Raw genomic sequence first — 115,343 nt, 5'->3', positions numbered from 1 at the left:
CAAGTTTGGCTTGAAAACCGCACAGGATGGTGACCTTGAACTCTTTATGGACTTCCTGACCCTGCTCGGTGAGCTGAAACTCGACTTTACCCGGGCGTTCCGGGCGTTGGCGAACAGCCTTGGCGATACATCCGCTGCGGGCATTGAGGCCTTGAGCGACGACAGTGCCAAACTCGCCCCCTGGCTGACCCGTTGGCATGAGAGGCTTGGCTGCGAATATGGTCCCCAATCCGACTTTGCTCCGGATGCCAGGGCGTTGATGCAAGGCGTGAATCCCGTGTATGTCCCCCGCAACCATCTGCTGCAGGGGGCGCTGGACCGCGCCGAAGCCGGGGATATGGGGCCTTTCGAGCGCTTGCTGGAGGTGGTATGTCGTCCCTATGAAGAACGGGCGGGCTATGAGGCCTATGCTTTGGGCGCCCCGGAAGATTTCGGCCCCTTCCGTACATTTTGTGGCACCTGATGGGGGTGAAGTTTCCCCCAGTAATTTGTTCAGTCAAATGCCGGATTTTGTGGTGTATTTCGCATTTCCGGCCTCAGGTGGTACCATGTGCGGCGATTTTTGGGAGCGAAAACACCTGATAAGGATAAGAGAATGATGAACAAACTGCTGATTGCCGCGGCCCTGACGGCGGCGACACCTTTTGCCGCCATGGCCGGTGCCGACTTCGTGGAAGGCGACAAAACCTTTGCCGGTGAAGCCGAGCTGGGCGCCACTCTGACCACAGGCAATACAGACACCACCTCACTCAAGGGCCGTCTCGGGCTCAAGCATGAACTGGGTAACTGGGAAAACCAGTACACTCTGGAAGCGCTCTACAAGGAAGACACTGACGAAGTGACCGCCGAGCGCTACTTTGCCGGTGCCCAGGGCAACTATAAGTTTGACGACAGCAACTACCTGTTTGCCAACGCCAACTATGAACAGGACCCTTTTACCGGTTATGACTACAAGCTGACCGGCGCCGTGGGTTACGGTCATCGCTTTATCGACACCGAAAGTACCACTCTGGCCATGGAAGTGGGTCCCGGTTACCAGTATCGCCGTTTGGATGACGAGCAGAGTGCGCTTTTGGGTTACAGCTCAGAAGACAGCGTGGTAGCCCACGGTGTGCTGAACTTTGAAACCAAGATCAGTGATTCTTCCAAGTTCAAGCAACTCATCGTTGCCGACTATGGCGACCAGCTGGAAGCGCGCTCTGAAACCTCGCTGACCGCCAATATCATCGGTGCACTGGCAATGAAATTTGCTGTGATCGTGCGTTACAACAGCGAGCCGCTGGATGGTAAAAAAAGCACAGACACAGAAACCAACATGACACTGCTGTATTCTTTCTAAAATTCAGCCGTTCATAAAAAAGCGCCCAATGGGCGCTTTTTTATTACCACCTTGTGGGTAAATGTAAAAAAATAATGAATTTTTACGTGATTCAGATAAAGCTTATTCAATGAAAGTTGCGCTCAGTCAAGATTCTGGCCGTGAGTGTCGTGCTAATTTCAGCGCAGATCATAACAACAAAGGCAATCTATGAAGGCAAAGCATTTGAATGGGGGAGTCCATCGTATCGCAGGGATGGCGATTTCTTTCATGTTGGCGCTGTTTGCGCCTATGGCTTTGGCGAGCAGCGGTGGCGGTGGCGAATGGCTCGATTTGACCGGTGCCACAGTGGGATACCTTGCCATCACCATTTTCGTGTTGGCCTATGCCCTGGTGATGCTGGAAGAGAAGCTGCACCTGCGCAAGTCCAAGCCAGTGCTGGTGGCCGCCGGGATCATCTGGGGCATGTTGGGGTTTGTTTATTCGCAGCATGGCATGCCTCAGGTGGCTGAAGAGGCCTTTAAGCACAATCTGCTGGAATATGCCGAGCTGCTGCTGTTCCTGTTGGTGGCTATGACCTACATCAACGCCATGGAAGAGCGCGGCCTGTTCGATGCCTTGCGGGCCTGGATGGTGAGTCGTGGCTTCAGCCTGCGGCAGGTGTTCTGGCTCTGCGGCATTCTGGCATTCTTTATCTCACCGGTGGCGGATAACCTGACCACGGCACTGCTGATGTGCGCTGTGGTGATGAAGGTGGGGGGAGAGAATCGCCGCTTTATTGGCATCGCCTGTATCAATATTGTGGTTGCTGCCAACGCCGGCGGCGCCTTCAGTCCCTTTGGTGATATCACTACTCTGATGGTGTGGCAAAAGGGCATAGTGCCCTTTGGTGAGTTCTTTGACCTCTTTATTCCTGCCGTCGTGAACTTTATGGTGCCGGCGCTGGTCATGAGCTTTTTTATCGGTAACGAGCGTCCTGCCGCCGTATCGGAGCGGGTATTTATGCGCCGCGGTGCCAAGCGCATTGTCGCCTTATTTTTACTGACCATCGCCTCAGCGGTGTTGGCGCATTCGCTGCTGGGTATGCCACCTGTGCTGGGGATGATGACCGGCCTTGGATTCCTGCAATTCTTTGGCTTCTTCCTTCGCAAAACCTTCAACCACTCGGTTGCCAAGGCCATTGCCAAGGCCGAAGCCGAGAAAAATCGGGAGCGTTTGACCTACCTGGGTAACGTGGTTCCCTTCGATGTGTTCAGCCGGGTAGCCCGCGCCGAATGGGATACCCTGCTGTTCTTCTACGGGGTGGTGCTCTGTGTTGGTGGACTGGGTTTTATGGGGTATCTCAGCCTGGTATCTGAAGCCATGTATACCCATTGGGATGCCACCTATGCCAACATCACGGTCGGCCTGTTGTCCGCCGTTGTGGATAATATCCCTGTGATGTTTGCCGTACTGACCATGGATCCGGATATGGCACTGGGGCAATGGCTGCTGGTCACCCTGACCGCCGGAGTGGGCGGCAGCCTGCTGTCCATTGGCAGCGCCGCCGGTGTGGCACTCATGGGGCAGGCGCGTGGGATATACACCTTCGGCACTCACCTCAAGTGGACGCCTGTGATTGCCCTGGGGTACGCCGCGAGCATCCTGGTGCACATGTGGCTGAATGCCGCAACCTTTCATTGACGGTTAATCATATCGGATTACAAGGGTAAGTGTTTGTATCCCTTGTAATCCGGTGATGTTCACATTTTCAGCTTTTCCTGTTCAGGGCTTAGACGGGATCACACCTCTGGGACAACGGATTCTCTATACTGAGCGCATTGTTACTTTTCGGATACGCAACCCATGCAAATTGGTGAGGCCCATTTCACCGCCAGCACCCTGACACTCGAATTCACTGATGGGCGTCGTCATACCCTGACCCAGGCTCAGGGGGCCTTGCTGTTGATGCTCGGTGCCGAGCGGGGGCGAGTGGTGTCACGTTCAAGCTTGCGTGGTGCCCTCAAACAAGTGGGCGCCAATGAGCGTAAATTGGAGCGGGAAATGCGCTCGCTGGGAGCGCTGATGGGGCCCGATTGGCGCTACCTGCTCGAAGAGGTGGGGAATGAGGGCTATTTACTGCACTCTGGAATGCGTCCCATAGCACGGCTTTTTTCAAGGCCTGTCAGAGGCTTGTCCTGGATTCATTGTTTTGCCCTTGCCTGTCTCGGCATATTGGCGGTGTTTCTGGTATTGCTTATCTGGTCTTAACGACATAAAAGCGGATAGCGCCTGTACACTATCCGCTGTAAGGAAAAAAAAGTCGGGGGCGTGAGGCGGACTTGACCCCCGTTATCGCATTACGGCGCGTCTGCGACAAATTGCATGTCACTGCTGGCTTTGGCGCCCTGGAGGGTGATGGCCAACCGGTATCTGCTCAGGGTGCCTTCCGGCGCATCCTGGCTCCAATCCAGTCCCTGTGCTTCAAACTGGTAGAGTCCCTTGGTGTCGCCTTCTGTCAATACACCCTCACAGGCAGAAGCATCTTCACCACAGCGGAAACTCTGGGAAACGTGCCAGCGCTTCCAGGCTTTGGCATTGTTTGAGGCATTTTCTTCAGGCGGTAAGCCGAAATAGATGAGCTCATACTGACTGGCGCCTGTGATGGCAAGCCCTGCCTCGTTCTTGAGGGTGAATTCCACGGCGCCGGTGAGAGGCTCAAAGCTGACCACTTCAAGGGCAATCGTTTCGGCCTCATCCACATGCACTACTTCCGCCACCGGTGGCTCGGGTGGCTCGGGTGTGATGGGCTCCTGCGGGTCATTGTCGCTGCCGCAGGCACCCAAAAGCAGTGTCGCAAGCAGCGGGTAGAGAAGTCTTGGTTTCATGGCGCCCCCTTAATTGAAGTGGCCGGTGTGACAGGTGGTGCATTCCATGTCGGTCTTAACGCTGGCGGCTGGACCCATGGTCTCTGTGCTGCCGTGGCAGGTCTGACAACGCTGGGCTTCTTCGGATGGTTTGGCTTCAGGGACACCGGCAATGACTTCGCCCTTGTAGGCGCGGTTCAGGAGTTCAACCAGGTGGTAGGCCATGGAAGCCGACAGGCGATAGCAGCGCTCGCCCTTCTGGCTGAAGGTTTTGCCCGATGCCTTGGACCAGTTACTGATGGAGGAGTGGCACAATACGCTGTTTGCTACCGATGAGCTGACAACCAGTTCGGTTTTCTCGGCGGTGGAGCCAATACCGGCAATAAATTCTGCAGTATCCAGTGGCAGTTTGGTGTTTTCATACCAACGGAAGGCGGCGCCAATCACGGCGGCGTTCTGGCCGTTGATATCATCCAGCAGATTGACCAGCATACCTATGGCGTTGAGGTTACCACACAGGGTGCCCTGACCCGTTACCCCGGCAAAACCATAACCTGCGAGAGCGGTGGGAATAGTCTTGAACTTGTCGGCATCCACACTGGCAGAATTGGCCAACATGGTGACAGTGGCATGGAATACCTGGTGCATACAGCCGCCACCCGTCTCATAGGCCAGTTTGGCGGTGGCCATGGGGTCCAGCGGTACATATTTGAGTTTTTCACCGAGGGCGAGCTGATAGTTACCATTCTCGTCGGTGGCCGCCATCAGTGAAGTACTGACCAGACCAAGTCCTGCTGCACTGCCCAGTCCGATAATTTGTCCGAGCGCCTGTCGTCTGTCGATTTTCATGCTGTTTTTCCTCTTGTTGTGATTCAAGGGTGTTGTGATACAAGGGCCCCTGGGGCCATGGCATCAGTATGTCGGGCACGAAAAGGAAGACTGTGATTTGGCGCGCTTGAAGCCAGCCGCCGAAATCCGTTGGAGATAAAAGGTCTGGTCGATTAAGGCACTTTTTCTTGATTGGTTGCAGCGGGCAGAAATGGTGTCATGTCACCTTATTTGTAACATTCATGTAAATTCAGCGGCATTCAATGGCATTTACATTTGGCCATTCATTCATTCAACATATTGTTCATTATCACATTTTTTAAGATTTATCTCATTTTTGGCAAAGGCGCGTCACTTAATCCAGATCACAGTCCCTTACTCAGCCACAGGGTAAAATGGCCGGGTATTTTGAGTGAGGGATCCTGATGCAATTGGGTAATTGCTGGTTTAATGATGTCAAAGGGGAGCTGATTAATCGCACCTCCGGCGACGTCTGGCATTTGCCCAGAGCAGAAGCGCAGGTGCTGAGACTCTTGCTGAGTCAGGCCGATCAGGTGGTCTCCAAGGCCGAGCTGCGTCAGGGCGACGATGAACATGGCGAGCTCAGTGATTCATCGGTTGCGCGGGCCGTGTTTATGATCCGCTCCTTCCTGGGCCCCGGCAGCGAACTCTTGATTGAAACCGTCAAGGGGCAGGGGTATCGCTTGCACCTGACCCCCATGACAGCACCTGTACCGGCAAAGAGGCGGTTGCCAACCCGCCGTTTGGGACCTGTGCCCATCTGGATCCCGGCGCTGCTGATGTTGGCATCCCTGTTTGCCGGTGGCTATTTTGCGCTGCGGGTGGGGGAAATGTCCCCCACAGCACCACTAAAGGTACAGTCGGTGGTGCAGACCGACGGTCAGATGGTCAAGTTGGTGCTTTATGCCCATTCCCGCAGTAACAATACCCTGTTGCTTGAAAAAGCGTCCGAGCTGGCATCTGTACTCGGTGATTGTCGCCATTCCCGTTGGCGCGAAGTTTTTATGTCGTTAAGTCACGACTCCCGGGTATTGAATCTCACCCTGAGGGGCGATTATTTGGGGCAGGCAGTGGTACGTAATCTGAAGGTTAGCGATGGCCGCAGCCCAAGACGCTTTATCAGCCCGGACTGGCTCAGAGAGGTGGACATCTGTGACTAGAGCCTGGATCTGGAGCATTAACCTGTGCATTTTACTGTTGCTGATGCTGGCATTGGGCACCATTTTCAGCTTAACCCGTGGCGCCGAAACCACCTTGCTGAACTGCTCATCGGAACTCTACGAGCCCAGTGATGGCGCCCAGGCCAAGCAGTATCTGTTGGTCGACCTTGTCACCAAGGGCAAGCGGGCGCAGATGCATTACCGTTACTTCAACCTCGATGGCAGTTTGGCGGGCAGCATCAGTATGGAGGGTGAGCTTAAAACCTCCGCCGGGGCCGGTAACAGATACAGCATTGCCATTCACAGCAAAGAAGAGAAAACGGCCAAAAATGGTGCGCCCAACCCCATGCACATGAACTACGTGTCCTACGTCAGCGGGCTGAATCTGTCCGGCAAGGGGCTTCACGAGATGGAGCTGGAGATCCTGGAGCTGGATAAGGCCCGTGACTATGCCATAGTGCTGTTTCAGCCAAGTAATACGGTTTGCGGTTGCCGGTTGATCCACTGAGGGCGGATTTGGCAAACTGGGCGAGTAAAGTCTGTTGGGCTGGCGGCAGAAATCGCAGGTATTTCACCAGTCTGGCATAGAGGAGCCCTGTGGCCAATATTCAACTCAAGCAAGAAGACGCACTTTCCATTAAATTTTCCCATCAGCTCGGCGCCAACGACAGTTGCCGGCTGGACCTCTATTTTGCCTTGCCCAAGGAAATGGGCATTGGGCCCGAAAGCCTTGATGAAGAAGAGTATTTCCACAGCGCCATTCTGGGGCGGCGGGCCTATTATTCCGACGGCCTGCACCTGCCATTGGTGCAGAGCCGCTTTGTCAGCCTCAATAAGCGCACCATGGAGGAATTCAGGCTCTATCTGAACCTCTTTGCCTACCAGTTTGCCGTGGCCATGGAAAACGACACCAAGGAGCTGCTGCAGCTTAAAACCGCCGAGGAGTTTTTCCCCCGGCTGGGCGAACTGGGGGAGCAGGTGGGCGCGATTTTGAAGAAGTTCCGCCGCAGTGAGCCCACAGAGCCCAAATGGAAACCCTGGTTTGAGCATGCCGACAACTATCTGTCGTGGCACTGTGAGCAAAAATTACTGCAGCTCATCATGCATGCACCGGACATTCCCACCGACGATGCCGAAGGCCCCAATACCGTGCGTGACGCCGTGCTGTCGCTGTGCCGCGCCGAGGCGCTCTACCGTGACGGCCGCCATTACAATTCGGAAAAAACCAAATCGGATCACAACCGAATTTCCAACAAGATGCTGCTGCTCAGACGGCTTATCCAGCAGGGGGTGGTGCTTAAAGAAGAACTGAAACCCCTGGGCGTGGGCTTGAAGAAATTTGTCACCGGCCTTGCCACAGGTCTGGTGATGTTGGTGGTATCGGCGCTTATCATCAAGGCCCAGGGGGTGTTCAGCGGCGTAACCATGAGTTTGCTGTTGACCCTGGCGGTGATCTACGGCTTCCGGGAAATCTTTAAAGAAGACATACGTAACGCCATGTGGCGGGTTATCCAGCGCGGCCGTCCCCGCTGGAGCCGATTGCTGCGCGACACCTCGAGCCAGAAGGTGGTGGCCCGCCAGCAGGTGTGGCTGGACTTTGTTCGCAGCAAGGATTTACCGCTGGCGGTGACAGAAATTCTGAGCCGACGCCATCAGCAAAACCGCCTGGAGGCGGAATACCTGCACTATGGTATTTCGACCAAGGTGAATGACGAGGGATTTTTAGCCGGTTATGACACCCTCTCAGAACAGGTGTCATTTAGTCTGGTACCGTTTGTCCGCTACCTGGAGCGGGGCAAGGTAAAGGTGTTCCGTGAAACCGAAGAGGGGATCTGCGCCGAAACCGCCGAACGCCGGTATCAAATCAACGTAGTGCTGGTGTACCGCGAAGGCCGCAAAGCTCCCCGTTATGCCAGATACAAGGTGACCTTAAACCGCAGCGGGATTATCAGCGTCAGTGAAAAATCCCTGCCGGAACAGCTGCTGGGTGTCAGCGGGTAAAGGCCTGACAAATCTTCTGATCGCCGGTTTGCTTGGCGCGCTTCAGGGCAATTTCGGCGTGGCTGATAAAGGCTTCGAGGTTTTGCCCGGACTGATGGGCCGCAATGCCAATGGAGATGCCTTCGCCGAGCCCCAGGCTGTTCAGTGAGTCCAGCGCATCCACCGCATACTTGTGGGCGGCATTGCTGTCGGTGCCCGGCAGTATGACCACCAACTTACCGAGCTGCCAATGGGAAATCTGTGAGTTGGACGGCAGCTCTTTGAGCAGCAGGGTCTCTACTTCCTCCTGGCGTTTTTCCAGCTGACCTATATCGCTCATATGGCTGAGCATACCGGCGGGGCTGATGTCCATCAGCATCAGGCAGGAGTGATTGCGGCTCTGCTCACCAAGCGCATCATAGTAGCGCGCCAGATCCTCCAGATTGGCCAGGATGGTGCTGCGGTTGGGAATGAGCTGGCTGTTCTCGCGGCCACGATTGCGGCTGCTGGCTTGCTCCAGGGTACACACCAAATACTCAATATCCCCCTCATCGTCGAGGTGGCCTTTTAGGGTGGCCTGCAAACAGGTGCTGGCATTGTTGGTGCACAGAATTTGCCCCTGCCAGCTGCCCTGCATGGCCACCATTTGCGTAATGCGTGGCCATTGATTACCCAGGTCATTCTCAAGGAGATCAGCCAGATTGGCCCCCAGGGGCTCGTTGTATTCCAGCAGCTGTTCGAAGGCGCTGTTGCATTTAAGCAGGGTACCGTCGGCCCGGGTCAGGGCGGTGGCCACGGCGCTGTCGGCCAGCAGTCTGTGCAGTGACTCTTCTTGGCGGCTCTGGGCCAGTTCACTGATGTCATTGAGGCCAACCAGGAAATAACGCTGGCGCTCTGTGTTGGCACGGGTGTAACGCAGTACGACCCGGATCACGGCGCCGGGACGTTCATCCAGGCTCACTTCTCCGCGCCATTCTCCCTTGGTTTTGGCGGTGGCGATGATTTTATCAAAGCTGTCGTCATCCAGCTGCAAACAGCGCTGCAGGCTGCGGTCTGTCAGTTGGTTGGCCGCCAGATTCAACAAGCTGCCAGCCTTGGGGTTGGCACTCAGAACCCGGCCCTTATCGTTCACCAACAGCTGACCTTCTTCGCCGGTAAAGAGATCGGCTGCCAGCTGGATACTGTTGTGACGGGCGCGCTGCTCGAGACGGTAAAGGTGGGTGAGTATGACCACGGCCGCCGCCAGCAGTGTCAGTATGATGGCCCCTATGACCAGAATGGTTTGCCACTGGGAGAAGCGTGACGCAATGTCATCGTTGCGGATATAAGACACCAAAAAGTATTCACGGCGGGTTTCATACTGGGTGGTGAGGTCCACTTTCAGATACACAAAGGTGGCATCATCGCCATGGAACTGGCCAAAGTTGCTCATGGCCATTTGGCGCCACAGTGCAGGGTAGCTCTGACGCAGGCTGCCACTCAAGCCCTCGGGCAGCCTCGGCAGCGGGGCATCGCTGGGGCCGGCATACATGAGTCCCTGGGTATCGAACATCATCATGGGTTGCTGAGTAGCACTGAGGGCGGGTTTGACCATGTCCAGGGTACGCAGCATGGAGTTATAGGTCACCAGATAACCCCGCACGCTCTGATCGGGGTTTTCAAGCCACGCCAGTTGATACATATAGGGTTCGAGGTCGCCGTTGACTGACAAGAACTCCATGGGGGAGCTGTAGATTTCGTTGCCCCCCATGTTGCGGGAGCCACCCAGCAGTGATGGCGGCAGGGTCTGGCGGCCAAACACATCGGTGGAGGCAAACAGGAACTCGCCATTGGCATTGAACAGGGCAATGCCCATGAGCTCCGGCATGTTCTTTTGCAGGCCTGTCCATTGCAGCAGCAGTTTTTCCTTGAGGCCCTCATCGCCGCTGTCGAGATACTGGCGCAGCAGTTCGCCACGGGCGAAGGTTTGGGTACGGAACTGCTGGAAGGTGACCTTGTCAGCAATCATGGTGCCGACAGACTGGAGCTCGCTGTATCTTTGGGTCGCCCATTCCTGCTGCAATCTGCGCTCGCCCAGGGTGATGATGACATTGATCACCAACACTACGCTTATCACCAGCATCGCCAACTGACTGGCGATGGCCAGCATACGTTGATGTGACCAGCGAACGCTTTGTTCATCGGTCAGCAGGGAGGAAAGCGACGATAATCCGGTATTGGGTTTGAGCATGCGAGCGGTAAATATGGGCTAAAAGTGGGCATCATGTTAACACGATTCCCCCGCCGGTACAGGCCTGCTCCCTCAGTTTGACGGGACAAACTTATCCCATGATATCCAGCTTGCGACGCTTGAAGATGCAGCCCGCCGCCTCCACCAGTGCCCGACAGGCCGGGATATTGACTCCGGGCAGGCCATCGATGGCGGAAACCTCCACGCGTTTGATGTAAGCCGGTGCCATGCGGATAAAGTCATTCACTGCCTGCCAGGAACCTTTCAGCTTGGGTTGACAGTGTTCCAGGTAGGTGAGTTCATCCTGGGCGTTGAGGGACACCGAGAGCGCATCCACGCAGTCGGCCAGTTCGGGCAGTATGTTGCGTCGGTGAAACAGGTTTCCAAGGCCATCGGTATTGACCCTAACGCGACCGCCTCTCGCCTTGATGGCGCGGGCAACCCCCAGCAGGGTGGGCAGATTCAGCGTAGGTTCGCCGTAGCCACAAAACACGTATTCATCAAAGCTGCCCACATCCCCGAGCAGGGGCAAGAGGTCATCGACCCCGGGCTGTTTGTCCAATGCCAGCTGATATTGATGTATTTGGCGACTGCCCTGTTGCTTGGGGCAAAAGCCGCACCTGAGGGTGCAGCGGCCGGTGATATTGAGGTAGCGGCTGCGGCGAATATCGTAAACGAGAGTGGCGCTTGGGGATGTGTGGTTAGCGGCAGTGGCGTCCATTGAATTCATGGTGTTGTGCCCGGTTAGGGCATGGGGGCGATGTGGGGGCAGTGTAACAGAGGCTGTTTATTCAAAATGTTCCCGGGATCAAAAAGGGAGAGCCGAGGCTCTCCCTTTTTTGGGATACAGGCAACACTCCTGCGTCAGTCGTGTTTTGCCCCTTCGAGGGACTGCGACAGCGATGCACCTTGCTCTGTGACCTGCCCGGCAGCGGCGCCATGCTCATGGTGCCCCTGATTTGGTTGCCACCACCAGTTGAACAGGCGGCGAGCGATGCTCGCGAAATCCGCCAGTATCACATACAGCAGCGGCACCAGTATCAGAGTCACCACGGTGGAGAAGAGGATACCGAATGCCAGCGAGGTGGCCATTGGGATCACAATCTGCGCCTGCAAACTGCGCTCAAGGATGATGGGCACCAGACCGAAGAAGGTGGTCAGTGAGGTCAGGATAATGGCCCTGAAACGGAAGCAGCCCGCATTTACAACGGCTTCACGCAGGGCAAAACCCTGAGCCCTGGCGCGGTTAACAAAGTCCACCAGGATAAGCGAGTCGTTCACCACCACGCCAGCCAGGGCGATAATACCGCACAGGCTCAGGACGCTGAGGGATAACCCCAGCAGCAGGTGACCTATGATGGCGCCAATCATGCCAAAGGGGATCACCGACATGATGATCATCGGCTGGCTGTATGACTTCAGCGGAATGGCCATCAGGGCATAGATGGTGAAGAGCGCAAAGAACAAGCCCTGCAACAGCCCCCAGATTGCGTCGGCCTCTTCCTGACTCTGACCATCGAGGGAGGTGTCGATATGGGGGTACTTTTGCTTCAGTACCGGCATAAAGTCTTTCTGAATGTCGGCGACCACCTTGCCCGGCTCGACCTTGTCCTTGTTGGCGGCGGCCGTGATGGTGATAGCCCTGCGACCATCCACCCGGGTAATGGCCGAGTAAGAGTCGCCTATCTCGATTTCTGCCACGTTGGCAAAGGGCACTGCGCTGCCATCGGGCGTACGGATAAGCATGTTTTCCAGATGGCCAACGGTGCGACGCTGCTCCAGCGGATAGCGCACCATCACCTTCACTTCTTCCTTGTTGCGCAAAATGCGCTGGGCTTCGTAACCATAAAAGCCATAGCGTACCTGGCGCGCCAGATCTGACAGCGTCAGACCAAGGGCTTCAGCCTCGGGACGAATTTTCAGGCGGATTTCATGGCTGCCGGAGGAATAGTTATCGGCGATGTCGTACAGCCCTTCGTAGCTTGCCAGCTTGGTTTTAAGCTCTTTGGCGGCCAGCGACAGCTGCTCAAGATCGTTGGACGACAGGCGGAACGCCACATCACCACCGGCATCGTTGGTGGTGGCATTCATGGACAACTTCTTCACTCCCACCATTTCCGGCAGGGCGTCACGCCAGGCGTCGGTAATGGCGTTGCCATCCAGCTCGCGGTCTTCCCCTTTGGTCAGCTCGGCAAAGATAAAGGCACTGGTGCGGGAGTTCATGTTGAAGAAGCTATGCTTCACCACAGGCTCGCCATACTTCTGCTCCATTTCACCGTTCATGCGGTAGAGGGCATCTTCGATTTGCTGCAGCGCCTTGAGGGTGTTGTCCTCTGAGCTGCCTTCTTCCATATCCAGATGCACCTGCACGAAGTCTGAGGGAATACTGGGGAAGAACACCCAGCGCACCTTGCCACTGGCGACCAGGGCGATGGAGAGGATCAATACCCCGGTAAAGCCGGCCAGCCAGTTGTATCTGTTGTGAATGGCACGCTCTAGGAACGCCTTGTAGCTGTGGTGGATAAAGTGGGCTACCCGCTCATTGAAACGCAGCTTCATGCGGCCGAGTGGGCCTGAGGGCTCCTTGGTGTTTGGCTTCATATGGGCAAGATGCGCCGGCAGAATGAGCTTGGATTCCACCAGAGAAAACGCCAGACACAGGATCACCACCATACCGATGGATTTCCAGATGATCCCCATGGGGCCATCCACCATCAACATGGGAATAAAGGCCGCGATTGTGGTCAGTACCCCGAAGGTGGCGGGCATGGCCACCTTCTGGGCACCGCGAATGACGTTATCCATGTTGTGACCGTGGCGTTCCACCTCGGTGTGGACGCTTTCCCCAATCACAATGGCGTCATCCACCAATATCCCCAGCACCAGAATAAAGGCGAACAGCGTCAGCATATTGATGGAAAGGGCAAAGGGTTCCACCGGCATCAGCAGCAGGGTGCCGAGGAAACACACGGGAATGCCCACCATCACCCAGAATGCCAGTTTCAGATCGAGGAACAGTGCCAGGATCACAAACACCAGCAGGGCACCCATGGTCATGTTCGACAGCATCATATTGAGGCGGCCGTTGAGGTAGTGGGTCAAATCCCCCCAGTAATCCAGCTCGGCGCCGGCGGGCAAACTGAGTTTGCGCTCTGCAATGTAGTCTTTCACATCCTTGGCGATGGCTACCGCGTCCTGATCTTTCACGCTCAGCACTTCCACTATCACAGCGGGTTTGCCATTGAAGCGGGTGTAGTCGAGGCGCTCTTCGAACTCATCCTTAATGGTGGCCACGTCCGGCAGCATGATGCGACTGCCATCTTTGCTGGTGGCAACCACTATGCTGGAAAAGTCTTCGCCGGTGTAAGCCTGGCCCTTGGTACGCAGCAGGATATCGCCGTCTTTGGCGCGAATGGCACCGCCGGGCAGGTCCAGGGAGGAGTTTTGCACCGCCATGGCCACCTGGGTGAAGGTGAGGCCATACTCACGCAACTTGTTCTCCGACACTTCGATGCCGATTTCATAGTTGCGGGCACCGGCTACCTGGGCACGGGTCACCGAGGGCAGGGCAGCCACTTCATCACGAATGTTTTTGGCCAGCTCCTTCATTTCGTGGGCGTTGATATCGCCATACACAGACAGCCAAATCACGTTGTTTTCAGGCTTTATCTGATAAATATTGGGTTTTTCGATGTTGGCCGGAAAGGTGGAAATGGCATCGATACGCAGCTTGGCCTCATCCAGCACGGTTTTGGCGTCGACACCGTTTTCCACTTCGATGGTGATACTGCCCACACCATCGCTGGCCACAGAAGTCAGCTTTTTAATGCCGATAACATCCTGGATGGCTTCTTCGATTTTGATGTTGATCCCTTCTTCGATTTCCTGTGGTGCGGCGCCTGGGTAGGCAACGGAAATTCTGAGCAGGTTGAGCTCGAAGCTTGGGAATATTTCTTTGTTAATCAGCTGAGTACTGAATAGGCCGCCAACCAGCAGCACTATCATCAGCAGGTTGGCCGCCACACTGTTGCGGGCAAACCACGCAATTATGCCTTTGTGGGTGTCCATTACTTGTCCCCTGCCTGTGCCAGACGCTCATCGGTGGGCGCCTCGCTGTCCCTGGTGCTGTTTGGGGTTTCTTCACCGCGGATTTTCACCACCTGACCGGTGGACAGGGTGCCTGTATTGGTCAGGGAAACACGCTCTCCGGTTTTGAGGCTGTCCTTGATGTAGGCGTAGTTCAGATCTGAGCGCACCACATTCACGTCACGCAGCTCCAGGGTGTTATCGCTGCGAACGACCGGCACCTTGCCTTCACGCACCAGATGGCGGTCCAGACGCACTATGCCGTCCTCGGTGCGACCCTTGATGATGGCGTTGACGAAGGTACCGTACTTCAGCGGCAGTTGGCCCTGGGTTTTATGCTTGCGCAGGTATGGGTCGGGAATTTCCGCCACCAGATAGACCATGCGGTTGCCTTCATCAATAACCCCTTCGCTGCGCACTATGGCGCCGGTCCATACCACTTCGCGACCGGCCAGGGAGGCTGTCAGGCTCACTTCGGTGTCGGGGTTGTCCACAGACTCCAGATAGGCGAGATCGGCATTGGCCAGTGGCAGGCGGATTTCAGCAACGCTGGTATCGTAAAGCTCACCCAGCTTGGTGCCGAGGGTGACGTATTGCCCCAGGTCGACACCGCGGGTTTTGACTATGCCGTCAAACGGCGCGCGGATAACGGTGCGCTCCAGATTACGCTTGGCGCGGGCCAGGGCGGCTTCGGCGTATTTGACGTTGGCCTGTTCTTTTTTCAGCTGCGGAATACGCAACCCCAGCTCCGGGGGGACGCCCTTGTCATATCCCTTGAACTCGGTTTTTGCCACTTCCCCACGGGCGATTTCTTCATTGAGTGCGGCGGTTGCCTGTGCCAGTGAGGCTTCCGCCTGCATCAGGTCGGCCTGATAGTCTGACGGTTCAATCACTGCCAGTTGGTCACCGGCCTTCACCACGCCGCCGGCAACAAAATTGGGCGATACGCTGGTCAGGCGCCCCTGAACTTCGGCCACCAGTTGCGTTTTGTGCCGTGGCATCACTACCCCGTAGGAAGGCAGATTCAACGACAGCGTCTCCTGCTTCACCTCAGCCACTTCAATAATCGGCATATTGGCTTCTTCGGCCTTCTGCTCGGGAGCTTCTTTGGTGGCCATGAGTAACATGGCGGCCAGGATAAATAGCGCGAGAATGATAAGGGGGAGGGTACGTCTTAAAATAGTGCTCATAGTGGCCCGCTTGTCCATATACAGGTAACGGGGCCTAAGGTACCAAAAGCGCCTTGCTATACCAATCAGTTTTTGTAACAGAAATGTATCTGATTTTTATCGAAGAGGTGGATTGATCTTGTCTGGGTGGTCTGTGTGGGCAGGGTGTTGTACCTTTTGGCGCCAAAATAAAACAGGGGCATCAGGCCCCTGTTTTTATCCGCATTTTGTGCTGTTACTCTGCTTTTGAGGGTTTGCGGTTTTTGCCGCCGGCACCTTTTGGCGCCGATGAGCGGTAGTCGCCGCCCTTATCACTGCGTTTACCGTCTTTGCCCTGGGCGTTATAACGGGGTTTTCCGTCGGCGCTGTTACGGGTCTTTCCCTCGGCGCTGTAACCTGACTTTCCTTCGGCGCTGTAAGCTGACTTGCCTTCAGCCTTGTGCCGCGGCTTTCCTTCAGTATTGGCGCGATCACGAGCCGGGCTGCGCTCGGCGGATTGATAACCTCTGCCGCTTTGGCTGCCAGCATCCTGATGACGCTTGTCGCCACGGCCATGGGGCGTTTTTTCACCCACTTCGCGCTTGGCACTGCGGGCATTGCCGTCTCTGGAGGCGTAACCCTGGCCTTCGGCACGGTCACGTGGGCCATGTTGGCTGCGTCCCGCATCGGCTCTGTCGTGGCTTCTGCGTTCCTGCTTATCATGGCCTCTGCGCTCATGTTTTTCCTGGCCGTCACCCTTATCATCAGTGCCGGTATGGCGCGTCGATGCTCTGCCGCCAGAACGGAAGTTGTCGCCGCCCCTGCTGTCTGCAGTCTTGGCGTTTGGTGTGGCAGGGCCGCGGCCTGGGGCAGCCTTGGGCTTAGGATTTTTGGCCTTGGCTTTGGCATCCTTGGCCTTGACCTTTTTCTTGGTGGGCACCTTGGCTTCTTTGTGCTTGGGGCGCAGCTCTTCAATCACCCTGCGCTTGAGCGGCTGCTCAATGTAACGCTCGACCTTGCCCAGAATCCGCATGTCGTGAGCTTCCACCAGGGAGATGGCGGTGCCCTTGGCGCCTGCACGGCCGGTGCGGCCGATGCGGTGCACATAGGTGTCGGCTGAGCGAGGCATGTCGAAGTTGATCACATGGGTGATGTCTTCAATGTCGATACCCCGTGCGGCCACATCGGTGGCCAAGAGCACGTTCACTTCACCCTTGGTAAAGCGACCCAGTGCCTGGAAACGTTTTTTCTGATCCATGTCGCCGCGCATAAAGGCGCAGGCAATACCGGCCTGTTGCAATTGGCCTTCCAGCGAAGCCACCACGTCGCGGGTCTTACAGAACACGATGGCTCGCTTCACTTCTTCCTGCTTGAGCAAATGGGTCAGCAGGGCGAACTTGTGGTCTTTGTCGTCGGCCAGATGTATCCACTGATGGATTTTGGCTTTTTCGCTGCGGGGCGGCTCAGACTCCACGAATACAGGTTCGTTGAGGAGCTCACGGGCAAAGTTGCCCACGCCGCCACCTTCCAGGGTGGCGGAAAAGAGCATGGCCTGTTTGCGGCCACTGGCTTCTACGGCAATGGTTTTCACCACTTCACCAAAGCCCATGTCCAGCATGCGGTCGGCTTCGTCGATAACCAGGACTTCCACCAGTTCGGCGCTGAAATGGCCCTTGTCCAGATACTCCAGCAGACGTCCCGGGGTTGCCACCAGGATATCGACGTTACTCTTGAGCATCTCTTCCTGTGGACCATAGGGCACGCCACCGGTGATAAGCTTGATGTCCAGCTCCAGATTGGTGGCCAGATGGCTGGCGTAGCGATGGATTTGGCTGGCCAATTCACGGGTGGGAGTCAGTACCAGCACCCGGGGCTGACCTGGACGACGGCGGGGGAAATCTATCAGGTGCTGCAGCGCAGGCAGCAAAAAGCTGGCAGTCTTGCCGGTCCCTGTTGGAGCGCGCGCCAGAATATCCCTTTGCTCCATGGCAAGGGGGATGGTCATACGCTGAATGGTGGTGGGGGTGTTGTGCCCCATGGCTTTCAGGGACTCCAGCAGCTCGGGGTCCAATTGGAAATCTTCAAATAGCATGGTGGCATTCCTACTCTAACAGGCGCGGTATTATAGGTGCTTTACTCGGTTACTGAAACCAGGAGTTACAGTTTCAGGTAAAAGTCCCTGGTGAGGGCCGTCATGGCCTCAGTGTAGCAGCCTTGAACATCCCTGATGGCGAGGTGTTCATGCTGATAATTGTCCTCTTTGTGGCTGACCGCGAGCAGCAGTCTCCGTGGCGCTTTTCCTTCAACCGTACTGACTTCAACCCTTTGCTGGATGCCGAGCCCGGCGTGAGTGAGCGCTTGCATGAAGGCTGACTCACTTTCCACCGGCAACACCAGGCTGGCAACGCCCTGGGCGCTTAAGTGGGTTGCCATTAGCTTGCACAGTGCCAAAAATCCAAGGCTGCCTGTGTGTCTTGCCTGAGCTCTGCCGGGCTTTTCTGACAATGGCCCGGTTTCAAAGTAGGGCGGATTACAGAGTATGTGAGTGAACACTTTGCCTGCCAGCGCCTTTGCATCAGTGGCATCGGCTTCAATCAGGCTTATTCTGTCGTGCCAGGGGCTGGCGCTGAAGTTACTGCGGCACGCACTGGCGGCCACAGGGTCTATTTCGACGGCGGTGATGGGCGCCTTGCAGCGCTGGGCCGCCATCAGAGCCAACAGGCCACTGCCGGCGCCCAGGTCGAGCACTGCATTGGCGCCATCAAGATTGGCCCAGGCCCCCAGAAGCACGGCGTCTGTGCTGACGGGCATACCGCAACCGAAATCGTCCACGTGAAATGCTTTAAAACTGAATCCCATGGTGTCTGAGCCAAATGAACAATCACTTTCCTGTGGCGGCATGGTAACAGAATCCCGCGTTTGTCCCCAGAAAAGCCCCTGGCTTGCCGGTAAAAAGGCGCCGGCTCTTGACCTCTGGTCTGACCTTGTTTGGGGCCGCTGTTGCCCAAATGTGATGACTGCGGCCCGAAAACGCCCATGAGCCGTGATCCGGCGCAACATGCTGTTAGCGCGAATGCAGCATGGGGCACTTTTTTGTGCAAGAGAGGCCAGTCTGCTTGCGCTGCTGTCCGGGCTTTGGTATTAGTTTCCCCCTTTCCCGTAGCCATTTTTTGCGACTTCGGGCCCCTCGGTGGCGTTTTTGGCCAAAATTCACCTCGAGGCAGGTGGTTTTTTCGGCGCGCAACGCCAAATTTACCTCTCCAGTGCTGTAATTATGGCGTTACACGGGGGCTTTCTCAGTCCTTCTTCGGTAGCCAAGTTACAGATAATCACTTAAGTTTGTTCGAAAAACACTAATAAATAAGATGGGGCTTCTTGTGCAAAACAAGCAGATGAGTTTCTCAGACACCTTAAGTCTGGGTTTTATGACTTTTGCGTTCTTTTTGGGGGCCGGTAACCTGATATTCCCGCCATTTGCGGGCATGCTTGCCGGTGAGAACATGCCATTGGCCATGATGGGCTTTTTGGTGACTGCCGTGGGTATGCCATTGGTGGGTTTGATTGCCGTTGCCAAAACCCAGGGTAAGGTGATGGCGTACCTGCCAGCGGTGGCAGCTACGGCACTGGCCGTGGCCATCTACATCATCATTGGACCGGCCTTTGCCGCGCCCCGCACCGGTCTTGTGGCCTTTGAAATTGGCGCGAAACCCTTCCTGGGCGATACCAGTACCGTCCTGGCGCTTGGCAGTATCAGTCTGAACGTGGCCCAGCTTATCTTTACCCTTGGGTTCTTCGCGGTGACCATGCTGCTGGCCCTCTTCCCCGGTAAATTGATGGACAGTGTCGGTAAAGTACTGACGCCTGTGCTTATGGTACTGCTGTTGTCGCTGGCCATTTCTGTGATTATGCTGCCTTCCGGTGATGTTTCAGCGCCGGTGGGAGATTATGTGTCCAGCCCGCTTATCAAGGGGGTGATTGAAGGCTACAACACCATGGATACCCTGGCGTCGCTCATGTTCGGTATGTTGATTATCGACCTTTTGCGCAAAAAAGGCGTTGATGCCCCGGCCGATCAAACCCGGGCACTGGTACGTGCTGCTTTTATCGCCGCCTCAGGCTTGGCCTTTGTGTACATTTCGCTGTTCTTCCTCGGTGCCACTGCCGGAGATATCGCCCAGGGCGCGGAAAACGGCGGGCAGATCCTGACCCGCTATGTTGACCGTGAGTTTGGCACCCTGGGGGCGCTGCTGTTGTCCACAGTCGTGTCTTTGGCCTGTTTGACCACGGCCGTTGGACTGGTGAGTGCCTGTTCTGACTATTTCAATGAGCTGTTCCCGCGCATTAAGTATCGTCAGTTTGTGATCCTGTTTTCGATCATCTGCGCCGTGGTGGCCAACGTGGGGCTGACCCAGCTTATCAGCGTGAGTATTCCTGTGCTGGTGAGTGTTTACCCCGTGGTGATTGCGCTGGTGGCCGTGACCTTCATAACCCAATACCTGCCCAATCCCAAAGTCAGCCATCGACTGGTGCTGGCAGTGGCGCTGCTCTTTGGTGCCATCGATGGCCTCAAGGCTGCCGGGATGAACATGGAGTCTTTGAGCTTTATGCCGCTTTACGCCGAAGGTATGGCCTGGTTGTTGCCAACCGCAGTGACCATGGTAATCTGCCTCTTTATCGGTAAGCGCACACCGGCCGCGGCCTGATAGCAATACGCATTAGAAAAGCCGGGCTCGCCCGGCTTTTTTGTTTTCTGTTGGAGTCTTTTTTGTCCGCCAAAGCTAATAACTCCCTGAAGGGTGGCAAGCGCTCGGAGAAATCCGGTGCCCCACTGAAACCCAGTGCTGCCGGAATGGCACTGATAGATGCGTTTCTGGATGAGCTTTGGTCGCTTCAGGGTCTGTCTGACAATACCTTGAGTGCCTACCGTACCGATTTGTGTCAGTTCGATGCCTTTCTCTCAGCCAAGGGTATGGGTTTGCTCGCCCTCGATAGTCTGACACTAAGAGACTATCTGGCGTACCGTTTTGAGCAGGGCATGGCCAAAACCTCGACGGCCCGCATGCTCTCAAGCCTGCGCCGCTTCTATCGCCATCAACTGGTATCCGGCACTCTCAGTGAAGACCCAACCGCCCTGATTGAATCGCCCAAACTCCCCAAATCCCTGCCAGGCAGCCTGTCTGAGGCGCAGGTGGAGCTGCTGCTGGCGGAGCCAAACAGCGAAGACCCTGTGGAGTGCCGCGATAAAGCCATGCTGGAGCTACTTTATGCCACCGGGCTGCGGGTGAGCGAGTTGGTTGGGCTTGGCATGTCGGAGCTGGGGCTGCGTCAGGGGTTGGTACGTATTATCGGTAAGGGGGGTAAAGAACGATTGGTGCCCATGGGGGAAGTGGCCCAGGACGCGCTGGAACAGTTTCTTGCAGGTCCGAGGCAGATGCTCCTCAAGCAAGGCGCCACCGAGGTGGTATTTCCATCCAACCGTGGTCAGCAAATGACACGGCAAACCTTTTGGCACCGCATCAAGCTGTATGCCCTGAGAGCAGGCATTTCCACTGAGCTGTCACCCCACACCCTAAGGCATGCCTTTGCCACCCATTTGCTGAACCATGGCGCCGATCTCAGGGTGGTACAGCTTCTGCTGGGGCACAGTTCATTATCGACGACCCAAATATATACCCATGTGGCCAGAACCCGCCTTGCGGATCTCCATGAAAAACATCACCCCAGGGGGTGAGAGTTTGGTGAAAACACCAACTGATACAAATTCAGTCCCGGCTAATTTGCTTTTGTTACCGTTAGACGGTAACTTTTCAGGCCATTCGCGGGTCTTATACTCAAGAGACTATACCCGCAGTCGTATTCAAGGACTCAAGATGAAATTCACCCGTACCCTGACGCTTCTGGGCTCGCTGGCCCTGGCACCCATGTTGATGGCTGCCCCGGCTACATCAAACGACATGTTGAAGCAGAAAATTGAAAGCACCCTTGGCCTGGAAGTGAACAGCATCACAGCCTCTCCGGTTGAGGGGCTGTATCAGGCCATCACCAACCGTGGTGTGTTGTACATCACTGCCGATGGCAGCAAGCTGCTCCATGGCAACATCTATGATTTGAATGACCAGATGAACAACCTGACCGAAAAAGCCCTGGCAGGCCCGCGTCTGGACATGCTCAAAGAATTTGAAAGCAAGATGTTGGTGTATAAAGCCAAAGACGAAAAACACGTAGTCACTGTCTTTACCGACATTACCTGTGGTTATTGCCGCAAGCTGCATCGTGAGATGAAAGACTATAACGACCTTGGAATCACTGTGCGTTATCTGGCGTATCCCCGTCAGGGTGTGCCTTCCCCCAATGCCGACGAGATGGAAGCCGTATGGTGTGCCAAAGACCCTCACAAGGCTATGGACGATGCCAAGGCCGGTAAAAATATCAGCCTCGCCAAGTGTGATGCGGATATTGCCGGCCAGTACAATCTGGGTGGCTCATTCGGCGTAAATGGCACTCCTGCCATTGTGCTGGAAGATGGCTCTATGATCCCCGGTTATCAGCCTGCCTCAGCGCTGTTTGATGTGCTTGAGCGTCGTGCGGTCAAGCAGTAACAGCGTGTTGCATCCAAGAGAAGGTGAGCCCAGGCTCACCTTTTTGTTGTATTGGTATTCCCCAAGGTTCAAGCAAGGAGTCACTGCGTGAAGTACAAACTCACCAGACGTGAAACGGTGGATGACTCCCACCTGCCAAACCACCTGCATCCTTTGATAAAGCAGCTGCTTGCCCGCCGCGGGGTGGCGGCCGATGACTGCGAGCAGGAGTTGTCGCGTCTGCTGCGACCCGAGACCATGCTGGGGCTCGATAAGGCCGCGTTTCTGTTGGCCGATGCCGCAATGGCCTCAAAGCGTATGCTGATTGTTGGTGACTTTGATGCCGATGGTGCCACCTCCACCAGTGTGTGTTTGCTGGCGCTCAAGATGCTGGGTATTCAGGGGGCGGATTTTCTGATTCCCAATCGCTTTGATTATGGTTATGGCCTCAGCGTGCCCCTGGTGGCGCTCGCGGTGGAAAAGGGCGCCGAGGTGCTTATCACGGTGGACAATGGCATTAGCAGCATCGAAGGTGTGGCGGCGGCCAAAGCCGCCGGGATGCAGGTGGTGATCACCGACCACCATCTGCCCGGGCAGGTATTGCCGGACGCCGATGCCATAGTTAACCCCAATCAACAGGGTTGCACTTTTGCCAGCAAATCCATTGCCGGTGTGGGCGTGGCCTTTTATCTGATGCTGGCCCTTCGCGCTGAACTCAGAAGCCGTGGCTGGTTTGAAAGGCTCGGCATAAAAGAGCCCAACTTGGCGGTGCTGGTGGACATAGTGGCGCTGGGCACTGTGGCAGACGTGGTGAGTTTGGATGCCAATAACCGGATTCTGGTGGATGCCGGGCTTAAGCGCGTCCGGGCTGGACGTTGCAGGCCCGGAATTACCGCGCTGCTCGAAGTCGCCAAGCGTAATCCCGCCCGCGCGGTTGCTGCCGACTTTGGTTTTGCCGTGGGGCCCAGGCTCAATGCCGCAGGGCGCCTCGATGAGATGTCCCTTGGGGTGGAAACCCTCCTGTGTGAAGACATCATGTATGCCCGCAGAATGGCGGCCGAACTGGATGGCCTGAATCAGGAGCGCCGCGAGCTGGAAACCGGCATGCAGGCCGAGGCATTGAAGAGCCTCGAGCGCTTGCAGCTGGAAGAGTCGCAACTGCCCTGGGGCATAGCCCTGTATCAGGATGACTGGCATCAGGGGGTGATAGGTATTCTGGCCTCACGTATCAAAGACAAATACCACAGACCCGTTATTGCCTTTGCCGAAGCGTCGGATACCGAGGTTAAGGGCTCAGCCCGCTCCATCAAGGGCCTGCACATGCGCGACTTGCTGGAGCTGATTTCCAGCCGCCATCCCGGGCTTATTCCCAAGTTTGGTGGCCATGCAATGGCGGCAGGCCTGAGCCTTGCCAAAGCCGATGTGAGCAAGTTTCAGGCAGTGTTTGATGAAACCGTGCGGGAGCTGCTGGCACCAGAGCTGCTCACCGGTGAAATCCTCTCCGATGGTGAATTGCCCACGGAATACCTGACCCTGGAAACCGCGAGTCTTATTCGCGCCAGCGGCCCCTGGGGGCAGGGCTTCGAAGAACCGCTGTTTGATGGCCATTTCCGGTTATTGCAGCAGCGCCTCGTGGGCGAAAAGCATCTGAAGATGTTGGTGGAAACCGAGTGTGGCCGCCTGATGCTGGATGCCATCGCCTTCAATGTGGACCTTAAACTCTGGCCCGATGCCACGGTGCGCCATGTGCAGCTTGCCTACCGCCTCGATGTGAACGAGTTTCGTGGCAATCAAAGCCTGCAGCTTCTTGTCGAGCAAATCGAAGCCAAATGAGTCCGGACGCCTGTTAACGAAACGCCAGTTAATAAAAAAGCCACCCTTGGGTGGCTTTTTTTGTCTTGAACGGCTCGCTTATCAGGCGGTGACAGTCTTGACGCCGTCAGGGGTGCCGACCAAGAGCACATCGGCGCCGCGATGGGCAAAGAGACCATTGGTCACTACGCCTACTATGCCGTTGATTTGCTGTTCCAGCTTCTTGGGTTCCATGATCTTCATGTTGTGCACATCCAGGATCACGTTGCCGTTGTCGGTAACCACGCCTTCACGGTACACAGGGTCGCCGCCCAGTTTTACCATCTCACGGGCTACGTAGGAGCGGGCCATGGGGATGACTTCAACCGGCAGCGGGAACTCGCCGAGGATGGCTACTTCTTTGGTGTTGTCCACGATACAGATAAATTTGTCGGCCACGGCGGCGACAATTTTTTCACGGGTGAGGGCTGCACCACCACCCTTGATCATGTCCATCTGGCCGTTGATTTCATCGGCGCCGTCCACATAAACAGACAGTCGGTCGACACTGTTCAAGTCGTAAACCGGAATGCCCAGTGCCTTGAGCTTGGCGGTTGAGGCTTCAGAAGAAGACACTGCGCCTTCGATATCCGCCTTGATGGTAGCCAGCGCATCGATAAAGTGGTTCACAGTAGAGCCTGTGCCCACGCCAACAATGCTGTCTTTTTCTACGTATTTGAGTGCAGCCCAGGCGGCGGCCTTTTTCATTTCGTCTTGAGTCATGGTGAGGTCCTGTAAACGACTTAATGCAAAAAAATTGCCCTTATTATACCTGCAAGTGGCTATAAAAGTGGTTGTTGGCTAACAAAAATCCTGCCTGTGCTGCCACGTCTCTGACACTTTTGCATCCCAGGGGTGCGTTTTGCCAAAGGGATAGATTAGGATAACCGCAACCGATTTAAGTGTTTTCACAAGGAGTTGTTATGGCCGGAGCCAGTTTGCTCACCCTGCTGGATGATATTGCGACCATTCTGGATGATGTGTCTGTGATGAGTAAGGTTGCTGCCAAGAAAACCGCCGGTGTGCTGGGGGACGATTTGGCCCTCAATGCCCAGCAGGTAACCGGGGTCAATGCCGACCGGGAGTTGCCCGTGGTGTGGGCCGTTGCCAGGGGCTCATTTCTCAATAAGTTAATCCTGGTTCCCCTGGCGCTGCTTATCAGCGCCTTTGTCCCCTGGCTGGTGACGCCCCTCTTGATGTTCGGCGGCCTGTTTTTGTGTTTCGAAGGCTTTGAAAAGCTCTGGCATGCCAGAGCCAAGCATGTGCCGGTGGATGGGGAAGATGCCCACGAGGCGTTGGTGCCAAAGGGCATGGACCCCAAAGAGTATGAAAAGCAAAAGGTGAAGGGGGCGATACGCACCGATTTTGTGCTCTCGGCCGAGATTATTGCCATCACCCTGGGAGTGGTGGCCGAGCAAACCTTTATGACCCAGGTCGCGACCCTGTCCATCATTGCGGTGCTGATGACCATAGGTGTCTATGGTTTGGTGGCCGGGATAGTCAAACTCGATGATTTGGGGCTCTGGCTGTCGCGTAAAACCGCTAAGCTTGCCCGGATGTTGGGTAACCTGCTGCTGGCGGCGGCCCCCAAACTGATGAAACTCTTATCTGTTGTGGGCACGGCAGCCATGTTTATGGTGGGGGGCGGCATCCTTACCCACGGCATCCACGTGCTTCACGACGGCATCAATGCGGCGGCGGCGCGGGTGGGGGCGATTGAGGCCATAGGCCCTGTGCTCGAATTCTTTACCCCGAGTGTGCTGAATCTGCTTTTTGGCATAGCCGCGGGGGCGGTGGCCGTGCTCGTGATGACCTTGATTGCAAAGTTTAAACCCGCCAAGGCAAATTGATTCATTGCCATTTGGCTGCCCTTTTGACCGCCTGCCCAAGGCGCTTGGATGAGTGACTAAGCGGCAGCTGGTATCTCGGGCGGTCGTCGACCAGGCCCGAGTCACCTCCGGGTTTGCAGCAAGTAACCACAGGGAGTGGAAATGAGCAACAAATTACAGCCGTTTCTCGGCACAGCTTTACCCATCATCCAGGCCCCCATGGCCGGGGTGCAGGACAGTGACCTTGCCATTGCGGTATGCAACGCCGGAGGTTTGGGTTCCTTGCCCTGCGGTATGTTGGGTAATGAGGTACTGCAGGCTGAAATTCATCGTATTCAGGCGGCAACGTCAGCACCTTTTAATCTCAACTTCTTTTGTCACAGGGTAAGTGATTACCCGGACCTCATCCGTCAGCGCTGGCAGTCGGTGCTGGCACCTTATTTTGATGAACTTGGTGTGACCGCTTCTTCAGGTCCGGCCAAGGCCAGTCGCCAACCCTTCAGCCACGACGTAGCCGATGTGATAGAAGCGGCGCGGCCAGCCTTTGTCAGCTTTCATTTTGGGCTTCCGGACAAGGCCTTGTTGCAGCGGGTAAAAAGCTGGGGCACCAGGGTGCTGTCTTCGGCAACCACCCTCGATGAGGCGCTGTGGCTTGAGGCTAACGGCGCCGACGGCATTATACTGCAGGGGCTTGAAGCCGGTGGCCACAGAGGCATGTTTTTGTCGATGGAGTTGGGTACTCAGCAGCCGCTGCATGCGCTGCTGGCATTGGTTAAGGATAGACTGACGGTGCCCGTCATTGCCGCCGGTGGCCTTGGCTGCTCCGCCGACATCAATGCTGCGTTTAAAGCCGGGGCCGATGCGGTGCAGATTGGCACGGCGTATCTATTGTGCGATGAAGCCAAAACCTCTGCTATCCATCGCCGTGCCATCGTTGAGCAACCGCTGCAAACTCAAATCACCACGCTTTTTTCCGGCAGACCGGCCCGGGGCATAGTCAATCGCGCCATGGCAGAGCTTGGCCCCTTGCATGAGGCTGCGCCGCCATTTCCCTTTGCCTCCATCGATATGGGGCTGCTGCGACAGGCGGCGGAGCAGCAGGGTAAGGGGGACTTTTCCCCCCTGTGGTGCGGGCAAAACACCTCAGGTTGCCGCGATGTTCCGGCGGCAGAGCTTACCCGGGACCTCGCTGCCGGGTTGACGCTGTGATTCGGGGATCGTGGATAGGGCATGCATTGGCTAAGGAGTGTCTGGATGAGGAGCGAAGATGTACATAGGTGAGGCGGCAAGGGTTACGGGACTTTCCATTAAGGCGATCCGCTTTTATGAGCAAAAAGGCTTGTTGCCCGCACCGAAGCGCCATGGGCGCTATCGGGTTTATTCGTCACAGGATCTCGAACTGCTGCGCCTTATTCGCGATGCCAAAGCCCTGGGAGTGCCACTGACCAAGCTCACGGCCGTGGTGCCTGCCCGGGGCGAGACCCTCGACTGGCCGCAAATACGCCGGTTTCTCGAGGGCATTAAACTGGACATCCGGGCGCAGCAGCTCAGGCTGGAACAGCAACTGGCGACGGTGGATAAGTGTCTTTCGGCTATGGACGATTGCCCGGGACTCAGCGATTAAGCCCTTGACTCTGCCCTTAAGGGGAGACTTTAGAATCGTCCTCGTTAACCTTGATAAGGAGTACGGGGATGAAAAATATTCTGATAGTAAATGCCAATCCGAAAGCCGACAGTCTGTGCAAACATTTGGCGGATATGTATGAAGTCGAAGCGCGGGAGTATCACAGGGTAAGGCGCTTTAACCTGTCACAGATGGTCTTTGATGCCAACCTGAGAGAGGGTTATGGGATGCAGCCACTGGAGCCTTGCCTGGAGGACTTTCAGCAGGCGCTCAGCTGGGCCGGGCATCTGGTTATTGTGAGCCCTATCTGGTGGGGCAGCCTGCCCGCGGCCTTTAAAGGGCTGCTTGACCGCAGTCTGCTGCCTGGCTTTGCCTTTCGCTATGACGCTAATAACGAGGCTGCTATCCCGCTGCTGCAGGGCAAAACCGCGCGACTGATGTTCACCATGGATGCGCCAGCTGACTTTGCCGAGGAGCAGGCTGTATCTGTCGTGACGCAGCTGGACCGGTTTACCCTGCAGTTTTGTGGCTTTGCTCCGGCAAACACTATGTACTTCCCATCGGCGTCCTGGGTGACGGCAGAATGTCTTGAGCTCTGGCAACAGAGCATAAAAATCTTTGGCCGAGAAGGGGAGTGATGGCTTTTCGGGCAATAAAAAACGCAGTGCCTGGCACTGCGTTTTTTGTGAAAGACGTAGCTACAACCCGGCGTACTCGCCAATCAGTGATGAGCGGGTTTATCGTGGGCGGCGGCGTATTTCACCGCTATCACGGCCACCAACATCAATACAAAGGGCACGGGCGCTGCCACCATACCCAAGGCGCTGACATTCAGCATAAAGCCGATTGCAATATGACCTACCAGTGCCACGACCAGGGCGAGGGTTGCAAGGAGCAGAACAACGACTTCTGATTTCATAACCGAATTCCTTTTGAAGGTTTGTCATGGACAGGGGGCTTATTTCACGCCCGCTTTTTGATGGCTTCAGTATGAAGACTTGATGATGCAGATGTTTGATCGCAATCAAGTTTAAGGCGCTGTTTTCTTGCTAGGGACGCAAAGCTTGCGTTGGCGCAAGCTTTGTTAAGAAATGGGTTTGGAAGTTAAAAAGTTGGCTTGGCTTATGCTTAAAAGCGATTGGAGCGGACAGCTGTATCGAGCCCCTCAGTCAAACTTGCCCAACCTGGCTTGCCAGAGAGCGTTTTTCTCAAGGTCAGAAAGGGGTCTTCGGGCGAGGAAAACGGCGAGGGCGATACCCAGTGGTACCACTATCAAGTCGGCACTTTGAAAGGGCAACACATAACCAAAAACAGTCAGATACACGAAGGCCGCACTGGCGCCGGGGATTAAAAGCAGTGGCCATTCAAAACATTGGCCGACAATCCTGGCACCAAGACCAATCAGAGTAGGCGGCAGCAGATATAAAAACACCATGCCGGTGTCCGCTGCAGCAATCATCACAAAGCCCATCAGCGCCAATACCGCCCCCAGGAGGCTGCCGAGCAATGTCTTATAAGGAGACTGTCGCTGCTTCAGGGCGTGGTAAGCATTTTCCATCATTTCCAGTTTGGCGCGGGCACGGTTGGCACTGTCGATTTTACCTGCGCGTTCGAGTCTTGGCGGCATAAGGGGCTAATTCAGCTAAGGGTAACTCTATCTTACCCAAAGGGGGCGAGCGCCTGAAAGTCCCAAAGCAAGAAAGGCCGACAGAAAGACAGCTAGAAAGACCGACAGAAAGACAGCTAGAAAGACCGACAGAAAGACCGACAGAAAGACCGACAGAAAGACAGCCAGTGAATCTTCACCCCGGACTTGATGAGCCTTTGCATCGGGGTTAGCGCAAAAACGCCTCGCCACTATGTGGAATGCGCAAGGTGGAATATAAGGTGAGTGTTAGCTGAAGTTAAACACCTTTGAGGGGGTGATTATCTTTGGCAGCGGCACATCCCAGGCCTCAACGGGCAGGGCAGGCAGGCGCTGACAATCGTGGGCAAGGCCTATTACCCGGGTACTGTCTGGCAGATGAGACAGGGTGCGGTCGTAAAAGCCGCCGCCCATGCCGAGGCGGTTGCCGCTGTCATCGAAGGCGACCAGAGGGGTGATGATGGCGTCGAGCCGGTAGGCCGGGCACAGGCGGTGGCAGGCCATCACGGGCTCGGGGATACCGTAAAGGTTGTCGCGCATCTTGCTGTGTTTATCGTAACGGATAAAGAGTAAATGGCCTTCGGCGAAGGGATGCAGCACGGGCAAATACACGTCGACCCCTTGTTGCCACAGGGCTTCAATCAGGGGACGGGTGCTGATTTCACCGTCGTTTTCAAGATAAAGGGCAATGGCGCGGGCGCCATCCAGCTCAGTCAACAGATGCTGCGCTGCCTGGAGGGCAGCCGATGCCTGAACATCACCGCTGAGGGCGCGCCTCAGGGCACGAACGTGTTTTCGTATGGTACTGCGCGACGCATTCGCACTTATGCTGGCCAGAGCTTCAGCACTCATGTTGCCCAGTGCTTCAGTACTTGAGCTAATTGGCGCATCGGCGTTTAAGCCTTCTTGTGCTTTCGCACGTTGGGCGATAGTCGCGTTGGATGTGACGGATACCGTCATAAGTTGAGATGCTCCCCGGAATGCCGCTGCCGGTGTAGCCCTTGAACCGTAGGTTCAAGGCGGGCCTGCGATTACTTCCTAAGGCTTCTCGGTACGAGCCGAGCCTGCTCAATGTCGGTAAAACACCTGCCCTAAAGTCAAAAATATCGGCACAGGGACATTACCAGCTGGCGCACAACCCAGGGAGCAAATTTGGTGGTGTTACACAGGGAATGTACCCGGCGCAAAACCTGTAATCAGTTTAATCTTCCTTGTGGCTTCGCTCAACCAAAGCTTGTTCGAGCGTTCGCTGCAGCAGGCGGATTCGGTCGTCCATTTGCTGCATATAGTCTTGATTCTTTCGCTGTTCTTCGTGCAACTCGTGACCGAGATTTAATGCCGCCATCATGGCCAGATCTTCCCGGCTCAGATTGCTGGTGCGGCCACGAAGTGACGTCAGCTGCTGCTCAAGCTTTTGTGCCACCGCCCTCAGTGCCGCTTCTTGTCCGACTGGACAGGCGATGGAGTAGGTGCGTCCAAGGAGGATGATATCAATGGCGCTACTGCTCATGGGCTATCCCTGTGGTGGTCTTTATGTGGCGGACTATATAAGGCGGGTTGCAAAAGTGCAAGGCCGGAGCCGCGTTGAGGCCGCGCTGAAAACGAGTTTGCTGCTTGCGTGAGCAACGGCCTGAGGCAAAAGATGATTATTGAGCCAATGTCACGCAAAATTGCCACAAACCCCTGTTTGCAAACTTGGTCACTACCGCTGGCGTCTGTTAGCATTGGCACATTGCGTTTAGGCTCTGGACACTCAATTATGGCAACCCCACCCTCCCTCAAAATTGAAAAACTGCTCGGCGCGCTGGAAGCGGCTGAAATTGGTCAGCATCCGGTGGAAGTGCACGGCGCCATGGTCGGCTTGATTGCCGGTGGCGTAGAGCAGGGTCGGGGGGCCTGGCTTAAGCCCCTGCTTGAGCTGATGAACGACGGGCAATCATTGCCCGCTGAGCTGCAAGCCCTGGTGGAAGAGCTGTTTGTGGACACCCAGGCCCGTCTGGGGGAAATCGACTTTGGTTTTATGCCGCTTTTGCCCGAAGAAGAAGAGCCCCTGTGTGACCGAGTCGAAGCCCTGTCGCTGTGGGTGCAGAGTTTTCTGACCGGGCTTGCCATTATCCAGCCGGGGCTTAATCAGGCCTCGGAAGATGTGCGCGAAGTGATTGCCGATCTCGCCGCCGTGGCCCAGGTCGAATTCGATGTAGTGGATGATGAAGAGTCTGAAACCGCCTATGTCGAAATCCTTGAGTTTGTGCGTATGGCGGCCATTCATTGCTACCAGGAATTTGGCCCCCAGGATGGCGGCGGCGCCATACAGCCCAGCAATAATCTGCATTGATATTGGCGGGACTTCGAGGAGCTGTGCACCATGGACGACACCCGTCACACTAACCCAACTGCCGTTGACGATGCGCCTGACGTTGCATCTCAGGCAAGCCAGGCTGTCGATATCGCCATAGTGGGCGGCGCCATGGCCGGTGCAACCCTGGCGCTGGCCCTTGAACAGCTCTGCAAATCCTCAGGTACTTCCCTTTCCATCGCCCTGATTGAAGCCAGGGCGCCGGGCGACGAACATCCTGGCTTCGATGCCCGTGCCATCGCCGTCGCCGAAGGCTCCATTGAGGAGCTCAAGCGCCTCGGTGTGTGGCGACACCTAAGCCGGCTCGGCACGCCCATTACCGATATTCACGTCTCAGACCGTGGTCATTTCGGCATGACCGAGCTCAACAGCAGCGCCTTTGGCCTGCCCTACCTTGGGCAGGTGGTTGAGCTTGAGGCCGTGGGCAAGGCGTTGTTTGATGCCATCGCCAAGACCCGTATCCAACTGCTGTGTCCCGATGGCATGGTGGGTATGGAGGCCGGTCAGGATGCACATACACTGCTGCTCGAATCGGGTAAAAGGCTGAGTGCCAAGCTTGTGGTCGCTGCCGATGGTTTGGGCTCCGCCGTGCGCAGCCACTTTAATTTACCCCTGGAGCAGGTGGACTTCGACCAGGAAGCGGTGATTGCCAATGTGGTAACCCGGCAGCCCCACGAACACTGGGCCTGGGAGCGCTTTACCGACACCGGGCCTTTGGCCTTGTTACCCATGGCGCCCATCAATGGAGAGTCACGGCTCTCGTTGGTGTGGGCGCTGGCTCCCGAACAAGCCAAGGTGCTGCAAGAATGCGATGAGCAACGCTTTGTGAGTCAATTGCAGCAGGCCTTTGGCAATCGGGCCGGCGTCTTCCTTGGTGCCGGTAATCGCCAGCGTTATCCCCTGAAGCTTTCCTGGATGCCAAGACCCATTCACCATCGCTGCGTATTTGTTGGCAATGCCGCCCAAACCCTGCATCCCATCGCCGGTCAGGGCTTTAACCTGGGTCTCAGGGACATAGTGGACCTGACGAGGGTATTGCACAGCGCCCTGAGTGAAAACAGTCGGGCGGATGTGGGTGATATTCGCTTGCTGCATCGTTATCTGGCACTTCGCGAGCACGACAGACGCGAGACCCTGCTGGCCATCGAATCCCTGGTTCGGGGCTTTTCCAATCAATATTGGCCGCTGGTGGCCGGGCGCAGTTTGGGGCTTCGGCTGCTGTCCTGGTGTCCGCCGCTCAAGGCGCCGCTGGCAAGCCGGGCCATGGGCTGGCGCCGTGGTGTCCGCCTGACGCCCAACCTGTAACTATTTTGTCCGAGGACTGACAGATGATGACAACCCAAAGCTGTGATGTGGCCATTGTAGGTGGCGGCATGGTGGGATTGGCAACCGCCATCGGCCTTGCCGAGGCCGGGCTTAAGGTGACAGTTCTGGATGCGGGCAGCCAGAGCGCTGTTGAAGGTGAGCCCCGTCTTCGGGTCAGCGCCATCAACCGCGCCAGCGAAGGTTTGCTCCAGTCTCTGGGTGCCTGGGCGCTGATGGACTGTCAGCGCACGGCGCCCTACGGCCGTATGCAGGTGTGGGACAAAGACGGCATGGGCAAGATTGGCTTTGATGCCAATGAGCTGGGTGAGACAAGTCTCGGCACCATCATCGAAAACGACAACATTGCCGCCGCACTGGCAAAGCGCGCCAGTGAGTTTGATAACCTGGATTACCGGGAAGGCGTGCGCTTAAGCCGCCTCGCCTTTGGTGAAAAGGAAGCCTGGCTGACCCTGGAAGAGGGCGACATGCTCTCGGCGGCGCTGGTGATTGCCGCCGATGGCGCCAACAGCTGGGTGCGCAGCCAGTGCAATATTCCGCTCACTTTCTGGGACTATGGCCACACCGCCATTGTTGCCACCATAGAAACCGCCGAGCCCCACGAGGGCTGTGCCCGCCAGGTGTTTTTGCCGGACGGCCCGCTGGCGTTTTTGCCGCTGTATCAGGCAAATCTTTGCTCCATCGTCTGGTCTGTGGCTGAGCCCAAGGCGCAGGCACTGCTGGCCATGGATGATGAAAATTTTTCAAAATCCCTCACCGCCGCCTTCGATGCCCGTCTGGGCCTGTGTCGGGTAAAGAGTGAGCGCATTGGTTTTAATTTGCGGATGCGCTATGCCCGCCATTTTGCCCGCCACCGCCTGCTGCTGGCGGGAGACGCGGCCCACACCATACACCCGCTGGCGGGGCAGGGCGTAAACCTGGGTTTTCAGGACGCCGCCGCCATTATCGATACCATTGGTCGCCTGAAAGCCGACGGCAAAGACATAGGTGATTACCGCCTGCTTAGGCCGCTGGAGCGCGAACGTAAGGCCGCCGCTCAGGAAATGATCGCCACCATGGAAGGCTTCAAACGCCTCTTCGAAGGCAATAACCCTATCAAGCAGGCTGTACGGGATCTGGGACTGAATCTGGTGGATAAGTTGCCTGGACTGAAAACAGTGTTCATCAAACAGGCCATGGGCAGATAAGCAAACAGTCTCTGTGAAATATTTGATAACAGCTGCCGGCCAGGCAGCCGATAAAGGCGATTTTTGCAGCAAATATCAAACAATTGGCGGCGGAAAATTGTAAAGCGACCTCTGAAGATTAGTTTTTTCTGGCTTTTTCATTAGGAAAACTAATGTTTGGTTGTTCGGATTAGAAAATTCTCTTGTATACAAATTTGTGACGCAAGGTATAATTTCGCCGCATTTTAACCAGGTGCCGTTTCTATTTTTGGCACCAAAGCCCCGGATAGAAGGGATAATAATGGCTAATAAAACTGTACTCTTTAGCAAGCACCTGGAATCGAACGCCAAGATGGTGGACTTCCACGGCTGGGACATGCCCCTCAACTATGGCTCCCAAATCGAAGAGCACCATGCCGTGCGCCGTGACGCCGGTATGTTCGACGTATCTCACATGACAGTGGTGGACGTTGAAGGTGCCGACGCCCGCGCTTTCCTGCGCAAACTGCTGGCTAACGACATTGCCAAACTGACCGTCCCCGGCAAAGCCCTCTACGGCGGCATGCTGAACCACGACGGCGGCGTTATCGACGACCTCATCACCTACTATCTCAGCGATACCCAATACCGCGTGGTAGTTAACTCTGCGACCCGCGAAAAAGATCTGGCGTGGATTGGCGAGCAAGCCAAAGGCTTCGAGGTGACCATCACAGAGCGTCCTGAGCTGGCCATGATTGCCGTGCAGGGCCCCAATGCCAAAGCCAAAGCCGCCACCGTATTTACCGCCGAGCAAAACGCCGCCATCGAAGGCATGAAGCCTTTCTTCGGCAAGCAGGCCGGCAGCCTCTTTATTGCCACCACAGGTTACACCGGCGAAGCCGGTTACGAGATCATCGTGCCTGAAGCCGAAGCCGAAGCCCTGTGGCAAGCGCTGCTGAATGCCGGTGTGCAGCCATGTGGTCTGGGTGCCCGTGATACCCTGCGTCTTGAAGCCGGTATGAACCTCTACGGTCAGGACATGGACGAAAGCGTCAACCCACTGGCCGCCAACATGGGCTGGACCATTGCATGGGAACCTGCGGATCGCGACTTTATCGGCCGTGAAGCACTGGAAGCCATCAAGGCCAAGGGCAGCGACAAATTAGTCGGTCTGGTGATGGAAGAGAAGGGCGTTCTGCGCCATGATATGCCAGTGTTTTTTACCGACGCCAATGGCGTTGAGCACCAGGGCGTGATCACCAGCGGTACATTCTCACCCACTTTGGGCTATTCTATCGCGATGGCTCGCGTACCCGGCGCCATCGGTGATACTGCCGAAGTGGAAATGCGCAAGAAGCGTGTGACGGTGCGTGTCATTGCACCCAGCTTCGTACGCAACGGAAAACAAGCATTTTAAAAGACCCGATTAAGGAACAAGAACAATGAGCAATATCCCGTCCGAACTCAAGTATGCTTCTTCCCACGAATGGATCCGCAAGGAAGATGACGGCACCTACACCGTAGGTATCACTGAGCACGCTCAGGAACTGCTGGGTGACATGGTATTCGTTGAGCTGCCTGAAGTGGGTGACACTGTGTCTGCCGGTGAAGACTGCGCCGTGGCCGAGTCTGTAAAAGCCGCCTCTGACATCTATGCCCCTATCTCCGGTGAAGTGATTGCCGTGAACGAATCTCTGGAAGATTCTCCTGAGCTGGTAAACAGCGATGCTTACGGTGACGGCTGGTTCTTCCGCATCAAGCCTTCTGACGAGTCTGAGCTGGACAGCCTGCTCGACGCCGAAGGTTATCAAGCAGTTATCGACGAGGAATAATCCTCGCCAGGAAAAACGAAGCCCCCCGGGGCTTCGTTTGTTTTATCCGACATAAAGCAGATCGGTCGCAATTGAGATCGGCGTAATTTGAAAGGTTTATCATGACCAAGCAAACCCTCACCCAGCTGGAACAGCACGAGCTGTTTCTGACCCGTCACATTGGCCCCGATGCCGACGAACAGCAAGCCATGCTGAACTACGTTGGTGCCGAGTCCCTGGAAGATCTGACCGCCCAAATCGTACCCGAGTCTATCCGTCTGGGTCGCGAGCTGAACGTGGGAGCCTCCAATGGCGAAGCCGCCGGTCTGGCCTACATCCGCCAGCTGGCCGATAAGAACCAGGTGTTCAAGAGCTACATTGGTATGGGCTACCACGGCACCGAAGTGCCTAACGTTATCCTGCGTAACGTGCTGGAAAACCCAGGTTGGTATACTGCCTACACCCCATATCAGCCAGAAATCGCCCAGGGCCGCCTCGAAGCCATCCTGAACTTCCAGCAGCTGTCCATTGACCTGACCGGTCTGGACCTGGCCTCTGCCTCTTTGCTGGACGAAGCCACTGCCGCTGCTGAAGCCATGGCGCTGGCCAAGCGTGTATCCAAGGCCAAGAAAGCCAATACGTTCTTCGTAGCCGATGACGTATTCCCACAAACCCTGGACGTGGTAAAGACCCGCGCCGAGTGTTTTGGCTTTGACATTGTGACCGGTCCAGCTGCCGATGCCGCTAACCATGATGACCTCTTTGGTGCCCTGTTCCAGTACACCAACCGTCAGGGTCAACTGACCGACTTCACCGAGCTGTTTGCCCAGCTGCGCGCCAAGAACGTGATTGTGACCGTGGGCGCTGACATCATGTCGCTGGTGCTCTTGAAGAGCCCTGGTGCCATGGGCGCCGACGTGGTATTCGGCTCCGCCCAACGCTTTGGCGTGCCAATGGGCTTTGGTGGTCCACACGCTGCCTTCTTTGTGTCCAAAGACGAGCACAAGCGTTCAATGCCCGGCCGTATCATCGGTGTGTCCAAAGACACCCGTGGTAAGACTGCCCTGCGTATGGCCATGCAAACCCGCGAGCAGCACATCCGCCGCGAGAAAGCCAACTCCAACATCTGTACCGCACAGGTGCTGCTGGCCAACATGGCCTCTTTCTACGCCGTATTCCACGGCCCACAAGGTCTGAAGGTGATTGCCGAGCGCATTCATCGCCTGACCGACATCTTGGCCGCCGGTCTTGCCGCCAAGGGCGTGACTGTACTGAACACGCAATGGTTCGATACCTTAAGCTTCAAGGTTGATGTGGACGCCGTACGTGCCCGCGCCCTGGCTGCCGGTGTGAACCTGCGCTACGACGCCGATGGCGTTGTGGGTGTGAGTCTGGCCGAAACCACTACCCGTGCCGATGTTGCCGAACTGTTCGACATCATCTTGGGCGCCGGTCATGGTCTGGATGTGGCAGCTATTGATGCCGACATCCTTGCCAAGGGTTCAAGCTCTATCCCTGCTGCACTGGTACGTGAAGAAGCTTTCCTGACTCACCCAACCTTCAACAGCTACCACAGCGAAACCGAAATGATGCGCTACATCAAGCGCCTCGAGAGCAAGGATCTGGCACTGAACTATTCCATGATTTCCTTGGGTTCCTGCACCATGAAGCTCAACGCTGCCGTTGAGATGATCCCGGTGAGCTGGCCTGAATTTGCCAACATGCACCCCTTCTGCCCATCTGAGCAGGCCCAGGGTTACACCCAGCTGATTGGTGAGCTGTCTGACTGGCTGGTGGACATCACAGGTTACGATGCCGTGTGCATGCAGCCCAACTCTGGTGCCCAGGGCGAATACGCCGGTCTGCTGGCTATCCGCAAGTACCACGAGTCCCGTGGCGAGGGCCATCGCGATGTGTGTTTGATCCCTCAGTCTGCCCACGGCACCAACCCTGCCTCTGCCCAGCTCGCTGGCATGAAAGTGGTGGTGACCGCCTGTGACAAGCAAGGCAACGTAGATCTGGATGACCTGCGCGCCAAGGCTGCCGAAGTGGCCGAGAACCTGTCGTGCATCATGATCACCTATCCTTCTACCCACGGTGTATACGAAGAAACCGTGCGTGAAATCTGTGACATCATTCATCAGCACGGTGGCCAGGTGTACCTGGACGGTGCCAACATGAACGCTCAGGTAGGTCTCACTGCCCCTGGCTTTATCGGTGCCGACGTATCGCACCTCAACCTGCACAAAACCTTCGCCATCCCTCACGGCGGCGGTGGTCCAGGTATGGGCCCAATCGGCGTGAAGAAGCACCTGGCACCTTTCGTAGCCGGTCACGCTGTGGTTAAGCAAGGTATCGAGAGCGACAACAATGGCGCCGTCTCTGCTGCCCCATTCGGCAGCGCCGGTATCCTGCCAATCAGCTGGATGTACATCAAGCTTTTGGGCAGCAAGGGTCTGAAGCAATCTACCCAGACCGCCATGCTGAACGCCAACTACGTTACCAAGAAGCTGTCTGAGCACTATCCGGTGCTGTTCCGTGGCCGTAACGATCGTATCGCCCACGAGTGCATCATCGACATGCGTCCGTTGAAGGAAGCCTCTGGTGTGACTGAGATGGACGTGGCCAAGCGTCTGAACGACTACGGTTTCCACGCCCCAACCATGAGCTTCCCGGTTGCCGGTACCCTGATGATCGAGCCAACTGAGTCTGAGTCAAAGGCTGAGCTGGACCGCTTCATCGAGGCCATGGTCGCCATTCGCGGCGAAATCGCCCGCGTGGAAAGCGGCGAGTGGCCGGTTGACAACAACCCACTGGCCAATGCTCCGCACACCATGGATGACATCATGGACCCGGCGTTTGATAGCCGCCCATACAGCCGTGAGCTGGCGGTGTTCCCGACTGCGTCAGTGCGTGCCAACAAGTTCTGGCCAACCGTGAACCGTATCGATGACGTGTATGGCGATCGGAATTTGTTCTGTGCCTGTGTACCGATGAGTGACTACGAGTAAATGGCTACTTAGCCTGGATAATACGGCGTCACCCCACTGTTTTCGCTGCTCATTTACATGAGTAAACTGCGCGGCGAAAACAGCTGGTTTCCTTGTCTTATCTGCGGCAGTAACGCCATTGTTGGTCCGGTTGAGCCTTGGTTCGGTCAGACACTAAAAAACGAGTGCTTCGGCACTCGTTTTTTTATTTCTATTCGCATCTGGCCTGAGATATTTGCTGCCTAAACTGTTCAGGGTTCAGAAATAAGATTAGGATTTCTCCCGGCATGCATTACATTCGATTGACACTAAGCTCGGCAATTATTCAATGGAAGATGACAGATGCTAGATTCAACGGGCTGGTTAAGGAACTTCAGAAGGGCGATTTTGGCTGGATTAGCACCTGCGTGGGCGCTGCTAATGTTTGGGTGCAGCGCCATTGCAGATTGCAATGACGCCCTAATTTACAAGCAAGCTGAGGTCTATTGGTCGGATTCAAAGCAAGCTATTTCAGATGGAGACTATGAAACGGCTTTGAGCCAATCAAACCAAGGATTGCTGCTTGTCGGTGACGCTTACAGCGATCCTAAGGCTGTGGATGATACAGGCATGAAATTAGTACTTGCCGAAGCTGCTGAGCGAAAAGGTGAGTTACGACACGCTGCCCATCTCAAATTCAGAGCCCTTGAATCAAGGCTCGTGATGCTAAAAAGGCGCTCCAGCCTCTGTAACTGATTTCCATTGTTTAACAAATCCTCGGCTCCCCGAATCTTGAATTGACGTCGGGAGTGGCAGTGCGAAAGCCCACCGCTGATGATTAACGGCATTCGATGTCGGAAGTTGCAGTTGAAGCAAGAGATAGCCGCTGTGCCAGCGGCACAAAGTCGTGGGTCTCCAACCCACACCCGGGCAAGGGGTATTGCTTGTCCAATACCCTTGAACGGCTCTGTCTCCTCATAATTCTCTATTCATATACACCCTCAGATGATTCCTTAAATGGTGTTGTTTTTTCCGCAATGCGTATAAGAAGCCGTTGGCAGCTCCCGCTAGATTAGTGCTGTTGGCAAACAATCTTGCCTGGTAAACAGCACTGGGGTGTGACGATGAAAAAGGTATGTGTGGTGACAGGCGCGTCTTCCGGTATGGGGAAAGACGGGGCACTCAAACTGATTAAAGAAGGCCATATAGTTTATGGTCTGGCTCGGCGAGTGTCGCAAATGACGGAGTTGGTGGCGGCTGGCGGTTTTGCCATTGAAACAGATGTAACCTCTATTGAGTCCATTGAGCGTGCCGTGGCTCAGATTGTGGCAGAGCAGGGTCGCATTGATGTGCTTTGGAATAATGCGGGTTACTCGGTTACAGGTGCGGTGGAAGATGTATCTTACGAAGATGCCAAACGCCAGTTTGAGGTCAACCTGTTTGGCCTCGCCGAGATGACCAAGGCCGTGCTGCCCACTATGCGCAAACAAAAGTCGGGCACCATTATCAATACCTCCTCGGTGGGTGGCAAAATTTACACCCCCCTCGGTGCCTGGTACCACGCCTCCAAACATGCGCTGGAGGGCTGGAGCGATTGTCTGCGACTGGAGCTTAAGCCTTTTAATATCAATGTAGTGATAATTGAACCGGGTGGGATCAGCTCGGAGTTCGGTGATGTCTTGTACCAGCCACTGGTGGAACGTGCCAAGGGGGGAGCCTATCAGGCCATGTCGACTGCGGTGGCAAGAACCTATAAAGCGATTTACAGCAATTCCAAGAGCATGTCTTCACCGGCGGTCATTGGCGAATTGGTTGTACGGATAGTGGCATCAAATAGTCCCAGAACCCGATATATAGCGGGCTACATGAGTCGTACAATCTTGTGTTTACGTAGCCTGCTAAGTGACCGGATCTTTGATAAGGTGATTATGAGCACCTACGAGAAAGAGCTAAAGAAAAATGAAAGCGCCGCTTCTCATTAAATCGATTGCCCAGGTTCATCAGGCTTTTGGTCTTGCGCCACCCGGGCACCCCTTGGTGTCTGTGGTGGGGGCTTTTGACAGTCAAAGGCTCAACGATTTAGCAGATACGCCCATAGTTTCAGAGCTCTATTCCATCAGTTTAAAAGCCGGTATTTCCGGCACCTGTATTTATGGCCGCAACGCTTACGATTACCAAAATGGCACCTTGGTATTTATTGCACCGGGCCAAGTGGTGCAATACTCGGGGGCCGAAGGAGTGGCGAATGAAAAAGAGAGTTGGAACCTGCTGTTTCACCCTGACCTTATTCGCCGTTCGGAACTTGGACGCTGCATCGGCAGCTATTCATTTTTCCATTACGAGGCCAACGAGGCCTTACATGTTTCCGAGGTTGAGAAGGCCTGTCTCAGGGGCATAGTCGATAAAATTGTGGCTGAATACTCAGGCAATATTGACCGCCACAGCCAGGAGTTGATCGTGTCCAACATCAAGCTGTTGTTGGATTATTGCACCCGCTATTACGACCGGCAGTTCTATACCCGCACCAATTTGAATAAAGATATTGCCAGCCAGTTTGAGCAGCTATTGCAGCGTTATTATCAGAACCAAGTGTATGAAAAACTGGGCCTGCCAACAGTGGCCTATTGCGGTAAAGAAATGGGGATTTCGCCCTATTATTTGAGCGACCTGTTGAAAAAGGAAACCGGCAGAACCGCATCGGATTACATTCACTTCTTTGTGTTGGAGCGGGCCAAAAACAGCTTGCTTGGTACACAATTGTCAGTCACGGAAGTGGCCTATAATTTGGGCTTTGCCTATCCACAACACTTCAGCAAGCTATTCAAAGCCAAGGTAGGAATGAGCCCGAAGGAATACCGGAAACTGGGTTGATTCGAATTTTGGCAAGGGTAATGGCATCTTTCAGCATCGTCCTCGGTGGCTCCGAAAGGGCATTAGCGTGTCGTTAGACTATGCGATGAAAAGTTTCACCGGATAAGCGTTTCCCGCAGGACGCCACGCGGAGTAATCGGTGTATCAGTCCGGCTCAGGCGTTACTTCCTTGCGGCGCAGCTGTTTGCCGATTTCCAAACCCGCCCATGGCAGGGGCGAATTTGACCTCAGCGCCGAAGCAATGCCTTACTTCTGAACTGCCCTGGAGTGATGCCAATCACGTGCTTGAATTCCCGGATAAAGTGGGCCTGATCGTAGAATCCGGCCTGATAGCCGATATCGGTGAGTGGGGCGGCAGTGTCGCGTTTAAGCAATTCCCGGGCGAAGCCGGTGCGCTGCAGTATGCTGTAGTTTTTTGGGGACATGCCCACATTTTGCTGGAACAGGCGCTCCAGTTGGCGCTGGCTGATGTCCATCTCGGTTAGCAGGTTGCGTATTTCACCCTGATCCTTTTGCGCGGCTATCCACCTGAGTGCGTACTGCATCCTGGGCTCGGTTGCCTGAGCCTGGGATTCGTGGGCGATGAGATATTGCAGCAGCCGGGTTTCGAGCAGGGCAATGCGCTCTGGTGCCGTGGGCAGCAGCGCTAAGCGCTCGGCCAGTTCATCGCTTAACAGCGCCAGCGACAGATCCCCCGGTGTCAGGTGTTGTCCCAACAATTCTGACAGCGGTGACTTTAAAAATACCCGCCCTGCGCCGGGCCAGAAGCGAATACCCAGGGCATCAACCCTGCCGGAGAGTTCCAGTTTGGTGCTTTGTTTGGTGGGACCTGTGATCAGGCATTGTGCCCTGTGTTGCCAGCCATCCAGGTGAATGGGCGCGCCAAAATTGAACACGATACCTGTGCCGCCTTCGGGGTGCATAAACTCAGTCGACTGTGACTCGGCGCCTGCGGGGCGGAAGATTTGCCAGTAGCAACTGACATAGGGCTGCAGCAGGGCGCAGGGCTGGTAGCGCTGAAAACCAAGATGCGGCAGTGTCGACATAGCAAAACGCTCCAAAAGCGGGGTGAGCCAGTATATCAAAGCAAGATTTGGTGAAAACCCAGATGCCCTCAGTGCATCTTAATCGAATGTCGAAAATCTACAATTTGCATTTTCCCCCATGGCCTACCATGCCTCCAGCCGCCTTAGAGCAGCCGTTCTCTAAGCACAGTCTCTTTGTACTTACCTCTGCAACAGAGTATTGAGTTTCGCCGGGCGGCTTACCCCTTCAGTCACAACCTATGGGAATCCTGTATGACATCATTACCCCTCAACACTTCCAAATTGCTGCCCAAATTGATGAGCGTTGGCCTGTCCGCGCTGCTGCTGTCTGCTGCTTTGGTGGGACAGGCCTCGGCCAAAGACGATTTTGCCGCCGAAGGCGAGAGACGCGCCAAGCTCGCCGGCAGCGAACTTTTGGGCACGCCTGCACCCGGATTGTCGCTGACAACACTGACTGGAGACACCCTCAACCTGGGTGAGCTTTATGGCAAAAAGCCGGTGTACCTGAAGTTTTGGGCCACCTGGTGTGTGCCTTGCCGTCAGCAAATGCCCGGATTTGAGAAGATTTATCAGCAGTATGGCAATGATCTGCAAGTGATTGCGGTGAATACCGGCATCAGCGATAACCTCAATTCTGTGGGTGCCTTTGTGAAAAAGACCGGCCTTAACATGCCCGTGACCATAGATGATGGCACCCTGGCGCGGGCCTTTAACTTACGGGTTACGCCGCAGCACTTTTTAATCGACAGAGATGGGCGTATTGCTTATGTGGGGCATCAGGACGACGAAGCGTTTCATCAGGCTCTGAAAGCCGTTGTGGCAGCCCCCGGCGCCCGAGCGGCAACTGTCGCTGGTGCTGACGGTGTGGCCCCAAAAACCGCTGAAACAGCGCTTGTTAATGTCGCTGGATACGGGCTTGGGGATATCCTGGTGCCGCTGACATTAACCGACCTGGATAACCATGCATATCCACTGCCGACGGCTGTAAAGCCGGGTAAAGCCACCGGGCTGGTGTTTTTTGCCCCCTGGTGTGAGTGGTATCTGGCAGAGTCTGAGCCTGCCACCGCGAGGGCGTGTCAGCAGGTGAGGGAGATGATCGAGCAGCAAGCACCCGAAAGCAACGCCCAGTGGCTGCATATCTCCAGCAACCTCTGGTCATCTGAGGCCGATCTGGCCGAATACCAAACCAACTACAAACCGCAGTTGCCCATTGTGTTTGACGAACAAGGTAGCCTGTTTGGTCAGTTTGGTGTTACCCAATTGCCGACCATCGTCTATATCGATGAGGCTGGCAAGGTGACCGAAAAGGTCAGCCTGCAGGCCCCTGACTTTATCCCGCGTCTCCAGTCGCTGCTCGGCGCTGATATCAGCCAATGATGTAGCAAATAACGGCTTGGACTAAAGGGCATATCATGAAAATCATTACCTTTGGGCTGAAACTCATCGCCTGCTGCTGGCTGATGACGGCCGCAGCCATCACGGCACCTGCGGGTGACGACACAGGGCATAAGATAAGGGCGTCGCTGCAGCTGGAGTCCAGCGCGCCAGTCGCCGGAACTGACACCGGCCTGGCAATAAAGATGTCACCCGAGGCAGGCTGGCATGGTTACTGGTTAAACCCGGGGGATGCCGGATTCCCGCTGCAGGCACAATGGCTGTTGCCGAATGGGGTGACGGTGGGTGAGCTGCAATATCCCGCCCCCGAGCCCATGGTGATAAGTGACCTGATGAATTACATCTACCACGGGGATTATGCCCTGCTGGCACCTCTGAGCATTTCTGAGGATATTGCGCCCGGTACAGCGCTTACCCTGGCGGTGGATATTCGCTATCTGGTGTGCAGCCCCAAGCTGTGCGTGCCTGAGCAGCAGCGGCTTGAGACCCAATTCACAGTGGCAGACAAAGGCACCTCAAGCGCGCCCCTTGAGGCCTTCTCCGATTGGCGACGGGCCATTCCCAAACCTGTGGCGACCATGGCGGACTTCAGCATTCAAAACGGTCAATTGATGTTGTCGCTGCCATTTCCCGAATCTGTGCCGCTCACAAAGACGCTTCATTTCTACCCTGAGGTCAATGGGCCGATAGCCAATACGGCGCCGCAATCCTTTGTGCGAAATGGCGATCGCCTTTTTATGCAAACCGGGGCGGGCGAGGCTGGGGTCAGCGACTTTTATGGCGTGCTGACCCTGGATGATGCACAGGCTATCAGGGTCAAGGCAGTCCAGGTGAGTGGGGATGCACTGGTGTTCCCGACCGGGGCTGGGTTGCCAGGCGCAGAGCCAGACAATCTGCTTGTCATGTCCTTGGTGACCGTACTGGGGGCGATTCTTGGAGGATTGTTACTGAATCTAATGCCCTGTGTTTTTCCCATTCTGAGCTTAAAGGTGTTGAGCCTGGCCAATCTCGGGGATGAGCGAGTCGCCAGAGCCGGTGCTCTGGCCTATACCCTGGGGGCCGTACTGGTGTGCGTGCTGCTCGGGGGGCTTATCCTGTTGCTGCGTGAGTTTGGTCATCAGGTGGGCTGGGCCTTTCAGTTGCAGCGTCCAGAAATCATAGTGGTGCTTATTTTGCTGATGATGGCCATAGCACTGAATCTGGCCGGATTGTTTGAACTCGGTACCCTGAGTTCTGGCAGTCGCTTGCAGCAAAAGCAAGGCGTGGCGGGCGACTTTTGGACCGGGGTGTTGGCAGCCTTTGTGGCTACCCCTTGCACCGGCCCTTTTATGGCAACGGCTTTGGGCGCTGCGCTGGTGCTGCCAACCAGTGTTGGGCTGATGGTGTTTACCGGGCTGGGATTGGGCATGGCCTTGCCCTTCTTGCTGGTGGGCTTTATGCCTGCGCTGCGTAAGCGCATGCCCAGACCCGGCGCCTGGATGGTTACGGCAAAGCGCTGTTTCTCGGTTCCCATGTTTCTGACGGCGCTTGGGCTGGTTTGGGTTTTGATGCAGCAGGCTGACAGCCAATATGTGTTTGTTGCGCTGCTGTTGGTACTGCTGCTGAGTCTGGTGCTGTGGCTTATGGGACTGTTTCTGCAAGGGGGGCGTGACAGACCCTGGTGGCCGCTGCTTGTGGTGCTGGTGGTAATCACAGGCACTTTGATGACAGCTTCTCCCGGCTCCCGATCGCATGAACCTTTGCAAGCCGAAGTTGCTGAACACGGGGCGAGATTGCCGCTTCCTTTCGATGAAGACGTTCTGACAACGCTTATCAGTGAGCGGGATATGTTTGTGTATTTCAGTGCCGACTGGTGCCTGACCTGTAAGCTGAACGAGAAGACTGCCATTGAGCGGCAAGAGACCCAGGCGGCCTTTGCCCGCGCCAATATGGCGGTGATGTTGGGCGACTGGACCAATGGCGACCCGGATATCACCCGATTTCTGGCCAAACATCAGCGCTCCGGTGTGCCTTTGTATCTTTGGTATCGAAAGGGAAATTTACAGCCGCAGGTATTGCCGCAATTGCTGACGCCCGCGATCTTGATTGATAAGGCGAGTCGTGCGGGTGATGCAGTCGTGGCGCATGGCGCACAAGGCTAGAGCGTAAAACTGAGTTCAAGACACTCAGTTTACCCATTATCGGGTTGCACCCCTGTGCTAACCCGATAATGGTTTTTTGTGTGCGAAAGGAAGATTAAGTTGCTGATAAATAGCTTTTAAATTTTACATTTGCTCACTGTCGTAATCGGCGCTGGCTGCCTTCAATGCTTCAATATCGTTGGCGCAAAGATGCCGCTTGAGGTGATTGAATTTCTCTTCCGGCCAGTCGTAAATCTTAAGCGCCAGCAGCTCGTTGATAATGGCTTGCGCAAAGCGATATTTCACCCGTTTGGCAGGGGATTTGGCTGTGTTACTGCCAATGGGTTATCACATCCCGTTTTGGGGGATTGCCAAAGAGGCGTGAATATTCCCGGGAAAACTGCGATGGGCTTTCGTAGCCCACGCGGTAAGCCGCCGCAGAGGCATCCAGATTTTCTCCGAGCATTAACCGGCGAGCCTCAAGCAGCCTCAGCCTCTTTTGGTACTGAAGCGGACTCATGGATGTCCATTCTCTAAAGTGGTGGTGAAACGTTGATTTACTCATGCGTGCCAATTCAGCCAACCCATCGACACTGAGATGTTCGTCATAATGTGTTTTGAGCCATTCGATGGCTCTGGCGATACGCAGTCCATGGCTGCCGGCCGATGCAATTTGTCGCAAGCGGCTACCCTGTTCACTGATAAGTACCCGCCAGAAAATTTCTTTTTTGATCAGTGGCGCGAGCACAGCAATGGACTCTGGCTCATCGAGCAGTGCCACCAGACGCTGAATGGCATCCAGAAATGACGCAGTCGTATTGCCAAGCACCATGGCGTGCTCTGGTGTGGCACTTTTATGTGGATGCAGTGGCGCCTGTAAAATCAGCTCGCTCATCATGGCCAAATCCAGCTTGATGACAATGCCCAGATAAGGCTGTTCCTCACTGGCCTCCAACACCTGCATTTTTGCCGGTAAATCCAAAGAGGTGATAAGAAAGCGGTTGGTATCGTATCTGTAACTCTGTTCACCCAATGTCATGCTTTTCGCCCCCTGTACCACCAGGGCGATGCTGGGCTCTACCACGCAGATAGCGCAGGACGTCGGTGAGGGTTGACGATAAAACTCCAGCCCTTCGATTGCTGTGGACGCCCATTCCACCCCTTCAGTGCGTCTTGCTACCACGCCGGCAAGGGCCACCGAGAGGCTGTCGATACGTTCTTTTTCAGGCATGTTTGGCTCCAACAGGGGAAGACTTTTTGCGAAATCTGCTTCCCGATGATTTTACGCAGATACGAAGTTGTTACCACCAATCGAGACGATGATTCGGACGAATAGGCAATCAATTGCCAGTATCCTGCTATGGATGCCTGAGGCGAGCTGGAACAATGGGTCATGCCACTCGCTTGGTACCATCGCTGAAGCTTAGCCCCGTGCATTGGAGTACATTCTATGAAACCCTCAGACCTGACTGTTTTTGCCGCTCTTCCCCTGTTATTCATTAGCCTCTGTCCCGAGGCGGCGCAAAAAAGCGAGAACGGCGTGCACATCAGCGTGGATTCTCTGGACAGTCGGGAGCCCATTCAGGGTCTTGATGCATTTTTTACCGGCAAGGTAAAGGTGGAAGCACTGTTCAGTGCCCAGGGAGAGGCACGAAGCTCGGGCGCCAATGTCACCTTTGAGGCGGGAAGCCGCACACATTGGCATACGCACCCGATTGGGCAAACCTTGATTGTCACCTCCGGCATGGGCTGGGTTCAGCAAGCGGGTAGCGAACGTATACAAATTCAACCCGGCGATCTGGTGTCTATCCCGGCCAATGTTGTCCACTGGCATGGTGCGGTTTCTTATACCAGCATGAGCCACATAGCCATTCAGGAGAGCAAATCCGGCAGTGCCGTGACATGGCTTGAGGCGGTGACGGACGCCCAGTACCTGAATACAACTTTGCCTGGGGCCCGGTGAGCCACTGCTGCCATGTCAGATACACCGGAGGCGCACATGAATATTCGATTGCTGGTTAATGGCACTGTTATCCATGCCAGCCTTGATGACTCTGCGGCGGCAAGGGATTTTTTCGCCTTGTTGCCTCTGAGTCTCATACTCACAGATTATGCAGGCACAGAGAAAATCGCATACCTGGATACTGCCTTATCGACAGCGGGCTCACCCACAGGCACGGCGGCCAATACAGGTGATATCTGCTACTACGCCCCCTGGGGGAACCTCGCCTTCTTTTATCGGGATTTTGGCTACGCCAGGGGATTAATAAAACTTGGCAGGCTACCGGGCGACTGCGCCTGGTTAACCGATGCCAAAGACATCGAATTGGTCATAGAAAAGAGGCTCTGAACTGAGCCTCTTATTTGATTTATCAGAACCTGGACGCCTGCATATCGATTACAAAGCGGTAGTGCACGTCTGACTTTTCAAGCCGCTCGAATGCGTCGTTAATCTGCTCCATGGTGATCATTTCCACTTCGGGCAAGATGTTCATTCGGGCACAAAAATCGAGCATCTCCTGAGTCTCAGCGATTCCACCAATCAGGGAGGCGGCAATACGCCGACGCCCCATGATCATGGGCACGGTATTCACTTCTGCGAGGGGGCCGACCTGACCAACCAGCGTCAGGGTGCCATCGACCTCGAGCAATGGCATATAGGGCGTAACATCATGTTTTACCGGGATGGTATCCAGGATGAGATCGAATTGGTTTACTGCCTGCTGCATGCTCTGTGTTTCGGTAGAGATGAGAAACCCATTGGCGCCTAACTGCATGGCATCCTGGCGTTTGTCGGCGCTACGGCTGATAACAGTGACATGTGCCCCCATGGCAACAGCCAATTTGATAGCCATATGGCCAAGTCCGCCCATGCCTATCACGGCCACACGGCTGCCCGGGCCAACCTGCCAGGTTCTCAATGGCGAGTAGGTGGTAATGCCGGCACACAGCAGTGGTGCCGCCCTGGCAAGATCCAGAGATGGCGGGATCTGGAGTACAAACTCCTGCCGCACGACTATGTGTCTGGCGTAGCCACCTTTGGTGATTTCCCCTGTGTGCCTGTCGGCGCTGTTATAGGTTTGGGTAAATCCTTGCTCGCAGAATTGCTCTTCACCGCTGTGGCAGTGAGAGCAGGTCTGACAGCTGTCTACCATGCAACCCACGGCGACCTTGTCGCCAGCTTTGAATTGGGTGACCCCGGGGCCAGCCTCAATCACGCGGCCAACAATCTCATGCCCCGGCACAGTGGGATACAGGGTCCAGCCCCAGTCATTTTTCACAGTGTGTAAATCGCTGTGGCACACGCCGCTGTAGAGTATTTCAATGGCAACATCATCATCTCTGAGGTCGCGACAGTCATATTCGTACGGCTCTAAGGGGCTTTGCGCGGATTGAGCTGCATATCCAATGGTTTTCATCTTGTCTCCTGATGGGCTAAACGGCGGATTGGGTGTCGAGTGGCGCTCAGGCGCCACGACACTCTTCTTACCGGTACTTTTTGCAGGTGCTTTTGGTCGAGACCGGGCGACTTTGGCAATCCGTCCGGACTACAGGTTTTTGTTAAAGAAGTCAGTTAACTTGGCGAATGGGATTAATCCCGTGCGGTCATAGAGATCCACGTGCCCGGCATTCTTGACCAGATATAGCTCCTTCGGCTCAGCGGCCAGCGCGTAGGCCTCCTGACTGAACTCAATCGAGTGGGCATGCTCGCCGCTGATAAACAGCAAGGGGCGTGGTGAGATGCTTTCTATGTCATTGAAGGGGTAGAAATTCATAAACTTGACGTTGCTGCTCAGCGTCGGATGGGTTGTCAGCTCAGCACTGGAACCTTCAGGGGTAAATTGTCCACGGGGCGTTCGGTAGAAGTCATAGAACTCCTTGGCAATTGGATGAGAGTTGTCGTCAATCTGATGGGGAGTACCGCCTGTGTATATGGTTTCTCCGCCAGTGAATTCCGTATAGCGCTGTGCTGCCGCATCCGCGAGTATCTGTTTGCGTTGTGCCATCGATTGGGATTTGCCGTAGAGATGGCGACTGAAGCCCCCCATGTCGTACATGCTGACGGTGGCAATGGCTTTCATTCTCGGATCGATTTTAGCGGCACTGATGGCGAAGCCGCCGCTGCCACAAATCCCGAGCACACCTATTCTTTCCCGATCGGTAAATTGGCTGGTACCGAGGAAATCAACCGCAGCACTGAAATCTTCAGCATACATATCGGGCAGTACCGCGTTGCGGGGACTGCCTTCGCTCTCCCCCCAAAACGACAGGTCGATGGCGAGCGTGATAAATCCTTGTTCGGCCAGTTTCTGGGCATATAGCATGGCGCTTTGTTCTTTCACTGCTCCCATGGGGTGGCCGACGATGATAGCCGGTCTGCGCTCTGTGGATTTTATGTCTTTCGGTAGGTAAAGGTTGCCAGTGACATTCATATGGAACTGATTTTTAAAGATGACCTTTTGCATGTTGAGCCGATTACTCCGATAAAAATTATTGGCATCGCTGGATGGTGTCTGTTGCAATTCTGTTGTTTGTGCCTGCGCATCCATTGGCAGGGACGCACCTGCAGTACTGAGTAAGGTGCCTAGCACCAGCGTGGTGATGGATGTTTTCAATATCGTTTCCTCATCAGAGACAGGGTTGCCGCGCCGGCCGCAGTGGTCTGTGAAGGCGCGGATATGAGCTCTATTGTCTGGAAAACAGGCGCGTACAAGAAAGGATGAAGGTCCGGATTGATTGCCTGAAAATCCGGACATTCGATTTAAGATGACTCAATTTCTGTGAGTGGAATTCACTGATGACCCGGCGTTACTTCGCACTCTCAGTCGATGCGAACACTTCCCGGGCGACGTCGAGTGCCGTCATGGAACTCGGCCAACCGGCATAAAAGGCGAGCTGGGTGATGACCTCTATGAGCTCTGTTTGGGAAAGGCCATTCTCCACCGCCTTGGCGAGGTGAAACCTCAGTTGATCAGGCCTGTGCTGGGTAATGAGCGCAGCCACTGTGATTAAGCTTCGGTCCCGTTGCGAAAGCTCTTCCCCGCCCCACACGGGGCCAAACAGAATATCATCGGTGAGATACGCAAGCTTGGGAGCAAAATCCCCAAATATCTTTTGCGCAATACCTGTGTTTTCAGCCATAAAACCTCCGTTAACAGGCTACAGTTCAGCCGCCATTATCCTAACGGCGTAAACCTGTTGATGTATTGCCTGAAGCGGCTGTTTTATTGCCCATTTATCCAGCCTGCTCTCAACCTCCTTTTTTCCGGCCAAGCCGATTCTCGCCGGTGTTAACCGGGTTTGTGTTATCTCAGTCTCGCCAAAGGCGTTACTGGCTAAATGTAAAGGTAAAAAGGTAGTGCAGGTGTTTGCTGCAGCAGATGGATGTCGTTCTTTAGACTGATTATTAAGGTTTTTTCCGTATCTGCGACGATTAAATTTTCTGCGGGATTTACGCCTTATCGGTGGTCTTGTAAAAAAACATCGGTTAATGTAGCCGGTTGTTGCAATGGGTTTTCCCCTGAGAACAGATAGCCCCTTGTAACGGTTAGAACATCACGCCTGAACAATGAAAAAACCAAAGTAGTACCAATACAAAAAGGTAAGAGGTGATCTATGAAGGAATGGTATTTGTCCCATCAGGGCGAGATCAGCGGCCCCTTTGGGTTGACTGAAGCCAATCTGTTTATCGCAGCCCATCCAGACAGTTATGCCTGGGAGCCATCGTTTGCCCAGTGGGTACCGGTAAGCCACATCGACGAGTTTGAGCTTAAGCTAACGCCCCCGCCGCCACCCAAAGCCGTGCCACAGGCCTTGATTGAGCGGGTATTCGCCAAGGAGCAAGGGCTAAAGCAGTCGCTCGAACCCATCGCCGCCAGCTTGACGTCACTGCAGCAAAGCCTGTCGGCACTCGGAGCCGATATCAAGGGCAGCAAAACGGTCACTCAGAGCCTGAATCAAGAGGTCAATCAGACCCTGCGCACTATCAATGAGCAGTATGAGGCGTTGCAGAAAAAGCTGGCCGGTTTTGCCGTAAGACAAGGCTAATCCCATTCCACACAGTCGCCCTGGCGATGAACAAGAATGATCACTATGAAGAAATGGATTCTTTCACATAATGGTGCCCAGAGCGCGCCATTGACCCATGCCGAGGCCATCGCGTTTTTGCAGGATAAACCCGACAGTTATGGTTGGCACCCTTCTTACACCCAGTGGCTCCCTGTGAGTCACATTCCTGAGTTCACTGGCCAAATCCCCGCTCCGGCACCGGTAGCGACCACAGTGCCCCAAACTCTCTCGTCGGCATTCAGTCGCCGACGTCAGCAACTGACAGAGCAGGTTGCCACCCTTGAAACCAGTGTGAATGTCACCCAGAGGTTGCTCGGTGAGCTGGAGCAGGAAATTACCACCTACAAGCGGCTGACCCATAAGCTCAGTGATGAGGTCAAACGGGGCATTGCGGGTATTGAGGAAGACGCAGGCCGGTATCGCAAGCAACTGGACGACCTCAGCTACGCGCTGGCGATGGCCAAAATTGAACTTACCGAAGTGAGTGACGGGTTTGACCTGTGTCTGCGTGAGCGAAAGGCAAAAGCGGATGAAAGTCAGGCTGCGGTGGCAAGCACTGTGAGTGAGCCGCTGGTGGCCAGGGCGGCTGCCGGTTTGGCTGTTACGCCTCAAATCGAAGCCGCTGCCGTTTCCACTCCCACCTTAGTCCCTGCATCTGACTCCGTGTCTGAGCATAAGCCTGAGCCCGTGCCCGTGATTGGCGCCGAACCTGAACTGCCTGAAATCGACAGCGACCAGCTTGAAGCCCAAAGTGGCCAAGTTGAAGTCGACAGCGACAAGATTGAAGTCGATAGCGAGCTGCTCGCGGATACACCCAAGGCCCGTATTGAAATCGCGCCTCTGGAGTTTGAGTCCATCGCGCTCGAGCAGGCTGAATCAGTGCTCCCGGCGACTCCATCGCATGAGCCGTCAGCAGTAACCCACCTCGAACTCATTGAGGATGCCTCGGTGGCCTCAGGCGAGGTGGAAGCAGAAGCCGAACACGAGCTGCTTTTACCGGAAGATGATGAGGGTCTCAGCGCTGATTTGGCACTGTCGCTGGCCTGGGAGCAGGAGTTGTCCAATGCACTGGAGCCGCTGCAAGTGGTAAAGGAAACCGCCAACGAAGCTTCCCTTACCGAGCCTGATGAGAGTGACGTGCCTGATGAGGCTGTTGACAATGAGGACGCCGACGGGAGTACTGAGCCGGAGGCGGCCACGCCGCTGGCTTTTAAGCCTGAAACAGGCGCGTCCGGGATGACTGCACCCCAGGCTGCCACCCCGGCAAAAGATCCTGCATCGGTTCCCAGGGATCCTGTTGCTGTAAAGCGGCCCAAAATGATTTCGGTAAACGATTTTATCGCTTCCCTCGATGCTGCCGAAGCGGCCAAGGGCACAACCGATAACGGGTTTGCTGAGGCGCCAGCCGCCGGTGATGTATCTGTCCCCACTGGGGCATTAAAGGCTGGTTCTCAGTCGTTGGACCCGGTTGCGGTAAAGGCTAACCCAGACGATTTTTTCGCGTCCCTGATGCCGAGCACTTTGCCAGATCCTGTGCCCAGTCGCCCTCAGGGGAAAGACGGCTTATTCGGTTTCTCCCCCGAAGACTTCGACCATGACGGCATGGCTGTGAAGGCGTCTGCCACTGAGCCCGGGGCTGGGGACAGCGCCACTGTGTCAGTAAAGTTGCCTGACAGTAAGGCGCCTGAGGCTGAGTCTTCCATAAAGGCTGAAAAAAACGAGCCTAAAGTTAAACTGCCGTCGGTGACCAGTATCTTCAAGTCCGTGTTCAAGGGTGATAAGAAGGATGAGCACAAGGAGGCAGAAGTCGACGGGGATGACGATGCGGACGATGAGGTTCTTGCAGACCCGGCAATGTCCGCCGATGCGCTGAGCGACGGGCAATCCGAACAGCCCAGGCCGCAGAAAGGCGATATTGAAGGCCGCATGCGCCGCAGAAGTCGCAGACGTGGTTGATTGATGTTTGAGGTCATCTGAATAAAACGCCCGGCAAATCTGCCGGGCGTTTTGTTTGTGCCCAAGAGGAAACCTAAGGCGAAGGCCCATCACCCGTGGCTTAGTCAGAGCCCTGCGGTTTGCGCCTGGCCAACCAACAGGCAAAGGGATACCAGAGCTGTCCCATAAAGCTGCGGGGCAGGGGCTTGGTGGTGCCATAGTGTGCGGGCCAGTGCTTTGAAGGCACATGCAGGGTGCCAAAAAGCCAATCGTAAATGGGGGTGTGGGCACCGTAGTTGGTATCAATGGCCGGTTTTTCCGAGCTGTGATGCCAGTGGTGGAACCAGGGCGTCACCAACAGGTACTTGATGGGGCCAAAATGCAGTCGGGTGTTGCAATGGATAAGCACGGCCTGCAGCGCCGCAAAGGCCACATAGATGTCCAGCGCGGCCTTGTCCGGTCCCAGCAGGTACAGGGGGACCATCACCATGGCACGCTCAGAGAACATCTGAATAAAATGACCCCGGGAGCCCGCGAGCCAGTCTAAATCTTCCACCGAGTGATGTACTGCATGGATGGGCCACAAAAAGCCCACTTCGTGAAACAGCCGGTGTTCCCAATAAAGTACAAAATCGGCTGCGAGGATAATGGCCACCACCTGCACCCACAGGGGGAGCGCCTGCACCCAGGCCTGGACCTCGTCGCTTACCGCCCAGTGGAAGTGGCTCACATGGTAATTGGCGTAAAGCAAGATGGCTGAAATGGCTAAATGGTTGAATACGAAATACCAGAGGTCCAGCCCCCAGCCCGGGCGCAAAATCACCTGATCTTTATACCTTGGCAACAGTTTCTCCAGGGTCATAAAAACAAACACAGACCCCAAAAATGCCAGGATAAGCCAATCGACACCGAGTGAAAGTGCTTTGGGCGCAACCGGGCCTACGGGGATTTGCCAGCCGCCCAGAAAAAATGCGAGGCTTGTCAGGCCGATACCAGTTATTCCCAGGCGCCGATAGCCACCCAGCACAAAGGTCAGCAGTCCAAAAAAGAGTGAAAAATACATGCCATATTTCAGCACTTGCTGAAGTTCTTTGGCATCGTAAACCGCCCTGAGTTCTGTGGTGGTGAGGTAGGAAGGATAAAGATAGGCAAGTACGGCCAGAAGGGAGAGCGCCCCTAAAAATACACTGGCATAGCCGCTGATTTTTCCTTCCCCGAGTCGGAAGGCTTTATGGGGACGAGCCGGTACGTCCCTTTGCTGATATTGATACTGCTCATCCATGGCTGAATATCCTTGTGTCGGGGCCGCGTGGTGGGAACCGGAGTGTTCGGCTGCAGGCACCACTGCCCGCTTAATTTAGTTGCGGCGATTATGTCACAGCCGTTAGTGTGGCGTCACCCTGATGCCATAGCCCGGGTTGTGGAAGGGGAACGCTGCCCTGATGGGACATGCTAAGCTTTCAACATATGCCAAAAGGAATAGTACAAAAGGATGTAATGTGAGGACTGGATGGAACTGCCGAATGTGGCAACCCGCCTTTTTGCAGCCAAGCGCCGTGGCGTTGGCCGGATTGGCAATAACAGCCTTGGTACTGAGCTGTCTGCTGATTATTGCCACTGCATCGGCCAAGCCGCTTGCCACAGATTTTGAACCCGGAGCCGGTAATCATCTCAATCCAGGCTACGTGGCGCGCGCCTTTGCCGCCGTTGTTCATGGCCGTGAATACGAAGCCGGCAGCTTCCCGCTGTCCAAGTGGGTCGGCGAGATCCGTTTTACCATCGAAGAGCAGGTGCAGGAGCCGGTGCAGCGGCAATTGGTACTGATGCACCTGAAGCAGCTGGGTGAACTCACCGGGCTTACTATCCGGGAAGTTGGTGCCAAAGAGGCCAATCTTCATATTCTTTTTACCCGCCAGCGGGATTGGGGCGGCGAAGTAAAGCGTCGCCTCGGGGCCAAGGCCGCCGCCAATTTGCATGGGGCCGTGTGTCTGGCTCATTTTGAGGCGCCTGGCGGCGTCATTCGCAAGGCACAGGTGTTTATTCCTGTGGATCAGGCGAGAATGCACGGCAAGTTGGTATCCTGCGTGGTGGAAGAGCTGACTCAGGTGTTGGGGTTGCCGAACGACAGCGACGCCGTGTTCCCCTCGATATTCAACGATAAAGCCGCAGCAGACTTGCTTACACCTCTGGATTGGGTGCTTATTCGCTTGCTGTATCACAATGCCCTTACGGCGGGCATGAGCCGCACCCAAACCGCGCCCATCATTGCCGAGCAGTTGGCCATATGGCTGGCCGATGGCACCCTGGCGAGCGCCGAGAGCGAGGTGCGCCGGGGCGAACTCTATCGGCTTTTGGGTCGCTGATAAGCCACCACATGCTGGTGTAACAAATTTGTTTCCAGTATCTTGTGGGCACAATGGATTACTCGCAGTGCGACGCTTATCACTTATGGAATTACCGGCACTTACTTCTCAGGTAAAGATGAAAATCTCGGGGCTCTTTAACCGTCCCTTCACCCAGCCATTCACCCGCATGCTCTCCGGCCTGAAACAATTCTGGCACAGCCTTAACTTTGCCCAGCGCAGCTATGTGACGGCTACCTTGTTGCTGCTGGTTGAAACCGTGCTGATGCTGGATTTTGGGCCCTGGTTCCTTGGCCTGATGTGTTTATTGGTGCTGACCGGCCTTGTGAGTGAGTTCTGGCCACGCTTTTTACACCTGTGGCACAGTCTGCCGGGTAAGGCGCTGATTTTGCTGTTTTATGCGGTTGTGGCCAACTTTGCCCTGGGTAACGCTGCGGGCATGGTCAATGAGGTGACCGGGGTGGCTGCATCCAGCCTGCCATACAGCCATAACTTCGCGATTTTGCTCAGTTTGCCGGGCTGGTTTTTTATTACCTCGCTACTGATGTTATTGCTGGCCCAGGTGGCCATGCCTTTCTATCTATTGCTGCTGTTGCTGCTCAAGCCCTTTGGTATTCATGCTCTCTGGCATCCACCCCATTACCGTTTTGTGTTCACCACTGCCCTTGTGCGCTGGTTTTGGAGTATTGCGCTGCTAATCCAACTCTTGATGCTGGGGGCGTTTACCGGGGTAGGTTCAGACTCCAGCGCCTTTACCTCGGGTTTATACGAAGGATTTTTCGAGGCCGATGAAAAAGTGCAAAAACAGGTCATAGACACCGGGATATTGCCCATACAAGCTGATGATTCAAAGGCGAGTGCTGCGGCGGAGGCGCTAATAGACACCATCAATGAAGGCGCTGGAAATAAAGCGGTATTGACCGAAGCGGCTTTGAATAATGAGTCGGTAACTGAAGCGGCTGAAGGTTCTGACGGCAGCTTTGGTGTACGTATCACCCGTGACGGAGAAACGACCAATCTGGCGTCGATGCCGGTACGCGAGATGAAGGACAGGGCCGAACGCTATCACAGCTTGCAGCAGTCGATGCTGGCGTATTTTATTTATGTGTATGAATCAGATAGTCGCTCCCGTTGCCAACATGCTGAAGGCAGCAAGGTGGTGGAGTTGAACGACTATGAAATCTTGGAGATCCAGAAGGACGACAGTATTCCTTTGGGGTACAGCTACAGTGTGAAACGCTGTATTTCACCGGCCTTTGGCCAATGATATCAACCCCTCAGACACCGGGTTCAAACCACTAAAAAAGCTGCCTCAGGGCAGCTTTTTTATCCGCTTCTGCAAATGCTTGTTTTGCCTCAGACCTCTTCGAAGAGACTTTGCCTAACGCTGTCCAAGGGGATGGTTTGGTGCCATGCCTGATATTCCGAGCGAACTTATCTGGGTTAATGCAGACGAATGGCCTTGATTAACACTGGCGTTTTGGGCTCGTGGAAGGCGATTTTCTTGTCTTCATCATAATATTTTTCAATCACTTCCAAATTGGCGATGGCATCGAGTACCGCTTCGCCCGCAACCAGCTGACCAAACACGGTATAGCGGCCATTCAGGTGTGGCCGTGGCTCGTGGCAGATGTAGAACTCAGTTGAGCCTGAGTTGGGGTCTTCGTCCCGGGCAAGCCCCAGAGTGCCTTTAATATGGGGATGCTGGTTGAACTCGGCTTCTACCATGGGCTCGTTGTTTTCATCCAGGCTGCCTGCCTGAATGACATGTCCCTTAACGACCCGGTAGAAAGACCGGCCTTCGTACCAGCCGCTTTGCGCCAGTCGTGTAAAGTTGGCGACAGTCTTGGGCGCTTCATTGGGGAAAAACTCAAAGGTCATGTCACCCAGGGTAGTTTCTATGGTGACGAGGTTCTCTGCCTTGGCAATTGTGCCAATCAGGGCGAGGCAGAGTGTTATCAATGGCAATAAAAATCTGGATAAACGGCGATTGTAAGCTTGGGGCATGGCACAGTCCGGTGAAGTGGCAGTGCAACCTAAACTACAGTCATTGGCTTAAAATTCAAGTGACTACTGACTATAGACCAAGCACCATCATCAATAGAACCAGCCGGTACGCACGCCCACACCAACGATGACAAATGCCACTGACAGCAGGGTAACCAGCAGAATATGGGCTGCCATGGTATAGAGCAGGCGTGTTTTGACGGGCGAACCGGCATTGGATGAAGTGGCGGCCCCAAGCTGTGGCAGCACCCTGAATCTGGCGCTCAGGGCCGTGAGGAGGGTCAGCAGCAACAGCATCAACTTGGCCTTGATGATGACCGAAAACGGCTGAGCCTCAGCAAACCAGAGTGCAGGGTTGGGCAAATAGTGGCGCGCAAGCATCATCCCCGTGGTCACTTGCACCGCAAGAGCTGTCATGGCCAGTTTTTCAAAGCGCGATTCAAAATCCAGCAACGGCCGAGGGTCTTTGTGTTTCAGGGCGGCGGGCAGGATGCTTAAGGTTAAAACCAAATGGCCACCTGTCCAGAGAATGGCCCCCAGCAGATGCAGCAGTAGAATCGTGGCGTACAAGGTCAAGTCTCCCAAAGACGCCCTGTTGATGTGAAGGGCGATTTTGGCAAGCTTAAGGGAGGTGAATCAACGCGCCTTGATCCAGGTTAATTCCCGGAAAAAGTAAGCGAACCGGGGCCAACGCCGGTTCGCCGGTGTATCGGTAGGCGTGTTATCCGTTAACCTCAGGCAGCTGGATAGTGCCTTTGAGGTAGTCCACGGCCTGACCGGAGATCCTGACCCTGTCGCCGACGAGTTCACACACCAGACTGCCGGGACGGGACGACAGCTGCCTGGCTGTCAGCCGGGTTTTATTGAGGCGTTTGGCCCAGTATGGCGCCAGCTCACAGTGGGCCGAGCCCGTGACCGGGTCCTCATCCACCTTGAGCCTCGGGAAAAAGCAGCGACTGACAAAGTCCACCTCATCCCCGGGCGCCGTGACCAGCACGCCTCTCAGGGGCAGGCTGTGCCAGGGCGTAAAGTCAGGCGTTAAGGCTTTTACGCTCGCTTCATCCTTGAGCACTGCGACATAATCAAATCCGGCGAGTACCGCTTCAGCGCCCGTGCCGAGGCCCGCTATCAGGGCGGCAGGCACCTCGGTGGGGTTTGGCACAGTGGCCGGAAAATCGAGGGTGTACATGCCGTTACTGCGTGTCACCGTGAGCACGCCACTGAGCGTCTGGAAGGCAATGTCATTACCTTCATGCCCCAGATGGTTGAATAGCACATGGGCTGCCGCCAGGGTGGCGTGGCCGCACAGCTCCACTTCCTCTGCGGGCGTGAACCATCGCAGGTGATAGCCGCCGTTTACCGGCACGACAAAAGCGGTTTCCGACAGGTTGTTTTCATTGGCAATCCTGGCAAGCAGCGTATCGTCCGGCCAATGGGGCAGAGGACAAACGGCGGCCGGATTGCCTTCGAACACCTGACTTGCAAAGGCATCGACCTGATACAGGGGTATTTCCATGGGACTTCCTTGAGGCAAAACCAGAAAAAATTCAATGATTTTTATGCAAGGTATTGTTATTTCAGCTTGTTTGCCCCGAGTCAACCTCAAGTCCCTGCCTAATGGCATGGAAGCGCGGAAAGTCAGCCTTAAGGACTATCCGGTTCAGTCCCGGGAAAGCAGTCGGTACTCAATCACGTAGAGTGAGTCCAGGTCGGGGTAGATGTCGCGGATAATACGTTTCAAATCCTCAAGTGACAGATGCTCCTGGCGGGCGTGCTCCTGGTTCAGGGCATCGAATTGAATGGGCGTGACGGCGCATATCTCAATATCGCAAAACCAGCGGTCTGTTTCATAGGTATGGACGGCAACCCGGGTGCCCGGCACATAGTGTGACTCGGCCTCGTCACGGATGGTGATGGTCTTGTCGCCGGAGAGGATGATGGGTTCGAACCTTTCGTAAAAGGTAATTTTAGTTGGATGCACGTTAGGCTCCGAGGCTCTGATAGAGGGTGCTTTGTCCCGGGATGACGCCATTTTAACGCTGTAACGCCCGACAGCGGTGCTTTTTCTGCGCGCTTTCGAAAGGGGCTCAAATAAATTCGCCTGAAATGGTAAAACTCCCCTTGCGTCTCACGTTACGTGAGGCCCAAGACTTGCTGTGGTGTTCGGTTAGAACACGGATGTATGGACGGTTTTTAAGGAGAGCGTGTGGCGCAGTACAGTGTCAGCGAGCTGGCAAAATTGGCCGGTGTGAGTGTGCGAACCCTGCATCACTACGATGAAACCGGGCTGCTGTACCCCAGTGGTCGCAGCGCCGGTGGCTACCGGATTTACGGTGACAGGGAGCTTATCCGATTGCAGCAAATCCTGATGTATCGGGAGCTGGGGCTCAAACTCGCCGATATCAAAGCGCTGATGCACAGCCCTGGGAATAGCTCTGAGCAGGGCACAGATCAACAGATGCTCGCTTGCCTTAAAGACCAATTTCAACAGCTTGGCGGCCGCATCGCCCACTTTGAAAAACTGAGGGGTATGTTGGCGCTCGCCATCGACAGGCTCGAGAACGGGCCGCAGGAGTCTTGGATGACAGATAAACATGCAGCAACGGCGCTTTTCAGCGACTTCAGTGACAAGGCGCGCAGCGAAGAAGCCCTGCGCAAAGAAGCAGTAGCAAAGTGGGGTGAGGAATCGGTTGCCAAAGGCGGCAGCGGCAGGGATGGACTGACGCCATCGCAAAAGGCGGTGCTGGACGCGGAAGGTGAGGCCATTGCCATGGCGCTTGCCGGCTTATTGGGGGAGTCGCCTGAATCTGTGAAGGTGCAGACGCTTATGCAGCGTCAGCATCGCTGGCTCAGCGCCAATGGCGAGTGCCCCAGAGCGCGGCTTCCCATGCTGGCGGCCATGTATCTTACCGACGACAGGTTCAGGCAGTTTTACGACCGCTTCGGTGAAGGCACCGCAGCGCTGATGCACGATGGTCTGCTGGCCTACGCGGCGAACGACTGAGCTTGTACTGTTCCAGTAAAAACCGGCGTAAAGCCGGTTTTTATTTGCTAATCATTACCTTCATACTCACGGCAGATAAGCCGGGTATCCGCCTCAGACAGAGCATCACCGGTCAGACCGCATTGGAAATGCCCTTGGGCAGGGCTTTGGTTGTAGCGGCACTGGCGGCACACTCCAAAGGCGCGGCCACCATTGGCCTGTTGCAGCTGCTTTAACAGCTCAGTGAGGGCGCCTTGCAGCCGGGTGTCGACTCCATGCTCTGCGTGCAAGGCACAAAGCAGGGGAGACTGGGTCAGCTCGCTGAGCAGTGCCAATCCGGCGCCTGAGGGTTTGAGGTGCACCACCCGCTTGTCTTTGGCATCGGCCTGGCGCTCAATCAGCCCCTTTTTCTCCAATACTTTCAGGGTTTGCGACACGGTTCCCTTGGTCTGGCCCAGGTACTCACACAGAGCCATCAGGGTGTCCGAGTAGCGGTTGCATTCTCCCAGATAGCACAGGGCATCGAACTGCACCGGAAGCAGCCCCAACTCGACTAATTTGTTTCGCCTTTCGCCGCGCAGCAGCGCCGCAATGCGTTCCAGCAACTGCTGGATCTGGATGGTTTCTGAGATCATGAAATAATTGTATCGCCTCGAAACTATATTGACAAGGCTGGATCATTTTGGTTTTAATTGTTTCGACTCAAAACAATTAAGGAGATCCACCATGAAACCATCACAACTCGCCATTGCAACCCTGTCAGGTTTGCTGTTCAGCGCAGCCGCCATTGGCCACGGCGCCCATCAGGGCGGCATTCAGGCCAAAACCGATAAGGCGATAGAATCCGCCTTTGACATAGTGCATGCCAAAATCACCACCAAGGGCAATGTGGCTACCTTCCACATGGGGGTTGCCGGCGAAGCCGGTAGCCTTATTCCCAAGGCCGGTGGCAAGCTCGCGGGCGCTTCGGCCTTTGCCTACGTATGGCCGACCAGTATCGACAGTGGTGAAGTGGGCTTTGACGCCGGGGCTGGCATTCTGGCGCTGGCGGTGGCGAGCCACCCGGACTTTGACGATACGCCGCTGTTTGATGAAAACGGCGATAACAATACCGACAACGATGGCGATCTTTGGCACAGCCACTGGGTGGTGTTGGTAGCCGATGACGCATGCGGCCCCGGCAAGCTCAAAGTGAAGGATATACCCGAAGGAGCGCGCCCCAAGCTGCCCAAGACTTGGCCCGGCTTACCCCTGTATATCGACAGCCCCGGCTTTGACCCGTTGCTGAGCGGCGACAGAGTCGAGGTGAAGGTGCCATTCGACAATATCGATGTTGTAACGTCCGCTAGCTTTGATGGGGTGACGTCGGGGCTTAGAGTCAGCGCCAATCTGCATGCGCCGCTGTTTTGCGTGGTGGATGTGTTCGATGTGGCCTCTGGCGACCTGAGTCTGCCGGGTAAGGTGAATCACTGAGGAGCCGTTTATGTCGCACATCGAATTTCCACTCGCTCCAGAGCTTGCCGCCAGTGGCTGGCTGAATACGCCAAAACCCTTAAGCCTTGAGGACTTTCGTGGCAAGCCACTGCTGATTTACGTCTTTCAGATGCTGTGCCCCGCCTGCATCAGCCATGGTCTGCCGCAACTTGCCCGGGTGGCAAATACCTTCGGAGATGACATTGCCATTATTGGGCTGCACTCGGTATTTGAGCACCATGGGGTGATGGGGCCGGAGGCGCTGCAGGCCTTTGTGCATGAGTATCGGCTCAGGTTTCCCATTGCTATAGATCGTCCGGCCGGGCGCATTCCCGAGACTATGGCCCGCTGGGGATTTCAGGGCACGCCGACCCTGGTGCTGCTGGACGCGGACGGGCGGGTGCGGATGCAACATCTCGGGCCGCTGGAAGATATGAAGCTCGGTAAAGCGATAGGCGCCTTGCTGATGCAAGACGCCCTGCTTACGCGTGAGGTCAATAAGCGTGAGGCTTCAGACTCTGGTCTGTCAGCCGATTCAGGTGCTGAGTTATGTAACGACAGGCAGTGCCAGTTATAACAAGCCGCCTGGGTGACGCTTCCCGCAAACAAAAAACCGGCCATTGGCCGGTTTTTTATTGTCTCAGGCAAGATTACGCCTGATTGCGATCGCTACCTTTGGCATTGCCGTGGGCGCGCTGTTGACCCTGAGCGCGCTGTTGACCCTGTCCCTGGGGGCGATTGCCGCTGCGGGGCTTATTGCCGGCGGCTCTGTCTGAGCTTGGGCGGTCGGTGCGCGGCTTGTCGTTTCGAGCCTTGTCACTGCGGGCATCGCTGCGGCCGCTTTCGCCACGAGCGTTGTCGCCCCGTGCTCTGTCGCTGCGTGGTTTGTCAGTGCGTGGCTTGTCAGCGCGAGCCTGGTCGTTACTGCTTCTTTCACGACGAGGTTGTTGACTGCGGGATTGCTCGCTGCGCGGCTGTTCGCTGCGGGTTGGGGCTTTGTCCTGCTGATTTCGCTCTTCCTGTGCTCGGCTGCCCTGGCGCTGTTTTGGCTGGGCATTGCGACTCTGGCCCTGAGGTTTACGGCCCTGGTTCTTATTGCCGGGCTTGGCGCATTGCTTACTGCCTGGCTTGGACTTGCCCTGATTTTCGCTCGGGGGCAGGCCATGAACCGGCTCAAAACCCTCAAATTCTTTGCGGGGCAGCGTTTGCTTAATCAGACGCTCAATGTCTCTGAGCTGCTTGGCTTCTTCATTGGACACCAGTGATGCGGCTTCGCCGCTGGCACCGGCGCGGCCGGTACGGCCAATACGGTGCACGTAGTCTTCCGGCACGTGGGGCAGTTCGAAGTTGACCACGTTGGGCAACTCACTGATATCGATGCCGCGGGCGGCAATGTCGGTGGCAATCAGCATGCGAATGGCGCCGCGCTTGAAGTCGGCCAGCGCCTGGGTACGGGCGTTCTGACTCTTGTTGCCGTGGATAGCGGCGGCCTTGATGCCTTCAGCATCCATCTGGCGGACCAGGCGGTTGGCGCCGTGTTTGGTACGGCAAAACACCAGCACCTGCTGCCAGCGGTAAAAACGGGTCAGCTCGGCAAGCAGGGCCGGCTTTTGGTTTTTGTCCACCGGGACTATCCATTGTTTTACCGATTCGGCGGCACTGTTTCTTGGGGTAACAGATACCTCGGCGGCATTGTGCAACAGTCCATGGGCGAGGGTGCGGATTTCCGGCGAGAAGGTGGCCGAAAACAGCAGATTCTGTCGCTTTGCAGGCAGCAGTTTCAGGATACGTTTGATGTCGTGGATAAAGCCCATGTCCAGCATACGGTCGGCTTCGTCCAGCACCAGAATTTCCAGACCATGGAAGCTGACGGCGTTTTGCTGGTGCAAATCCAGCAGGCGGCCCGGTGTAGCCACCAGGATGTCGATGCCACGGCGCAGGGTGGTGATCTGCGGGCCAATGCCCACCCCACCAAACACCACAGTGCTCTTCAGCGGCAGGTACTTGCTGTAGGCGGTGATGTTGTCGGCGATTTGCGCCGCGAGCTCCCGGGTGGGGGTCAGGATAAGGGCACGCACCTGCTTGGGGCCGGCCTTTTGAGTTTGGGATAACAATTCGAGCAAGGGCAGGGTAAAGCCTGCGGTTTTGCCGGTACCAGTCTGAGCGGCGGCGAGCAAATCCCGTCCTTCAAGCACCACAGGAATGGCCTGGGCCTGAATGGGAGACGGGGTTTTATAGCCCTTATGATCGAGGGCTTTGAGGATGGGCGCCGACAGGCCCAGTGAGGCAAAACTCATGCAGTCTTCTCTTGCTTGCAGGAAAGGTGTTCGGGCGGGCTTGGTGGCCCCACCCGTAACAGGGGGCGCAAGCTTACCAAAGCACCGGGCATGCCGCCATGTAAATGGCCGCAAACCTGCGTTTATTTGTTGGTTTTACGCGTTCATTCCCGTTTAAGGCGTTTCTGGAACACTGTGGCAACACGGGGCAGCGCAGTTATTCATGCCTTGTTTATGGATAGTTGATTTGAAGGAAAAGGCAATGACACAAAAAATTCTCACACTGGCATTGGGTGCCCTGTTGATGTCTGGCTGCGGCTGGTTTGGGGGAGATGAAAAGGCGGCAATGGAGCAAGCGTGGCTCGCGCGCAATGCCGAGCTTCAGCAAGCGATTGAGCAAATTCGCGCCGAGGGGCTGGACGCTGTAGTGATGAGCGCCGAGGCGGGTTCTGTAGCGGCCTGTGTGGCCAATAAACTTGCCGACGATCCTCTGGGTGAGCTGGTCAAGGTGGAAGGGGCGCTGGTGGAGTCGGCCAGGGTGGCGGAGCTGCTGGTCAATGTGCAGTCGATGATGGAGCAGGAATTTGACCTGCAAAATGCGGCGGCCCTATTGCAGCAGGGCGCCGATGTGGCGGCCTATGCCAAGACCTTGATTGAACAGGAGGGGCTGGAAGGCGCCTCGCAAACATTGGCGCGTATGGCGAGCGAGGCTCAGGCCTTTGCCGGTCAGGATCTGGGGCAACACTTCAAGACCCTGATTGGCAGCTGCGAAACAGCGGCAGGGACCTGACCTAATCAGCCAAACCGGTGTAAGGCGCGCTACTGCGGCCCAACATCAATTCACGTTGGCGGGAATTCTGTCCGCCAGCGCTCTGGAATTTAAGCTGGCCTTATTTGCTGCTTCAGCCCGTTTCAACGCTGCTTTTTTGATAGCCATGGGGCAACGTCCGCATGCGGCAGGTTCAAGCTGCTGAATACTTTCATAAAGACGGCCGAGATCCGGAATATTAATCAGCCCCCTCGACTCTTCAATCATGCCTTCGCTGTTCATCTTTTTGATCAGCCTGGAGAAGGTTTCCGGCTGAATCGATAACCGTGACGCCAGGGTTCGTTTGGGCACATCCAGAGTCAGCATGCCGCTGTTATCCCCGGAAGGTTTGCTGTGCCGGAGCAAAAACATCAGCAGGCGGTTCTCGGCGTTTTGCAGCGACAGGTTTTCAATCTCCTGAATATCCTTGTGCAGGCGCATACTCATGGCAGCCATCACGGCAATGCAGGCATCCGGGCTCTGCTTGAGAATAGCAAGGTAGGCCTCGGCATCAAAACTCACCAGCTCGCAGGCCTGTACCGCCTGGGCCGACACCGGATAAAAGGGTTCCTGATTGAAAATCAGCGCTTCGGCGAACGAATGATTTGGCCGCACTACCTCCAGTACCTTGAGCTGGCCCTGGGCGCTGGTGATATAGAGTTGCAGGTTACCTTTGAGCACCAGATAGAAACGTTTGGCCGGGTCCTGGCGATGAAACAGGTGTTCCTGGGGCGACAAACTGATGCGACCGGCTCCCGCCAGCAACTGTTCCAATTGCCTCGGTTCGAGGGGCGAGAAAAGATGGTGCTGGTGAATAATCTGACTGGTGTGGATGTCGGTGATCATGCTGCCCCCCGGCTCGGTTACTGAAGGGCAGACTAAGTCACATTTCTATTCAAATCATTGATCTGGATCGCCTTTGATGGATAAGGCTGAGATCAGTGATGATGCTCATGGCCCGAGGCTATCATTTCACCCTGCCCAGCTATTACAGGCGCTTCTATCCGTGCGGTTTCTCCGTTATCAAAGTGCAGTGTCAGTGCGACTTGTTCCCCGGCCGCCGGGGGCGCCTGCATGTCCAGCAGCATGCCGTGATACCCCATGGGGGCAAGTTTGACCATGGCGTGGGCGGCCACCTCAATCCGCTCAACGCGCTGCATTTTCATCATCTCCCCCTGCTGAATACTCTGGTGCAGCTCAATCCGCCCCAGAGGCGTTTCTATGGCGGTGAGGGCAATATCTTTTTCGCTGCCATTGTGCAGCGACAGATACACAGGCACGGCTCTGGCATTGGGGGGCATGGCCCTGACCCAGGCATCGTGGACCATGAGTTCCCCCGCGAAGGTCGTGGCCGAATTGACCAACGCCAGCAGCAGGGCAGGTTTGAGGAGCAGTTTGAGGCTGAATGTCATCTTGTTTTCCTTTCATGTAGCTGATTTGGCGTCACTGTCTGATTAACTTTTGGCTTGAGGATTAAGCAGGGAGGATATATCCGCCTGCATCTCGTCCAGGGGCGTGCCAGTGTAGAAGAAGCCCCGCACCCGGCCTTCGGGGTCGAGAACAAAAATCTTGGCGGTGTGGGAATAGAGATAGCCTTTGCCGGAACTGCCCTGGCGTTCGAGGCTGAGCTTTTTGTACTCGGTCGTCACCTTATCGTCGGCGAGTTTGCTGTAATCGGCGTGATACATGGCGGCCACTTCATCGATTTTGGCCCGCTCGTCCACCAGACCAATAAAGCTGGGGTCGAAGTAGCTCAGGTATTTATTGAGGTGTTTTGGGGTGTCGTAATCGCTGTCGATGCTGACAAAAAGCACCTGGATACGGGCGCGTTCTTCTGCCGGCATTTTTTGCATCAACTGACTGATATGGGCCATGGTGGTTGGGCAAATATCGGCGCAGTTAGTGTAGCCAAAAAACATCATCACCACCTTGCCGCGAAAGTCGCTGAGGTTGACCTGAGTCCCTTTGCTGCTTTGCATGCTGAAGTCGCCGCCAATGCCCTTGAGTACCGGCATCTGTGCCTGAACCTGGGCACCGGCGCACGCCAGCAGCAAAGCCAGCATGGATAAAGATTTGCCGAGGAAGGTCGCTGCTTGTGGGCGCTTGGTTATCATAAGGCTCTCCTGGGTTCAGCACCGGATTTCGGCGCCAAGGTCGGTTACTGGCGGGAGAAAACGCTCCCGATACGCAGAAATCACTGCCTGTCCATTGGTCACAACCAGCGTCATATCGACCTGAATTTGGGACAGTTCTTCTTCGCCGCGGGCGTTTTGTGCCCGCCACTGGTATTCAAAACTCACCCGGTATTCCCCGGGCTCAGCGCTGGATTGCAGTATCAGATTTTTGATTTCCCGCCTGCTGGACTGATGTTGCAGGCTCGCAAGGTAACCGAGGTAATCCGCTGCGTTGTCTATGCCCTTTTCCGGGGCCATAAAGCTGGCGTCTCGGCTAAAAGGAGGCAGTCCCATCGGGTAAGGCGTGTCCGGTGAGTCCAGCTGAGCCGTCCAGCGATAAATCAGTGCCCGGATAAGGTTGCTATCGGCCGAGGGGCGAAAGCGGGAGTCGAAGTCATCCTGTTCATGGGCTTCGGTAGTGAGCGCTGTCAGTGCCAGGGCCGCATCAAAGTGCATGGTGACTTCGAGGTAGTGTCCCCGGGTCATGTCGCCGGGTGATGGAGGCAAAAACTCCAGGGACACTGAAGCCCGTAACGGCGAGCCACTGTTCGCTTGTGGCTCGGCGGTTGGTATTGGTGTGTCAGAATGCAGCGGGGTAATGGCCAGTATGTGGTGGGCGCCGCCCTGTGTGCCCTGATACTCAGGGAGAGTGAACGGCAGCTTGTGTCCCTTGCCGGACTCAAACAGGGTGCCTGAGTCCAGCGTGCCATACCACTGATACACAGCGGCTTCCAAACGGTAGTCTTTAAGTGGCTCACCGGCATGAAGCGGCAGACTCAGTGCCCACAAAAAGGCACATCGCCATGCCAGCCGAATTTGCCATGGCACCCTAATCCGGCGTGCCCGGAACCCTTTGGCGAGGGGGGAACTGCCCATATCAGACTCCTTAACCGGGCCTTGCGGCCCGGCGTGGCAGGGTGCAGACGACTGAGGTTCACATGTTGGCGTTTACACCCTGGTATTCACAACTTGCTCTGTCAGCGCTCAGGCTCAGACGATGGCACTGGGCTTTCTCACCTGTACCATCAGGTTGTCATCCCACTCACCGTCCACCTTGATGTGGGCGGCAGCCCCTTTCATGATGGCCTCAATCAGGTTGTGGTTAACGTAGGCGTGCAGCCCCGGCTGACGGAAGGTGTAGAGCGCCGCAGCGGCGCTGCCCCCTGCCACCATCCAGGTTTCCAGATCCCGTTGTGGCCGGTCGGCGAAGGAGCCCGCTGCCCACACATAGTCACCATGGCCGCCGATGATATGGGGGCGGGTGTCACGGTTGGCCTGGGAGTGGATAAAGAGCACAGACTCTCCCACTTTGGCTGGCATGGCGTGCTTGCCTGTGAGGGCGCCTACGCCGCCGTTGAACACTATGTGGGAAGGCAGCAGTGTCTTCATGGTGGTGAGCACTTCTTCCATGCTTTCCATCAGTTGGTTGTAACGCTTGTAGTTACCCTGTGCGTCTTTGGGTACATAGAAGTCGGCTTCGCCAATGTAGTAGGCGCGGTCGTAGTGGAGCGGATTGCCATCACCGTCGCTCAGGCCTTCCCGTGGCAGCACCATGATGGCGCCGTGCATCCCCATGGCCACGTGCCAGGGGATCATGATGCCGCCCGGGGCACAGTGATACACAAAGGTACCTGCCTTGGTGGCTTTGAAGCGGAAAGTGACCTCCTGCCCGGGGGCTACCAGGGTCAGCTCGCCGCCGCCCAGCGCACCGGTGGCAGAGTGCAGGTCGATATTGTGGGACAGCACATTGGTCTTGGGATTAACCAGAGTCAGCTCAACGTAGTCATGCTGGTGGCACACGATGAGTGGCCCGGGGACGCTGCCGTTGAAGGCACATACCCAGGCAAACACGCCATTTTCCAGCTCGATTTGCTTCTCTTCTACTTCGAGGCGCACTTCAATGACCTTGGGTTTGCCACTGGCAACCTGATCATGTTTGGGCACCATTGGCGGGGGCACCAGTTCTTGCTTTACCCGCTCAAGTTGATCGGCGGTGTAGTTGGCCATGCGATCGCTTTTGGTCTTGTTGCCCGCAGTGGTGGCATTGGCCTGGCTGGTCATCAGTCCGGAAGCGAGCCCCAGACCCACCAGACCTGCGCCCACAGATCCGCCCAGAAATTGTCTGCGGTTGGTGTCCACGCCATGTTCGATAGATTGCTGTTCGTTTTTCATGCCAAACTCCATGGTTGTGATATCGCGTGATTGTTTTTATGGCCTCCCAGAGAGGAGGCGCCTTGTGTTGATAATCCTTTTCTGGTGTCTAAATTATCGCCATGGGCGAAAAAGCAATTGATGAAAGTCAACTGACGAAAAAAACTTTCCGTTAACGTCAAATGAACAGATAACTCACTGAGGAAGGGCGAGAAAATACTTCTCATTAAAGGCTGTTAATTTAGATGGAGAGCCTGCGGCCGCTCTGCTATCTTTGCAGTGTTTTCAACCTTTTCCGGCCAGCCACAAGGAGCATGATGCCGCGTTCGCCGAGCAGCCAGTATCTGGCGATAGAAAGCCTGAGTCGTTATGCCCGGGAAGAGCGTGAATCCGCACTCGGGATTATCCGCAATGTGCTGCAGATGTCAGACATAGCACCGGGACGATTCAATGCCGCTATGCAGGCCGTGGCCATGCATGGACGAATCGCCTTGCACTTTCATCCTGACAGGTTCGACTCCCGTGGTCTGATGGTGGCCGAAGGTCTGTTGCAGGACGGTCGCTACCGTTGTCAGTTTGAAACCCATATCTCGTCCGGTCTGTTATCACCTGAGATTGGTGGTGCCCGCGATCACTGGGAGCGGCAATTTTTCCGTGAGCTGACCGCTGACATAGCTGCCCGCCCCAAATACGGAGCCCTGGATTTACTGCTTGCCCCCAATGGCCCGGCGCCGCGTTTTGGCAGCTGCTATTTTCTGACCAAGCCGGAGGTGCTGGCTCGGGCAACCTTTTGTTTTAATGATTCTTACCGCAATCCCCGGGACAAGGGCACCGCCGATGCCTTTGAGATGGTAATGGCGGCCTTGCTGACTGAAAGTTTCGAGCGCCGTTATGCCCTGGGAGAGCATGGCCTGGCGCCGGCCAAACTGGTGGAAAGGTTGGTCTCGACCCTGGGTGAAGACATAGCCCTCAGGTTTGAGCGTGGTTTGTCGGGCAATCTGGATCACTATATCGAGGCGCAGATCCACGGGCCGCTTTCGCTGGCTGAAGACATGGAAGCTCTGGTGGCCGACCCCAGTTTCAGAGGCACAGAGATTGAACCTGTGCTGCGCGCGATTGCAGAGCGTTATCAGATAGCCCTTTACTGGCATTCGGGCCTCTGTCTGGATGTGGAACATGTAGTGCGGGATTTTCGCGGTGCAGGCATGCCGTCACTGGCGCAGCGGCTCGCCATCGATGGCAATGTCACCGCCTATGCCATCGGTGTTGCGGCCCGTGAAGTCAGCCGATTCCCAACCCGCTGGCGCGCCCGGGGTCATAAAGCCGAGGTAATGAGCGAGCTTAAATGGCTCTGGCACCTGCTGGTGCGTTACGGCGCAGCGCGGGAAGAGCGCGAGCCATCGTTTATGCATGATGACTCGGTGCCGCTGCAGGAAAACCTTCACGCCGAGCCCGGGCCTGGCAATGAGGCTACCTGTGACAAAGGGGCATTCACTGCAGATGGCTCTGAGGCATCGGTAACCGTACAGGGGGCTCACGCCAGTGATGCGGCTGCTACAGACAAAGTCAAAGACAATTCAGTGAGCTGAATGCCTGCCCCTGATGGAAAATCATTTCCCTGCCAGTGCTCAAAAGCCACCGGCAACCTGCCACATCAGGGGTTGGCTTAACCCAGACTTAAGCGTTTTTTTGATCCAGCGCAAATTCTGTGAATCCCTTAACAAATCCATCGACTTGGGTTTCCTCCTCGTGCAAACACTGAGATACTGCCTCCCTGCCGTAATTCCCGGCCCCGGTCAAGGGGCGTTGGCGCAGGATATACATGGACAAATCCCTCGAAAAACAACTCGCCCTCTGGCTTAAATCCCGCAAGGCTGCCTGTGGTCCTTTTCTGCTGCTGAGCGTTGCCCTGGGGCTGCTCGCCGGTTTGTTACTCATAGGTCAGGCCTGGTTGCTGGCCCGTATGCTGAGCGCCGTGGTGATGCAGGGCGAAACCATTTCAGCCGTCGGGGCTGAGATAAGCGCCCTGCTGGGGCTTATTATTGCCAGGGCGATTGTGGCCTGGGGCCGTGAGCGGGTCAGCTTTGAAGCGGGGCGCCGCCTTAGAACCGAGCTTAGAGGCGAAGTGCTAAACCGTCTTTCAGCACTGGGACCTGCCTTTATCAAGGGTAAACCTCTTGGCAGCTGGGGCGCCGTGGTGCTCGAGCAAATCGAAGACCTGCACGACTTTTACGCCCGTTATCTGCCGCAGCTGTCGCTGGCGGCCATGATCCCTTTGGTTATTCTCGCCTGTGTTTTTCCGCTGAATTGGGCCGCCGGGCTGATTTTGCTGGGGACAGCACCACTCATTCCCCTCTTTATGATCCTGGTTGGTATGGGCGCCGCTGATGCCAACCGTAAGCATTTTGCGGCCCTCTCAAGGTTGTCAGGGCACTTTATGGACAGGCTAAGAGGCATAGTTACCCTGCGGCTCTTCGACCGGGCCGAAGCGGAAGGGCGGGCCATCGAAAAGGCCTCCGATGAATTTCGAAGCCGCACCATGGCAGTGCTGCGCATGGCATTTTTAAGCTCGGCGGTACTGGAGTTTTTTGCCGCCGTCAGCCTTGCTTTGGTGGCGGTTTATTTCGGTTTCAGCTATCTGGGGCACCTGGATTTTGGCCATTACGGCCAAAGTATCAGCCTCTTTACCGGCCTTTTTGTGCTGATGTTGGCGCCTGAGTTTTATCAGCCCCTCAGAGACATGGGCACCCACTACCACGCCAAGGCGCAGGCGGTGGCCGCCGCCGAGGCACTGTCTGAGCTGCTGGCTATCGATATCGATAAACAGCAAGGCAAGGAGCCCCTTCCCGGCAGCCTCGATATCGAAGCTAGGGATGTATGCATCTACAGCCATCAGGGGGCACTGCTGGCAGGGCCGCTGTCATTCAGTCTCAAACAAGGGGAGCGCCTCGCCATCGTTGGTCCATCCGGGGCGGGTAAAAGCAGTCTGTTGCATGCACTGCTCGGCTTTTTGCCCTTCAAGGGGGAGCTGACGGTGGGCGGCATACCTTTTACCGAGCTGGATATGGCCCAGTGGCGGGGCGCAGTGGCCTGGCTTGGGCAGGAACCACATCTCTTCCACGGCAGCCTTCGCGACAATATTGCCATGGGCAGGGAGCTTGGCGATGAGCAAATCCATGAACTGCTCGCCAAAGCGCAGATAGCGGATTTTGTGGCCGGGTCGGCCGATGGCCTGTCATATGCCATCGCCGAAGGTGGAGGCGGCGTATCTGTGGGGCAAGCCCAGCGACTGGCGCTGGCACGAGCCCTGGCAGGTCAGCCCAACATCTTCCTGCTGGATGAACCCGGCGCCAGTCTGGATGTGGACAGTGAACGCAAGGTGATGGAGAGCATTATGCGGGAGAGTGAGGGGCTGAGCCTGGTGATGGTCAGCCATCGCCTGGAAGCGCTGACCCAGCTCGACCGTGTACTGGTGATGGATGGCGGCACCATTGTGGAGTCGGGAACCGCGACTGAGCTTGCCAACGCCAACGGCCTTTTTGCCGAGCTCTTGTCTGAGTCGGGGCTTGCGAGCAGCCTGGACACCCCGGCTTTTGACGGGGAGGTAAGGCCATGAACTTGATTAAACTTTTTTTACCTCTGCTTCGCCGCCAATGGCTGATGATGTTTACCGGTTTGTTACTGGCCTTTATCACCCTGGTGGCCGGAATCGGCCTGTTGTCGCTGTCTGGCTGGTTTTTGTCTGCTACTGCGGTTGCGGGGCTGAGCCTTGCCACGGCGCAGGCCTTTAACTTTTTTACGCCGGCAGGCGGGGTGCGGTTTTTGTCCATTGCCCGCACCGCGAGCCGTTATGGTGAGCGCCTTGCCACCCACGAAGCCACCTTCAGACTGCTGACCGAGCTCAGGGTCAAGGTGTGGCGGGCACTGATGCCGCTGGCGGACAAGGATTTGGCGGGGCTTAGGCAGTCTGAACTCCTTAACCGTTTGGTCGCTGACATCGATACCCTGGATCACCTGTATCTGCGCCTGCTGGTGCCTATGGGGGCCTTCGTTGCTGTGCTGCTGGCGTTGTTTGCCTTTATCGGATGGTTTGACACGCGCCTCGCCATACTGCTTTGTGGTGGTTTGTTGTTGGCGCTTTGCTGTATTCCCCTCAGTTTTTATCTGCTTGGGCGCAGCAGCGCCGTGGCGGTTGTGAACCAAAAGCGCCGCTACCGGGTGCAGTCCCTGGAGTTTTTGGGGGGCTTAGCAGAACTGTGGTTGTTTGGTGCGCTGGATAAGTATCGCCAGGACCTGGACCTTACCGAGCAGCAATGGCAGCGTTCGCAGCGCACCATGGCCAGCCTGCAGGGGCTATCGCAGGCAGTGCTGGTGCTGGTACATGGCGTGCTCATCCTGCTGATGTTGGTCATGGCATCCGGCGGCGTTGGCGACAGGGTGCCTCCCGGGCCATTGGCGGCCATGGTGCTGTTTGCCAGCCTGGCTGTGATGGAAATGCTGATGCCCCTTGCTGGGGCATTCAGTCAGCTGGCGGGGTGTCTTGCCGCGGGCGACAGAGTCAATGACATTATCGACAAGCAAAGCGATATCATGTTTGGCGAGAAAGCGCAGCTGCCTGCCGGGGATATCTATTTCGAAGATATCGAGTTTGGTTACCAATCCCGGCATCCGGTGCTGTCACAGTTTTCGCTGCATATTCGACAGGGGAGCAGGGTGGCTGTGCTCGGCAAAACAGGGGTGGGGAAATCCAGTCTCTTTACCCTGTTGACCCGGGGCTACAACCCTGACTCGGGGCGTATTCGGGTGGGAGAGACAGACATTCAGGAGGTCACGGAAAAAGCCCTGCGCTCCGCCATCACTGTGGTGAGCCAGCGGGTGCATCTCTTTGCCGGTACCCTCAAAGACAACCTGGCAATGGCCTGTGAAACACCGCCCACCGATGCGGCACTGGTACAGGTGCTGGAGCGGGTGGGGTTGGGTTATTTGACCCAAAGCGACGATGGATTAAAGCTGTGGATTGGCGAAGGTGGACGCTTGCTCTCAGGCGGTGAGATCCGCCGCATCGGCATTGCCCGCGCGCTCTTGAAAGACAGCCCCATTTTACTGCTGGACGAACCCACCGAAGGGCTCGATAGGCGCACTGAACGGCAAATGCTGGCGCTGCTGTTTGAGCATGCCAAAGACAAAACTCTGGTGATGATTAGCCACAGACTGACTGCCATGACGGAGATGGATGCTATCCATATTCTGGAAAATGGCCGGGTGCGTGCCAGTGGCAGCCACGAGGTCCTGGTGGCGCAGCATCCCGAGTACCGGGCACTGTCACTCTGTCGTGAGTAAACCAGCAAACTAAAAAACAGGGCCATTTGGCCCTGTTTTATCTTTGAACCTGGCGTTTAGTACCAGGCGCTGCCGGACTGGCCTGGCTAACCCAGGCGTTTGGAAAACTCCAAATAGCGCATGACTTCTTCTTCCCTGAACATAAGCTCTTCGCCTTCACCCACGTTGGTCAGCAGGTGTTCCCTGGCATAGCGTTTGATGGTGACGGCAGATTTATCGAGCAGCTTGGCAACTTCGTCCAGTGTCAGCAGTTTATCGCTCATTGGGCTGTTCCTCTGATGGCGGTCTTAATCGGGGTTAATCAAGTATAGCCAATGACGCCGCCGTGCAAGGGGTACAAAAAAGCCGGGCAAGAGCCCGGCTTTTGATGGCAGTCGACTATCAGTCGGCGTCGCCCAGAGACAGCAATGTCGCATTACCACCGATGGCGGTAATGTTGTTGGTGCGGGTTTTCTCGGTCACAAAACGGGTCAGGTAGTGTGGACCGCCGGCTTTTGGACCTGTGCCGGACAGGCCCTGACCACCGAATGGCTGCACGCCAACCACGGCGCCGATTTGGTTACGGTTGATATACACGTTACCCACGTTCACCTTGTCGGCCACTTCCAGGGCATGGCCCTCGTTGCGGCTGTGGATGCCCAGGGTCAGACCGAAACCGGTAGAGTTGATGTCATCGATAACCTTCTGCAGGTCGGCAGCCTTGTAACGCACCACGTGCAGGATAGGACCGAAGTTTTCTTTGGTCAGTACCTTGATGGAGTCGATTTCCACCGCGGTTGGCGCCACGAAGTGACCATTTTCGGTACCTTCCGGCAGGCTCAGTTGGTGAATAGGACGACCCACCTGCTTGATATGGTCGATGTGGGCATTCAGATTGGCCTTGGCGGCGGCATCAATCACAGGGCCCACGTCGGTTTTCACCGAACCTGGGTTACCCAGAGTCAGTTCATCCATGGCACCCTTGAGCACGTCCAGTACGCGCTCGGCGATGTCTTCCTGCAAATAGAGCACCCGCAGGGCGGAGCAGCGCTGACCGGCGCTGGTAAAGGCGGAGGACACCACATCGTTTACCACCTGCTCAGGCTGGCTGGTGGAATCCACCACCATGGCGTTCTGACCACCGGTTTCGGCAATCAGCGGGATGATGGCGCCATCACGACCCGCCAGGGCACGGTTGATGACCTTGGCAGTGGTGGTAGAACCGGTAAAGCACACGCCACCGATACGCTCATCAGAGGTCAGTTTGGCACCCACAAGGGCACCAGTGCCCGGCAGGAATTGCAGTACGTCTTTTGGAATACCGGCTTCATGGGCCAGCTGCACGGCGCGGAAACCAATCAGGCAGGTTTGCTCGGCTGGCTTGGCAATGACAGTGTTACCGGTTGCCAGTGCAGCGGCTACCTGACCGAGGAAGATGGCCAGTGGGAAGTTCCATGGGCTGATACACACAAACACACCACGACCCTGCAGGAACAGCTCGTTCAGCTCGCCTGTTGGGCCTGGCAGCAGCTCGGGCTTGCTCATCATCTTCTTGGCCTGAACCGCATAGTAGCGGCAGAAGTCCACGGCTTCGCGCACTTCGTCGATACCGTCCTGGATGCTCTTACCGGCTTCGCGGGTACACAGGGCAATCAGCTCTTCGCGGTTTTCTTCCAGCAGATCCGCCAGCTTTTGCAGGGCATTGGCGCGGGTCTCAACGGGGGTACGGCACCAGCTGGCAAATGCCTTGTCGGCACCGACAATGGCCTGTTCGATGGCCGTTTCGCTTGCGAAGGCAACCTGACCCACTTTCAGGGTGGTGTTGTAGGGGCTGACCACGTCACGCACTTCACCCGACAGGGTCTCACCGTTGACCAGCGGGCCTGCGCTCCACTGGGTGTCCTTGAATTTCTCCAGCGCCGCGAAGAATGGCTCGGATTCGGAAATGATGTTCATATTGAGTCCCTTGGAATTTTTACGCTCAGCACCGAAGATATCGGCGGGCTTTACTATTTTGTTGTTTGCCAGGGTCTTGTAGCCTTGCAGGGTTTTCAGCGGATGGGTTACCAGCGACTCAATGGGCGTCTTGGGATCCACCAGTTTGTGTACAAATGAGGTGTTGGCACCGTTTTCCAGCAGACGACGCACCAGATAAGGCAGCAGATCTTTATGAGCGCCAATCGGGGCGTAGATGCGCACTGTGGGTACGGCCGCTTCTGCCAGCACAGTGTCATAGAGTTCCTGACCCATGCCGTGCAGGCGCTGGAATTCAAACTTGCGATCGCCCACCATGGCGGTGATGGCAGCGACAGTCTGGGCGTTGTGGCTGGCAAACTGCGGATAAATGACGCCGCGGGTCGCTTCAGACAGCAGGTAACGGGCACAGGCAAGGTATGACACATCGGTGGCAGCCTTGCGGGTAAACAGCGGATAGCCCGCTTCACCGGCCTGTTGGGCCCACTTGAGCTCGCTGTCCCAATAGGCGCCTTTCACCAGACGCAGTGGGATTTCATCGCCCTGTTCTTTGGCAAGGCGGGTCAGCCACATCAGCACTGGCAGGGCGCGCTTGGAGTAAGCCTGCACCACAATACCCAGCAAACCCCAACCCTTGGCGGCGTCAGACTGATACAGCTTCTTGAAGAGTTTCAGAGACAGCTCGAGACGGTCCACTTCTTCGGCATCAATCTGAATACCCACGTTAAGACGACGGGCCAGTTCGATAAGTTTGATCAGGGTGCCATACAGCTCGGTCATTACCCTGTCTTCATTGGCCACTTCGTAACGTGGGTGCAGGGCAGAGAGCTTGATGGAAATGGTGGGACGCGGGGCTTCGCTCTCATCGAACTTGGCCGTACCCAGTGCCTGAATGGCATTGGCGTAATCGCGATAATACTTGTCGGCATCCTTCATGGTCAGGGCAGCCTCGCCCAGCATGTCGTAGGAGTGGGTGTAACCCAGCTTGCGCTTCTCGGCGGCGTTTTTCAGGCCTTCTTCGATGGTGCGACCCAGTACGAACTGCTTGCCCATGATTTTCATGGCGGCGTACATGGCCTGACGGATAACAGGCTCACCCAGACGGTTTACCAGACGGCTCAGCAGATTGCTCGGGGTACCGTCGAGGTTCTTGTCGAGTTGGACGATTTTGCCTGTCAGCATCAAGCCCCAGGTGGAGGCGTTTACCAGCACAGAGTCACTCTTGGACATGTGCTCATCCCACTTGGCACCGGACAGCTTGTCGGCAATCAGGGCGTCGGCGGTTTCGGCATCGGGAATACGCAGCAGGGCCTCGGCCAGGCACATGAGGATAATGCCTTCCTGGGTTTCCAGGGAGTACTGCTGCAGGAAGGCATCGATGCCCACCATTAAACCTTTCTTCTCGTATTGGCGAACCTTGGCCACCAGATCGTGGGCACGGCTGGTGATGCGCGCGATTTCTTCGTCGCTCGACGGAACCAGCGCAATCAGTTCTTTGAGGTAGGCTTCCTCATCAACGATGTAGTTTTGACTGATCAGACTGAACAATTCGTCGAGATTGGCGTTGTCGTAACGACCTGCCAGTACTTCACTCGCTTTGAACATAGTTATCTTTCCATCTGGGCCGGTTAAGGGGGTATCGGGCACGCTCGCTTGGGGTGGCCGACGCTCCGGCGGACGCCTTTATTTCATTTTGTATACAATTTGACGTCTCGGGCGCGCAAATTATACATGCAAAATGTGATCGGCGACACTGGATGGGGGAGGAATGTGAATATTGTTTGATTTAGATTGGGACAAGCGTGCGTAACGCCCAATTGACAAGGCCCGGGCGTTTTAAATCGACCGGGCCCTGATGATTTTCAACGGTGAATTTGACGGTTAATTCATCCAGCGGCCGGCGCGTTTACGCTGGGGTCTGGGCAGGTAAACCAGAATGACACCCACCAGAATACCGAGGGCGGCAATCAGGCCTCCCTCTTGCCACAGGCGGAAACGCTCATTGTTCTTCAGGGACTGCATCTCAGATTCGGCTTGTTCTCTGGCGGCTTCGGCACTGTTCTTGTCTGCAGTGGCCGTTCTTACCAGTTCATCGGCCTTGGCAAGCTGCTCGCGCAGGCCGCGGATGGTGCCATCGGCATCCTTGAATTCTTCCCGCACGGCAGCCAGTTCGGCGCGATTGTCTTCCAGCGCTTGCTGAGCTTCTTCGAGCTGCTGCTTCAGGCTCTTGCCGCTGCTGAGCGCGTCGGTGCGAACCCAGCCCTCGCGGCCACGATGATCGACAATTTCTGAAAAGTCACCTGAGGTTTTACCGGTGAAAGACACCTGGGTGCCGGCATTGATGCTGCCCAGAATGCGGAACTCGTTGCCCGGGCCGTTATGCAGGTAGATGTAGATGTCGTCGGAAATATAGCGCGGCAGATTTTCAGCCATCAGGGCCGGGGAGAGGAGCAGGGCTCCGGCAAGAAACAAGGGTCTGAACACAGATTACATCCCATCAGCAAAAGTGTGCCACCATGCTAGGGATTTGGCGGCGCCAATGCAAGAGGGAAGTCTCGCGACTTCCCTCTTGTTTTTGGCTTGTTGTCAGTGGTTTAAGCTGTTTATTTGCTTATCCGCCGAATACACCCCAGATAATGTAGAAGAAGATGATGGACAAGCCGGCACCGGCAGGCAGGGTAACTACCCAACTGACAACGATGTTACGTACCACGCCGATGTTAATGGCGGCGATACCACGGGCCATGCCCACACCCAATACTGCACCCACCAGAGTCTGGGTGGTAGAGATTGGCAAACCTGTACCTGAGGCGATAACCACGGTAGACGCGGCAGCCAGCTCGGCAGCGAAGCCGCGGCTTGGGGTCAGGTGAGTGATGTTTTTACCGATTGTTTGCATCACGCGCTTACCGAAAATCGCCAGACCAAACACGATACCGAAGGCGCCCAGAGGCAAAATCCACCATACCAGTGCAGACTTGGCAGCAATCTCACCACCGCTGTTTACCACAGATACTACGGCAGCCAGAGGGCCAATGGCGTTGGCTACGTCGTTTGAGCCGTGGGCAAAGGCCATACAACAGGCTGAAACCACCATCAGCACGGCAAACACTTTTTCCACGTTGGCAAACTGAGTGTGACGGTCAGCTTTTTCAGCCATTTTCAGGCGGCCGATAAACATTTTACCTACGATGGCAACGGCGATACCGATAGCGATGGCCAGTGCGTAAGCTTCCAGGGCTGAGAAGTGCAGACCTACGTGCTTCAAGCCCTTCTTGATGGTCACCAGTGACATCACAAAACCGGCCAGTGCCATGTAAAACGGCACGTAACGCTTGGCGTTTTCCAGTGGATTGTCGGTGTTGAAAATCAGCTTCTGGGCACTCTGGAAAATCAGGAAGGCGATAAAGCCGGAGATGGCGGGGGTCACAATCCAGGAACCCACGATACCAGTCACTTTACCCCAGGCCACGGCGTCAGAGCCTACACCTACAGCGGCGAAGCCGATGATGGCGCCCACGATAGAGTGAGTAGTAGACACGGGCCAGCCCAGAGCAGAAGCCACCACCAACCAAATACCGGCGGCCAGCAAGGCTGAGATCATACCGTATACCAATAGGTGCGGTACTTCGGTAAAGTAGCCGGCATCGATAATGCCGTTGCGTATGGTACTGGTTACTTCACCACCGGCCAGATAAGCACCGGCAAATTCGAAAATCATCGCAATGATGATCGCCTGTTTGATGGTAATGGCATTGGAGCCAACTGAGGTTCCCATGGCGTTGGCTACGTCATTGGCGCCAATACCCCAGGCCATCAGGAAACCGAATGCGGCCGCGATGGCAATCAGCCACGGGCCATAGGTGACAAATATATCAACCATTTTTTATAACCTTCGTTATACGCGAGCCAACATCAGCTCAAGGCGGGAACCGACACGCTCTGAGAGATCGGCCAAGTCGCCAACCCACTCGATGATCTTATAAAGGAACATCACATCAACGGCGCTCATGCCTTCTTCAACGGCATAAAGACCGCGGCGTACGGTGATTTGCAGTGCGTCAGTGTCTTCTTCGATGGCATCGAGCTCACTGACCATTTTTTCTACCAGGGCGACTTCACGACCACGGAAACCGGCTTCAAGCAGTTCGTCGAGTTCGTTGATAGCTTCTTTGGCCATGGCCACAGCGTCCAGACAACGCTTGAGGTAAGCCATAAAAGGTTCCTGGATAGGTGCAGGAATGACGAGGTTTCGGCCTATGATGCGGCCGGAGATGTCTTTTGTTTTATTGGCAATCTTATCTTGCTGGGTCAAAAGCTCCAGCAGGTCAGTCCGTTCCACAGGCATGAACAAACCGCCAGGCAGGGTCAAACGGATTTCACGCTTGAGGGCGTCCGCTTCTTTTTCTGCTTTGTTGATTTGTTTGCGAAGCTCTGTGGCTGTATCCCAATCTCCTGAAGTAGTGGCTTCGAAGAAAGGGATGAGGAAGTTGGCGCACTCGTGCACTTTATCGATGTGCTCTTGCAGCGGCTTGATTGGCGATTTTGCAAACACGCCCAAAATGGAGTTTACTGGCATAGCCGTTTACCTATGTAGGTTATTCCACTATTGGAAATTGCGGGCGCATGGTAACCCAAGCGTCCACGTATTGAAACTGTGTTTTTACCTAAAAAACGCAAGTCTTTATACTATCGGGTTATAACCTAACCCACGGCGCGCATCATACTGAAGAATTGTGACAACAGTATGACATTATGACGCTTAGGTGTCAGTTTGATGAATTTTTGATGAACTCCAGGGCCCTTTTCAATGGAAGCCGAGATAGAACTCAAGCTTTTTTTCCTTCCCGAATATAAAGATAGCCTCATCCAGGCACTCAATAACAGATTTTCGCACAGTATCCGCGACGATGCTCAGTTGAGCAACGGATACTTTGATACCCCCGACATGCAATTGCGCCAGTGGGATATGGGCCTCAGGGTACGTGGCCGCAATGGCAAGCGCGAGCAAACTATCAAGACCGCCGGCAAGGTCGTCGGCGGTATTCATACCCGGCCCGAATATAACGTCGATATCGAGGCAGATACACCGGAACTGTCGCTGTTTCCGACGCATATTTGGCCACAAGGCGCAGACTTGAAAGCTACCCAGACGCGCTTGGCCTGTATTTTCAATACCGATTTCAGGCGTCTCACCTGGTTGGTGGAAGAGGGGAAAACTCGTATCGAAATCGCTCTGGATCAGGGGCTGATTTGCGCTGCGGGTAAGGAAGAGCCCCTGTGTGAACTCGAATTTGAACTCATGGCCGGCGAGCCGATGGCTCTCCTCGAGTTGGCTTCAGAGCTCGCCAACACCATCCCGTTGCGGCTGGGCAAGGCCAGTAAGGCGCAACGTGGCTACCGACTCGCGGGAATGGCATCCAAGGCGGCCCCTCAGGCGCTGGAAACTATTCCGATTGCCCCTGCTGCCAGCGCCGAGGAGGCCCTGACCACCTTACTTGAAACCGCCCTTGAGCGTTGGCAGTTGTTGGAAGATTTGCTGTGGCAATCTGTGGCCGATCCCAACGGCAGTGCCTCGCTTTGGTTAAGAATGCGCACCTGCATTGGGCTGCTCGAAGCCAGCTGCCGACAGTTTAATCTGTTAACGCCAGAGCTTGAGGCAGCCTTCAACGACATTCGTCAGGCCATGGGGTTTGTGGACGAACTCATTGCACTCACCTTTATTGCTGAAAACCGGGATTCGTTGCTGGGGCGGCGCAAAGATGCACTGCATTGGCAGCAGGAGGCGCAGGCACGCCTTGGCGCTCAGGTATCGACCGAACGACTGCAAGCGCTTTGGCGCATGCCCGCATACGGCCAGGTGCAGTTGGCACTGGTTCGACTGCTGATGTTACCAAAGCCCGTGGCTGAAAAAGGTCTTCGTCAGGTGGCCGATGCACTGCAGGAGGCGTCCTGGGAGACGATTCAGGGGTTGATGCCGGAGCCCGCTGCCCAAGGCGCAAACGCCCGCGATTTTTTACGTTTGGGCAGTGCTCTGGATGAAGCGCTGCTGGTGGGACTTGCCTATGGAGAGCTGTACAGCAGCGATGCCAGGCGTCAGTACCGTGCGCCATGGCAAGACCTTCGCCGCGGCATAGATACCCTGAGAGCCTACCTGTTGCTGGGTGAGCTGGCAGGCCCAGCGGCAGAGATGCAAGAGTGGCTCGACGATAAGTCCTTAAGCCTGATGCATGCACTGGAGCAGAGCCATCGCTCGGCACTGGCCCAACCGCCATATTGGCAGAGCTGAAAGCCACAACATTGCTCTTTGCCTTAATGTCCCGACAAGGCGGGTGGCTTGTCTCAAGCACACCCATAAAAAACGCCCGAACTAGTCGGGCGTTTTTTATGGGTAGCCGTAGCAGGGTATGGACAAAGATTCATTGCTCGGTTGTGTTGCCGTTGTCTGTGCTTTCCTTGGGTGCTGCCGCATCCCTGGCTTCTTTAAGTGCGTGTTTCAGAGCGGCCATTTCCCTCAGCATGGTGGCCTGGTTATCTTCCATGCGTTTGAGCGCAGCATCCAACTCATGGCGAATATTTTCAGCCTGGGCTTCCTGGCGCTCTTCGTCGTCCGGCGCCACAAATACCGACGCCATATAACCCGAGATAATACCAAAAAAGCTCACACCGCAGACGATGACCATGGAGCCAACTATGTGCCCTGCGGTAGTAACAGGGTAATGATCGCCATACCCCACGGTAGAGATAGTCACCATGGCCCACCAGATGGCCTGCTCGGCGGTGAGTATGTTGGACCCCTCAGCTGGAGACTCCACCAGTAAAATAGCCACTGAAGACAGGGTCAGAATAGTCACCAGCGCCACCAAAAGGCTCGCCAGCGTTGCCTGACGTCTTTGCCTGAGGACCTGAGCCAAAAGGGAGCGGCTCATACGGATAAGACGGATAACCCGCAGAATTTGAAACAGACGGGCGAATCTGAGGGTTTCGATGGCCGGAATGCTGGCGACAAAGTCAATCCAGTGGTCCCGAATGAAGTGCCATTTATTGGCAGCTTTGAAAAGCCCTGTAAAAAAGTGCACCAGGAAGATGGTGCAAATGCTGGTGTCGATAAAAAACAGCAGTCGATAGGTTTCGGCATCGAGGCGACCAAAGGTCATCACCAGAACCACGATAACCGCCAGCAATGACAATAACATCATCGCCAGCTCTATCGGCTGTGGGCTTTTTATGCGCTTGACGTGCACATTTGTATGTTCTGGCATCTGACTCCCCCAAGTCCTGGATTTGGCTGTAACTCAGTCTTCAGAAACAAAATTGACCAGGTCTTCCAGTACCCGCTTTTTAATTTCAAGCTGACTGTCTGCACTCAATCCGTATTTTTCGGCCAGGCGAACATAGTCGTCAGGGCTCAGTGATACAGTGAGCCTGGGGCGGGTTGGCCGCTTGGCCACCGGCAGCCCCAGGATGGAGCGAATTTGATCCGATGGGCTGCGATTGGCATCCAGTGCGGCTTTGCGGATCTGGTACTGAAACTTTTCATCCAAATCGAAGGCAACCTGAGTCGCCTTGGCGGCCTTTTGGTTTTGCAGCCAGGTTTCCGGCAGCGGGTGTTTGGTCTTGGTCATGATGGGGTTCCTGGCCAGTACTCTCGAATAATCCCAAGGGGCTTTGTCAGGCCGACAAGCACGTCTGTCTCTCCACCTTCGTACACTTCCACTTCCACCGAATAAGTTTCGCTCGTATCTTCCAGCAGATAGCGCTCAAAGGGTTCACCCGTGGCGCCATTGGCATCCTGAGGCGGTTTCAGGCCACGGTAGTCTTCACGATGGAAATAGCCGAACTGGGCGAACACCACTTCATGGTATTGATTTGCAACCCATTGCTCAAGATGGGATGGGACCTGCTGCGTCGAGAGACTAGCTTTGCAATCTTCTTCAAAAATGTCGCTGAAGGCATCCAGGTCAAACAGGGTTTCCACGTCGCTGCGCTGTATCTTCAGGCTGAAGCACAGCGCTGGCTCATCGTCATCCACCAGGCTTATGTAGAGAGTATCGCCACCGGCCCCTTTGAGCTGCCATTCGGTTTCCTGACTGCGCTCAAACTCATAGGTATTGACCGCAATCACTTCCAACGACTGGCCGCGCAGTTGCTGCGGCAGGCCAAAGTCATTGTCCAGGCTGATAATGTCGCCTTTTTTCAGCTCTTTGGGGTGCTTGATGACTCTGGGAGGAACGGACTTGTCACCGAAGAGGCTTTTAAAAAAACTCATGTCAGAGCTCCGTGCGCGGATGAAGTGTATAACGGCTGGTACAGAACAAACACAAACACCCGGCGCCGTTTGGCCCGGGTGTTGTATGTATCGAGGCGATTAACCTTTACGTGCCTTGAGCCTTTCAAGTACGGCATTGGCATCGCTCTTTTGCTCGCCGATACCGGCTTCAGCCAGTTTGGCAGCCAGTGACTTGTCACTGTTTTCGCTCTCGAGGGTTTCGGCGGCCTTCATACGGTCGTCAAACTGCTGCTGACGGGCCTTGATACGCTCCAGTGATTCTTTGGCATTCAGCAGCTTGGAGTTGCTGGAAGCAAAAGAGTCTGTGATGGAGGCGGTGGCCTTTTGCACGCTTTCGGTGGTTTTTACCATCGACAGTTGACGCTGATAATCGGCCAACTGACGCTCGGTTTTCTTCACCAGTTCTTTCAGCTTGGCGGCGTTATTGGAGAAGGCCTCGTTGGCGGATTGCTGCTCGGCCAGTTCCTGCTCCAGCTGGGCAATCTTTTCGGCCACTTCCAGAGCCAGTGCCTCATTGCCTTTTTCCAGCGCCTGGGTTGCGTAGCCTTCATGCTCACCAATGGTGCGCTTCAAGCGGTCAACTTCACGGGCGGCAGCCATTTCTTTGGCCATCACGTCGGTCAGGTCGCGCTTGGCTTTGGTCAGGTGTTTTTCGGCGTCGCGAATTTCCTGCTCAAAAATACGGGTCGAGTTAGCATCGACAATGTTTTGGCCAATTTCGTTGGCGCCACCGCGAAAGGCGGTCAGAATTTTGTTGAGAATGCCCATAATGCGCTCCTTAATTCAGGTAATCGGCCATTTCGGCGATAACTTCGAGACAGTTGTCTGACAGGACACTGAGCTCCTGTTCTATTTCAGCCATGCTGGACTTGAGCGACAGCGCGCCATATACCACATATTTGTCGTCGATTTTGGCAAAGGCCGACAGTGGCATGGGGATGTTCAGTTCCAGCATGGTTTCAAACATCTCGGCACGGGTCTCGGTTTTGACTTCGTCTTCACCCCACAGGTAGCTGATGCAGAGCACCTGATTATCGGTAACCGACACAAAAATCGGGATCTCCTCCCGGCCTACGATATTGACCTGCAGTACCTCCACATCACCTTCGATGGGATAACAATCAAACCTGAAGCCGGTCTGGCTGTTGTCACCCAGTCCATTGAGATGATTGGCGATAGCGTGGATATTCATAGTTGTCCTCTCTGACATAATATGTCTGTTGTTCAAGATAACACCGGGACATAATATGTCAAGCGTTATCTTGGTCGTTTTTCCGCCCTGTGTGTAGCCTGTTTTACGGCGTGAACTGTTTTAATGGTTTTCCCTGTTAAAACAAATTGATACCGCTCTCTTCTTGCCATGCTTCCTGATGATATTGATAAATCACCTGCGACCCGAAGCGGTTGATATCCACCGCCCCAGCCCGCTCTTCAAATCCCGGAGGAAAGGCAAAGGCACCGTTTATCATCTCTTTGCTGAGCCAGGTATGGGGGATGGGCTTTGCCGCCATGACTTTTGTCTTGGCGTTGCCCGATAGGGTACCCAGGGTCCAGCCCCACTCACCGAAGCTGGGGACGTTTTGGTGATAGCGGGCAATGTTGAATCCCGCCGACGCCAGGGTGTTACCCACACTCAGGAAGGCGCGGGTGGCATGCCAGGGAGAGGTGGATTGAATCGCAATGGCGCCGTCGTGGCTTAGCAGTTCTTTGAGTTTGCGGTAAAAGAGATCGGAATAGAGCTTGGAAAGATCCGGATGACTTGGGTCCGGCAAGTCCACTATCACCACATCAAAGTGACGGCCAGCTTCTATGAGCCTGTCTACGCCATTGAAGGCATCATCAAACATCAGCGTGAGTCTTGGGTCCTGCAGTGCCCCGGCATTCTGCGTCAGCAGCGTGTTGGACAGGCGTGGTGGCATATCGTCAGCCGGTGATTGAAACAGGCGAACCAGCTGTTCATCCAGGTCCATCAGTACCACTTCGTTGGGCTGCCACTGGAGCACATCCCGGGCGGCCATGCCGTCACCGCCACCGATAATCAGCACCCTGTCGTGTCTGGCTGCTGCCATCATAGCCGGCCACACCAAAAAGCCGTGATATATGGCCTCATCCTGTGTGGAAAACTGCAAACGACCATTCAGATACAGGGAATACACGGGGGGCGCCTTGCCCCTGAGTCTTTCGGTGAATACCAGTTGCTGAAAGCGGGTTGCCTGGGAGTAAATCACCCGGTCTTTGTAGAGCAGGCTATTGAAGTCCTGCTCCAGTGCCGGGCCTTTAAACGCCAGCAGCATAAGGGCGAAGGACGCCAGAACATGCCCAAGCAATAGCCACATAAAGTGTCTGAGGCGAGTTCTGAAACGCAGGATAAAAGCCAAACCTGCCAACAGATTCACGCTGGCGGTGAGGGCGGCCGCGAGCTGAATATCCATGGCCAGCATCAGACCCACCCAGATGGCGGCGCCAACCCCTGCACCCAGATAGTCGGCACCATAGATGGTGCCGGCATTGTGCAGCAGATGCTCGTCGGAGAGTGCCTGGCGCACCCTGGCGATAAGCGGGATTTCCATACCGATTAACAGCCCAAGTAAGGTGCCCACCAGATAGGGCAGATACTGCATCAGCTGTTGTATCTGGCCCAGAAACCCGCCGGTTGGCAAGAGGTCCGGCGGCAAACCAAAGGTGTCGGCCAATAGCTGTGGCAATCTTTGGGTGAGGCCAATGGCGGCGGCACAAAACAGCACGCTGGAGGCACCAAGCAGGGCCACTGTCAGCTCCAGCAATGCGAAACCGGCAAAGGGATTGCGGATAGCCCGGGCAGCGAAGGCGCCGGCCCCCATGGCCACAATCATCAGGCCAATCATGGTGTAGATGGCGGCTTCCATGGCACCGAGAATTCGCCCGGCGTAGTGGCTGAGCAGATACTCGTAAATAAGGCCACACCCGGCCAAAAGCGCCATGATCCCCAATAGCAGAGCATCATCCAGGCGGCCGAGATGTTTGGCCTGGGTTGGCGGCCGAGGCAGGTCCTGTGCCAGCGCCATGGCTTAGGCCATCAATCCGGTGAGAATAAGTGCAATGGCAATACTGATGGCAACCTCTACTGACGCGAGGCCCACATTATGTTGGCGCTCGATTTCATCGGCGAGGTCGATTCGGGCCAGCACCAGCAGTTTGACCAGCTTCAGCAGCAGCGAGAGTGTTAGCAGCATCACCAGCGAGAAACACAGCCAGCCGAGGAGGTTGGTTACATAGGCCGTTGGTGAGAACAGGATAAAGTGGCTTGCGGCATTGAAGGTTAAGGCCATGGCCAGCATGTGCCCTGCGTGGCGAATGGCCAGGGCAGTATGGCCCTTGGCAAGGGCTTCCTGCATACAGGCGCCCTGATTACGGGTGCTGTAGCGGTTTTCGCGAAGCCGTGTCAGCAGGACCAGCATCAATTGCGACACCACAAAGGCGGTGCCGATGGCAATAAAGGTATTGATGGTTAAGTCTTCAACCCACAGTAGGCTGGCGCGAATGATAATGGCCGTGGCCACAGCCGCAGCGGCGTCCACCAGTGCCACCGACAAGTTGCCTTTGAGTATTTGAGCATTTTTGTCGATGTTGTTGAGGGCGATTTTATCGTGCATTACCCGGCCGACTTTAATCAGCAGCATACCAAACAGACCATAGGCGCTCATGCCGATGGCTTCGGTGAGGTAATCGGGTGCTGCAGCACCCGTGATAGCGCCCGTGAGCACAATGCCCAATGCCAGTACAGCGCCGGCAGTGCTGATGCCAAAGGCGGCGTTGTCTTTTTCCGCCAACTCATGGCTGCTGTTGACCTTGACGCTCCACCCCTGCAGATAACGCATGGCAGTGAGCAGCAGCACGGCGATGGTGAGGTCGATGGCCAGGATCAGCAACAGTTCTTGTGTCAGGCCATAGTCTTGTAACAGTGTCATCATCAGATCCTTAATTTCTGGGCTCACTTGCCACGTCGGGTGCTGCGGCTGGTGCGGTTTTTGGCATCGCGAAAACTGCTGTCCTTGGCATAGTTGGAGCGGAATTTCTGTTTTTCGGTACGGGCCTTGGCGGCCTGGGCCACACTGGGTGCCTGTTGGCTCTGTCGCGACAGGCCGCTGGCACCGCTGCGGGTTTTGGCATAGGGGCTATCAAACCGTTTGCCCTGGCTGTCGAAGCGTTTTTTCGCCTGGGTAAAGACCTGCTGCTGGCGCGCCAAATCCCTTGGGGAGCTGTATCGATAACGGCCCACATCGTTGTAATAGCTGTAATGACGACGACCTGACCAGGTATCGTAGTAAACAGGCCGGTGGAACAGGTTGGAGAACATGGCGTACATGCCATACCAGGCCCAGAATGAAGTGCCGTCGCTGCCGGTTTGCCATTGACCATAAGTGGGGTTGCCGACGAGCTGACTGCCCGGTCCGAAGTCTTCGCCATTGGCGGCAAGCTCGGCTTCGCGGCTGATGGCATTCATCCGCTGCAGGGTGCCGCCAGACATGTCCGCCAGTGCATTGAGGGGGTCTGACAGCATGTCGTTATAAAGAATAGGGTCGGCCGCCTGATAGAGGTTTTCCAGCTCCGCAAGGCGCATGTCTTCATCGACAAAGTTGACGGGGGCGAGGGCGTCGCTGCGGCGTCTGACCAGGCTTTGATACAGAGGACCCCGGGCCGCATCCTGGGACAGGGCGTCAATGATGGGCGCCAAGGACGCATCCTGAGTCTTCAGCCGCTCGGCATATTGGGCAATCAGGGTCGCGTTGCGGATTTCCCCCTTATCCAGCATACCACCGAGGGTGTTGATACGACTCTCTGTGAGCGCGAGGTATTTTTCGATTTCCTTTGCCTGCTGGGCCGCGCCATCGTCGCCGCAGCCTCCCAGGCCAAGCATCAGCATCACAGCTCCCAGCGGGAGAAAGATGCGTTTTAGCCATCCTGCCATTTTCACTCCGTTAATCCCTGCACCGCAGGCGAACGCCTTGGGCAGTGCATTAAAAAATTCAGGGAATATTATCGGGTTAACCCGTAGGTCATCCCCAGAGGTTTATAGTAACCTTATCCGGGTATCGGCGTCTTGCCCCCGGGATGCGGGAATGCAGACCCACTACCTATATCATTCTCGACATAATATGTCGATACTCGGTTGTCAGGGAACACTATGTCGCAGCAACATCAGGCAGAAATACCGAAAGAAATCAAAGAAAAAGGCAGCCTGTGGCTGGCATCTCTGGAGGCGCACCATCCTGAGTCTCTGATTGGGCTCGACTCGGTGCAGCGCCGGGAACTGGAACAGGTTGCCGGGCTGAGCGATTTTATTGCCAGAGAGCTGTCGCGCCATCCCGAGCGCATCGGTCAGCTCTTTGATGGTCTGCTGGACAAGGTCGACAGAAGTGCATTTGACCGGGAGCTGCATCAGGCGCTGGCGTCTGTCACGGCCGAAGAGGAGGCCAAGGCCGTACTGAGGCGTTATCGCAACTTTCAGATGGCGCGTCTGGCCTGGCGCGACTTTACCGGTAAGGTGCCGCTCGGTGAGTCACTGCTGGATATTTCTTCCCTTGCCGAAGCCCTGATTATTGCGGGCCGGGATTGGCTCTACCGGGAAATGTGCCAAAGCCTCGGCATTCCCACGGATGCGGATGGTCGCCCTCAGCCCCTGATGATCCTGGGGATGGGTAAACTGGGGGGCCGTGAGCTGAATTTCTCCTCTGACATCGACCTGATTTTTACTTTCCCCGAGCACGGCGAAACCCAGGGTGGGCGCAAATCGCTGGATAACCAGCAGTTTTTTATCCGCATGGGACAGCGACTGGTGAATCTCCTGTCTCAGGTCACGGTCGATGGTTTTGTGTTCCGGGTAGATATGCGCCTGCGCCCCTACGGGGAGAGCGGCCCTTTGGTGGTCAGTTTCAGTGCACTGGAAGACTATTATCAGGAGCAGGGCCGTGACTGGGAGCGCTACGCCATGGTCAAGGCCCGGGCGCTGGGCCCCTGGAGCGGCTACAGCGATGAGCTGCACAGTTTGCTGCGCCCCTTTGTTTACCGCCGTTATATCGACTTTTCGGCGATAGAATCGCTGCGCCGCATGAAGCAGCTTATCGCCCAGGAAGTGAGACGCCGCCACCTGACCGACAACATTAAATTGGGCGCCGGCGGTATCCGTGAAGTCGAGTTCGTGGTGCAAAGCTTTCAGCTTATTCGGGGCGGGCGTGAACCCAGCCTGCGCACCCAGAGTCTTTTTGGCGCCATAGATACCCTGTACAGCCTGGGCCAACTGGAATACCTGGCGGTGGATGAGCTGAAAAACGCTTATGTGCTGCTCAGAAGGGTTGAAAACCTGCTTCAGGCCATCGACGACAAACAAACCCAAACCCTACCGGATAACCCGCTGGATTGGCAGCGATTGTGCTGTGCCCTGGAAATGGCCAATGAGTTTGACCTGCGCGCCCATATCGAAGCGGCCATGGGCAAAATTCACCGTCACTTTCGCGCCACAGTGGGCGGCGAAGAAGCCGAAGACAATCACGAGCACTGGACCTGGCAGTTCTGGAATGTGCAGGAAGACGACCATGCCGAAGCGCTGCTGAAAGATCAGCACATCGACGATCCGGCACTCTGGCCTTTGCTTCAGGGCTGGCGTGAAACCATGTCGCGCCGTCCCATAGGTCCCAGAGGGCGGGAAACTCTCGATCGTCTGATGCCCAAGCTGTTGGGGGAACTGGTGTCCATGCCCACGCCATCGGCGGCCTTTGCCCCTGTTTTTAATGTGGTTGAACAGGTACTGACACGTACCACCTATCTGGAGCTCCTGTGTGAAAACCCGGGCGCCAGAGCTCAGTTGGTCAGCCTATGCTGTGCCAGCCCCTGGATTGCCGATCAGCTGGCCAAGTTTCCCATGCTGCTGGATGAACTTATCGATCCTGCCGCCCTCTATGACATTACTTCCCTTGACGACTATGGCAGTGAGCTGCGTCAGTATTTGCTGCGGGTGCCCGAAGATGACATGGAGCAGCAAATGGAAGCCCTGCGTCAGTTCAAGCTGACCCAGCAACTCAAGATTGCCGCCGCTGACGTCACCGGGGTACTCCCTATTATGCAGGTCAGCGACCATCTGACCTTCCTCGCCGAAGCCATCATTGAGCAGGTGGTACATCAGGCATGGGGTCAGGTTGCTGCCCGTCATGGGGTTCCGTCGCATCTCGAGCCCGGGCAGATGGGCTTTGCCGTGATTGCCTACGGCAAACTCGGCGGTATTGAGCTGGGTTATGGCTCCGATTTGGATTTGGTGTTTTTGCACAATCATCAGGGCACAGGGCTCACCACCGGCGAGCGGCAAATCGAAACCAGCCATTTTTATCTCAAACTCGCTCAGCGCATTTTGCACCTCTTCTCCACCCGCACCACCTCAGGGGAACTCTATGAAGTGGATATGCGGCTGCGCCCCTCAGGTGCATCGGGTTTACTGGTGAGTGAGATAGAACGCTTTGGCGAATATCAGCAGCAGGAAGCCTGGACCTGGGAACATCAGGCGCTGGTGCGGTCGCGCTTTGTGTTTGGTGATAACCAGTTGGCGGCCCGTTTCAGTGAGATCCGCGCCGAGGTGCTTGGCAAGCTACGGGATCCTGCCGTGCTCAAGGGCGAGGTTAAAGCCATGCGTACCAAGATGCGTGAGCACCTGCTGAAAGTGGACGAGGGCATGTTCGATTTGAAGCAGAGCCCGGGTGGCATTACGGATATTGAGTTTATTGCCCAGTATCTGGTGTTGGCGGGTAGCGCAGAGTTTGAGGATTTGACCGTATGGTCTGATAACGTGCGGATTTTCCAGACGGCCGCCGAACTCGACATACTGCCTTTGCCTGTGGCGCAGCAGCTGATTGCCGCTTACTGTACCTTGCGGGATGAAAACCACAGGCTGACGCTGCAGCGTGAGGCCGGTCAGTTACCGGCCATCGCCGTTGCCGAGCACAGTGAGCGGGTGCGTGCCATCTACGCCGATGTACTGGGGGGTAACAGTGATGAACTGCCAGTGGAGAGCCGGGCGCAATAAGCACCGATTTCATCTGCCAGGTACTGCAGTTCAGCCCCCGGTGAGCCGGCAAGGTGCAGCGCCAGCTCCATGGCGGTTGCCCGGGGCAGCGATGCTATCTCTTTATGTTCCCCGGCCCGGATAAAACGGCTGGGTAACAGGCTGACCCCCATCCCGGCGGCGACGGCGCAAAGTACACCTTCTAGGGAATTGCTGCTGTATACCAGTCGCCAGGGAATGCCAGCTTCATCCAGCAGCTGGGCCATTTCGTTGCGATACAGGCCTCCCGCCGGAAAGGCAACCAGGGGCAGTGGCTCTCCCGCTTTCACAGCCTGCCAGTTTGCGGCGGCAAGCCAGCTCAGCGCCTCTGGCCAACAGGCTTTGGCTGGGTGCTCTCCCTGGCGCTGTTTAATCAGTGCCAGCTCCACCATTCCTTCCTGAAATGCCTGATACAGCGGTTTACTCAGGCCCGATTGCACCTCAAGCTTTACGTTGGGATAGCGTGTCCTGAGTTTCATCAGGATGGGCATCAGGGCGTTTCCGGCAAAATCTTCTGCCACGGCGAGGCGCAGCAAGGGCGGCTGCTCAGGTGCCATGCCCGCCTCAGCCATCAGGGCCAATATTTGCCGGGCATAACCCAAAAGCCGCTCGCCATCCACGGTGGGCATGGCGTAGCGCCCCTTACGGCTAAGTAACTCACAGCCCAATTGCTGCTCAAGCCGTTTTACCTGTTGGCTCACGGTGGATTGGGTTAAATGGGTAGCGGCTGCGGCGCGGGTAAAGCTGCCGCTGTCGGCCACAGCCACAAAGGCCCGCAGCAGCACGGGATCCAGCAAGGCCTGTTGGGGGAATACCTGCTCGGTGCCGAGCGATGGGGATGACATAGTTAGGTTCCAGTGGTAAATCCACTGATGATTATTTCGTTATTTAATTTTTAAATCAAATTGCCGCATCCTAGACTCGGGGCACAATAACAAGACCCTCAAAGGATCCCGGATAATGTCCAGACTCAAACCACTCGTTCGCACCCTTGGCCTGACTCTCAGTATCGGCCTGGTATTGGGGGGCACGGCCCATGCCCAAAGCCTTAAACTGACCAATTTCCAGCTGGTGGACGTGGAGCAAGGCCGCCTGGTGCAGGGGAAACAGCTGCTGATTGGAGATGGCCGCATTGTACGTGTGGCGCCGGCGAATAAGCCACTGCAGGCCGACAGCACGCAAGACCTGGGCGGTCAGTATCTGTTGCCATCCTTGTGGGATATGCATGTGCACTTTGAGGGGCGTGAGCTGGTGGAGGATAACGCGCTGCTGCTCCCCCTTTATTTGGCCTATGGCATTACGGCGGTGCGGGAAGCCGCCAGCGACCTTGCCCCGGAAGTGATGGTATGGCGCCGGCAAATTGCTGATGGCGAGCGCCTTGGTCCGCGTATTTTTTCGGCAGGGCAAAAATTTGAGGGGATAGACTCCCTGTGGAGCGGTGATATGGAGGTCGGTGATGAGGCGGCCATGGGGCGTGGCATGGAGAAGCTGACCGCCATGAAGGTGGATTTCATCAAGATAACCGAAAACACCATGACACCGGCGCTCTATCTTAAAACCGTGGCCGAAGCTCACAGCCGTGGGTTTCGGGTATCCAGCCACATTCCCTATGGCGTGAGTGTGGCCGATGCCGCCCGCACCGGGCTGTCGAGTATTGAACATGCCTCCTACGTGCTGCGTTTGGGGCACAGTGACGAGGCCCCCATCGCGGCGGCCGTGAGAGACGGCACCCTGTCGGCCAAAGATGCCGCCGTCCGGTACCGGCAGGGATTCGAGCAGCACGTCGCCTCTGAGGGATATAAGATGCTGGCGGCCGAGGGCGTGGCCGTCACGCCCACCCTGATTGGTGGCTATCAGCTGGCGAATCTTGACACCCAGGATCACAGTCAGGATGCGTTTCTGCGTTATCTCACTACGGCCTTTACCGACAAATACCGCTGGCGCATCGAGCGCATGGGCGAGCAAACGCCCGAGCAGTGGCGCGCTCGCAAGCAGCGCTATGAGGCCGAGGCGACTCAGCTGCGTTACCTGGACGCCGCCGGGGTAACGTTGCTTGCGGGCAGTGACTCTGCGGCGCTCAATACCTATGTGTATCCTGCCGAAGGGCTGCATACTGAATTGCAGCTGTGGCAAGAGGTGGGACTGAGCCCGGCGAGAATTTTGCGCGCTGCCACCCTCGATGGGGCCAAATTTATGGGACTGGATAAGGACTACGGCAGTATCGTCGAGGGTAAGCGGGCGGATTTGTTGGTGCTAAAGGCCAACCCCCTGGCGGATATCAGCGCGACACTGGCAATCGACAGCCTGGTGCTGGGTGGGGAATATCACAACGAAGCTCAGCTCACGCGCTGGAAAGACAATGCCGCTGCGGCGGTGCAAATCCTCAACACCGGCCGCAAGGATATCTAGCCCTGCCAGTCGGCCCGCAGCATCTGCTGAAGCCGGCTTTGGGTGCGGCGAAATTCAAATCCCAGAGCCCCCTGACAATAAAGCTCGTCGAGGGGGACCTGGGTGTGTAAATACAGCAGCTTGCCCTGATCGTAAAACTCATCCACCAAGGCAATAAAGCGCCGCGCCGCATCATCCTGGGGGGCATAACTTAAGATGCGCTCGCCGGTAATTGTCGCTTCAACGCCATCTTCGGTCCCCCGGGCACGGATCCAGCCCCGGGGTTCGCCGCCGAGCCTTGGCACCTCACTGAGCACCAAGACCTCCAACTGCTCTGCCAGCGCCATATAGTCCAGCTGCGAGCGGGGACCATCACACAAGTCTTCAAAGCGGAACCAGGCAATGCCCGAAGCCGTGCGTTTGGCATGAATAGGGCGCCCCAGTACCTGCATCTCAACGTTGCAGCATGCATCAGGGCCGAAGAGTGCATCGAAATCAGCCTCGCCGCCACACAGCCAGCGCTGCAGCCCGGGGTTTGCCGATTCTGCATTGATTCGATGATCCACGCTGCCGTTTAAGTGAATGGACTCCAGCTGTTGCTGCAAGAGCGCGATGGCAGGCAGAAACCTGTCCCGCTGCAGGCCGTTTTCGTACAGTCTGTGGATTGGCGTGTTGGAGGTGGCAACCAGCATAACGCCCTCATCAAACAGTGCCTCGCACAAGCGCCCCAAAATAATGGCATCACCTATGTCCGAGACAAAAAACTCATCAAAACAGAGAACGCGGCAGTCCTTTGCCAGCTGACGCGCCAGATGTCTCAGTGGGTCGCGTATACCGGTGAGTTGATTTAATTGCCGGTGAATCCGGGCCATAAAGTGATGGAAATGCAGCCGCAGGTTGGGGATATCCCCGAGGGAAGCATGGAAGAGGTCCATGAGTAAGGTCTTGCCCCGGCCCACATCCCCCCAGAGGTAAAGCCCTTTAATGCCAGCTTGCTCTTGAAGTGACTCGAATCTCAGTTGCAAGGCTGCCAGAGCCGTTAACTGCGCCGGGTCTTGGTGCAGCCGGGATGTTTGGCACAGCCGGTGGTAAGCTTCACTTGGCGATGAAAAATCAGGGATTTGGCGAGTGTCTGGCATACAGCTAGGTCGGAGAGGCACAAAGAGTGGCAGTATATCAGCCCGGTTGCCGCCCTGTCGCAGTCCTTGGCGTACCGGTGCGGATAACCTATGCTGTGGCCCATTTCGCCTGTCTGAACCGGTAAATCGAATAAGGGAATCAAGATGACAAGCACAAGCGCACCCGTGGGCCTGGGTGATGACCACTACCAATTGGGTGTCTGTATCGCCAATCGTCCACCCTTTATGGGGCTGGCTGAGCTTGCCAGCTGCCGCACGCTGGTGAGCGGCGAAATCAAAGCCATAGGCGATGCCTGCGGCAATGGCTGGCGCAAGGTGTTTAACGTGTATGCCAAGTTAATGTGGGCCATGGCCGCCGATGAGCTGATTAAAAAGGCACTGCCAGCGGTTGCGACCGTGAGCCAATTTAACAGCTGGCAAGCGTATCGGGATGCGATGCTGCTGCAACCAGACTGCGGTACGGCGCTGCTGTTCTCATCACCCCTTGAAGCTCGCCCCGGTCCGCTGTATCTGGTCATGGGGAAAGGTTACGGCACTGCCTTCAGCGACAGGGAAAATGGTGGATTACAACTCGAGTGGCTCAGCGAGCGATTTGCCATAGACCGTCATCGCCGTCTTATCGTCTGTCCTTATTTCGATTATCGGCAACTGAGTAATCAGCGCATCGATGAGCTGGTGGTGCTGATACGACGCTTTTGTCAGTAATGCGTATGGCTGCGCTAAATATTCAGGCTCAGATGTGCCAGTATCGCTTCTTAATGAGATAACGTTACTGAATGGGCAGCGACGCGGCTGTGAAAGGAGAGCGTATGATAAAACCTCAATACTGAATGGCGGTGTTATTGGCAGCCTTGTGCCTGGTAGGCTGCGAGAATGGTCACTGGGTAGAGTCCAAACCTGCCAAAGAGGTGAATCAACCTCAGCTCCCCGAGCAGGACGGTATGGTGAAGGACAATGAGCGCATTCTCGATGAGGCCCGCCGCGATGGCAGGCTCAACCAGTAGCCCCGATAGTTCTATTCAACCAAAGAGGGTTGCTTGAACGCCTGAAGGGAGCCTGTACGCTTACTGCCTGCCTGTTTAATTTTTTGTCTCCTTACCCTGTGGCCCCGTACCCAGTGCCAGCAGAATACGCCCATCAGGGATAATCCCAGTCCTGAGTGGGCAAGGCTTGCTGCCAACTGCGCCGACTCTGTGCTCAGGTAATAAAGCCCAACACCTGTCAGCATCAACAGCATCATGGAAAGTGCCATAAAGAGCCCACTGACATGGTTTTCCTTCTTACGCCAGCCAGCGCGCATATGCACTTGCCACAGCGCACCGAGCAGCATCAGCAGCACAGCCGCGCTGAGTGCGTGTGAGCTCACCAGTGGCAAGCGCCATTGGCCATTGAGCGCCATGGGCAGTTCCCATTCCAGTTTAAATTCCAGCACCCAGGGATACATGGCAAACCCGGTGGCGGCGCAAAGCGTCATCGACAGAATAAGCAGGTAAAAAAACCAGTCAGGATATCCGTTTAAACGTTTCATCAGTCTCTTGTCTCAGAGTTTGGTGCCAGGGCTTGGGGTAAGGGACGGAAGATGTCCGCCGAGGCGAGTCACTATATCCGGGGTGGCAGACGCCAGCACCTTGGTAAGCGCGTCGGCGCGCCAGGCAAAAGGGGCGATAACAGATAGCAGGGACTCGGTCTGCGGGGAATTAGCCGGGTGCGCATCCTGGCAAATGATAAGCGAGGGGAAGCGCGCATCCGGGGCTCCGCCGAGTCTTGAGCTTGCCAGTGCAGCATTCTTAAGCCACAGGGTATCGGTAAAGCCCTGGCTGTTTCTCAGCTGTACCTTAATGGCCTGGTCCCCGAATACCTTAAGATCGCCCCCGGCATTGACCGAGCCTGCGCGTACCCCAAAGCGTTTAAGGCAGCTTACTGCCATATCCACCGCGTAGCCCTTGGCAATGCCATCCAGGGTAAGCAGCACCGGCCGTTTAAGCCTGGCCCGGGTACCTTTTATCTCTATATCATCCCAACTGCCACTGGGTAAAAAATCGGCCCCGGTATGACGGGGCAGTGCTCCGGCTATGACCAGAGCGCCGCCCAGGGTGACATTGAAGCGGTTATCGCTCTGCCTGCCCAGCGCTTTGGCGAGCCTGAGTATCCTGGCGCCATGCCTGCCTATGTCGGTCCATTGCATCGGGCGGGCGTTGAGGGCCGAAAGTGCACTCATCGGCCGATGAAACGAAAGACTCGAGTCTATCTCGCCCATCAGCCCAAAGGCGGCAGTCATAGCCGCCTTTACATCGGCATTGCCGGGGTCAGTGACCCTGATGTCCGTCAGCGTGCCCAGCATGGGTTTGGCGCGGCGCAGCACTCAGGACTCGCGGGCCAGGAAAAGCTCGTGGATGGTCAGCAGTCTTTTGACACCATCAAGCAGATTACGGCAACTCAGGGTAGCGCCGCTGATATTGGGCACATCTTCATCGAGCTTGAAGGGGTCTTTCAGGCTTTTGCCTTTGAAGTTGGCGCGCCAGCTTTCGTCTCTTACTTCTGCGCCATGGGTTTCGCGGTAGCTCAGCACTTCTATGCCCATGACTTCGCCGTCGGCGGTGATGGCGGCGGCGTAGGTAATGTATTCGTGCTTGCCTATAACGTCATCGACCATAAACCAGCCTTGTAACTGACCGTCTTTTTCTACCCGCCAAATGGGCTGGTGGTCCTGACGTTGTCTGGTGCCGGCATGGGATTTGATAGCGCTGCGTGCACCGCTGTCAAACAGGGTAGGGCGCTCGATAAAGCTACTCGCGGAGGGAAACAGTAACTGCTGCGCCTGAGGGATGCTCAGGTAATCGGCGGCCACGGCAGGTGCCGCCACAAAAGCCATGGGGATAAACCAGAGGCTGTTGCTTAACAGGGAGTCAGACATTGTGATTCTCCAAAAGGGGCGTCGACGGACGCCCCATCCTGCAATCAGAAGTTGTAGGCAATCTTAAAGCGCCATTCCTGCTCTGTTTTTTCAATCAGATGCAGGTCGGTATCCTGGCCGTCGAACTGTTCACCACCACCGGCAAGCTGCGGCAGCCAGGTCAGTGTTGCCCACCAGTTGGCGCTGCCGTAATGCAGTGAAGGACCGGCGAACCATGACCAGCGTTCCTGACCTACTTCGGTTTCAAATTCGGTTTCGTAGAGTACTTCGGCGCTGACAAACCAGTTGGGGGCGAAACGATAGCTCAGGCCGGTACCGAATTTCAGCTCGATCTCCATTTCCGGATCGGTTGGCCAGTCAAAATCTTCCGGCAGATTATCGATGGGAGCGCGGTCGGCGTAGGTGGTTTCCACACCCATGTTACCCAGCCAAACCAGCTCACCTTCCATAAAGTACTTTTGTGTTTGCAGGCCCAGCTCCAGCGACAGTGTGTCTTTGTCGTAGCCCGAGTGCTTGTCAATCCAGTCGTAGTCTAAAGACAGGCTGGCCTGCAGACCCAAATCGTCTTTGGCGGGGCTGAGGAACATGTAAGCCATCCCCAATTCCACGCCTGAGGCTTTGAACCCTATATCCTTGGCACCCGGCAGATAGCCATCAATTGACAGGCCATCGGTATCCAGCGACATAAATTTGGCCGATACCGATGAAGAAAACTTGTTGGAAACCCCGTATTCGTATTCGGTCTCGAAGTCGATACCCTGATACGAGCCCACGCTCTTGCCGTCACGTACTGTGACTTTTTGGTATAGCTCAGAGGCACCTTCAGGCAGAGCTTCGGCGCCTTTGAGGTAACCGAAGAGATCTTCACCGGCAATGCTGTGCTGGCTCAGAGTCGCGGCACACAGGCCAAGAGCGCACAGGCCCAGACGTTTCTTGTTCATGTAAATTCCCATCTTGAAATGATTGATATCCGATCGGGTGGGTATTTTAGTGACTTGTAATGCATATGAAAATAGTTCGCATTACAGTTAAATTGGGTTTTTAATCTATCTATAAGAAATATAAAGAAAATAAATTTTAAGTTTATTTTAATAATACTCAGCTGGTAGAGAGGGCTCACTATCTTGGCGCGGCGAGATAAATGCGTGCTGCTTGTTGGTGGGACGGAATCAATAACATCTCGCTCTGCTATGGATGCGAAAGCCTGAACGGGGCGGGTTGTTTCAACCAGCGATTTTTATGCGTGCTGGATGAGTCAAAGCTAATAAAAAAGCGCCACCCGGGGTGGCGCCTTTTTGTTGCGGCAGTATAGCTTCAGCCCCTGGTATCAGCCGGTCTGTTTGCTGTTGTCCTGCATCTTTTTATCATACAGCTCGAACGGGAATTGATTTCTCAGCCTCTGCGCCAGATTGTCCGCCACGTTGGCCGAAATGTGCAGACGGACATCGCCGAGGCGCTCGGCTCGTATGGTACAGGTGAGCTTTTCTGCCTTGGCCAGGTTTCGGCACTCGCGCTCAAATTTTTCCGGAATTTTTCCCTTGTGGCTGGTCATGCGGCCTTCCTTGAAATGCATTTCAAACAGCGACAGACCTTTTTTACCACCAAAGATGAGTCGGTAGATGATGTAAACACCAACAGCGATAAAAAGCAGTTTCAACAGGTTAGCTAACATAAAAATTCCCCGGTGTTTTTTTGATAAAGATACGCCTTAACTTTTTATAAAAAAAGTGCACGAGGTCTCATTTGCAAACTTGAGATATGGTGTGCAAGGTTTATGATGCAAGACAGGAACTCCACTCACGTTAAGGATGACGCCATGCCCCTTACCAACGCTAAATCCTGGTCGCAGATGTGTGACAAGCAAGCCCGTATGATAGAAAACATGCGCAGCCATTTTCCTGAGCGACATCAGTCATTGACCGAGCTTGGCCGATATTGGCGTGAGCTGAAGCGTCAAATCGACTGTGGTGATGTGATGCAGGTGCACCAGATTAAATAAAAAAACCGCCCTATCGGGCGGTTTTTGTTTGGGTGGGAAGGGAGAAAGACCTGGGATCAGAAGGCGTAGCTTACGCTGGCAAGCACAGTGCCCTCGGTGTTGAACAGATCGTCTGTAATCTCTACATCGTCATCCAGGTTGGTATCGAGCCATGCCAGAGACAGGCCAAAACCGGCCACTTCGGTAGAGACACCGATGGAGTAGTCAACAAAGGAGTCGCCGAAGCCGAAATCTTCGTCTTCAATCGCATCACCGAAGTTGTTACCTATGTGCAGGTCCAGGCTCCAGTTTTCAGCAAACTCCCAGCTGTAGTTCAACTCCAGATAATGGTAGTCGTAGTCTGAACCGCTGTAGTCGTTGGTGTACCAATAGGCGGCGCGGAAACCGTGGAAATCGGCGCCTACTGTACCTTCGAAGTAATCGTAATCGCTGGTTTCACCGAAATAGTTGTAGCGATAGATGGTGACGTCGAACGACAGGTCATCGCTGACTTCATGGTAGTAACCGGCATAGATGTCCAATTCAATATTGGTGTCATCATCTTCACCGAAGTCCACGTTGCTGGCCCAGGCGCCTACGAAGAAGCCTGAGTCGGTGGCGTAATCAATGCCTGCAGAAACCTGGAAACCACTGTCGGTTTGCGATACGCCACGGAAGCGGTAATCGTTGGCCACCCCAACTTCACCGGTCAGTTCACCGGCGTTGGCCAAAGGGGACAGCAGCGCACCTGTCAGAAGGATCCCGGTCAGCTTAGCAAGCTTGTTTTTATTGAAATATTTATCCACGCTTGATTCTCCATTTTACTTTTGTTGACAGTGACGACGTCAATTCGCACGTTCACATTTATTGCCAAACATCAGCACTTGGCTGTGACCTCATGGCGGGTTTACCTGTTAGCTTTGCTCAAAAATCACATAGATCTTGCGGCAATGTTCAACCACCTCCCATGTGCCTTTAAAACCGGCGGGGATAACGAACTTGTCTCCAGCTTCCACGGTCAGGCTGTTACCTTCGCTGTCGCAGATAATGCTGGACCCTTCGAGAATGTCACAAAATTCGTGTTCAGTATAGTTGACATTCCATTTGCCGCCATCACTCTGCCAAACCCCGGCGTGAAACTGGCCACAGGGACTGGAATAGTGGTTGGTTAACGACTGCAACGGATTACCCTCAAGGCGTTTTTCCTCGGGAAGAAAATACTGTTCTGTTTGGGCGCCTGATGTCGAAAATCGCTTTATATCAGATATTTTTGAAGTCATCTTCACTCCGAAGGGGGCACCTTGGTGCCCCGCATCTGCTTACTTCATGGTAGGCATTACAAACTCAGCGGCCAGCTGTTTTCCCTGTGGCCAGCGCGCGGTAATCGCCTTGCGCTTGGTATAAAAGCGCACGCCATCCGGGCCGTGCATGTGCAGAGGACCGAACAGTGAGCGTTTCCAGCCACCAAAACTGTGGAAGGCCATTGGCACAGGAATGGGCACGTTGACACCCACCATGCCCACCTGTACGTGATGACAGAAGTGGCGGGCAGCCTCACCACTCTGGGTGAAGATGGCGGTACCGTTACCAAACTCGTGGTCATTGATGAGTTGGAGGGCGCTGTTGTAGTCGGGCACCCGCACTATGCTGAGCACTGGGCCAAAGATTTCTTCTTTATAAATGCTCATTTGTGGCGTGACGTGATCGAACAGGCAGGCACCCAGGAAATAACCATTGGCCCTGTCTTCCATCGACAGCTCACGACCATCAACCAGCAGCCTGGCGCCTTCACTGACCCCGGCTTCCACGTAGCTTGAGACCTTGTCCAGATGCTGGGCCGAAATCAATGGGCCCATTTCCATGTCGGGGGTCAGCCCGTTGCCTACTTTGAGCGCCGCAATCTTGGGCAGCAGTTTTTCCACCAGGGCATCACCGGCATCACCTACGGCCAATACCACTGAAATAGCCATACAGCGTTCACCGGCCGAGCCATAGGCAGCGCCCATCAGCGCGTTGACCGCCTGATCCAGATCGGCATCCGGCATCAGCAGCATATGGTTTTTGGCCCCGCCGAGAGCCTGTACCCGTTTGCCGTGGGCAGAAGCCGTGGCATAGATGTATTCGGCAATGGGGGTGGAGCCCACGAAGCTAACGGCCTGAATGTCTTTGTGGGTCAGCAGGGTATCTACGGCTTCTTTATCGCCGTTCACCACGTTGAACACGCCATCGGGCAAACCGGCTTCTTTGAGCAGCTCGGCAATGCGCATCACAGAGCTTGGGTCTTTTTCCGAAGGCTTCATGATGAAGGTGTTACCGCAGGCGATGGCGATGGGGAACATCCACATGGGCACCATCACCGGGAAGTTAAAAGGCGCAATACCGGCTACCACGCCCAGCGGCTGATTTACCGCCCAGGCATCCACACCTGTGCCGACCTGAGCCGTGTGCTCTCCCTTAAGCAAATGAGGGATACCGCAGGCAAATTCCACCACTTCGAGACCGCGGATAAGTTCGCCCTTGGCATCGTCAAGCACCTTACCGTGCTCGCGGGTAATAAGCTGCGCCAGCTCGTCCATATTGGCTTCAACCAGCGCTTTGAATTTGAAAAGAATACGGGCGCGGTTTAAGGGGGTCATCTGCGACCAGCTCTCAAATGCGGCCTTGGCTACGGCGATGGCTTCGCCGACTTCCTGTGTGCTTGCCAGCGAGACCTGGGCGCGTGCCTCACCGGTGGCAGGTTCAAAAACAGTCTGGGTGCGGGCACTGGGGGCCGTGTGCTGGCCGTTTACAAAATGAGTAATGCTTTGCATGGATATCTTTGGCTACCTGTTAATTCTGTGCTGACAAAGGGTCATCCAACGGCGCGAATGGCATCGCCGAGGGTGTTAATTATCTGGTCAATGTGCTGCTTTTCCACGATGAGTGGTGGAGACATGGCGATGATGTCGCCGGTCACGCGCACCAGGGTGCCGTTTCTGAAGCAGCGATCGAACACCTTGTAACCCCGGCGTCCCGGGCCCTCATCGTTGGGGGACAGTTGCACCCCGGCAACCAAACCTGTGTTGCGGATATCAATCACATTCGGCAGGTCTCTTAGACTGTGCACAGCATCTTCCCAGTAGCCTTCAAGCTCTTTGGTACGCTCAAACAGTTTTTCTTCCTGGTAGATATCCAGGGTGGCCAGTGCAGCGGCCGCAGCCACCGGATGACCGGAATAGGTGTAACCGTGGAAAAATTCAATCAGCTCTTCCGGACCAGTCATGCAGGCATCGTGCACATCCTGGCTTACGAACACAGCGCCCATGGGAATGGCACCATTGTTAAGAGCCTTGGCGGTGGTCATCAAATCGGGCACAACGCCCCAGCGCTGGCTGGCAAAGGCGTCACCAACACGGCCAAAGCCTGTGATAACTTCATCAAAAATCAGTAAGATGCCATGTTTGCTGGTGATATCGCGCAGACGCTTGAGGTAACCCTGAGGCGGTAAGATCACGCCAGCGGAGCCGGACATGGGCTCAACGATAACGGCGGCGATGTTTTCAGCACCGTGGAGGGTAATGAGTTGTTCCAGCACCTCGGCTTTTTCGAGGCCATGGGCGGGAAATCCGCGGGAAAAGGCATTGTTGGCGATGTCCAGCGTATGGGGCAGGTGGTCGACGCCCTGCAGCAATTGCTGGCTGAAAGTACGGCGGTTGTTACCGATGCCGCCCACGGAGATGCCACCGAAACCGACACCGTGATAGCCCAGTTCACGGCCAATAAAGCGGGTACGGGTAGGTTGACCATTGGCCCTGTGGTAGGCCAGCGCCATTTTAAGCGCGGTGTCGACAGATTCACTGCCCGAGTTGGTAAAGAAGATACGGTTAAGTCCCGCCGGTGCTATGTCGGCAAGGCGGCTGGCCAGTTCGAATGCCAGTGGATGACCCATTTGAAATGACGGGGCGTAATCCAGTTCCCGAATTTGGTGGCTGACGGCTTCACTGATTTTCTTTCTGCCGTGGCCGGCGTTACAACACCAAAGGCCTGCGGTTGAATCGAGTACCGGATTGCCATCAACATCTTTGTAAAACATACCCTCTGCGCTGGCCAGCAATCGTGGGCTGGCTTTGAACTGGCGGTTCGCGGTGAACGGCATCCAGTAGTGCTCAAGGGACGGTGTGTCTTGTCCTGTAGTTGCGTTGAAGTCGACCATACATTATTTACCTTGATCCTATCGGTTGTTTGAGTTTTTAAGGTGGTTAATATTCGCTATGCTATGTCAGAAATAATGAACATGGAATACCTTTGTGCATTTATTTGTGGCAAAAAAGTGCAAATTGTAAAAAATATTGAAATGCTCATGGCCTGAGCGTAATCTGAGCCCAGTGTCCGTTTTCGGGACCGCGCACAGAGCAGGGCGATGCCGGCGAGTTGCAGTGATAAAGACGCCTTTTCGCCGCCTTTGATAAACCCGCTGCGGGTATGTCCTGACGTGCTGGGTATCGCAGCAGAAGACTCGTTGGCTACTGCTGGGCCAGTTTCCTGAAAACCTGAAATCAATAACCATAACAGTCACAGATACGGAGTCATCATGAGTACACCCCAAAGCCGCAGCGAATGGGAAGCAATGGCGCAGCGCCTTGAAATCAATGGTAAAGCCTTTATTAACGGCCAATATTGCGATGCCGTCGGCAAGGAAACCTTTGACTGCATCAGTCCTGTGGATGGCCGTTTACTGACTCAGGTGGCCAGTTGTCAGCAGGCCGACGCCGATATCGCCGTTGCCAATGCGCGTGAAGTGTTCGAGTCCGGAGTCTGGTCTTTGCAATCTCCGGTTAAACGTAAAAAGGTGATGATCCGTTTTGCCGAATTGCTCGAAGAGCATGCCGACGAACTGGCGCTGCTGGAAACCCTGGATATGGGTAAACCTATCGCCCATTCCAAGGCGGTGGATGTGGCTGGTGCCGCCCGCGCCATTCGCTGGTCCGGTGAGGCCATCGATAAAATTTACGATGAGTTGGCCCCTACGCCCCACAATGAAATCGGCATGATCACCCGCGAGCCTGTGGGTGTGGTAGCTGCCATCGTGCCCTGGAACTTCCCTATGCTGATGGCCTGTTGGAAGCTGGGACCCGCCCTTGCCACAGGGAACAGCGTGGTGCTCAAGCCTTCTGAAAAATCCCCACTTACCGCTATTCGTATGGCGCAGCTCGCCAAAGCGGCCGGATTGCCTGATGGTGTGCTGAACGTGCTGCCGGGGTTCGGCCACACAGTGGGCCAGGCATTGGCACTGCATATGGACGTGGACACTCTGGTATTCACAGGTTCCACCAAGATTGCCAAGCAACTGATGGTGTATGCCGGTCAGTCCAATATGAAGCGGGTCTGGCTGGAAGCCGGCGGCAAGAGCCCCAATATCGTATTTAACGATGCGCCGGATCTGAAAGCCGCCGCCGAGGCCGCTGCTTCAGCCATCGCCTTTAACCAGGGCGAGGTGTGTACTGCCGGATCGCGTCTTCTGGTGGAATCGGGAGTAAAGGACGAGCTTATCAAGCTCATCGTTAAAGAAATGGAAGCCTGGCAGCCCGGTCATCCGCTGGACCCAGCCACCACCTGCGGCGCAGTCGTGGACAAACAGCAGCTGGATACCGTGCTTGGCTATATCAAAGCCGGTCACGATGAAGGCGCCAAACTCATGTGCGGTGGCAGCCAGGTACTTGCCGAAACCGGCGGTGTGTATGTTACGCCTACCGTGTTTGATGGCGTTACCAATCAGATGAAAATTGCCCGTGAGGAGATTTTTGGCCCCGTGATGTCGGTGATTACCTTCGATGGTATGGACGAAGCCGTCGCCATCGCGAACGATACAATTTATGGCCTTGCCGCCGGTGTTTGGACCTCGGATATCAGCAAGGCACATAAAACAGCCAAGGCACTGCGCAGCGGCATGGTGTGGATTAATCACTACGACGGTGGCGACATGACAGCGCCCTTCGGTGGCTATAAGCAGTCCGGTAATGGCCGTGATAAGTCACTGCATGCCTTTGAGAAATACACAGAGGTGAAGGCGACCTGGATAGCGCTCTGAGTGTTACCCGAGTAAAAAGAAACCCGCCAATCGGCGGGTTTCTTTTTGGGGTTATGCCCTTAAAAAATATCCATAAAGCGGTGATACAGCATGCCGGCGGCCAGCAGCGGTGAGCGCAGTGCCGGCCCTCCGGGGAAGGTCATGTGTTTCACCTTGGCAAACACATCAAAACGTTCCGCCTGGCCTGCTATCGCGTCGGCGAGCAGCTTTGCCATCATGTGCGTCGCGTTGACGCCATGGCCCGAGTAAGCCTGGGCAAAGAAGATATTGGGCGCATCCGGCAGGCGACCCAGCTGAGGTAAACGGTTGGCACCTATTCCTATCATGCCACCCCATTGATAATCGATACGCACGCCCTTGAGTTTGGGAAACACCCGCTCCAGATTGGGCCTGAGCGCGGCTTCGATGTCGCTGGGGTCTTTACCTGAATAGGTGCACAAACCACCAAAGAGCAAACGCCCATCGGCGGAGAGATGGAAATAATCCAGCGCTATGCGCATGTCGGCAAAGGCCATATTTTGGGGGATGATTTCGCGCTGTAACTCCGGGCTTAAGGGCTCGGTCGCCAACAGGTAGCTGCCTGCTGGCAATACTTTCCCCCCCACATAAGGCTCCAGTTTGTGGCCTATGTAAGCGTTGCCCGCCAGTACCAGATAGCGGCAGGTTACTTCACCTTTTTCGGTGATGACTCTGGGCTTGTCTCCCTTGATGATTTTGGTGGCGGCGCTGTATTCAAAAATCTGCACGCCCAGCTCCCGGGCAACTCTGGCTTCGCCCAAGGCCAAATTCATTGGATGCAAATGGCCACTGCCCATGTCCACCAGTGCACCCTGATAACAGTCAGAACCTATGACTTCGCTCAAGTCTGCCTTTTGCAGCAGTTTGATGTCCTGACGATAACCTGCTGTTTTCAGATGTTCGAATTCTTCGGCAAGCTCAGTCATATGCCGTGGTTTCACGGCCAGGTCGCAATAGCCCATGGCCAGGTCGCAATCGATGTTGTGGTCGGCAATCCGGTTTCGGACAATTTCAACCGCCTCAAACCCCATTTGGGTAATGGCATTAATGCCTTCCTGGCCAATGGTGTTGTGAAATTGCTCCAGCCCGTGGCCAATACCACGAATAAGTTCACCGCCGTTACGCCCCGAGGCGCCCCAGCCGACACGCTTGGCCTCCAGCAGCGCAACGCTGAAGCCTTTCTGGCGCAGCTCAATAGCGGTATTGAGCCCACTGAAACCGCCCCCCACCACACAGACATCCACGTCAATGGCACTGTCCAGTACAGGATACTGAAATAACTCTTTTGCAGACGCAAAATAGAATGAATCCGGGTACTTATCGCTGTGGATGGGAGATTTGTTTGCCATAAGGGCTCCGACGCTGTTTTTATTGTAAATTGGTCTTGTCTCTGTATACTCATCACACTTTTTGCGGATAAATATACGTGTGCATTTTATTTAACACGCAATGCCGCTAAAATACAATGCGTATTCTCATTTGCTGCACTTGGCCTTAGACCACTTATACATTGCAGTTGATTGAGTTTGCTTGAGAAAATTTATTTTCCGGTCCTGAGATTGTTTGGCGGTACTCACGGTCGGGATAGATAATTTGCACTTTATCTGCTGTGCAGATAACTGAACCTGTTTGGGGGTGACAAATTTGGATATCGGAGCCAGTCTCAAAGCAGTCCGGAAGATGAAAGGCTTGTCTCAGCGTGAGCTTGCCAAGCGTGCCGGTGTGACCAACAGTACCATCTCAATGATTGAGAAAAACAGCGTGAGCCCGTCGGTGAGCTCGTTGAAAAAAGTGTTGGCCGGCATTCCTATGTCACTGGTGGAGTTTTTCTCTATCGGTGACTCGGCCTCTGCCGAGCAAAAGATTGTTTACCGCGCCGACGAGTTGTTGGATATAGGCACCGGTCCTCTGGAGTTCAAGCTGATTGGCCGTGATTATCCCAACAGGGCGATGTCGGTGATGAGTGAGATTTATCCTCCCGGAGCGGATACCGGTGAAGAGATGCTCAAGCACGTCGGAGAAGAGGCTGCGCTGGTCATTGAAGGTAAGTTCGAGCTGACTGTTGGCGAAGAGGTGTTTGTACTTGAAGCCGGTGACAGCTATTACTTCAACAGCGAATTGCCCCACAGGTTCAGAAATCCCTTCGATGAACCCTGTCATCTGGTCAGTGCTACTACACCTGCCAACTTCTGATATTTTCCCGTTCAAAAACAACAACGGCCCTGCAAGGGCCGTTGTTGTATCTGTCACTTTTGCACCCTTTTGGGGCGCTTTGCGCCATCAATTGCCACGTTGCACTCTTTTGGGTGGCTCTCTGCCACCATTTCAAACACGGATGTAAATAATTTTAACCAAATGTGGCCGGATTTCGAATTCGGGTTTCAGGCGGCTATTTCCATTTTTTCCCGCAGGTGACTGGCGAAAGATCCGTGCTTAACGACTTGTTTATATAGGTCGCTATGGGCTAACTTGCTGATTGTTAGTGAATAATATTTTATTGTTATAAAAGTGCTGCACAGAGGTAAGTGGGCTATTGCCTCGTTCAATATTTCCGTGTACTGTGTGAAAAAATGAACGCCGAGTTTGAGGGCGATCACAAAACTCAAACACTGAATCAACTGCAAGGTGATGTATGTCTGACGCCACGATACCCCTTATTGGTGTCTCTGCCTGTAATACCCCGATTGGACTGCAGACGTTTAATACGGTGGGCGAAAAATATCTTTTAGGTGTGATTAATGGCACTGGCGGTTGGCCGCTGATCATCCCTTCTATTGGCGATGGCATGCCAACGGAATTATTACTTGAGCGTCTGGACGGCATCCTGTTCACCGGTTCACCTTCCAATGTCGAACCACATCACTATTCGGGGCCGGCCAGTGAGCCGGGCACTCATCACGATCCCCGCCGTGATGCCACCACCTTGCCCTTGATTAAGGCGGCTATCGCCGCAGGCGTGCCGGTACTGGGTATCTGCCGCGGCTTCCAGGAAATGAATGTGGCCTTTGGCGGCAGTTTGCACCAAAAGTTACATGAAACGGGTGTGTTTAAAGAGCACCGGGAAGACAGAACTGCGCCACTTGAGGTGCAGTATGGTCTGGCCCATACGGTGACTCTGGAGCCCGGGGGGGTAATTTTCGAAGCCTGGGGCCGCAGCTCGGCGGAAGTGAATTCCGTCCATACTCAGGGCGTTGAACGTCTTGGTAACGGGTTGCGGCCAGAAGCCTATGCTCCGGATGGCTTGATAGAAGCCTTCTCTGTTACAGATGCCAAAAATTTTGCCCTGGGTGTGCAATTTCATCCCGAATGGAAAGTGGCCGACAATGCTTTTTATCTGTCGATTTTCCATGCTTTCGGTGACGCGTGCCGACGCAGGGCCCAAGAGCGAGCGAGATAAATCATGGAAAAGCTGATTGCGTTTTTAAAAGAAAAAAAGATAACGGAAGTAGAGTGTGTTATCAGCGATATGACGGGGATTGCCCGCGGTAAAATCGCGCCGGTAGACAAGTTCATCGCCGAGCAGGGCATGCGTTTGCCCGAGAGCGTACTGCTGCAAACGGTAACCGGCGACTATGTGAATGACGATACTTATTATGAGCTGCTGAATGAAGCCGATGTGGACTTCCTCTGTGTGCCCGATGAAAACGCCGTGTTCGAGTTGCCATGGTGTGTGGAAGCCACGGCTCAGGTAATCCACGATGTGTACGATCGTATGGGGAATCCCATCGAGCTGTCGCCTCGTAACGTACTGAAAAAAGTGCTTAAATTGTACGAAGACAAGGGGTGGGAACCGGTGGTTGCCCCCGAGATGGAATTTTATCTGGTGGCGCGCAATGGGGATCCTGATCTGCCACTGAATCCACCACTGGGACGTTCAGGTCTTCCCGAGGCCGGTCGTCAGTCGTTTTCCATCGATGCGGCCAACGAATACGATCCCCTGTTTGAAGACATGTATGAGTGGTGTGAGGCCCAGGGGCTGTTTATCGACACCCTGATCCACGAAGACGGTCCGGCGCAGATGGAAATCAACTTCAGTCACGGCAATGCGCTGTCGCTGGCCGACCAGGTGTTTGTGTTCAAGCGTACCCTGCGTGAAGCGGCGCTCAAGCACAATGTCTGTGCTACCTTCATGGCCAAACCTGTGACCAATGAGCCCGGCAGCGCCATGCACATTCACCAGAGTGTGGTGGACAAAAAGACTGGCAAAAACATCTTCACCAAAGAAGACGGCACCAAGAGCGCCAACTTCCTCGGCTATATTGCCGGTCTGCAACAGTTTATCCCTGAGTTCCTGCCGTTGATGGCACCCAGTGTGAACTCCTTCCGTCGCTTCCTGCCGGGCACCTCTGCACCGGTAAACCTGGAGTGGGGCGAAGAAAACCGCACCTGTGGTCTGCGTATTCCTGAGTCATCACCGCAAAACCGCCGTATTGAAAACCGCATTCCAGGCGCCGATGCCAACTGTTATCTGGCCATTGCCGCCAGTTTGCTGGCCGGTTACATCGGCATGGTGGAAGGTCTTAAGCCAACCAATCCAGCCCTGGGGCGTGCCAACGAAAGCCGCACAGCAGACACCAATTGCCTGCCGCTGACCCTGGAAGAGGCACTGATGGCCATGGATGAGAGTGACGCGGCGCGTAAATATCTCGGCGATGCCTTCACCACTGGTTTTGTGGCGGTGAAGCAGGCAGAGCTTGAAAACTTCAGACGTGTTGTCAGTGCCTGGGAGCGTGAATTCCTGCTGCTGACAGTATAAAAAACACAGGCCGGGGCGTGCCCCGGCACATTAGGGGGAGGGCGAAGATGCAACAACAACAACAGCAAGATACCATCAGCGCACTGCAAGCCATGGATGCCGCGCACCATCTGCATCCTTTTACTGACAGTGCTGATTTGGCCAAACGTGGCACCCGCGTGATTGAACGTGCAGAAGGTGTGTACATTTGGGATGCCAAGGGTAATAAGCTGTTGGATGCCATGGCCGGACTCTGGTGTGTAAATGTCGGCTATGGTCGCAAGTCCATCGCCGATGCCGCCTACGCTCAGCTGCAAACTCTCCCTTTTTACAATAATTTCTTCCAATGTACCCATGAGCCCGCCATTCAGCTCGCGGCAAAGATTGCCTCTCTGGCACCTGCAAATATGAACAGGGTCTTCTTTACCGGCTCGGGATCCGAGGGCAATGACACCAATCTGCGCATGGTACGACGTTACTGGGATTTGAAGGGGCAGCCCTCCAAGAAAACCATTATCAGTCGCAAGAATGCCTATCACGGTTCAACCGTGGCCGGTGCCAGCCTCGGCGGCATGGGGTTTATGCATCAGCAGGGCGATCTGCCCATTCCAGGGATTGTTCATATCGACCAGCCTTACTGGTTCGGTGAAGGCCGTGATATGTCACCTGAGGCCTTTGGCATTAAAACGGCACGGGCATTGGAAGCCAAAATCCTCGAGCTCGGTGAAGATAAGGTTGCCGCTTTTATCGCAGAGCCATTTCAGGGCGCGGGGGGAGTAATCATTCCTCCAGATAGCTACTGGAATGAAATTAAAAGGATTCTGGAAAAGTACAATATTCTGTTTATTCTGGATGAGGTCATCAGCGGCTTTGGGCGTACCGGCAATTGGTTTGCCGCCCAGACTCTGGACCTCAAACCCGATTTAATCACTATCGCCAAGGGCATGACTTCGGGATACATCCCCATGGGCGGGGTGATAGTGTCCGACCGGGTCGCCGACGTGCTTATCAGTGATGGCGGTGAGTTTGCCCATGGCTTTACCTACTCAGGCCATCCGGTTGCGGCGGCAGTAGCGCTGGAGAATATCCGTATTCTCGAAGACGAGCAGCTGGTGGATAAGGTCAGAACCGAAACCGGGCCTTATTTGCAGGATAGGTTGCAAACCCTGAGCGCGCACCCGCTGGTGGGTGAGGTCAGGGGGATGGGCATGGTCGGTGCCATTGAATTGGTGGCAGACAAGCACAGCATGGCGCGGTTCGGCAGCGAAATATCCGCCGGTATGCTCTGCCGTGAAGCCTGTATCGCCAACGGTTTGGTGATGCGTGCTGTGGGTGACACCATGATTATTTCGCCGCCGCTGTGCATCAGCCGCGATGAGATTGACGAACTGATTTTTAAAGCAAGTCAGGCACTTTCACTGACGCTTGAGAAGATTGCAGCTCGGGATAACTGAGTGCATATTAAAAAGCCTGCCAATAGAGGAAGAGGTACTGGGCAGCAGCAACTGCCGATGCGGTTTTTCAGGTTGTAGCATTGGTCCTAACAATAAAATAAATGCCGGCCAAGCCGGCGACACAATCAGGGTAATTGGCTTTCAATTACTGCTACCTGCAAAAGGAGATAGCATGAAGTTATTACACAAAATGACAGCTCTGGCTTTGGTTACCGCCGGTGTTTTGGGAAGCGCTGCGGTATCGGCTGAAGAAGTTGTTCGCGTCTATAACTGGTCTGACTATATCGCCGAAGACACCCTGGAAAACTTCCAGAAGGAAACCGGCATCCGCGTAATCTACGATGTGTTCGACACCAACGAAGTGCTGGAAGCCAAGCTGCTTTCAGGCCGCAGCGGTTACGATCTGGTTGTGCCATCAGCCCACTTCCTTGCCAAGCAGATTAAAGCCGGCGCCTTTATGAAGCTTGACAAGTCCAAGCTGCCAAACGAAAAACACCTCAACAAGAACCTGATGAGCCAGCTGCAAAAGAGCGATCCGGGTAACGAGCACGCCGTGCCTTACCTGTGGGGCACCACAGGT

107 protein-coding genes and 1 other RNA gene (2 of these 108 running past the window's edge) are annotated in these 115,343 nt (G+C 55.4%); 51 read left to right on the top strand and 57 right to left on the bottom strand.

Features of this window, described 5'->3' with window-relative positions:
• The 4 genes from K0H63_RS15220 to K0H63_RS15205 form a co-directional block, all read left to right on the top strand.
• Positions 1–463, top strand: partial view of a protein adenylyltransferase SelO gene (locus K0H63_RS15220; protein ID WP_220065408.1) — the 3' end only. Its footprint begins 1,031 nt before the window's first position; the window shows 463 of its 1,494 coding nt (coding positions 1,032–1,494); its start codon lies beyond the left edge, outside the window; the stop codon is at positions 461–463.
• A gap of 135 nt (positions 464–598) precedes the next feature.
• The gene (locus K0H63_RS15215; protein ID WP_220067919.1) at positions 599–1,339 is read left to right on the top strand and encodes a DUF481 domain-containing protein; all 741 of its coding nucleotides are present in this window, start codon (positions 599–601) and stop codon (positions 1,337–1,339) included.
• 234 nt (positions 1,340–1,573) lie between these two features.
• Positions 1,574–3,001: a sodium:proton antiporter NhaD gene (gene nhaD, locus K0H63_RS15210; RefSeq protein WP_258405400.1), complete on the top strand. Its 1,428-nt coding sequence runs from the start codon at positions 1,574–1,576 to the stop codon at positions 2,999–3,001.
• Positions 3,002–3,163: 162 nt separating this feature from the next.
• Complete coding sequence (locus K0H63_RS15205; RefSeq protein WP_220065406.1) at positions 3,164–3,568, top strand: hypothetical protein; 405 nt, start codon at positions 3,164–3,166, stop codon at positions 3,566–3,568.
• Between the two features lie 89 nt (positions 3,569–3,657).
• Here K0H63_RS15205 and K0H63_RS15200 read toward each other — a convergent pair whose 3' ends face one another.
• Both K0H63_RS15200 and K0H63_RS15195 read right to left on the bottom strand, forming a co-directional pair.
• The gene (locus K0H63_RS15200; RefSeq protein WP_220065405.1) at positions 3,658–4,185 is read right to left on the bottom strand and encodes a hypothetical protein; all 528 of its coding nucleotides are present in this window, start codon (positions 4,183–4,185) and stop codon (positions 3,658–3,660) included.
• Between the two features lie 9 nt (positions 4,186–4,194).
• The gene (locus K0H63_RS15195) at positions 4,195–5,013 is read right to left on the bottom strand and encodes a cytochrome c3 family protein (protein WP_220065404.1); all 819 of its coding nucleotides are present in this window, start codon (positions 5,011–5,013) and stop codon (positions 4,195–4,197) included.
• 404 nt (positions 5,014–5,417) lie between these two features.
• Here K0H63_RS15195 and K0H63_RS15190 point away from each other — a divergent pair, with 404 nt between their 5' ends.
• The 3 genes from K0H63_RS15190 (at position 5,418) to K0H63_RS15180 (ending at position 8,174) form a co-directional block, all read left to right on the top strand.
• Positions 5,418–6,173, top strand: a complete 756-nt coding sequence (locus tag K0H63_RS15190) for a winged helix-turn-helix domain-containing protein (RefSeq protein WP_220065403.1) — start codon at positions 5,418–5,420, stop codon at positions 6,171–6,173.
• A complete protein-coding gene (locus K0H63_RS15185) occupies positions 6,166–6,681 on the top strand; it encodes a hypothetical protein (protein WP_220065402.1) in 516 nt (171 codons plus the stop codon). The genes K0H63_RS15190 and K0H63_RS15185 overlap by 8 nt, the downstream gene beginning before the upstream one ends.
• An 89-nt stretch (positions 6,682–6,770) precedes the next feature.
• Positions 6,771–8,174 (top strand): hypothetical protein, encoded by a 1,404-nt coding sequence (locus K0H63_RS15180; protein ID WP_220065401.1) that lies wholly within the window; start codon positions 6,771–6,773, stop codon positions 8,172–8,174.
• Here the strand turns inward: K0H63_RS15180 and K0H63_RS15175 are convergent.
• The 6 genes from K0H63_RS15175 to K0H63_RS15150 all read right to left on the bottom strand — a co-directional run bounded on the left by K0H63_RS15175 (position 8,164) and on the right by K0H63_RS15150 (position 18,476).
• Positions 8,164–10,383 carry a PAS domain-containing protein gene (locus K0H63_RS15175; protein ID WP_220065400.1) on the bottom strand — a complete coding sequence of 740 codons (2,220 nt, stop codon included), beginning with the start codon at positions 10,381–10,383 and terminating at the stop codon, positions 8,164–8,166. The genes K0H63_RS15180 and K0H63_RS15175 overlap by 11 nt on opposite strands.
• Positions 10,384–10,474: 91 nt before the next feature.
• The gene (locus tag K0H63_RS15170) at positions 10,475–11,113 is read right to left on the bottom strand and encodes a TatD family nuclease-associated radical SAM protein (protein WP_220065399.1); all 639 of its coding nucleotides are present in this window, start codon (positions 11,111–11,113) and stop codon (positions 10,475–10,477) included.
• A 134-nt stretch (positions 11,114–11,247) separates the two neighbouring features.
• Positions 11,248–14,451 (bottom strand): efflux RND transporter permease subunit, encoded by a 3,204-nt coding sequence (locus K0H63_RS15165; RefSeq protein WP_220065398.1) that lies wholly within the window; start codon positions 14,449–14,451, stop codon positions 11,248–11,250.
• Positions 14,451–15,659 (bottom strand): efflux RND transporter periplasmic adaptor subunit, encoded by a 1,209-nt coding sequence (locus K0H63_RS15160; protein WP_258405592.1) that lies wholly within the window; start codon positions 15,657–15,659, stop codon positions 14,451–14,453. The genes K0H63_RS15165 and K0H63_RS15160 overlap by 1 nt, the downstream gene beginning before the upstream one ends.
• A gap of 214 nt (positions 15,660–15,873) precedes the next feature.
• A complete protein-coding gene (srmB, locus tag K0H63_RS20130; RefSeq protein ID WP_258405591.1) occupies positions 15,874–17,709 on the bottom strand; it encodes an ATP-dependent RNA helicase SrmB in 1,836 nt (611 codons plus the stop codon).
• 65 nt (positions 17,710–17,774) lie between these two features.
• Positions 17,775–18,476 (bottom strand): tRNA1(Val) (adenine(37)-N6)-methyltransferase, encoded by a 702-nt coding sequence (locus K0H63_RS15150; protein WP_220067918.1) that lies wholly within the window; start codon positions 18,474–18,476, stop codon positions 17,775–17,777.
• A 506-nt stretch (positions 18,477–18,982) separates the two neighbouring features.
• Between K0H63_RS15150 and brnQ the strand changes: the two genes are divergently transcribed.
• From brnQ to recJ, 4 genes are all read left to right on the top strand, one after another.
• Complete coding sequence (gene brnQ, locus K0H63_RS15145) at positions 18,983–20,320, top strand: branched-chain amino acid transport system II carrier protein (protein ID WP_220065396.1); 1,338 nt, start codon at positions 18,983–18,985, stop codon at positions 20,318–20,320.
• 146 nt (positions 20,321–20,466) lie between these two features.
• Positions 20,467–21,348, top strand: a complete 882-nt coding sequence (gene xerD / locus K0H63_RS15140; protein WP_220067917.1) for a site-specific tyrosine recombinase XerD — start codon at positions 20,467–20,469, stop codon at positions 21,346–21,348.
• 139 nt (positions 21,349–21,487) lie between these two features.
• Positions 21,488–22,216, top strand: a complete 729-nt coding sequence (gene dsbC, locus K0H63_RS15135; RefSeq protein ID WP_220065395.1) for a bifunctional protein-disulfide isomerase/oxidoreductase DsbC — start codon at positions 21,488–21,490, stop codon at positions 22,214–22,216.
• Positions 22,217–22,303: 87 nt separating this feature from the next.
• On the top strand, positions 22,304–24,028 hold the full coding sequence (gene recJ / locus K0H63_RS15130) for a single-stranded-DNA-specific exonuclease RecJ (protein WP_220065394.1): 1,725 nt from the start codon (positions 22,304–22,306) through the stop codon (positions 24,026–24,028).
• 81 nt (positions 24,029–24,109) lie between these two features.
• On the opposite strand, the gene rpiA is transcribed toward recJ, so the two are convergent.
• Entirely contained in the window at positions 24,110–24,769 is a 660-nt protein-coding gene (gene rpiA, locus K0H63_RS15125) for a ribose-5-phosphate isomerase RpiA (RefSeq protein ID WP_220065393.1), read from the bottom strand.
• 200 nt (positions 24,770–24,969) lie between these two features.
• Between rpiA and K0H63_RS15120 the strand changes: the two genes are divergently transcribed.
• The 4 genes from K0H63_RS15120 to K0H63_RS15105 all read left to right on the top strand — a co-directional run bounded on the left by K0H63_RS15120 (position 24,970) and on the right by K0H63_RS15105 (position 28,137).
• Positions 24,970–25,896 (top strand): DUF808 domain-containing protein, encoded by a 927-nt coding sequence (locus K0H63_RS15120; RefSeq protein ID WP_220065392.1) that lies wholly within the window; start codon positions 24,970–24,972, stop codon positions 25,894–25,896.
• A gap of 141 nt (positions 25,897–26,037) precedes the next feature.
• Entirely contained in the window at positions 26,038–27,084 is a 1,047-nt protein-coding gene (locus tag K0H63_RS15115) for an NAD(P)H-dependent flavin oxidoreductase (protein ID WP_220065391.1), read from the top strand.
• Between the two features lie 58 nt (positions 27,085–27,142).
• Positions 27,143–27,499 carry a MerR family transcriptional regulator gene (locus K0H63_RS15110; RefSeq protein ID WP_220065390.1) on the top strand — a complete coding sequence of 119 codons (357 nt, stop codon included), beginning with the start codon at positions 27,143–27,145 and terminating at the stop codon, positions 27,497–27,499.
• Between the two features lie 68 nt (positions 27,500–27,567).
• Entirely contained in the window at positions 27,568–28,137 is a 570-nt protein-coding gene (locus K0H63_RS15105; RefSeq protein WP_220065389.1) for an NAD(P)H-dependent oxidoreductase, read from the top strand.
• A gap of 83 nt (positions 28,138–28,220) precedes the next feature.
• Here the strand turns inward: K0H63_RS15105 and K0H63_RS15100 are convergent, their stop codons facing one another.
• The 5 genes from K0H63_RS15100 to K0H63_RS15080 form a co-directional block, all read right to left on the bottom strand.
• Positions 28,221–28,418: a hypothetical protein gene (locus K0H63_RS15100; protein WP_220065388.1), complete on the bottom strand. Its 198-nt coding sequence runs from the start codon at positions 28,416–28,418 to the stop codon at positions 28,221–28,223.
• 246 nt (positions 28,419–28,664) lie between these two features.
• On the bottom strand, positions 28,665–29,126 hold the full coding sequence (locus tag K0H63_RS15095) for a hypothetical protein (protein WP_220065387.1): 462 nt from the start codon (positions 29,124–29,126) through the stop codon (positions 28,665–28,667).
• A 267-nt stretch (positions 29,127–29,393) separates the two neighbouring features.
• A complete protein-coding gene (locus tag K0H63_RS15090) occupies positions 29,394–30,104 on the bottom strand; it encodes a 5-formyltetrahydrofolate cyclo-ligase (RefSeq protein WP_220065386.1) in 711 nt (236 codons plus the stop codon).
• A gap of 8 nt (positions 30,105–30,112) precedes the next feature.
• Positions 30,113–30,293: non-coding RNA, 6S RNA (gene ssrS, locus K0H63_RS15085), on the bottom strand.
• Between the two features lie 52 nt (positions 30,294–30,345).
• A complete protein-coding gene (locus K0H63_RS15080) occupies positions 30,346–30,654 on the bottom strand; it encodes a cell division protein ZapA (RefSeq protein ID WP_203324687.1) in 309 nt (102 codons plus the stop codon).
• 249 nt (positions 30,655–30,903) lie between these two features.
• Between K0H63_RS15080 and K0H63_RS15075 the strand changes: the two genes are divergently transcribed.
• The 9 genes from K0H63_RS15075 to K0H63_RS15035 all read left to right on the top strand — a co-directional run bounded on the left by K0H63_RS15075 (position 30,904) and on the right by K0H63_RS15035 (position 41,619).
• Entirely contained in the window at positions 30,904–31,479 is a 576-nt protein-coding gene (locus tag K0H63_RS15075; RefSeq protein WP_220065385.1) for a UPF0149 family protein, read from the top strand.
• A gap of 132 nt (positions 31,480–31,611) precedes the next feature.
• On the top strand, positions 31,612–32,805 hold the full coding sequence (gene ubiH, locus K0H63_RS15070) for a 2-octaprenyl-6-methoxyphenyl hydroxylase (RefSeq protein WP_434086770.1): 1,194 nt from the start codon (positions 31,612–31,614) through the stop codon (positions 32,803–32,805).
• A gap of 23 nt (positions 32,806–32,828) precedes the next feature.
• Positions 32,829–34,010, top strand: a complete 1,182-nt coding sequence (locus K0H63_RS15065; RefSeq protein ID WP_220065384.1) for an FAD-dependent oxidoreductase — start codon at positions 32,829–32,831, stop codon at positions 34,008–34,010.
• 280 nt (positions 34,011–34,290) lie between these two features.
• Positions 34,291–35,385, top strand: a complete 1,095-nt coding sequence (gene gcvT / locus K0H63_RS15060) for a glycine cleavage system aminomethyltransferase GcvT (protein ID WP_220065383.1) — start codon at positions 34,291–34,293, stop codon at positions 35,383–35,385.
• A 25-nt stretch (positions 35,386–35,410) separates the two neighbouring features.
• Complete coding sequence (gene gcvH / locus K0H63_RS15055; RefSeq protein ID WP_011760828.1) at positions 35,411–35,800, top strand: glycine cleavage system protein GcvH; 390 nt, start codon at positions 35,411–35,413, stop codon at positions 35,798–35,800.
• A 101-nt stretch (positions 35,801–35,901) separates the two neighbouring features.
• The gene (gene gcvP, locus K0H63_RS15050) at positions 35,902–38,790 is read left to right on the top strand and encodes an aminomethyl-transferring glycine dehydrogenase (RefSeq protein WP_220065382.1); all 2,889 of its coding nucleotides are present in this window, start codon (positions 35,902–35,904) and stop codon (positions 38,788–38,790) included.
• Positions 38,791–39,111: 321 nt separating this feature from the next.
• Positions 39,112–39,504, top strand: coding sequence for a hypothetical protein (locus K0H63_RS15045; protein WP_220065381.1), 393 nt, complete (start codon positions 39,112–39,114; stop codon positions 39,502–39,504).
• Positions 39,505–39,872: 368 nt separating this feature from the next.
• Positions 39,873–40,730, top strand: a complete 858-nt coding sequence (locus K0H63_RS15040; protein WP_220065380.1) for an oxidoreductase — start codon at positions 39,873–39,875, stop codon at positions 40,728–40,730.
• Positions 40,708–41,619 carry a helix-turn-helix domain-containing protein gene (locus K0H63_RS15035; protein WP_258405589.1) on the top strand — a complete coding sequence of 304 codons (912 nt, stop codon included), beginning with the start codon at positions 40,708–40,710 and terminating at the stop codon, positions 41,617–41,619. The genes K0H63_RS15040 and K0H63_RS15035 overlap by 23 nt, the downstream gene beginning before the upstream one ends.
• A 227-nt stretch (positions 41,620–41,846) precedes the next feature.
• On the opposite strand, the gene K0H63_RS15030 is transcribed toward K0H63_RS15035, so the two are convergent.
• The gene (locus K0H63_RS15030; RefSeq protein ID WP_220065379.1) at positions 41,847–42,665 is read right to left on the bottom strand and encodes an AraC family transcriptional regulator; all 819 of its coding nucleotides are present in this window, start codon (positions 42,663–42,665) and stop codon (positions 41,847–41,849) included.
• A 252-nt stretch (positions 42,666–42,917) separates the two neighbouring features.
• On the opposite strand from K0H63_RS15030, the gene K0H63_RS15025 reads away from it, so the two are divergent.
• Entirely contained in the window at positions 42,918–44,042 is a 1,125-nt protein-coding gene (locus K0H63_RS15025) for a TlpA family protein disulfide reductase (protein ID WP_220065378.1), read from the top strand.
• Positions 44,043–44,077: 35 nt separating this feature from the next.
• Positions 44,078–46,201 carry a protein-disulfide reductase DsbD family protein gene (locus tag K0H63_RS15020; protein ID WP_220065377.1) on the top strand — a complete coding sequence of 708 codons (2,124 nt, stop codon included), beginning with the start codon at positions 44,078–44,080 and terminating at the stop codon, positions 46,199–46,201.
• Between the two features lie 123 nt (positions 46,202–46,324).
• Here the strand turns inward: K0H63_RS15020 and K0H63_RS15015 are convergent, their stop codons facing one another.
• Together K0H63_RS15015 and K0H63_RS15010 are read right to left on the bottom strand one after the other, a co-directional pair.
• Positions 46,325–46,486, bottom strand: a complete 162-nt coding sequence (locus K0H63_RS15015; protein WP_220065376.1) for a hypothetical protein — start codon at positions 46,484–46,486, stop codon at positions 46,325–46,327.
• Between the two features lie 25 nt (positions 46,487–46,511).
• Positions 46,512–47,411 carry an AraC family transcriptional regulator gene (locus K0H63_RS15010; RefSeq protein WP_220065375.1) on the bottom strand — a complete coding sequence of 300 codons (900 nt, stop codon included), beginning with the start codon at positions 47,409–47,411 and terminating at the stop codon, positions 46,512–46,514.
• 219 nt (positions 47,412–47,630) lie between these two features.
• On the opposite strand from K0H63_RS15010, the gene K0H63_RS15005 reads away from it, so the two are divergent.
• Both K0H63_RS15005 and K0H63_RS15000 read left to right on the top strand, forming a co-directional pair.
• The gene (locus tag K0H63_RS15005) at positions 47,631–48,143 is read left to right on the top strand and encodes a (R)-mandelonitrile lyase (protein ID WP_220065374.1); all 513 of its coding nucleotides are present in this window, start codon (positions 47,631–47,633) and stop codon (positions 48,141–48,143) included.
• A 36-nt stretch (positions 48,144–48,179) separates the two neighbouring features.
• Positions 48,180–48,530, top strand: a complete 351-nt coding sequence (locus tag K0H63_RS15000; RefSeq protein ID WP_220065373.1) for a cyclophilin-like fold protein — start codon at positions 48,180–48,182, stop codon at positions 48,528–48,530.
• 22 nt (positions 48,531–48,552) lie between these two features.
• Here the strand turns inward: K0H63_RS15000 and K0H63_RS14995 are convergent, their stop codons facing one another.
• The 3 genes from K0H63_RS14995 to K0H63_RS14985 all read right to left on the bottom strand — a co-directional run bounded on the left by K0H63_RS14995 (position 48,553) and on the right by K0H63_RS14985 (position 51,322).
• A complete protein-coding gene (locus tag K0H63_RS14995) occupies positions 48,553–49,599 on the bottom strand; it encodes an NAD(P)-dependent alcohol dehydrogenase (RefSeq protein ID WP_220065372.1) in 1,047 nt (348 codons plus the stop codon).
• Between the two features lie 129 nt (positions 49,600–49,728).
• The gene (locus K0H63_RS14990; protein ID WP_220065371.1) at positions 49,729–50,796 is read right to left on the bottom strand and encodes an alpha/beta hydrolase; all 1,068 of its coding nucleotides are present in this window, start codon (positions 50,794–50,796) and stop codon (positions 49,729–49,731) included.
• A 193-nt stretch (positions 50,797–50,989) separates the two neighbouring features.
• On the bottom strand, positions 50,990–51,322 hold the full coding sequence (locus K0H63_RS14985) for a carboxymuconolactone decarboxylase family protein (protein ID WP_220065370.1): 333 nt from the start codon (positions 51,320–51,322) through the stop codon (positions 50,990–50,992).
• A gap of 474 nt (positions 51,323–51,796) precedes the next feature.
• Here K0H63_RS14985 and K0H63_RS14980 point away from each other — a divergent pair, with 474 nt between their 5' ends.
• Positions 51,797–52,228 (top strand): DUF4339 domain-containing protein, encoded by a 432-nt coding sequence (locus K0H63_RS14980; RefSeq protein WP_203324681.1) that lies wholly within the window; start codon positions 51,797–51,799, stop codon positions 52,226–52,228.
• A 45-nt stretch (positions 52,229–52,273) separates the two neighbouring features.
• A complete protein-coding gene (locus K0H63_RS14975) occupies positions 52,274–54,205 on the top strand; it encodes a DUF4339 domain-containing protein (RefSeq protein WP_220065369.1) in 1,932 nt (643 codons plus the stop codon).
• Between the two features lie 100 nt (positions 54,206–54,305).
• Here K0H63_RS14975 and K0H63_RS14970 read toward each other — a convergent pair whose 3' ends face one another.
• Entirely contained in the window at positions 54,306–55,466 is a 1,161-nt protein-coding gene (locus K0H63_RS14970; RefSeq protein ID WP_220065368.1) for a sterol desaturase family protein, read from the bottom strand.
• Positions 55,467–55,707: 241 nt separating this feature from the next.
• Here K0H63_RS14970 and K0H63_RS14965 point away from each other — a divergent pair, with 241 nt between their 5' ends.
• Together K0H63_RS14965 and K0H63_RS14960 are read left to right on the top strand one after the other, a co-directional pair.
• Entirely contained in the window at positions 55,708–56,547 is an 840-nt protein-coding gene (locus K0H63_RS14965) for a DUF2927 domain-containing protein (protein WP_220065367.1), read from the top strand.
• Positions 56,548–56,614: 67 nt separating this feature from the next.
• Complete coding sequence (locus tag K0H63_RS14960) at positions 56,615–57,814, top strand: hypothetical protein (RefSeq protein WP_220065366.1); 1,200 nt, start codon at positions 56,615–56,617, stop codon at positions 57,812–57,814.
• A gap of 176 nt (positions 57,815–57,990) precedes the next feature.
• Here K0H63_RS14960 and K0H63_RS14955 read toward each other — a convergent pair whose 3' ends face one another.
• From K0H63_RS14955 to yqfB, 4 genes are all read right to left on the bottom strand, one after another.
• Entirely contained in the window at positions 57,991–58,554 is a 564-nt protein-coding gene (locus K0H63_RS14955; protein ID WP_220065365.1) for a peptidylprolyl isomerase, read from the bottom strand.
• 90 nt (positions 58,555–58,644) lie between these two features.
• Positions 58,645–59,124 carry a CopD family protein gene (locus tag K0H63_RS14950; RefSeq protein ID WP_258405588.1) on the bottom strand — a complete coding sequence of 160 codons (480 nt, stop codon included), beginning with the start codon at positions 59,122–59,124 and terminating at the stop codon, positions 58,645–58,647.
• Between the two features lie 151 nt (positions 59,125–59,275).
• Positions 59,276–60,070 carry a PhzF family phenazine biosynthesis protein gene (locus K0H63_RS14945; RefSeq protein WP_220065363.1) on the bottom strand — a complete coding sequence of 265 codons (795 nt, stop codon included), beginning with the start codon at positions 60,068–60,070 and terminating at the stop codon, positions 59,276–59,278.
• Between the two features lie 144 nt (positions 60,071–60,214).
• Positions 60,215–60,586, bottom strand: coding sequence for a N(4)-acetylcytidine aminohydrolase (gene yqfB / locus K0H63_RS14940; protein ID WP_434086731.1), 372 nt, complete (start codon positions 60,584–60,586; stop codon positions 60,215–60,217).
• Between the two features lie 174 nt (positions 60,587–60,760).
• Between yqfB and K0H63_RS14935 the strand changes: the two genes are divergently transcribed.
• Positions 60,761–61,558 (top strand): MerR family transcriptional regulator, encoded by a 798-nt coding sequence (locus tag K0H63_RS14935; RefSeq protein WP_220065361.1) that lies wholly within the window; start codon positions 60,761–60,763, stop codon positions 61,556–61,558.
• A 47-nt stretch (positions 61,559–61,605) separates the two neighbouring features.
• Here the strand turns inward: K0H63_RS14935 and K0H63_RS14930 are convergent, their stop codons facing one another.
• On the bottom strand, positions 61,606–62,172 hold the full coding sequence (locus tag K0H63_RS14930; RefSeq protein WP_220065360.1) for a MarR family winged helix-turn-helix transcriptional regulator: 567 nt from the start codon (positions 62,170–62,172) through the stop codon (positions 61,606–61,608).
• A gap of 91 nt (positions 62,173–62,263) precedes the next feature.
• Here K0H63_RS14930 and K0H63_RS14925 point away from each other — a divergent pair, with 91 nt between their 5' ends.
• Both K0H63_RS14925 and K0H63_RS14920 read left to right on the top strand, forming a co-directional pair.
• Positions 62,264–63,010, top strand: coding sequence for a hypothetical protein (locus K0H63_RS14925; protein ID WP_220065359.1), 747 nt, complete (start codon positions 62,264–62,266; stop codon positions 63,008–63,010).
• A gap of 10 nt (positions 63,011–63,020) precedes the next feature.
• Entirely contained in the window at positions 63,021–63,587 is a 567-nt protein-coding gene (locus K0H63_RS14920; protein WP_220065358.1) for a peroxiredoxin family protein, read from the top strand.
• Positions 63,588–63,660: 73 nt separating this feature from the next.
• Here K0H63_RS14920 and K0H63_RS14915 read toward each other — a convergent pair whose 3' ends face one another.
• Positions 63,661–65,307 carry a DEAD/DEAH box helicase gene (locus tag K0H63_RS14915; protein WP_220065357.1) on the bottom strand — a complete coding sequence of 549 codons (1,647 nt, stop codon included), beginning with the start codon at positions 65,305–65,307 and terminating at the stop codon, positions 63,661–63,663.
• A 241-nt stretch (positions 65,308–65,548) separates the two neighbouring features.
• Between K0H63_RS14915 and K0H63_RS14910 the strand changes: the two genes are divergently transcribed.
• Positions 65,549–66,076: a hypothetical protein gene (locus K0H63_RS14910; RefSeq protein WP_220065356.1), complete on the top strand. Its 528-nt coding sequence runs from the start codon at positions 65,549–65,551 to the stop codon at positions 66,074–66,076.
• A 45-nt stretch (positions 66,077–66,121) separates the two neighbouring features.
• On the opposite strand, the gene K0H63_RS14905 is transcribed toward K0H63_RS14910, so the two are convergent.
• From K0H63_RS14905 to nirK, 5 genes are all read right to left on the bottom strand, one after another.
• Complete coding sequence (locus tag K0H63_RS14905) at positions 66,122–66,940, bottom strand: Crp/Fnr family transcriptional regulator (protein ID WP_220065355.1); 819 nt, start codon at positions 66,938–66,940, stop codon at positions 66,122–66,124.
• Positions 66,941–67,032: 92 nt separating this feature from the next.
• A complete protein-coding gene (locus tag K0H63_RS14900; RefSeq protein WP_220065354.1) occupies positions 67,033–67,506 on the bottom strand; it encodes a copper chaperone PCu(A)C in 474 nt (157 codons plus the stop codon).
• A 42-nt stretch (positions 67,507–67,548) separates the two neighbouring features.
• Positions 67,549–68,208, bottom strand: a complete 660-nt coding sequence (locus K0H63_RS14895; protein WP_220065353.1) for an SCO family protein — start codon at positions 68,206–68,208, stop codon at positions 67,549–67,551.
• A 15-nt stretch (positions 68,209–68,223) separates the two neighbouring features.
• On the bottom strand, positions 68,224–69,144 hold the full coding sequence (locus K0H63_RS14890; RefSeq protein WP_220065352.1) for a hypothetical protein: 921 nt from the start codon (positions 69,142–69,144) through the stop codon (positions 68,224–68,226).
• Between the two features lie 114 nt (positions 69,145–69,258).
• Entirely contained in the window at positions 69,259–70,440 is a 1,182-nt protein-coding gene (nirK, locus tag K0H63_RS14885; protein ID WP_220065351.1) for a copper-containing nitrite reductase, read from the bottom strand.
• Between the two features lie 296 nt (positions 70,441–70,736).
• On the opposite strand from nirK, the gene K0H63_RS14880 reads away from it, so the two are divergent.
• From K0H63_RS14880 to cydC, 3 genes are all read left to right on the top strand, one after another.
• Complete coding sequence (locus K0H63_RS14880; protein WP_220065350.1) at positions 70,737–72,008, top strand: DUF3626 domain-containing protein; 1,272 nt, start codon at positions 70,737–70,739, stop codon at positions 72,006–72,008.
• Between the two features lie 233 nt (positions 72,009–72,241).
• A complete protein-coding gene (gene cydD / locus K0H63_RS14875; protein ID WP_220065349.1) occupies positions 72,242–74,035 on the top strand; it encodes a heme ABC transporter permease/ATP-binding protein CydD in 1,794 nt (597 codons plus the stop codon).
• Positions 74,032–75,759, top strand: coding sequence for a heme ABC transporter ATP-binding protein/permease CydC (cydC, locus tag K0H63_RS14870; RefSeq protein ID WP_220065348.1), 1,728 nt, complete (start codon positions 74,032–74,034; stop codon positions 75,757–75,759). The genes cydD and cydC overlap by 4 nt, the downstream gene beginning before the upstream one ends.
• An 86-nt stretch (positions 75,760–75,845) precedes the next feature.
• Here the strand turns inward: cydC and K0H63_RS14865 are convergent, their stop codons facing one another.
• The 5 genes from K0H63_RS14865 to K0H63_RS14845 form a co-directional block, all read right to left on the bottom strand.
• Positions 75,846–76,022, bottom strand: a complete 177-nt coding sequence (locus K0H63_RS14865; protein WP_011760785.1) for a helix-turn-helix domain-containing protein — start codon at positions 76,020–76,022, stop codon at positions 75,846–75,848.
• Between the two features lie 118 nt (positions 76,023–76,140).
• Entirely contained in the window at positions 76,141–79,317 is a 3,177-nt protein-coding gene (gene putA / locus K0H63_RS14860) for a bifunctional proline dehydrogenase/L-glutamate gamma-semialdehyde dehydrogenase PutA (protein ID WP_220065347.1), read from the bottom strand.
• Between the two features lie 276 nt (positions 79,318–79,593).
• Entirely contained in the window at positions 79,594–80,196 is a 603-nt protein-coding gene (locus K0H63_RS14855; protein WP_220065346.1) for a TIGR04211 family SH3 domain-containing protein, read from the bottom strand.
• A 127-nt stretch (positions 80,197–80,323) separates the two neighbouring features.
• Positions 80,324–81,595, bottom strand: coding sequence for an inorganic phosphate transporter (locus tag K0H63_RS14850; RefSeq protein WP_220065345.1), 1,272 nt, complete (start codon positions 81,593–81,595; stop codon positions 80,324–80,326).
• Positions 81,596–81,610: 15 nt separating this feature from the next.
• On the bottom strand, positions 81,611–82,291 hold the full coding sequence (locus K0H63_RS14845; RefSeq protein ID WP_220065344.1) for a TIGR00153 family protein: 681 nt from the start codon (positions 82,289–82,291) through the stop codon (positions 81,611–81,613).
• Between the two features lie 231 nt (positions 82,292–82,522).
• On the opposite strand from K0H63_RS14845, the gene K0H63_RS14840 reads away from it, so the two are divergent.
• On the top strand, positions 82,523–84,001 hold the full coding sequence (locus K0H63_RS14840) for a CYTH domain-containing protein (protein WP_220065343.1): 1,479 nt from the start codon (positions 82,523–82,525) through the stop codon (positions 83,999–84,001).
• Positions 84,002–84,131: 130 nt separating this feature from the next.
• On the opposite strand, the gene K0H63_RS14835 is transcribed toward K0H63_RS14840, so the two are convergent.
• The 8 genes from K0H63_RS14835 to K0H63_RS14800 form a co-directional block, all read right to left on the bottom strand.
• Positions 84,132–84,974, bottom strand: a complete 843-nt coding sequence (locus K0H63_RS14835; protein WP_220065342.1) for an ion transporter — start codon at positions 84,972–84,974, stop codon at positions 84,132–84,134.
• A 33-nt stretch (positions 84,975–85,007) separates the two neighbouring features.
• A complete protein-coding gene (locus tag K0H63_RS14830) occupies positions 85,008–85,337 on the bottom strand; it encodes a hypothetical protein (protein ID WP_220065341.1) in 330 nt (109 codons plus the stop codon).
• Positions 85,334–85,981, bottom strand: coding sequence for a hypothetical protein (locus K0H63_RS14825; RefSeq protein WP_220065340.1), 648 nt, complete (start codon positions 85,979–85,981; stop codon positions 85,334–85,336). The genes K0H63_RS14830 and K0H63_RS14825 overlap by 4 nt, the downstream gene beginning before the upstream one ends.
• Positions 85,982–86,080: 99 nt before the next feature.
• The gene (locus tag K0H63_RS14820; RefSeq protein WP_220065339.1) at positions 86,081–86,770 is read right to left on the bottom strand and encodes a PspA/IM30 family protein; all 690 of its coding nucleotides are present in this window, start codon (positions 86,768–86,770) and stop codon (positions 86,081–86,083) included.
• 10 nt (positions 86,771–86,780) lie between these two features.
• On the bottom strand, positions 86,781–87,194 hold the full coding sequence (locus tag K0H63_RS14815) for a YjfI family protein (protein ID WP_011760775.1): 414 nt from the start codon (positions 87,192–87,194) through the stop codon (positions 86,781–86,783).
• 136 nt (positions 87,195–87,330) lie between these two features.
• Positions 87,331–89,046, bottom strand: a complete 1,716-nt coding sequence (locus K0H63_RS14810; protein ID WP_220065338.1) for a polyamine aminopropyltransferase — start codon at positions 89,044–89,046, stop codon at positions 87,331–87,333.
• A gap of 3 nt (positions 89,047–89,049) precedes the next feature.
• Entirely contained in the window at positions 89,050–89,949 is a 900-nt protein-coding gene (locus tag K0H63_RS14805) for a DUF350 domain-containing protein (protein WP_220065337.1), read from the bottom strand.
• Positions 89,950–89,972: 23 nt separating this feature from the next.
• Complete coding sequence (locus tag K0H63_RS14800; protein WP_220065336.1) at positions 89,973–90,950, bottom strand: hypothetical protein; 978 nt, start codon at positions 90,948–90,950, stop codon at positions 89,973–89,975.
• 216 nt (positions 90,951–91,166) lie between these two features.
• Between K0H63_RS14800 and glnE the strand changes: the two genes are divergently transcribed.
• Positions 91,167–94,052, top strand: coding sequence for a bifunctional [glutamate--ammonia ligase]-adenylyl-L-tyrosine phosphorylase/[glutamate--ammonia-ligase] adenylyltransferase (gene glnE, locus K0H63_RS14795; protein WP_220065335.1), 2,886 nt, complete (start codon positions 91,167–91,169; stop codon positions 94,050–94,052).
• On the opposite strand, the gene K0H63_RS14790 is transcribed toward glnE, so the two are convergent.
• The gene (locus K0H63_RS14790; protein WP_220065334.1) at positions 93,992–94,915 is read right to left on the bottom strand and encodes a LysR substrate-binding domain-containing protein; all 924 of its coding nucleotides are present in this window, start codon (positions 94,913–94,915) and stop codon (positions 93,992–93,994) included. The two genes, glnE and K0H63_RS14790, sit on opposite strands and share 61 nt — an antisense overlap.
• Before the next feature lie 115 nt (positions 94,916–95,030).
• On the opposite strand from K0H63_RS14790, the gene K0H63_RS14785 reads away from it, so the two are divergent.
• Positions 95,031–96,479, top strand: coding sequence for an amidohydrolase family protein (locus tag K0H63_RS14785; RefSeq protein WP_220065333.1), 1,449 nt, complete (start codon positions 95,031–95,033; stop codon positions 96,477–96,479).
• Here K0H63_RS14785 and zapE read toward each other — a convergent pair.
• Positions 96,476–97,597: a cell division protein ZapE gene (zapE, locus tag K0H63_RS14780; protein WP_220065332.1), complete on the bottom strand. Its 1,122-nt coding sequence runs from the start codon at positions 97,595–97,597 to the stop codon at positions 96,476–96,478. The two genes, K0H63_RS14785 and zapE, sit on opposite strands and share 4 nt — an antisense overlap.
• A gap of 144 nt (positions 97,598–97,741) precedes the next feature.
• Between zapE and K0H63_RS14775 the strand changes: the two genes are divergently transcribed.
• A complete protein-coding gene (locus K0H63_RS14775; protein ID WP_220065331.1) occupies positions 97,742–98,302 on the top strand; it encodes a DUF6942 family protein in 561 nt (186 codons plus the stop codon).
• 137 nt (positions 98,303–98,439) lie between these two features.
• Positions 98,440–98,601, top strand: a complete 162-nt coding sequence (locus K0H63_RS14770; RefSeq protein WP_220065330.1) for a hypothetical protein — start codon at positions 98,440–98,442, stop codon at positions 98,599–98,601.
• Positions 98,602–98,612: 11 nt separating this feature from the next.
• On the opposite strand, the gene K0H63_RS14765 is transcribed toward K0H63_RS14770, so the two are convergent.
• From K0H63_RS14765 to K0H63_RS14745, 5 genes are all read right to left on the bottom strand, one after another.
• On the bottom strand, positions 98,613–99,125 hold the full coding sequence (locus K0H63_RS14765) for a hypothetical protein (protein WP_220065329.1): 513 nt from the start codon (positions 99,123–99,125) through the stop codon (positions 98,613–98,615).
• Between the two features lie 12 nt (positions 99,126–99,137).
• Positions 99,138–99,959 (bottom strand): FAD:protein FMN transferase, encoded by an 822-nt coding sequence (locus tag K0H63_RS14760; protein ID WP_220065328.1) that lies wholly within the window; start codon positions 99,957–99,959, stop codon positions 99,138–99,140.
• Positions 99,960–100,511: an FMN-binding protein gene (locus tag K0H63_RS14755; RefSeq protein ID WP_220065327.1), complete on the bottom strand. Its 552-nt coding sequence runs from the start codon at positions 100,509–100,511 to the stop codon at positions 99,960–99,962.
• 44 nt (positions 100,512–100,555) lie between these two features.
• Positions 100,556–101,452 carry a DUF6662 family protein gene (locus tag K0H63_RS14750; RefSeq protein ID WP_220065326.1) on the bottom strand — a complete coding sequence of 299 codons (897 nt, stop codon included), beginning with the start codon at positions 101,450–101,452 and terminating at the stop codon, positions 100,556–100,558.
• A gap of 386 nt (positions 101,453–101,838) precedes the next feature.
• Entirely contained in the window at positions 101,839–102,183 is a 345-nt protein-coding gene (locus K0H63_RS14745; RefSeq protein ID WP_220065325.1) for a DUF3634 family protein, read from the bottom strand.
• 144 nt (positions 102,184–102,327) lie between these two features.
• Between K0H63_RS14745 and K0H63_RS14740 the strand changes: the two genes are divergently transcribed.
• Positions 102,328–102,510 carry a hypothetical protein gene (locus K0H63_RS14740; RefSeq protein ID WP_220065324.1) on the top strand — a complete coding sequence of 61 codons (183 nt, stop codon included), beginning with the start codon at positions 102,328–102,330 and terminating at the stop codon, positions 102,508–102,510.
• A 56-nt stretch (positions 102,511–102,566) separates the two neighbouring features.
• Here K0H63_RS14740 and K0H63_RS14735 read toward each other — a convergent pair whose 3' ends face one another.
• From K0H63_RS14735 to aptA, 4 genes are all read right to left on the bottom strand, one after another.
• Positions 102,567–103,295 (bottom strand): TorF family putative porin, encoded by a 729-nt coding sequence (locus tag K0H63_RS14735; protein ID WP_220065323.1) that lies wholly within the window; start codon positions 103,293–103,295, stop codon positions 102,567–102,569.
• 108 nt (positions 103,296–103,403) lie between these two features.
• A complete protein-coding gene (locus K0H63_RS14730) occupies positions 103,404–103,769 on the bottom strand; it encodes a cupin domain-containing protein (protein WP_220065322.1) in 366 nt (121 codons plus the stop codon).
• Between the two features lie 39 nt (positions 103,770–103,808).
• A complete protein-coding gene (locus tag K0H63_RS14725; protein WP_220065321.1) occupies positions 103,809–105,299 on the bottom strand; it encodes a CoA-acylating methylmalonate-semialdehyde dehydrogenase in 1,491 nt (496 codons plus the stop codon).
• 41 nt (positions 105,300–105,340) lie between these two features.
• On the bottom strand, positions 105,341–106,681 hold the full coding sequence (aptA, locus tag K0H63_RS14720) for an omega-aminotransferase AptA (protein ID WP_220065320.1): 1,341 nt from the start codon (positions 106,679–106,681) through the stop codon (positions 105,341–105,343).
• Between the two features lie 378 nt (positions 106,682–107,059).
• Here aptA and K0H63_RS14715 point away from each other — a divergent pair, with 378 nt between their 5' ends.
• On the top strand, positions 107,060–108,556 hold the full coding sequence (locus tag K0H63_RS14715; protein ID WP_220065319.1) for an aldehyde dehydrogenase: 1,497 nt from the start codon (positions 107,060–107,062) through the stop codon (positions 108,554–108,556).
• Between the two features lie 59 nt (positions 108,557–108,615).
• Here K0H63_RS14715 and K0H63_RS14710 read toward each other — a convergent pair whose 3' ends face one another.
• A complete protein-coding gene (locus tag K0H63_RS14710; RefSeq protein ID WP_220065318.1) occupies positions 108,616–109,923 on the bottom strand; it encodes an NAD(P)/FAD-dependent oxidoreductase in 1,308 nt (435 codons plus the stop codon).
• Positions 109,924–110,218: 295 nt separating this feature from the next.
• Here K0H63_RS14710 and K0H63_RS14705 point away from each other — a divergent pair, with 295 nt between their 5' ends.
• From K0H63_RS14705 to K0H63_RS14685, 5 genes are all read left to right on the top strand, one after another.
• Entirely contained in the window at positions 110,219–110,767 is a 549-nt protein-coding gene (locus K0H63_RS14705) for a cupin domain-containing protein (protein ID WP_011760754.1), read from the top strand.
• A 439-nt stretch (positions 110,768–111,206) separates the two neighbouring features.
• Positions 111,207–111,971 carry a gamma-glutamyl-gamma-aminobutyrate hydrolase family protein gene (locus tag K0H63_RS14700; RefSeq protein WP_220065317.1) on the top strand — a complete coding sequence of 255 codons (765 nt, stop codon included), beginning with the start codon at positions 111,207–111,209 and terminating at the stop codon, positions 111,969–111,971.
• 3 nt (positions 111,972–111,974) lie between these two features.
• Complete coding sequence (locus K0H63_RS14695; protein ID WP_220065316.1) at positions 111,975–113,330, top strand: glutamine synthetase family protein; 1,356 nt, start codon at positions 111,975–111,977, stop codon at positions 113,328–113,330.
• A 47-nt stretch (positions 113,331–113,377) separates the two neighbouring features.
• Positions 113,378–114,763 carry an aspartate aminotransferase family protein gene (locus tag K0H63_RS14690; RefSeq protein WP_220065315.1) on the top strand — a complete coding sequence of 462 codons (1,386 nt, stop codon included), beginning with the start codon at positions 113,378–113,380 and terminating at the stop codon, positions 114,761–114,763.
• 172 nt (positions 114,764–114,935) lie between these two features.
• Positions 114,936–115,343, top strand: partial view of a polyamine ABC transporter substrate-binding protein gene (locus tag K0H63_RS14685; RefSeq protein WP_220065314.1) — the 5' end (the start) only. Its footprint extends 693 nt past the window's final position; only the first 408 of its 1,101 coding nucleotides appear in the window; it begins with the start codon at positions 114,936–114,938; its stop codon lies off the right edge, out of view.

The sequence above is a fragment of the Shewanella zhangzhouensis genome, from assembly GCF_019457615.1.
In the GTDB taxonomy this organism is placed as follows: domain Bacteria; phylum Pseudomonadota; class Gammaproteobacteria; order Enterobacterales; family Shewanellaceae; genus Shewanella; species Shewanella zhangzhouensis.
This window is presented reverse-complemented; position numbering and strand designations above follow the sequence as displayed.

Coding starts and splice junctions, on each gene's coding strand:
- K0H63_RS15215 (WP_220067919.1), top strand. CDS start 599: ATGAACAAACTGCTGATTGCCGCGGCCCTGACGGCGGCGACACCTTTT.
- nhaD (WP_258405400.1), top strand. CDS start 1,574: ATGGCGATTTCTTTCATGTTGGCGCTGTTTGCGCCTATGGCTTTGGCG.
- K0H63_RS15205 (WP_220065406.1), top strand. CDS start 3,164: ATGCAAATTGGTGAGGCCCATTTCACCGCCAGCACCCTGACACTCGAA.
- K0H63_RS15200 (WP_220065405.1), bottom strand. CDS start 4,185: ATGAAACCAAGACTTCTCTACCCGCTGCTTGCGACACTGCTTTTGGGT.
- K0H63_RS15195 (WP_220065404.1), bottom strand. CDS start 5,013: ATGAAAATCGACAGACGACAGGCGCTCGGACAAATTATCGGACTGGGC.
- K0H63_RS15190 (WP_220065403.1), top strand. CDS start 5,418: ATGCAATTGGGTAATTGCTGGTTTAATGATGTCAAAGGGGAGCTGATT.
- K0H63_RS15175 (WP_220065400.1), bottom strand. CDS start 10,383: ATGCTCAAACCCAATACCGGATTATCGTCGCTTTCCTCCCTGCTGACC.
- K0H63_RS15170 (WP_220065399.1), bottom strand. CDS start 11,113: ATGAATTCAATGGACGCCACTGCCGCTAACCACACATCCCCAAGCGCC.
- K0H63_RS15165 (WP_220065398.1), bottom strand. CDS start 14,451: ATGGACACCCACAAAGGCATAATTGCGTGGTTTGCCCGCAACAGTGTG.
- K0H63_RS15160 (WP_258405592.1), bottom strand. CDS start 15,659: ATGAGCACTATTTTAAGACGTACCCTCCCCCTTATCATTCTCGCGCTA.
- srmB (WP_258405591.1), bottom strand. CDS start 17,709: ATGCTATTTGAAGATTTCCAATTGGACCCCGAGCTGCTGGAGTCCCTG.
- K0H63_RS15150 (WP_220067918.1), bottom strand. CDS start 18,476: ATGGGATTCAGTTTTAAAGCATTTCACGTGGACGATTTCGGTTGCGGT.
- brnQ (WP_220065396.1), top strand. CDS start 18,983: ATGGGGCTTCTTGTGCAAAACAAGCAGATGAGTTTCTCAGACACCTTA.
- xerD (WP_220067917.1), top strand. CDS start 20,467: ATGGCACTGATAGATGCGTTTCTGGATGAGCTTTGGTCGCTTCAGGGT.
- dsbC (WP_220065395.1), top strand. CDS start 21,488: ATGAAATTCACCCGTACCCTGACGCTTCTGGGCTCGCTGGCCCTGGCA.
- rpiA (WP_220065393.1), bottom strand. CDS start 24,769: ATGACTCAAGACGAAATGAAAAAGGCCGCCGCCTGGGCTGCACTCAAA.
- K0H63_RS15120 (WP_220065392.1), top strand. CDS start 24,970: ATGGCCGGAGCCAGTTTGCTCACCCTGCTGGATGATATTGCGACCATT.
- K0H63_RS15115 (WP_220065391.1), top strand. CDS start 26,038: ATGAGCAACAAATTACAGCCGTTTCTCGGCACAGCTTTACCCATCATC.
- K0H63_RS15110 (WP_220065390.1), top strand. CDS start 27,143: ATGTACATAGGTGAGGCGGCAAGGGTTACGGGACTTTCCATTAAGGCG.
- K0H63_RS15105 (WP_220065389.1), top strand. CDS start 27,568: ATGAAAAATATTCTGATAGTAAATGCCAATCCGAAAGCCGACAGTCTG.
- K0H63_RS15100 (WP_220065388.1), bottom strand. CDS start 28,418: ATGAAATCAGAAGTCGTTGTTCTGCTCCTTGCAACCCTCGCCCTGGTC.
- K0H63_RS15095 (WP_220065387.1), bottom strand. CDS start 29,126: ATGCCGCCAAGACTCGAACGCGCAGGTAAAATCGACAGTGCCAACCGT.
- K0H63_RS15090 (WP_220065386.1), bottom strand. CDS start 30,104: ATGACGGTATCCGTCACATCCAACGCGACTATCGCCCAACGTGCGAAA.
- K0H63_RS15080 (WP_203324687.1), bottom strand. CDS start 30,654: ATGAGCAGTAGCGCCATTGATATCATCCTCCTTGGACGCACCTACTCC.
- K0H63_RS15075 (WP_220065385.1), top strand. CDS start 30,904: ATGGCAACCCCACCCTCCCTCAAAATTGAAAAACTGCTCGGCGCGCTG.
- ubiH (WP_434086770.1), top strand. CDS start 31,612: ATGGCCGGTGCAACCCTGGCGCTGGCCCTTGAACAGCTCTGCAAATCC.
- K0H63_RS15065 (WP_220065384.1), top strand. CDS start 32,829: ATGATGACAACCCAAAGCTGTGATGTGGCCATTGTAGGTGGCGGCATG.
- gcvT (WP_220065383.1), top strand. CDS start 34,291: ATGGCTAATAAAACTGTACTCTTTAGCAAGCACCTGGAATCGAACGCC.
- gcvH (WP_011760828.1), top strand. CDS start 35,411: ATGAGCAATATCCCGTCCGAACTCAAGTATGCTTCTTCCCACGAATGG.
- gcvP (WP_220065382.1), top strand. CDS start 35,902: ATGACCAAGCAAACCCTCACCCAGCTGGAACAGCACGAGCTGTTTCTG.
- K0H63_RS15045 (WP_220065381.1), top strand. CDS start 39,112: ATGCTAGATTCAACGGGCTGGTTAAGGAACTTCAGAAGGGCGATTTTG.
- K0H63_RS15040 (WP_220065380.1), top strand. CDS start 39,873: ATGAAAAAGGTATGTGTGGTGACAGGCGCGTCTTCCGGTATGGGGAAA.
- K0H63_RS15035 (WP_258405589.1), top strand. CDS start 40,708: ATGAAAGCGCCGCTTCTCATTAAATCGATTGCCCAGGTTCATCAGGCT.
- K0H63_RS15030 (WP_220065379.1), bottom strand. CDS start 42,665: ATGTCGACACTGCCGCATCTTGGTTTTCAGCGCTACCAGCCCTGCGCC.
- K0H63_RS15025 (WP_220065378.1), top strand. CDS start 42,918: ATGACATCATTACCCCTCAACACTTCCAAATTGCTGCCCAAATTGATG.
- K0H63_RS15020 (WP_220065377.1), top strand. CDS start 44,078: ATGAAAATCATTACCTTTGGGCTGAAACTCATCGCCTGCTGCTGGCTG.
- K0H63_RS15010 (WP_220065375.1), bottom strand. CDS start 47,411: ATGCCTGAAAAAGAACGTATCGACAGCCTCTCGGTGGCCCTTGCCGGC.
- K0H63_RS15005 (WP_220065374.1), top strand. CDS start 47,631: ATGAAACCCTCAGACCTGACTGTTTTTGCCGCTCTTCCCCTGTTATTC.
- K0H63_RS15000 (WP_220065373.1), top strand. CDS start 48,180: ATGAATATTCGATTGCTGGTTAATGGCACTGTTATCCATGCCAGCCTT.
- K0H63_RS14995 (WP_220065372.1), bottom strand. CDS start 49,599: ATGAAAACCATTGGATATGCAGCTCAATCCGCGCAAAGCCCCTTAGAG.
- K0H63_RS14985 (WP_220065370.1), bottom strand. CDS start 51,322: ATGGCTGAAAACACAGGTATTGCGCAAAAGATATTTGGGGATTTTGCT.
- K0H63_RS14980 (WP_203324681.1), top strand. CDS start 51,797: ATGAAGGAATGGTATTTGTCCCATCAGGGCGAGATCAGCGGCCCCTTT.
- K0H63_RS14975 (WP_220065369.1), top strand. CDS start 52,274: ATGAAGAAATGGATTCTTTCACATAATGGTGCCCAGAGCGCGCCATTG.
- K0H63_RS14970 (WP_220065368.1), bottom strand. CDS start 55,466: ATGGATGAGCAGTATCAATATCAGCAAAGGGACGTACCGGCTCGTCCC.
- K0H63_RS14965 (WP_220065367.1), top strand. CDS start 55,708: ATGTGGCAACCCGCCTTTTTGCAGCCAAGCGCCGTGGCGTTGGCCGGA.
- K0H63_RS14955 (WP_220065365.1), bottom strand. CDS start 58,554: ATGCCCCAAGCTTACAATCGCCGTTTATCCAGATTTTTATTGCCATTG.
- K0H63_RS14945 (WP_220065363.1), bottom strand. CDS start 60,070: ATGGAAATACCCCTGTATCAGGTCGATGCCTTTGCAAGTCAGGTGTTC.
- yqfB (WP_434086731.1), bottom strand. CDS start 60,586: ATGGCGTCATCCCGGGACAAAGCACCCTCTATCAGAGCCTCGGAGCCT.
- K0H63_RS14930 (WP_220065360.1), bottom strand. CDS start 62,172: ATGATCTCAGAAACCATCCAGATCCAGCAGTTGCTGGAACGCATTGCG.
- K0H63_RS14925 (WP_220065359.1), top strand. CDS start 62,264: ATGAAACCATCACAACTCGCCATTGCAACCCTGTCAGGTTTGCTGTTC.
- K0H63_RS14920 (WP_220065358.1), top strand. CDS start 63,021: ATGTCGCACATCGAATTTCCACTCGCTCCAGAGCTTGCCGCCAGTGGC.
- K0H63_RS14915 (WP_220065357.1), bottom strand. CDS start 65,307: ATGAGTTTTGCCTCACTGGGCCTGTCGGCGCCCATCCTCAAAGCCCTC.
- K0H63_RS14910 (WP_220065356.1), top strand. CDS start 65,549: ATGACACAAAAAATTCTCACACTGGCATTGGGTGCCCTGTTGATGTCT.
- K0H63_RS14905 (WP_220065355.1), bottom strand. CDS start 66,940: ATGATCACCGACATCCACACCAGTCAGATTATTCACCAGCACCATCTT.
- K0H63_RS14900 (WP_220065354.1), bottom strand. CDS start 67,506: ATGACATTCAGCCTCAAACTGCTCCTCAAACCTGCCCTGCTGCTGGCG.
- K0H63_RS14895 (WP_220065353.1), bottom strand. CDS start 68,208: ATGATAACCAAGCGCCCACAAGCAGCGACCTTCCTCGGCAAATCTTTA.
- K0H63_RS14890 (WP_220065352.1), bottom strand. CDS start 69,144: ATGGGCAGTTCCCCCCTCGCCAAAGGGTTCCGGGCACGCCGGATTAGG.
- nirK (WP_220065351.1), bottom strand. CDS start 70,440: ATGAAAAACGAACAGCAATCTATCGAACATGGCGTGGACACCAACCGC.
- K0H63_RS14880 (WP_220065350.1), top strand. CDS start 70,737: ATGCCGCGTTCGCCGAGCAGCCAGTATCTGGCGATAGAAAGCCTGAGT.
- cydD (WP_220065349.1), top strand. CDS start 72,242: ATGGACAAATCCCTCGAAAAACAACTCGCCCTCTGGCTTAAATCCCGC.
- cydC (WP_220065348.1), top strand. CDS start 74,032: ATGAACTTGATTAAACTTTTTTTACCTCTGCTTCGCCGCCAATGGCTG.
- K0H63_RS14865 (WP_011760785.1), bottom strand. CDS start 76,022: ATGAGCGATAAACTGCTGACACTGGACGAAGTTGCCAAGCTGCTCGAT.
- putA (WP_220065347.1), bottom strand. CDS start 79,317: ATGTTCAAAGCGAGTGAAGTACTGGCAGGTCGTTACGACAACGCCAAT.
- K0H63_RS14850 (WP_220065345.1), bottom strand. CDS start 81,595: ATGGTTGATATATTTGTCACCTATGGCCCGTGGCTGATTGCCATCGCG.
- K0H63_RS14845 (WP_220065344.1), bottom strand. CDS start 82,291: ATGCCAGTAAACTCCATTTTGGGCGTGTTTGCAAAATCGCCAATCAAG.
- K0H63_RS14840 (WP_220065343.1), top strand. CDS start 82,523: ATGGAAGCCGAGATAGAACTCAAGCTTTTTTTCCTTCCCGAATATAAA.
- K0H63_RS14835 (WP_220065342.1), bottom strand. CDS start 84,974: ATGCCAGAACATACAAATGTGCACGTCAAGCGCATAAAAAGCCCACAG.
- K0H63_RS14830 (WP_220065341.1), bottom strand. CDS start 85,337: ATGACCAAGACCAAACACCCGCTGCCGGAAACCTGGCTGCAAAACCAA.
- K0H63_RS14825 (WP_220065340.1), bottom strand. CDS start 85,981: ATGAGTTTTTTTAAAAGCCTCTTCGGTGACAAGTCCGTTCCTCCCAGA.
- K0H63_RS14820 (WP_220065339.1), bottom strand. CDS start 86,770: ATGGGCATTCTCAACAAAATTCTGACCGCCTTTCGCGGTGGCGCCAAC.
- K0H63_RS14815 (WP_011760775.1), bottom strand. CDS start 87,194: ATGAATATCCACGCTATCGCCAATCATCTCAATGGACTGGGTGACAAC.
- K0H63_RS14810 (WP_220065338.1), bottom strand. CDS start 89,046: ATGGCGCTGGCACAGGACCTGCCTCGGCCGCCAACCCAGGCCAAACAT.
- K0H63_RS14805 (WP_220065337.1), bottom strand. CDS start 89,949: ATGACACTGTTACAAGACTATGGCCTGACACAAGAACTGTTGCTGATC.
- K0H63_RS14800 (WP_220065336.1), bottom strand. CDS start 90,950: ATGGCAGGATGGCTAAAACGCATCTTTCTCCCGCTGGGAGCTGTGATG.
- glnE (WP_220065335.1), top strand. CDS start 91,167: ATGTCGCAGCAACATCAGGCAGAAATACCGAAAGAAATCAAAGAAAAA.
- K0H63_RS14790 (WP_220065334.1), bottom strand. CDS start 94,915: ATGTCATCCCCATCGCTCGGCACCGAGCAGGTATTCCCCCAACAGGCC.
- K0H63_RS14785 (WP_220065333.1), top strand. CDS start 95,031: ATGTCCAGACTCAAACCACTCGTTCGCACCCTTGGCCTGACTCTCAGT.
- zapE (WP_220065332.1), bottom strand. CDS start 97,597: ATGCCAGACACTCGCCAAATCCCTGATTTTTCATCGCCAAGTGAAGCT.
- K0H63_RS14775 (WP_220065331.1), top strand. CDS start 97,742: ATGACAAGCACAAGCGCACCCGTGGGCCTGGGTGATGACCACTACCAA.
- K0H63_RS14765 (WP_220065329.1), bottom strand. CDS start 99,125: ATGAAACGTTTAAACGGATATCCTGACTGGTTTTTTTACCTGCTTATT.
- K0H63_RS14755 (WP_220065327.1), bottom strand. CDS start 100,511: ATGTCTGACTCCCTGTTAAGCAACAGCCTCTGGTTTATCCCCATGGCT.
- K0H63_RS14750 (WP_220065326.1), bottom strand. CDS start 101,452: ATGAACAAGAAACGTCTGGGCCTGTGCGCTCTTGGCCTGTGTGCCGCG.
- K0H63_RS14745 (WP_220065325.1), bottom strand. CDS start 102,183: ATGTTAGCTAACCTGTTGAAACTGCTTTTTATCGCTGTTGGTGTTTAC.
- K0H63_RS14740 (WP_220065324.1), top strand. CDS start 102,328: ATGCCCCTTACCAACGCTAAATCCTGGTCGCAGATGTGTGACAAGCAA.
- K0H63_RS14730 (WP_220065322.1), bottom strand. CDS start 103,769: ATGACTTCAAAAATATCTGATATAAAGCGATTTTCGACATCAGGCGCC.
- K0H63_RS14725 (WP_220065321.1), bottom strand. CDS start 105,299: ATGCAAAGCATTACTCATTTTGTAAACGGCCAGCACACGGCCCCCAGT.
- aptA (WP_220065320.1), bottom strand. CDS start 106,681: ATGGTCGACTTCAACGCAACTACAGGACAAGACACACCGTCCCTTGAG.
- K0H63_RS14715 (WP_220065319.1), top strand. CDS start 107,060: ATGAGTACACCCCAAAGCCGCAGCGAATGGGAAGCAATGGCGCAGCGC.
- K0H63_RS14710 (WP_220065318.1), bottom strand. CDS start 109,923: ATGGCAAACAAATCTCCCATCCACAGCGATAAGTACCCGGATTCATTC.
- K0H63_RS14700 (WP_220065317.1), top strand. CDS start 111,207: ATGTCTGACGCCACGATACCCCTTATTGGTGTCTCTGCCTGTAATACC.
- K0H63_RS14695 (WP_220065316.1), top strand. CDS start 111,975: ATGGAAAAGCTGATTGCGTTTTTAAAAGAAAAAAAGATAACGGAAGTA.
- K0H63_RS14690 (WP_220065315.1), top strand. CDS start 113,378: ATGCAACAACAACAACAGCAAGATACCATCAGCGCACTGCAAGCCATG.